Annotated in this window: 98 protein-coding genes and 2 pseudogenes (1 of these 100 running past the window's edge); 6 read left to right on the top strand and 94 right to left on the bottom strand. The window is 40.8% G+C overall.

Features of this window, described 5'->3' with window-relative positions; genetic code table 11:
• Positions 1-94: 94 nt before the first annotated feature.
• The 3 genes from HGO97_RS02700 to HGO97_RS02710 form a co-directional block, all read right to left on the bottom strand.
• A complete protein-coding gene (locus HGO97_RS02700; RefSeq protein ID WP_246597271.1) occupies positions 95-265 on the bottom strand; it encodes a GNAT family N-acetyltransferase in 171 nt (56 codons plus the stop codon).
• Between the two features lie 9 nt (positions 266-274).
• Positions 275-751, bottom strand: a complete 477-nt coding sequence (locus HGO97_RS02705; protein ID WP_168866514.1) for an SAM-dependent methyltransferase — start codon at positions 749-751, stop codon at positions 275-277.
• 78 nt (positions 752-829) lie between these two features.
• A complete protein-coding gene (locus HGO97_RS02710) occupies positions 830-1,666 on the bottom strand; it encodes a MerR family transcriptional regulator (RefSeq protein WP_168866513.1) in 837 nt (278 codons plus the stop codon).
• Between the two features lie 235 nt (positions 1,667-1,901).
• On the opposite strand from HGO97_RS02710, the pseudogene HGO97_RS24365 reads away from it, so the two are divergent.
• Positions 1,902-2,126 (top strand): annotated as a pseudogene (locus tag HGO97_RS24365) (manganese catalase family protein); the annotation flags it as partial.
• Positions 2,127-2,202: 76 nt separating this feature from the next.
• On the opposite strand, the gene HGO97_RS02720 reads toward HGO97_RS24365, so the two are convergent.
• The 20 genes from HGO97_RS02720 to HGO97_RS02815 all read right to left on the bottom strand — a co-directional run bounded on the left by HGO97_RS02720 (position 2,203) and on the right by HGO97_RS02815 (position 30,289).
• The gene (locus tag HGO97_RS02720; RefSeq protein WP_168866512.1) at positions 2,203-3,513 is read right to left on the bottom strand and encodes a S1C family serine protease; all 1,311 of its coding nucleotides are present in this window, start codon (positions 3,511-3,513) and stop codon (positions 2,203-2,205) included.
• 101 nt (positions 3,514-3,614) lie between these two features.
• On the bottom strand, positions 3,615-5,441 hold the full coding sequence (glmS, locus tag HGO97_RS02725; protein ID WP_216239213.1) for a glutamine--fructose-6-phosphate transaminase (isomerizing): 1,827 nt from the start codon (positions 5,439-5,441) through the stop codon (positions 3,615-3,617).
• A 48-nt stretch (positions 5,442-5,489) separates the two neighbouring features.
• Complete coding sequence (locus HGO97_RS02730) at positions 5,490-7,979, bottom strand: glycosyltransferase family 2 protein (RefSeq protein WP_216239215.1); 2,490 nt, start codon at positions 7,977-7,979, stop codon at positions 5,490-5,492.
• A 29-nt stretch (positions 7,980-8,008) separates the two neighbouring features.
• On the bottom strand, positions 8,009-8,596 hold the full coding sequence (locus HGO97_RS02735; protein WP_216239216.1) for a hypothetical protein: 588 nt from the start codon (positions 8,594-8,596) through the stop codon (positions 8,009-8,011).
• A 16-nt stretch (positions 8,597-8,612) separates the two neighbouring features.
• Positions 8,613-9,350 (bottom strand): ABC transporter ATP-binding protein, encoded by a 738-nt coding sequence (locus HGO97_RS02740; protein WP_216239217.1) that lies wholly within the window; start codon positions 9,348-9,350, stop codon positions 8,613-8,615.
• A gap of 10 nt (positions 9,351-9,360) precedes the next feature.
• Positions 9,361-10,137 carry an ABC transporter permease gene (locus HGO97_RS02745; protein WP_216239218.1) on the bottom strand — a complete coding sequence of 259 codons (777 nt, stop codon included), beginning with the start codon at positions 10,135-10,137 and terminating at the stop codon, positions 9,361-9,363.
• 135 nt (positions 10,138-10,272) lie between these two features.
• Positions 10,273-12,729: an ArnT family glycosyltransferase gene (locus tag HGO97_RS02750; protein WP_216239219.1), complete on the bottom strand. Its 2,457-nt coding sequence runs from the start codon at positions 12,727-12,729 to the stop codon at positions 10,273-10,275.
• 229 nt (positions 12,730-12,958) lie between these two features.
• Positions 12,959-14,410: a cohesin domain-containing protein gene (locus HGO97_RS02755; RefSeq protein WP_216239221.1), complete on the bottom strand. Its 1,452-nt coding sequence runs from the start codon at positions 14,408-14,410 to the stop codon at positions 12,959-12,961.
• Between the two features lie 28 nt (positions 14,411-14,438).
• On the bottom strand, positions 14,439-15,752 hold the full coding sequence (locus HGO97_RS02760) for an LCP family protein (protein ID WP_216239222.1): 1,314 nt from the start codon (positions 15,750-15,752) through the stop codon (positions 14,439-14,441).
• Positions 15,753-15,837: 85 nt separating this feature from the next.
• A complete protein-coding gene (locus HGO97_RS02765; RefSeq protein WP_216239223.1) occupies positions 15,838-16,770 on the bottom strand; it encodes a glycosyltransferase in 933 nt (310 codons plus the stop codon).
• Positions 16,771-16,781: 11 nt separating this feature from the next.
• Entirely contained in the window at positions 16,782-18,011 is a 1,230-nt protein-coding gene (locus tag HGO97_RS02770; RefSeq protein WP_216239225.1) for an LCP family protein, read from the bottom strand.
• Between the two features lie 15 nt (positions 18,012-18,026).
• Complete coding sequence (locus tag HGO97_RS02775; protein WP_216239226.1) at positions 18,027-19,430, bottom strand: undecaprenyl-phosphate glucose phosphotransferase; 1,404 nt, start codon at positions 19,428-19,430, stop codon at positions 18,027-18,029.
• 156 nt (positions 19,431-19,586) lie between these two features.
• The gene (locus HGO97_RS02780; protein WP_216239227.1) at positions 19,587-21,113 is read right to left on the bottom strand and encodes a glucosyltransferase domain-containing protein; all 1,527 of its coding nucleotides are present in this window, start codon (positions 21,111-21,113) and stop codon (positions 19,587-19,589) included.
• A gap of 68 nt (positions 21,114-21,181) precedes the next feature.
• Positions 21,182-22,366 (bottom strand): nucleotide sugar dehydrogenase, encoded by a 1,185-nt coding sequence (locus tag HGO97_RS02785; protein ID WP_216239228.1) that lies wholly within the window; start codon positions 22,364-22,366, stop codon positions 21,182-21,184.
• Between the two features lie 135 nt (positions 22,367-22,501).
• Complete coding sequence (locus HGO97_RS02790; protein WP_216239229.1) at positions 22,502-23,656, bottom strand: glycosyltransferase; 1,155 nt, start codon at positions 23,654-23,656, stop codon at positions 22,502-22,504.
• A gap of 49 nt (positions 23,657-23,705) precedes the next feature.
• Positions 23,706-24,683: a glycosyltransferase family 2 protein gene (locus HGO97_RS02795; RefSeq protein WP_216239230.1), complete on the bottom strand. Its 978-nt coding sequence runs from the start codon at positions 24,681-24,683 to the stop codon at positions 23,706-23,708.
• Between the two features lie 98 nt (positions 24,684-24,781).
• Positions 24,782-25,750: a glycosyltransferase family 2 protein gene (locus tag HGO97_RS02800; protein ID WP_216239233.1), complete on the bottom strand. Its 969-nt coding sequence runs from the start codon at positions 25,748-25,750 to the stop codon at positions 24,782-24,784.
• Positions 25,751-25,924: 174 nt separating this feature from the next.
• Positions 25,925-27,940, bottom strand: coding sequence for an S-layer homology domain-containing protein (locus HGO97_RS02805; protein ID WP_330654151.1), 2,016 nt, complete (start codon positions 27,938-27,940; stop codon positions 25,925-25,927).
• A gap of 14 nt (positions 27,941-27,954) precedes the next feature.
• Entirely contained in the window at positions 27,955-29,169 is a 1,215-nt protein-coding gene (locus tag HGO97_RS02810) for a glycosyltransferase (protein ID WP_216239235.1), read from the bottom strand.
• Positions 29,170-29,185: 16 nt separating this feature from the next.
• Entirely contained in the window at positions 29,186-30,289 is a 1,104-nt protein-coding gene (locus HGO97_RS02815; protein WP_216239237.1) for a polysaccharide pyruvyl transferase family protein, read from the bottom strand.
• 214 nt (positions 30,290-30,503) lie between these two features.
• Between HGO97_RS02815 and HGO97_RS02820 the strand changes: the two genes are divergently transcribed.
• Entirely contained in the window at positions 30,504-31,778 is a 1,275-nt protein-coding gene (locus tag HGO97_RS02820; protein WP_281419928.1) for a lipopolysaccharide biosynthesis protein, read from the top strand.
• Between the two features lie 51 nt (positions 31,779-31,829).
• Here the strand turns inward: HGO97_RS02820 and HGO97_RS02825 are convergent, their stop codons facing one another.
• The 20 genes and pseudogenes from HGO97_RS02825 to HGO97_RS02920 all read right to left on the bottom strand — a co-directional run bounded on the left by HGO97_RS02825 (position 31,830) and on the right by HGO97_RS02920 (position 60,564).
• On the bottom strand, positions 31,830-33,503 hold the full coding sequence (locus HGO97_RS02825; RefSeq protein WP_216239238.1) for an S-layer homology domain-containing protein: 1,674 nt from the start codon (positions 33,501-33,503) through the stop codon (positions 31,830-31,832).
• 118 nt (positions 33,504-33,621) lie between these two features.
• Entirely contained in the window at positions 33,622-34,542 is a 921-nt protein-coding gene (locus tag HGO97_RS02830; RefSeq protein ID WP_216239240.1) for a nucleotidyltransferase family protein, read from the bottom strand.
• 50 nt (positions 34,543-34,592) lie between these two features.
• Positions 34,593-34,868, bottom strand: coding sequence for an HPr family phosphocarrier protein (locus HGO97_RS02835; protein WP_216239242.1), 276 nt, complete (start codon positions 34,866-34,868; stop codon positions 34,593-34,595).
• 17 nt (positions 34,869-34,885) lie between these two features.
• Complete coding sequence (locus HGO97_RS02840; RefSeq protein ID WP_216239243.1) at positions 34,886-36,202, bottom strand: CdaR family protein; 1,317 nt, start codon at positions 36,200-36,202, stop codon at positions 34,886-34,888.
• Positions 36,189-37,016, bottom strand: a complete 828-nt coding sequence (gene cdaA, locus HGO97_RS02845) for a diadenylate cyclase CdaA (RefSeq protein WP_216239832.1) — start codon at positions 37,014-37,016, stop codon at positions 36,189-36,191. The genes HGO97_RS02840 and cdaA overlap by 14 nt, the downstream gene beginning before the upstream one ends.
• A 98-nt stretch (positions 37,017-37,114) precedes the next feature.
• Positions 37,115-38,263, bottom strand: coding sequence for a hypothetical protein (locus HGO97_RS02850; RefSeq protein WP_216239244.1), 1,149 nt, complete (start codon positions 38,261-38,263; stop codon positions 37,115-37,117).
• Between the two features lie 3 nt (positions 38,264-38,266).
• A complete protein-coding gene (locus tag HGO97_RS02855) occupies positions 38,267-38,662 on the bottom strand; it encodes a hypothetical protein (RefSeq protein WP_216239245.1) in 396 nt (131 codons plus the stop codon).
• A gap of 60 nt (positions 38,663-38,722) precedes the next feature.
• Entirely contained in the window at positions 38,723-39,397 is a 675-nt protein-coding gene (locus HGO97_RS02860) for a double zinc ribbon domain-containing protein (protein WP_216239246.1), read from the bottom strand.
• A gap of 5 nt (positions 39,398-39,402) precedes the next feature.
• Positions 39,403-41,613, bottom strand: a complete 2,211-nt coding sequence (gene recD2 / locus HGO97_RS02865) for an SF1B family DNA helicase RecD2 (RefSeq protein ID WP_216239247.1) — start codon at positions 41,611-41,613, stop codon at positions 39,403-39,405.
• Positions 41,614-41,821: 208 nt separating this feature from the next.
• On the bottom strand, positions 41,822-42,811 hold the full coding sequence (gene mreB / locus HGO97_RS02870) for a rod shape-determining protein (protein ID WP_216239248.1): 990 nt from the start codon (positions 42,809-42,811) through the stop codon (positions 41,822-41,824).
• A gap of 348 nt (positions 42,812-43,159) precedes the next feature.
• Positions 43,160-46,012, bottom strand: a complete 2,853-nt coding sequence (gene uvrA, locus HGO97_RS02875; protein ID WP_216239257.1) for an excinuclease ABC subunit UvrA — start codon at positions 46,010-46,012, stop codon at positions 43,160-43,162.
• Between the two features lie 62 nt (positions 46,013-46,074).
• Positions 46,075-48,063 carry an excinuclease ABC subunit UvrB gene (gene uvrB, locus HGO97_RS02880; RefSeq protein ID WP_216239259.1) on the bottom strand — a complete coding sequence of 663 codons (1,989 nt, stop codon included), beginning with the start codon at positions 48,061-48,063 and terminating at the stop codon, positions 46,075-46,077.
• A gap of 408 nt (positions 48,064-48,471) precedes the next feature.
• Positions 48,472-49,011 (bottom strand): hypothetical protein, encoded by a 540-nt coding sequence (locus HGO97_RS02885; RefSeq protein ID WP_216239262.1) that lies wholly within the window; start codon positions 49,009-49,011, stop codon positions 48,472-48,474.
• Positions 49,012-50,624: 1,613 nt separating this feature from the next.
• The gene (locus HGO97_RS02890; RefSeq protein ID WP_216239263.1) at positions 50,625-52,415 is read right to left on the bottom strand and encodes a type I restriction-modification system subunit M; all 1,791 of its coding nucleotides are present in this window, start codon (positions 52,413-52,415) and stop codon (positions 50,625-50,627) included.
• Between the two features lie 12 nt (positions 52,416-52,427).
• Positions 52,428-53,552, bottom strand: coding sequence for an AAA family ATPase (locus HGO97_RS02895; protein ID WP_216239266.1), 1,125 nt, complete (start codon positions 53,550-53,552; stop codon positions 52,428-52,430).
• On the bottom strand, positions 53,549-54,799 hold the full coding sequence (locus tag HGO97_RS02900) for a restriction endonuclease subunit S (protein ID WP_246597272.1): 1,251 nt from the start codon (positions 54,797-54,799) through the stop codon (positions 53,549-53,551). Before HGO97_RS02900 ends, HGO97_RS02895 begins: the two co-directional genes overlap by 4 nt.
• Positions 54,792-57,803, bottom strand: a complete 3,012-nt coding sequence (locus HGO97_RS02905; protein WP_216239273.1) for a type I restriction endonuclease subunit R — start codon at positions 57,801-57,803, stop codon at positions 54,792-54,794. Before HGO97_RS02905 ends, HGO97_RS02900 begins: the two co-directional genes overlap by 8 nt.
• A gap of 452 nt (positions 57,804-58,255) precedes the next feature.
• Positions 58,256-58,333: pseudogene (locus HGO97_RS02910) on the bottom strand (IS200/IS605 family transposase); the annotation flags it as partial.
• Between the two features lie 222 nt (positions 58,334-58,555).
• Positions 58,556-59,824 (bottom strand): hypothetical protein, encoded by a 1,269-nt coding sequence (locus HGO97_RS02915; RefSeq protein ID WP_216239275.1) that lies wholly within the window; start codon positions 59,822-59,824, stop codon positions 58,556-58,558.
• 215 nt (positions 59,825-60,039) lie between these two features.
• Entirely contained in the window at positions 60,040-60,564 is a 525-nt protein-coding gene (locus HGO97_RS02920) for a hypothetical protein (protein ID WP_216239277.1), read from the bottom strand.
• 149 nt (positions 60,565-60,713) lie between these two features.
• Between HGO97_RS02920 and HGO97_RS02925 the strand changes: the two genes are divergently transcribed.
• A complete protein-coding gene (locus HGO97_RS02925; RefSeq protein WP_009532310.1) occupies positions 60,714-60,893 on the top strand; it encodes a hypothetical protein in 180 nt (59 codons plus the stop codon).
• Positions 60,894-60,939: 46 nt separating this feature from the next.
• Here HGO97_RS02925 and HGO97_RS02930 read toward each other — a convergent pair whose 3' ends face one another.
• The 31 genes from HGO97_RS02930 to HGO97_RS03075 all read right to left on the bottom strand — a co-directional run bounded on the left by HGO97_RS02930 (position 60,940) and on the right by HGO97_RS03075 (position 87,520).
• A complete protein-coding gene (locus HGO97_RS02930) occupies positions 60,940-62,253 on the bottom strand; it encodes a tyrosine-type recombinase/integrase (protein WP_216239278.1) in 1,314 nt (437 codons plus the stop codon).
• Positions 62,254-62,255: 2 nt separating this feature from the next.
• Positions 62,256-62,897: a recombinase family protein gene (locus tag HGO97_RS02935; protein WP_154429969.1), complete on the bottom strand. Its 642-nt coding sequence runs from the start codon at positions 62,895-62,897 to the stop codon at positions 62,256-62,258.
• On the bottom strand, positions 62,894-63,094 hold the full coding sequence (locus HGO97_RS02940) for a hypothetical protein (protein WP_066866675.1): 201 nt from the start codon (positions 63,092-63,094) through the stop codon (positions 62,894-62,896). The genes HGO97_RS02935 and HGO97_RS02940 overlap by 4 nt, the downstream gene beginning before the upstream one ends.
• Positions 63,095-63,270: 176 nt before the next feature.
• Complete coding sequence (locus tag HGO97_RS02945) at positions 63,271-63,681, bottom strand: HNH endonuclease signature motif containing protein (protein WP_216239280.1); 411 nt, start codon at positions 63,679-63,681, stop codon at positions 63,271-63,273.
• Complete coding sequence (locus HGO97_RS02950) at positions 63,656-63,937, bottom strand: hypothetical protein (RefSeq protein ID WP_154429971.1); 282 nt, start codon at positions 63,935-63,937, stop codon at positions 63,656-63,658. Before HGO97_RS02950 ends, HGO97_RS02945 begins: the two co-directional genes overlap by 26 nt.
• Positions 63,938-64,196: 259 nt before the next feature.
• Positions 64,197-64,880 (bottom strand): hypothetical protein, encoded by a 684-nt coding sequence (locus HGO97_RS02955; RefSeq protein ID WP_154429972.1) that lies wholly within the window; start codon positions 64,878-64,880, stop codon positions 64,197-64,199.
• Positions 64,873-65,010 carry a hypothetical protein gene (locus HGO97_RS02960; protein WP_216239283.1) on the bottom strand — a complete coding sequence of 46 codons (138 nt, stop codon included), beginning with the start codon at positions 65,008-65,010 and terminating at the stop codon, positions 64,873-64,875. Before HGO97_RS02960 ends, HGO97_RS02955 begins: the two co-directional genes overlap by 8 nt.
• A 2-nt stretch (positions 65,011-65,012) precedes the next feature.
• On the bottom strand, positions 65,013-65,366 hold the full coding sequence (locus HGO97_RS02965) for a DUF5681 domain-containing protein (protein ID WP_216239284.1): 354 nt from the start codon (positions 65,364-65,366) through the stop codon (positions 65,013-65,015).
• A gap of 16 nt (positions 65,367-65,382) precedes the next feature.
• A complete protein-coding gene (locus HGO97_RS02970) occupies positions 65,383-65,592 on the bottom strand; it encodes a hypothetical protein (protein ID WP_066866683.1) in 210 nt (69 codons plus the stop codon).
• Between the two features lie 216 nt (positions 65,593-65,808).
• Positions 65,809-66,801, bottom strand: coding sequence for a hypothetical protein (locus tag HGO97_RS02975; protein WP_132083873.1), 993 nt, complete (start codon positions 66,799-66,801; stop codon positions 65,809-65,811).
• 2 nt (positions 66,802-66,803) lie between these two features.
• Positions 66,804-66,929 carry a hypothetical protein gene (locus tag HGO97_RS23965; RefSeq protein WP_256184603.1) on the bottom strand — a complete coding sequence of 42 codons (126 nt, stop codon included), beginning with the start codon at positions 66,927-66,929 and terminating at the stop codon, positions 66,804-66,806.
• A gap of 23 nt (positions 66,930-66,952) precedes the next feature.
• On the bottom strand, positions 66,953-67,249 hold the full coding sequence (locus HGO97_RS02980; protein WP_066866686.1) for a PC4/YdbC family ssDNA-binding protein: 297 nt from the start codon (positions 67,247-67,249) through the stop codon (positions 66,953-66,955).
• A 529-nt stretch (positions 67,250-67,778) separates the two neighbouring features.
• A complete protein-coding gene (locus tag HGO97_RS02985; protein WP_216239286.1) occupies positions 67,779-69,890 on the bottom strand; it encodes an nSTAND3 domain-containing NTPase in 2,112 nt (703 codons plus the stop codon).
• A gap of 130 nt (positions 69,891-70,020) precedes the next feature.
• The gene (rbsK, locus tag HGO97_RS02990; RefSeq protein ID WP_216239287.1) at positions 70,021-70,908 is read right to left on the bottom strand and encodes a ribokinase; all 888 of its coding nucleotides are present in this window, start codon (positions 70,906-70,908) and stop codon (positions 70,021-70,023) included.
• A gap of 13 nt (positions 70,909-70,921) precedes the next feature.
• Positions 70,922-71,716 carry an energy-coupling factor ABC transporter ATP-binding protein gene (locus tag HGO97_RS02995; protein WP_216239288.1) on the bottom strand — a complete coding sequence of 265 codons (795 nt, stop codon included), beginning with the start codon at positions 71,714-71,716 and terminating at the stop codon, positions 70,922-70,924.
• A gap of 3 nt (positions 71,717-71,719) precedes the next feature.
• Positions 71,720-72,565 (bottom strand): energy-coupling factor ABC transporter ATP-binding protein, encoded by an 846-nt coding sequence (locus tag HGO97_RS03000; protein WP_216239289.1) that lies wholly within the window; start codon positions 72,563-72,565, stop codon positions 71,720-71,722.
• Positions 72,566-72,577: 12 nt separating this feature from the next.
• Positions 72,578-73,375 (bottom strand): energy-coupling factor transporter transmembrane component T family protein, encoded by a 798-nt coding sequence (locus HGO97_RS03005; protein WP_216239290.1) that lies wholly within the window; start codon positions 73,373-73,375, stop codon positions 72,578-72,580.
• Between the two features lie 12 nt (positions 73,376-73,387).
• Positions 73,388-73,969, bottom strand: a complete 582-nt coding sequence (locus HGO97_RS03010) for a hypothetical protein (protein ID WP_216239291.1) — start codon at positions 73,967-73,969, stop codon at positions 73,388-73,390.
• A gap of 33 nt (positions 73,970-74,002) precedes the next feature.
• The gene (locus tag HGO97_RS03015) at positions 74,003-74,986 is read right to left on the bottom strand and encodes a nucleoside hydrolase (protein ID WP_287841819.1); all 984 of its coding nucleotides are present in this window, start codon (positions 74,984-74,986) and stop codon (positions 74,003-74,005) included.
• Positions 74,987-76,909 (bottom strand): PfkB family carbohydrate kinase, encoded by a 1,923-nt coding sequence (locus tag HGO97_RS03020; protein WP_216239292.1) that lies wholly within the window; start codon positions 76,907-76,909, stop codon positions 74,987-74,989.
• A 267-nt stretch (positions 76,910-77,176) separates the two neighbouring features.
• Positions 77,177-78,109: a DUF4097 family beta strand repeat-containing protein gene (locus tag HGO97_RS03025; protein WP_216239293.1), complete on the bottom strand. Its 933-nt coding sequence runs from the start codon at positions 78,107-78,109 to the stop codon at positions 77,177-77,179.
• Between the two features lie 9 nt (positions 78,110-78,118).
• Positions 78,119-78,784, bottom strand: a complete 666-nt coding sequence (locus HGO97_RS03030; RefSeq protein ID WP_216239294.1) for a permease prefix domain 1-containing protein — start codon at positions 78,782-78,784, stop codon at positions 78,119-78,121.
• Positions 78,774-79,130: a PadR family transcriptional regulator gene (locus HGO97_RS03035; RefSeq protein WP_216239297.1), complete on the bottom strand. Its 357-nt coding sequence runs from the start codon at positions 79,128-79,130 to the stop codon at positions 78,774-78,776. Before HGO97_RS03035 ends, HGO97_RS03030 begins: the two co-directional genes overlap by 11 nt.
• Before the next feature lie 444 nt (positions 79,131-79,574).
• On the bottom strand, positions 79,575-80,450 hold the full coding sequence (locus tag HGO97_RS03040; protein WP_216239298.1) for a MurR/RpiR family transcriptional regulator: 876 nt from the start codon (positions 80,448-80,450) through the stop codon (positions 79,575-79,577).
• An 82-nt stretch (positions 80,451-80,532) separates the two neighbouring features.
• A complete protein-coding gene (locus HGO97_RS03045) occupies positions 80,533-81,486 on the bottom strand; it encodes a phosphoglycerate dehydrogenase (protein WP_216239302.1) in 954 nt (317 codons plus the stop codon).
• A 17-nt stretch (positions 81,487-81,503) separates the two neighbouring features.
• Complete coding sequence (locus HGO97_RS03050; RefSeq protein ID WP_216239304.1) at positions 81,504-82,997, bottom strand: gluconokinase; 1,494 nt, start codon at positions 82,995-82,997, stop codon at positions 81,504-81,506.
• Positions 82,998-83,039: 42 nt separating this feature from the next.
• Entirely contained in the window at positions 83,040-83,684 is a 645-nt protein-coding gene (locus HGO97_RS03055) for a bifunctional 2-keto-4-hydroxyglutarate aldolase/2-keto-3-deoxy-6-phosphogluconate aldolase (protein WP_216239306.1), read from the bottom strand.
• Between the two features lie 78 nt (positions 83,685-83,762).
• Positions 83,763-85,061: a TRAP transporter large permease gene (locus tag HGO97_RS03060; protein WP_216239308.1), complete on the bottom strand. Its 1,299-nt coding sequence runs from the start codon at positions 85,059-85,061 to the stop codon at positions 83,763-83,765.
• Positions 85,058-85,540: a TRAP transporter small permease gene (locus tag HGO97_RS03065; RefSeq protein WP_216239314.1), complete on the bottom strand. Its 483-nt coding sequence runs from the start codon at positions 85,538-85,540 to the stop codon at positions 85,058-85,060. Before HGO97_RS03065 ends, HGO97_RS03060 begins: the two co-directional genes overlap by 4 nt.
• A 55-nt stretch (positions 85,541-85,595) precedes the next feature.
• Positions 85,596-86,603 (bottom strand): DctP family TRAP transporter solute-binding subunit, encoded by a 1,008-nt coding sequence (locus HGO97_RS03070; RefSeq protein WP_216239316.1) that lies wholly within the window; start codon positions 86,601-86,603, stop codon positions 85,596-85,598.
• Between the two features lie 2 nt (positions 86,604-86,605).
• Complete coding sequence (locus tag HGO97_RS03075; RefSeq protein WP_216239320.1) at positions 86,606-87,520, bottom strand: dihydrodipicolinate synthase family protein; 915 nt, start codon at positions 87,518-87,520, stop codon at positions 86,606-86,608.
• 250 nt (positions 87,521-87,770) lie between these two features.
• Here HGO97_RS03075 and HGO97_RS03080 point away from each other — a divergent pair, with 250 nt between their 5' ends.
• Positions 87,771-88,232, top strand: coding sequence for a hypothetical protein (locus tag HGO97_RS03080; protein ID WP_216239323.1), 462 nt, complete (start codon positions 87,771-87,773; stop codon positions 88,230-88,232).
• Positions 88,233-88,328: 96 nt separating this feature from the next.
• Here HGO97_RS03080 and ald read toward each other — a convergent pair whose 3' ends face one another.
• From ald to HGO97_RS03120, 8 genes are all read right to left on the bottom strand, one after another.
• Positions 88,329-89,444, bottom strand: coding sequence for an alanine dehydrogenase (gene ald, locus HGO97_RS03085; RefSeq protein ID WP_216239325.1), 1,116 nt, complete (start codon positions 89,442-89,444; stop codon positions 88,329-88,331).
• Between the two features lie 341 nt (positions 89,445-89,785).
• Entirely contained in the window at positions 89,786-90,910 is a 1,125-nt protein-coding gene (gene ytvI / locus HGO97_RS03090) for a sporulation integral membrane protein YtvI (protein ID WP_216239328.1), read from the bottom strand.
• A 2-nt stretch (positions 90,911-90,912) separates the two neighbouring features.
• Positions 90,913-91,515, bottom strand: a complete 603-nt coding sequence (gene yihA, locus HGO97_RS03095; protein WP_216239330.1) for a ribosome biogenesis GTP-binding protein YihA/YsxC — start codon at positions 91,513-91,515, stop codon at positions 90,913-90,915.
• A gap of 66 nt (positions 91,516-91,581) precedes the next feature.
• Positions 91,582-93,915, bottom strand: a complete 2,334-nt coding sequence (lon, locus tag HGO97_RS03100; protein ID WP_216239331.1) for an endopeptidase La — start codon at positions 93,913-93,915, stop codon at positions 91,582-91,584.
• Between the two features lie 91 nt (positions 93,916-94,006).
• Positions 94,007-95,278 (bottom strand): ATP-dependent Clp protease ATP-binding subunit ClpX, encoded by a 1,272-nt coding sequence (gene clpX, locus HGO97_RS03105; protein ID WP_216239332.1) that lies wholly within the window; start codon positions 95,276-95,278, stop codon positions 94,007-94,009.
• A 24-nt stretch (positions 95,279-95,302) separates the two neighbouring features.
• Positions 95,303-95,884: an ATP-dependent Clp endopeptidase proteolytic subunit ClpP gene (gene clpP / locus HGO97_RS03110; protein WP_216239334.1), complete on the bottom strand. Its 582-nt coding sequence runs from the start codon at positions 95,882-95,884 to the stop codon at positions 95,303-95,305.
• A 148-nt stretch (positions 95,885-96,032) separates the two neighbouring features.
• Entirely contained in the window at positions 96,033-97,319 is a 1,287-nt protein-coding gene (gene tig, locus HGO97_RS03115; protein ID WP_216239337.1) for a trigger factor, read from the bottom strand.
• A 382-nt stretch (positions 97,320-97,701) separates the two neighbouring features.
• A complete protein-coding gene (locus HGO97_RS03120; protein WP_216239338.1) occupies positions 97,702-98,253 on the bottom strand; it encodes a DJ-1 family glyoxalase III in 552 nt (183 codons plus the stop codon).
• Positions 98,254-98,476: 223 nt separating this feature from the next.
• On the opposite strand from HGO97_RS03120, the gene HGO97_RS03125 reads away from it, so the two are divergent.
• The gene (locus HGO97_RS03125) at positions 98,477-98,926 is read left to right on the top strand and encodes a CYTH domain-containing protein (RefSeq protein WP_216239339.1); all 450 of its coding nucleotides are present in this window, start codon (positions 98,477-98,479) and stop codon (positions 98,924-98,926) included.
• 186 nt (positions 98,927-99,112) lie between these two features.
• Positions 99,113-99,469, top strand: a complete 357-nt coding sequence (locus HGO97_RS03130) for a helix-turn-helix transcriptional regulator (protein ID WP_216239340.1) — start codon at positions 99,113-99,115, stop codon at positions 99,467-99,469.
• A 170-nt stretch (positions 99,470-99,639) separates the two neighbouring features.
• On the opposite strand, the gene HGO97_RS03135 is transcribed toward HGO97_RS03130, so the two are convergent.
• From HGO97_RS03135 to HGO97_RS03190, 12 genes are all read right to left on the bottom strand, one after another.
• Positions 99,640-100,848: an aspartate kinase gene (locus tag HGO97_RS03135; RefSeq protein WP_216239341.1), complete on the bottom strand. Its 1,209-nt coding sequence runs from the start codon at positions 100,846-100,848 to the stop codon at positions 99,640-99,642.
• Entirely contained in the window at positions 100,842-102,059 is a 1,218-nt protein-coding gene (locus HGO97_RS03140; protein WP_216239342.1) for a cofactor-independent phosphoglycerate mutase, read from the bottom strand. The genes HGO97_RS03135 and HGO97_RS03140 overlap by 7 nt, the downstream gene beginning before the upstream one ends.
• A gap of 103 nt (positions 102,060-102,162) precedes the next feature.
• Complete coding sequence (locus tag HGO97_RS03145) at positions 102,163-103,380, bottom strand: homoserine dehydrogenase (RefSeq protein ID WP_216239344.1); 1,218 nt, start codon at positions 103,378-103,380, stop codon at positions 102,163-102,165.
• 59 nt (positions 103,381-103,439) lie between these two features.
• A protein-coding gene (gene prfB, locus HGO97_RS03150) for a peptide chain release factor 2 (protein WP_408610836.1) occupies positions 103,440-104,541 on the bottom strand; the annotation gives its coding sequence in 2 pieces (ribosomal slippage) (positions 103,440-104,477 and positions 104,479-104,541; 1,101 coding nt in all).
• 133 nt (positions 104,542-104,674) lie between these two features.
• Positions 104,675-107,248: a preprotein translocase subunit SecA gene (secA, locus tag HGO97_RS03155; RefSeq protein WP_216239348.1), complete on the bottom strand. Its 2,574-nt coding sequence runs from the start codon at positions 107,246-107,248 to the stop codon at positions 104,675-104,677.
• 107 nt (positions 107,249-107,355) lie between these two features.
• The gene (hisA, locus tag HGO97_RS03160; protein WP_216239349.1) at positions 107,356-108,123 is read right to left on the bottom strand and encodes a phosphoribosylformimino-5-aminoimidazole carboxamide ribotide isomerase; all 768 of its coding nucleotides are present in this window, start codon (positions 108,121-108,123) and stop codon (positions 107,356-107,358) included.
• 72 nt (positions 108,124-108,195) lie between these two features.
• Positions 108,196-109,428, bottom strand: a complete 1,233-nt coding sequence (locus HGO97_RS03165; RefSeq protein ID WP_216239350.1) for a phenylacetate--CoA ligase family protein — start codon at positions 109,426-109,428, stop codon at positions 108,196-108,198.
• Positions 109,429-109,482: 54 nt separating this feature from the next.
• A complete protein-coding gene (locus HGO97_RS03170; protein WP_216239351.1) occupies positions 109,483-110,076 on the bottom strand; it encodes an indolepyruvate oxidoreductase subunit beta in 594 nt (197 codons plus the stop codon).
• The gene (iorA, locus tag HGO97_RS03175) at positions 110,069-111,880 is read right to left on the bottom strand and encodes an indolepyruvate ferredoxin oxidoreductase subunit alpha (protein WP_216239836.1); all 1,812 of its coding nucleotides are present in this window, start codon (positions 111,878-111,880) and stop codon (positions 110,069-110,071) included. Before iorA ends, HGO97_RS03170 begins: the two co-directional genes overlap by 8 nt.
• A gap of 251 nt (positions 111,881-112,131) precedes the next feature.
• The gene (locus HGO97_RS03180) at positions 112,132-112,536 is read right to left on the bottom strand and encodes a hypothetical protein (protein ID WP_216239352.1); all 405 of its coding nucleotides are present in this window, start codon (positions 112,534-112,536) and stop codon (positions 112,132-112,134) included.
• 158 nt (positions 112,537-112,694) lie between these two features.
• Positions 112,695-113,561 carry a sigma-70 family RNA polymerase sigma factor gene (locus tag HGO97_RS03185; RefSeq protein ID WP_216239354.1) on the bottom strand — a complete coding sequence of 289 codons (867 nt, stop codon included), beginning with the start codon at positions 113,559-113,561 and terminating at the stop codon, positions 112,695-112,697.
• A gap of 107 nt (positions 113,562-113,668) precedes the next feature.
• Positions 113,669-115,343, bottom strand: the 3' portion of a protein-coding gene (locus HGO97_RS03190) for a fructose-1,6-bisphosphatase (RefSeq protein WP_216239356.1). The gene runs 278 nt beyond the window's last position; 1,675 of the gene's 1,953 nt are visible here — the last part of the coding sequence; the start codon falls outside the window, past its right edge; its stop codon occupies positions 113,669-113,671.

The raw sequence follows: 115,343 nt of genomic DNA on the forward strand, positions 1-115,343 counted from the left end.
TTCATGGGCAGGCAGATCACCTGCCTGCCCAAACACTAAATGACACAAATATGAGCTGTTTCCTGACAAATAAAAAAGTCAGTTTGGTGACAGTTCATGTGAGCAGTAACACCTTAGAGGGCTGTTTTCCCCAATATTTATATATTGATAAATCACTAATCCACTCTTTTAAATCTTCAATATCATTTGGAGTTAAGACTCTTAACATAAGATGTTCTGTATCAATCGTTGGTTTTTCATATACAAAATCCTGTAAACTCATCATTCTTCACTCCTAAAAATTAAATTCATTTTCCCAGGCAAAGGAAGCGGATTGTTCTAAGCTTTTCGGCCAATGATTACACCACTCTGGCACAACAGGCACTTCAACTCTATCCAGACTAGGCGTGTAAGGTTTAATATCAAGTAATGGGGTGTTATCATTAGCATCAATATATCCAATTTGTATGATACCATTTTGATAATCAATTTTAATAACCTCTACTACCGTTAATGCAATAGGGTTTGGTCGTATTGGCGATCTTGTAGCAAAAATGCCCATTTGTTCGGGAGCATTTTTGTAAGGCTGATCTGTTACTAATGTAGACCTAAATTGCTCACTATCAAAATCACTGAACCACCAAAACACATTGATATGGCTAAAACCCTCAAGTGCTTTTAAAGCTGGTATAAATTGTGGCTCAAGTTTAATAAACACCCCCTCCTCGTTGTTACAGATAACTCCAATTGAATTTACTTTATATATCGTCATATTTTTTTCCTCCTTCTATTTATCTGTAATCAAACAGTAAACCCTCACACCATGTGAGAGTCAATAAAAAACGTCTTGCTAATTATCACAAGACATTTTTTCCATTCTTTTCAACGGTATTTGAATTTCAGTTAGATATTTTTGTGGATCTACTTCATTCCAAGGACCACGGTGTACAATTTGTCTGTTTTCACCATACATCGTGTACTGACTGTTTTTTTGAAGCCATTTGGCAAACACATTATATGCAATAGATATATTAGAGAAATCACCATAAACCATAGTGCAAGCCATGATAGGGACAGGGTTCGTATAATAGAATTTAAAGCTGCCTATATCTTGTCCAGACTTATTTACCTTTGCACATAATTCAACATCTACATTTTCTTCTCGATAATCCTCATCATGGTAAATGGAGAATGTATCTTCTGAAAGGTCAATGTTTCTTTCTTTAGCAAAATCGGATAATTCTTTCCACAGTTCACCCTCTGCATAATAATTAGGTATTACTTTTCTAAGTGACAAAACGTAATAACTGGGAATAGACTTAATGGAAACATTATAATGTATCTCATTTTTTCCGTTCAATAATTCTTGTTTTGCTGTTTCGATTTTCATTAACTTTTCTTGTTCTAGCTGCATATTCTTTTTTATTTCACACTGTTTTTTCTCAAGCAGTTCAATTGTTAAAGTGTTGTCATCACAACTCAGTGCGATGGCTATTTCAGATACATTAAATCCGCTATCACGTAGATATATGATTTTGTTTAAAGTAGGAATTTGTTCAACAGAGTACATACGGTATCCTGTCCAAGTGTCAATTTCAGCAGGTTTTAAAAGACCTGTTTCATCATAATATCGTAACATCCGAACAGATACTTGTATTAATTTTGAAAACTCACCAATTCTAAACATTCTATCCCTCCATTCCTACCACTGATTATAGATGTTGTTTTTTTATACTTCAATAAGAAAAGACTCATCATAGAAGTATACAACACGTCTCTATCGAAACTATGGAATTTTTGCAGGATAGTTTGTTTTATCTTCTATATAATATACTTTTTGTTCTTATGCAATCGCAGCCAGGGAAAGCCTGTACCACGAAAAACAACGTGTTTATAAGGCTTTTCGCCTATGTTGTTCTTATGAGGTTGCAGCAGAACAAAAAGCCAGAACCACCTACGATAATATCCTGCGGCTTGTCAAGGACCCTGAGGTATGTGAACCGATCCGCTTCCTGCGTGCACGTGAAGTCGTTCATTATCAGCGTTTTGGTGAAAGCCTTAGAATCGTTCAGGATCATTTGGACAGTAAAAACTTCTATGCCATCAATCCTGAATTCGATATACGTCAGGATGGAAATTGTAGATAACAGCAGAAAAACTCTTTCATCAAGCAAAAAAGACGGCTTAAACACAGCCGTCTCTTTTGCTTCAAGAGCTTTCCTTTTACTCAGATTTTGCTCCCAATACCACATCATAGGATTTTTCTACATATTCCCCGCTATTCCCCGGAACCTGTACGGTCAATTTCACCTTTTCACCTTTTGCATAATATTTCAGTTGTTCCTGCAGGGTATTCATACTATCAATTGTTGTACCATTCAATTCTGTAATGATGCAGCCTTTGGTCATGCCTGCGTCTTTGGCGCCGCCTCCATTACTGACATCTGTGACATATACGCCCAGAGGCATGCTGAATCTCTCTGCGTATTCGGATGTTACATCAAAACCGGTAATCCCGAGATATCCTCTGTCTGCCTCGGCGACCTTGGTCTTAGTCTTCTGGTTCATCAAATTCGTAATAATATCTGACACATCACTGATCGGGATGGCATATCCGACACCTTCCACAGAACTTCCGACCAGCTTTGCGGAGTTGATTCCAATGACCTCGCCACTTGCATTGACAAGGGCACCGCCGCTGTTGCCTGGATTAATTGCTGCATCTGTCTGAATCAGCTTGACATCACTGGTCTTTGTCTCCCCAGTCATCTGATCCGTTGTCGTGCTCTCACGGTCTGTGGCACTGATAACGCCCGTTGTAACGGACTGTCCATAACCAAGTGCATTTCCGATTGCAATGGCCGGCTCTCCTACCTGAATCTTTGAAGAATCACCTAGTGTAGCAACTGCAATTGCATCCATTGTACTATCGGATATTGAACTGAGCGGAACTGCGATCACTGCCAGGTCATGTGCCGGATCTGTTCCCTTAATGTCTGCTTCCAGACTCGTATTGTCATTGAATGTTACGGTCAACGTCTCGCTGCCCTCTACCACATGGTTATTGGTCACGATCAGCAGTTCCTTATCATTCTGTGAAATAATGATTCCTGTACCAGCACTCTTACTCTCCTGCTGGGAAACTCCACCGAAGAAATCCTGTACCTGCTGCACGCTCATGTTCGTGATAGATACAACAGAAGGCATCACACTCTTTACAATGCCTGATACATCGGAGGTCACTACATTGGAGGTCTTCGTCAGGGATGCATTACTGACCGGAGCTGCTGTCTTCGTGGAGCTGACTGTGCTGTCATTGAGTCCAAGCAGCTTGCTTCCAACGATGTTGGAGGTAATAAATGTGGCACTTGATACCACTCCAAAAAGCAGGGCGCATCCGGTTACTACTACAGCCTTTGGCATCTTCTTTTTCTGTTTCGGTTTTTTTTCCGGGCCGTCAAAATTCTGCTGGTTATTATACTGAGCATTCCCCTGCTGTCCTTCGGGATTGTAATAATTATATTGGTTTTCCATACAAATTCCTTCTTTCTCTTGTATTTTATATTGATATCATAACGGGTCTTTGTGATGGAATTGTGTTCATTTATTTAACAAACTTTGAAACAATCAATTATTTACTCAACTGTTACCGATTTAGCCAGGTTCCTTGGTTTATCCACGTCACAGCCTCTGCCCACTGAAATATAGTACCCGAACAATTGCAGTGGAATAATCGCAAGAGAATTTGTGAAATATTGATTCGTTTCCGGGATATAGATCACATAATCGGCAGCGCGTTCCACTTCATCATTTCCTTCATTCGTCACAGCCAGGACAAAAGCTCCCCTGGTGCGCACTTCTACCATATTGCTGATCATCTTTTTATACAGGTCTTCCTGCGTCAGCACGGCTGCAACTAGTGTTCCTTCTTCAATCAGAGAAATCGTGCCATGCTTAAGCTCGCCTGCGGCGTATGCTTCCGAATGGATATAAGAAATCTCCTTAAGCTTTAGAGACCCTTCCATCGAAATAGCGTAGTCAATCCCTCTTCCGATAAAAAATACGTCTCTGGCAGCAAGATAACGGTTCGCGAACTTCTGGATTCGATTCTGATTATTTAAAAGCAGTTCAATCTGATCTGGAAGCCGCTTCATGTCTTCTATGTATCTTTTCATTTCATTTTCGGTTACCTGACCACGGACTTTTGCAAATTTCATAGCCAGAAGATACATTGCAATCAATTGACAGGAATAAGCCTTTGTGGTCGCTACCGCAATCTCAGGGCCTGCCCAGGTATACATTACATTATCTGCCTCTCTGGCGATCGAACTTCCTACCACATTAACAATTCCCAGGACTCTAGCTCCTCTGGCCTTTGATTCTCTGAGTGCAGCAAGCGAATCCGCTGTTTCACCTGACTGGCTGATGATTACCACTAAGGTCCCCTCATCTATGATTGGATCACGATAACGGTACTCAGATGCCACGTCCACTTCCACCGGGATTCTTGCCATCCCCTCAAATACGTATTTGCTCGTTACCCCTGCATGATATGCAGAGCCGCAGGCTACGATCATGATCTTGCGGATCGCACGAATCTCCTCATCTGTCATACCCAATTCTTCTATCACAATATCGTTCCCTTTGATTCTTGGTGAAAAGGTATCTGTGACAGCCTTAGGCTGTTCATACATCTCTTTCAGCATAAAGTGCTCATAACCGCCTTTTTCTGCGGCATCCACGTCCCAATCGATGTGGGTAGATTCTTTCTCGATCTGTTCCTCGTCCACATTAAAGAACTCCATAGAATCCTTTGTCATACGAACAATTTCTTCATTTTCTATAAAATAGACATCTCTGGTGTACTTTAAGACTGCCGGAACATCTGAGGCGATGATGCATCCCCTCTCTGACTCTCCCACGATCAGCGGGCTGTCCTTACGTACTGCATACAACTCATCCGGGTGGTCCTTAAACATGATCCCCAGTGCATAAGAACCCTCCATACGATGCATGATCTTCGTGATTGTCTGAAGAGGATTTCCATGGTAATAGTAATCCAGCAAGTGTGCAATTACCTCTGTATCCGTATCTGAAATGAACTCATATCCTTTGGCTGTCAATTTCTTCTTAAGCTTTAGATAATTTTCTATGATTCCATTGTGTACTACAACAATGCTCTGGTCTTTATTAAAATGAGGATGCGCATTAATGTCTGACGGTTCCCCGTGGGTCGCCCATCTGGTATGACCAATTCCAATCATTCCCGGCATCATTTCACCGTCATGGGTCAATTCACTTAATACTTTCAGCCTCCCCTTGGACTTCTTCATTCCAATCTCTTCCCCATTATAAACAGCGATTCCCGCTGAATCATATCCCCGATACTCCAATTTAGATAAACCGTCTAACAAGATTGGGGCTGCCTGCTTTTCACCTACGTATCCAACTATTCCACACATAATGTACTCCCTTCTTCCAGTAAAATGATCAAGTATATGAGTTGTCTGTTATGCTAATGTAAATGGTGCTTGATTAATTGCAAAATTAGGATTGTAATATGGATCTCCGTCCTTCAATATTCCAGGCCATTTTTTTTGAAATTTTTCAACTTCGTCTTCAAATCTCTTTAATTTTTCAGGGGTGTCTTCATACCCTCTTGATTTGGACTCATAATGATACCATTCTGAAAACGCATTATAAACAACAAGTTTCTCTTCTGCGCGCAATTTCAAACAAAAATCGACATCATTACATGCCACTGCAAACTGTTCGTCAAATCCGCCCACCTGCTCAAAAGTTTTTTTCTTTGTCAATAAGCATGCAGCTGTCACAGCACTATAATTGCAGTTAATCCTAGCTCTTACCATATACCCATAATCATCTCGACCAATTCCTGTATTGACATGACCAGCATAATTTCCAAAACCTATTACAATTCCGGCGTGCTGCACAGTATCATCTTCATACAACAACTTAGCTCCAACAGCTCCAACTTCATCGCGCAGACATATTCCAACCATTTCGGAAAGAGCTGTTTCTGTAATCATTTCAGTATCGTTATTCAAAAAGAGAAGATAGTCTCCTGTTGCATATTGAACACCAAAATTATTGATAGCAGAATAATTAAATATTCCATCCCAAGTCACTACTTTAATATTTTCAAAATTTTCTTCTAGTGTTTTATAAAAGTTAAACGTCTCCTCTTCAACACTATTATTCTCTACAATAATAAATTCGTAGTTCTTATAAGTACTCTTTGTCTGAATAGATTTTATACATGTATCTAAATCTTTAACATGATCCTTATTAGGTATGATAATTGATAGTTTAGGTTCATCTACTACTTCATATTTCACATGATACATTCCCCATAATCCTACATGCTCTACTGTTGCTTTAATTCCCACTCTCTTCAAATGCTCCTCAATAGCATGCTTTCCTGCTTCATAAGCATACATTTTACTGGAGGGATCACCAGCAACAGAATTTTCATGAATCCTCCAATGATAAAGGACTTTAGGAATATGTTTAATACTTTCTGCATTTTCAATACACCGGAACATAAGATCATAATCCTGCGAACCATCAAATTCACTTCTAAAGCCACCGATTTTTTTAATAATATCTGTTTTTACAACGAAAAAATGGGTAATATAGTTATGGGAACGGAATAAATCCATACTAAAATCAGGTTTAAAATTAGGGTCATTAAATGCCGTGCCATCCCCTGACATTTTATCCTCATCCGTATAAAGAATATCATAATGTACTTTCTGTAATGCATGTACAACCTCATAAAGTGCATTTGGTGTTAATACATCATCATGATCAAAAAGTCCTACATATTCTCCCGTTGTCATTTCCAAAGCTGCATTAGTATTTCCCGATATTCCTAAATTATCTTCCAAAATTTTAAAACGAACTCTCTCATCACAATCAGCATATTCTTTTAAAATCTTCTCAACGCTCTTATCTCCGCCACTTCCGTCAGCAATGCATAATTCCCAATTCGTATAGCTTTGGTTAACTACAGATTCAATCATTTCTCTCAAGAAAACTTCTGGTGTTTTATAAGTCGGAACAATTATACTAATCTTAGGTGTCCAATACAGCCTTTCATTTCTTTGTCTTTTAAGTTCTTCTTCTGTCACTCTGTTTTCTTCAAACCATTTTTGATAGTCTTTACCTTTATTTAAAAAAGAAATAATTTGTTTCCTAAACCCTCTTATTCCATGTTTCTTAACAAAATGTATCCCCTTTTCTATATTCTCTTTGTTTAGAGATTTCACAAATTTCGCTAAATAACTTTTTACCTTTTCCGCATTCTCATATTTCCTAATTTGTTCAACATCTAAAGGTATTTTCTTTCTTTTTATTCCATCCTCTATTACCAAAATATAAGTACGATTAGGTTCATGGATAAACTCAAACGTAAAGCCACAATTAATATCTTCTTTTCCGATAAAGCCAGCATTTAAAATATCATTTCTCTTTTGTCTCTGAAGCCTGACCTCTACATCTTTGCCACTATCTTTTTCCTTGACCCGTATCGTAACTCCATCACTACCTTTTATTGAAGTGGCCCATCCTGAACCTAATATCTTTAATTGGTCTGCATGTACATAATCTAGTCTATAGGAAATAGTACTATCATCTATGCTTTTTTCTATCCTCTTCCTATCTAAATAAACTATACACTTCTGTTCCTTTTCACTAACTAGATAAAGTCTAAATTTTTCCGGATTTATCCCTTCTTGTACATATACCTTAATATGAACACCACAATCTGCAGGCACTTTAAACTTATTTTTGAACTTTTCCTGAACATCTGGACGTATAATCGTTTTAATACTACATTCAACTGGCTTACCATTGATTTCTGCTCTATATGAAAATTTCCTCCCCTGCTCTTCAAAACACCATCCATTAATTCGTATATATCTTTCGTTGGGTTTTATACGATATTTTTTTTGATCAATATAATATCTGTATGTCATTACATTACTTTCCTTTCTCCATTTTCGCTCTATTTAAATAATTTATAAAGGAACTTAATGAAAAGCAATATATATATGATATATACTAACAAAACTATAAAGGTTTCTATATCAAATTTTTCTGTTACCGCTTTTATAATCAATGTTCCTGATGTTTCTTTATCATTAATACTCAATTTTGTCCCTGGTTTAGTCCCCTTCTGATAAAAGAATCCTATTCCTGCATCCTCACTCTCATTTTCAAATACTATTTTATAAGAACGACCTCGAGCATTCTGTAAAGTATCAAATTTAAAATAGTAAAATTTACTATTTTTAACTTCTTTAGCTGATACTTTCCCATTTAACAATACTTTATTACTTTCCTCATCAATTAAAGAATACTTCACAAATTTATCTTCTATATTACCTATAATCTGGCATTTTGCTCTCACACCATCTAGTGTATCTTCTCTACAAATAAAAGATTGTTCAATATTAGCAACCGACCCCGTTGCCACATATTCACTATTATCAACCTCTCTATCATAAATTAGGTTATTCTTACCTATATGTGCATATAAAAAGGCAGCAACTACTACCAAAATTATAATTACTAAATTCTTAATTTTTTTCATATTATTCCCTCTATGATTAGTAGCATTTACTATATTCTTCACAAATCACTTCTGCATCACCAAATTTTCTTAATTGTCCTTTTTCCAACCAAACTATCTTATTGCAAATAGATTTTACCTGTTCTATGCTATGAGATACAAATAAGATAGTGGTTCCACTTTCCATCATAGTTCGAATTCTCTTTTCACACTTCTGCTGAAATCTAAAATCGCCAACTGACAACACTTCATCGACAATCAAAATATCCGGAATTCCAATTGTTGCAATTGCAAATGCTAATCTTGAAACCATTCCCGAGGAAAAATTTTTAACTGGCACATCCATAAAATCGGATAATTCAGAAAAGTCAACAATATCTTGATAATATTGATCCATTATCTTCCTAGAATATCCTAATAATGCACCATTCAAATAAACATTTTCTCTTGCTGTCAAATCAAAGTCAAATCCTGCCCCCAATTCAATTAAAGGAGCTACATTTCCATAAACTTCTACACTCCCCTTAGTAGGCTTTAGTACTCCAGCAATTGTCTTTAACATAGTGCTTTTCCCACTGCCGTTTAATCCGATCAATCCAAGGGAGTCCCCTTTAAAAACCTCAAATGATACATCTTTCAACGCCCAAAATTCATCAAAAGAAACCTGTTTTTTTAAACTCTTTATAAAATACTCTTTAAAACTATCAAACTTTTCTGACGACAAATTAAACTTCATAGAAACATGATCAACTTTAACTACCGTTTGTTTTTCCATTTTTATACTCCTATATATTTAATATAAATTTATCCTGGTTCTTATAAAAAACATATAATCCAATCACTAGCGCCGCTGCTGTTTCTATGATTGCAACTACTAAAGATGAAATGCTGAAAACAGTATTGTTTAACATTACACTACGAAACATAATCATAATATTGGTTATCGGATTTAACATTACAATTTTATATAACCAAGTTGGTAAAATCGACATAGGATAAATTACTGGTGTCAAATACAGCAATGCCGTTATAAATACTGAATATAAATGCATAACATCTCTAAATTTTACAGTAATAGCCGCTAGAATCAGACCAATCCCCAATGAGAATAAAACCAACAATAACAACGGAACTGGTACAAGAAATGATGTCCAATGCAGTTCTGTTCTGGTCGCAACCATAACAATTAATAATGCAGTGAAAGATGCCATTAGATTGATGAAACTTGAGAATACCCTTGATAGCACAAATAGGTATTTGGGAACATACACTTTCTTAATTAAAGCTGCACTACCAATAATAGAGGATAATGCTCCATTTGTTGCATCTGAAAAGAAATTAAATACTACCTGTCCACTCAATATATATAATGGAAAATTCTCAATATCAAATTTAAATAAATTTGAAAATACTACAGATAGAATAATCATCATACAAAGAGGATTTAATAACGTCCATAAGACCCCTAGCACAGAACGTCTATATTTTATTTTTATATCCCTTGCAACAAGTTCCATTAACAATGGATTAAATTTTAAAAAATTCTGTATATACTTTGACAAACCAGTTCCTCCTACTGTCATTCCAGGCCTGTAAAAACTATTTACAACGGCCTGGATTATTTACAACAACCTAATTATTCTTTAAAAACTTCTTTATCCATTATACACTATTTTAGCTTATGGGCAATCTCCTTTTTAATTTCTGCCAACCAATAACGTATATATAAATCCCCCATATCCCATTAATATGACAGATATAACAGCACTTACTCTACATATGCGTATTGCTACAGAATTAACCTCTTTCTTACACTCAATATAGCCAAATATGCCCGCAAAAGAGTAAGCTAATATCGGTACCCAGCACAAATAGTATCTACTTTGGAAACCACCCGGATATCCAGAAGCATAATAAAATCTTTGAAAGGCATTGAAGAATTGCATGATAATTGCAAAACAAATACCTATAAAAATACTTGTACAAAATTCGCCACCTTTGATTTTATTTTTTATTTTAAATAAAAATGCAGGTGAAATCAGCAAAATAATATATATAATTCGATCTAGCCCGAACCATTTCGAAGATTTACTTATAGAAATATGTGAACTAATTTCGGACCAACTCGAGAAAAACAGCGTCCAGTAATGTTGTATATAATCTTTTACGGAGTATACCGTTCTATTTCCGAATGGCACATAAAAATTTGAAGCAGCATACTCCGAAGGGTTCAGATGTTCCAAGCTTGGCTGGAAACCGCCATATTTGTAATATATAAATAAAAAGTAGGATGCTATAACAATAATAAATGGAATTACAACAATACATGAGCGGTTAAAAACTGAATTTATACTTTTCTCATGAATACATATATAAATAATATAAATAATATACGCAAGTCCCAAAACGATTCCTGCTGTCAACTTACTAAAGACTACAAAGAGCATTCCTATCGATAGTAATAAATAAGACACCATATTTCGTTTTTTCTCTTCAAACCGAAGTATGCCCCAAAACGCTATCGCGACCCCTAAAAATGATAAAGTATCATTGTTAACACCCGAAAATCCATAAGTAACAAAGGGAACACTTATTATTCCCATTGCATATAATAAATGTATATAAGGTATACGTCTTTTTATTCTTGTGTACCCTAAATAAAAACAAATACCAACCGCCAATACTCCCAGCGCAGCAGATGTCATTCTTAAAAGATTCACGTTGACCTGTGTTCTTCCAAAAATCATTTGAATTATTGTCAACATCCAATAATATAGTGGTGGATGCCCCAAATAATTCGTTGAATTCTGTTCTAAATACACACCATCCTGTAATTTATACATATGCATATTCGCAAAATTAGGTATCAGTTTTTTGTTTTCTAATAAATATTGTACATAGGATATGTGCGCAGATTCATCTGGTGTATGCCCAATACACTTTGCGTAATAGAATACCTGCAAAATCATATAGCATAAAAGCCCGATATATACCATACTAATTAAGGCTTTAGTTGGAATCTTAAAATCTTTGTAACCAAAAACTAATAAGAGCAAAAATGCTATTCCCAAAACTGAGGCAGCAAAAACCATTTTACTCAATAATGATGAATCATAATAACTTGTCACACCCATCAGCTCTTGTTCCCCTTCTGGTTGAAGCCAGACTTTCAAAGTATTATAATTCGTCGCCCCTAATGGTTCTATTTTTATTTGATATACTTTCTCATTAGAATTTCTAATTGGAGATTTAAAAACAACCTCAATAGATTTCATTCTTTCTAAATCAGCTGCATTAATAACATGAGAATATACAAGTTCCCTATTTTCTTTATCTATAACACTAACTCCTAAATCGCTATATACCGATTCATCGTCATAACTAAAATCAATATGAATCTTCTTTAGTCTCTTATCCCTGGAAAAGAAGTTCCCCGACACTGCTTTATTGAGTGTAACTTCGTCCAACGACTTTCCTTCTGAAATAGTGCTGTATCCTACATTAAAAGAATTAGGTAAATGGAACCTATCACCAAACAACACCATTAATATTACTACTGCCAGTACAGACCACAAAACTATTTCTGTATATTTTAATATTATCCCAGTCTTTAGTGTATGAACAATATACAAACTATAAATCAAGACTATCAAAAATAGCAGGTACTTTTTTAAAACCATACCAGTTTCTAGACACCTACTCATTTTATTAAGTACATTTTCATTTATTCTAATTGTCCCATCCTCTAATTGTGAATACTGTTCATTATCTAGGATAATTTCTTTTAATATTTTATCCTGATAAGTATCAAAGATTCCACTATAGATACTAATTGAATTTAATACTACTCCTGGCCCTTCTGGTTTTATTTGAAGGTAGTCCATTCCATAATACTTCGGATCTAGTGCTATTTCTGCAATCCCATTATAAAGTATAGCTTTTTTCGAAAATTCATCCTTATTTTGAGTTTTTAAGGTAAAATCCAACAATTCTCCATTCTTTGATCCATCTGTTTGAAATTGTAAAGTAACATTAGTAGCTTTAATAGGCATTAACAGCACAGCTGTAAATAGTATAATTAAAGCAATTGATCCCATTAGCACCTTTCTTCTAGTTTTATCCTGTTTTAATTGTTTATTTTCTACACTTTTCATGGGCAGCCTCCAAAATACTTTTTAGCTATACACTTTTATACTTCTGCAAATACTGGGGCAGTTTTTCTGCATAACATAAAACATACCGCAAATACACAATCTGGTGATTTTGCGGTATGATTTATCTTATATAATACATCAAAACCTGTGTAATATAACTGTCAGAAATCAGAAACAGTTTTTATAATACTTTAGAACTATGTGAAGTAAGCGTAATTTAGTTTAATCTTTAGATATCTATAAAATTTACAGAATAATCATCATCAGATTTCTTTTTTCGTACTTCGCTTTCATCGTCATACTCTTCAAAGAATTCATCATCATAATCTTCGAAATCATCGTCGTCATAATCATCGCTGTCATACTCTTCATCACTATATTCATCCAAATCATCACTATCGTACTCTTCATCATAATCTTCGAAATCGTCATCATAATCATCGTCTTCCACATAATCATACTCATCCTGATCTTCACTGAAGTCAATGAATTGTTTTCTAGATTTCTTTTTAGTATATGAGATATCTCCAACTTGAGAATTGTCTAAATCATACTCATCATATAAATCATCAATTTCTTGATTTCTATGTGACAGTTTTACTCCAAGAACAATAACAATAATTAAAAGTAATAAAAACGCTCCCCATATTACACACATAATAATAGTTAAATACTTTTCTACAAAATTCATTACTTTACTTGTTAATGTGTTTGTTGGTTTTTCTTTATTCTCATTAACTGGCAACGCATAACGTTGATAAGTCTTCTCCACTGAATCATATTGATAATATCCTTTTACACCATCACTACTCAAAGCGTACACCAAATAATAATCCTTATCTGATACATTATTCCACGCCGTAAATACCTTGCCTCCTATATCTGTCGTCGTTTCCTTAAATTCCGATGGTAAACCTTCTTTATCTTTGTGATCCATTAAATAGATGGACAGGTCGGAATTCACATCTATCACTTCGGTTTGTGAAAAGGAGCCGTCATCTGTACTATAAAGAAAGTAATCTGAATTCCCTTCACTATCTTCAAGATAGTATAGATACTGCCCACTTACCTCTTGGTACATCGCTTTTGTAGGTTTTCCATCTAATTCTAGTTCCGCTGCCGTAAACCCCTTTGGTATAGCTGCCTCTGAAAATTTTTCATTGATCGTATATGACTTACCATCAATTTCTACTTTAACGCCACCTGAACTGCTATTTTTATTTTCTTTCTCAGTAACAGGTGTCCCACCTTCAATAGTAACTGTAGAATCTCCTGTTGATAAATTCAAAGACTCATCAGAATAAAGATATGCTGTATAATCTGTAGCTTGAATCTTTGTCGTAGCTTCTTTTAAAGCCATAAACTCCATAGTAAACTCTGCAGTATCCGAACTACCATCTCCTTTAGAAGATAACTGAATTGTTCCATCATTCCCAGTTGCATTTGTTCCACTTATAAACTCTAAAATAGATGTATCATAGGTTACTGTAATATCAACATCTCCAACTGCTGCTCCTCCGGTAATAACCTTTGCTGTAACTGTAACTTTTTCCCCTGCTGCCACAGATGGATCTGAAAATTGTAATGTTCCCTCTGCTGCAAATGTGTTAAATGATATACACAAACATAGAACACATAACGAAAGTATTGTTATTCCGATTTTATTAAATATTTTTTCCATTTGTCTTACCTCGTTTTCACGTCGTTCTCTATTCTGTTATATTATTTTGGTTATCACCAAAACCCGCTTCATTATCTGTTCCCGTTTCAGGAATCTCTGTAGTCTCTCCACCACTACTATTTGTACTCCCATTTTCTGGTAATGTACTACCATTTTGAGCATTTTCTGCGTCGGATGTATACGTTGAATCATTATTCTCTGTTGTAGCACCCGAATTTTCTCCATAATAATAGCTTTCTTCTGGAATTTCATAAACAGAAGGATCTTCATCTGTAACATTTCCAGCAGTATAACTTTGTATCTCATATCCAATCGACTTAACAATAGATGAAGGTGTATATCCATCGTTTCCAAAGAAAAAATTATGCAGTTTTGTCACATTATCCTCAAACCCTTCCGGAATAACAGAACTTCCAACATCTGTTAACGTAGCTGTTGTCTTATCAAATGGAAACCCCTCCATCTCCGTCAAACTATAATCAAACGCATCTTTTGCATAAGCCAGTATTTCTGTCAAAGTAAAATTAGTAGCAATTTTAGGAAAAACCTTATCAATAATCCTGTTAATAGTAGACAAATCAGCTTTTTGTGCCTTATTTACAACCTCTTGCAATACAGTACGCTGCCTTTCCGCCCTCTTAAAATCATCCCCTTGAGTATATCTTATCCTACAATATGAAGTGGCCTGTACACCATCCAAAAGTTGTTTTCCTGGTTTTGTAAGCTCTGTCGTACTTTTACCTGTCACTCTAGATGTCTCTGTACAATACCCATTTGTCCAAAATACTTCTTCCCCGGTTAAATCAAGTTCTATGCCTCCGAGTTCATCAATTACATCTACTAAAGCATTGAAATTAACTGTAACGTAATGCTGTATATCCATATCCAAATTTTTGTTCAACATTGCTATTGCGCCCTCTGCATCATCTGTTGAATATGCAGCATTCGCTTTATTATAAGACCCATCCGGCTGTTGTAATAATGTATCTCTAAATACAGAACAAAGCTTTACTTCTTTTGTTTGTCTGTTTAAACTTGCTATAATAATTGTATCACTGCGTTCACCTGACGAAAGAGAGCCATCACGCGAATCTAAACCAAAAAGGGCAACATTCAAGTATCCCGTCTCATTGTGTTCAATTTCTGTTGAAATATTCAGCTTATCTGTATCTAACGTAGTAGTTTCCAACTTTCCTAACTTTGAAGCTGCAAAAGCAACCCCAGCTGTTGTCAACAAAACAAGCGTCCCCCCGGCAATTGCCAGCACCTTTTTCCAAAGAGCCCACGCCATAAACCCTCTCTGCGCTCGTCTTCTGCGTCTTCTATTTCTCTTCTTCACCATTGTAAACCCTTCCTAAATAAATTCATAAACTCATGATTACACTTTATCATACAATATTTCTATACAAACTTCAATCACTTTCATTTTATTCTTTATCCATATTTGTCCAATACTTCGGGTTTAAAGAACATAACAATATTAATTTTAACGGTAACTTTTTATAGTTTTTCCCAAGTAAAAAGCCTAAATATTTAAATCCACTTTTAACCACCAGTTGCACAAGTAACCACGGTTTTTTCTCTCTAACAAGATAAACCGCAGTACTCCTCACCAATCTTATTCCTTCATTTTCTGACTTTATCCCCTTGAATACTTCTGGATTTTCTAGTTGTGATACTGCTATATCAAAATTCCTTTTTAATTGCTGTGTACATGTATAGTTGTGAGAATGTATCACCTCCGCTTCCGATACATATGCACATTTATACCCTAGCTGCAACATATGGGCAGCCATTATCATATCTTCATTAAAAATTGCTTTTTTTATAAATCCACCTGCTTCATCATAATAAGTTCTCCGGTATGCTGCGCAAACATTAGAACAGAAATATGCTTTTATCCCCATTTCTTTCACTGATTGCATATCTTTTATGCAGCTTTTAGCCGGATAATTAAACTGTCTTGTATAACGCTCAATTGTATCGCATTCTTCAGCAGGAAGTTGTCTTGCATAAGTACAACCCACCTTTTCATCATCAAACGGAGCAACTAAGTATTCGATTAACTGATAATTTTGCGGAACAGCATCTTGTGTCATACAGACAACTATTTCGGCATCTGACATTTGTACTGCCATATTCCGCGTTGCACCATGATCAAATTCCTCTTTTGATATTTCTATCACAGATATCTTTTTACTGAGTCCTACTGTCTCATAAGGAAAACTTCCTGATTTTGTATTAACAACTATTATTTTTTGAATCGGATAATTCTGCCTCAACAGTTTTGAAATTAATATATCAAATTTTATATCTGGTCTATATATCGGAATAATTATATCAACAGTCCTATACCTCATTTACTCTCCTTTTACCATGCTGTTTCTGTTCCCCAATCATCACTTTCTTCTGTATTATAATTTTCTTCCACATCATAGCTTCCTTCTGTATTATAATTCTCATCTGGATTGCCCTGTCCATAACTCTCATCAGTATCTAACGATCCGTTTTCATCCTCTAAATTTTTCTCTTCATTTCCTGCTATTCCTGTCAAATATACTATATCACTATTAATTTCCTGGACTTTATCAGAGACTTTATAATCTTTTACGCCAAATAAAAATTCATGCAACTGCCTTACATTATCCGAAAAACCTATAGGTACAACATAGGAACCTTCCATTCCTAACACATCTTCTGAAGTGGTCACATCAAAAGGAAAACCTTTCATTTCGCCAATTTTATACTTCGCCGCACTGGCTGCAATTCCTATAAAATCACTGCTGGATAAATTAGTTGACACTTGTGGCAGGGCCTTATCAATAATTTTATTTAATGTAGTAATTCCTGCACTTTTAGCCTTTTCTACTACTTGTTGCAAAACAATGCGTTGTCGTTCAGAGCGTTTAAAATCATCTCCTTGTGTATATCGAATTCTTGCATAAGAAACAGCTTGAATCCCATCCACTGTCTGTTTTCCAGGCTTCGTAAGTTCCGTAGTAGTACGTCCTACAACTTGAGAAGTCTCTGTACAATAACCATTTGTCCAAAAAACTTCCTCTTCCGTTAAATCTAATTCAATACCACCAAGTAAATCAATCACATCCGCTAATGCATTAAAATTAACACTCATATATTTTTTTATGTCTAAATCAAAGTTCCTATTTAATAATGCAATTGCCTCCTCTGGTCCCCCAAAAGAATATGCAGCATTTGCCTTTTCATAAGTCCCATCTGATTGCTGAGTCAAAGTATCTCTAAATACTGAAACAATTTTCACTTCCTTTGTCTTATTATTTATGCTTGCCACCATAATGCAGTCACTACGGACTCCCCCATCTAGCTCCCCCTCCCGGGAATCTAACCCAAAAAGTGCTATATTCGTAAATTCACCTGTATCCTGATAAATTTCCAAATTCTTTTCATTTATCGTTTGAAAATCCAATTTATCAAATTTTGACATTGCATACGCTGCTGCCCCTAAGGCAACAAGAAGTATTAGTTCTACAATAAGAAGTATGATACGTCTTCTCATTTTCTTCTTATGTAAAAAAACTCTTTGTTCTTTTGTCATTCTACTTTTGGATTTCTTTTTTGCCATACTACTTCCCCTTATTTAATAAGCATTCTTATTAATAAACCCTTTAAAAAAAGTTAAAAACAATATTTTAAAGTCAAAACCGATTGTCCAATTTTCAATGTAATAGAGATCATATTCTATCCGCTTTTTTATAGATGTATCTCCTCGAAAACCATTAATCTGAGCCCATCCTGTTAATCCCGGCCGTACCTGATGTTTCACCATATATCTTGGAATTTCTTCCTTGAATTTTTCTACAAATAGAGGCCTTTCGGGCCTTGGTCCCACAAGGCTCATATCACCTTTTAGAACATTCCAAAGTTGTGGAAGCTCATCAATACTTGTTTTTCTTATGAATTTTCCAACTTTCGTCACCCTTGGATCGTCTTTGGTGGTCCATTTATTCTTTTCTTTATCAGAATCCTGCACTACCATCGAACGAAATTTATACATAGCAAATGGTTTGTTTTGCAAACCAACTCGCTCCTGCTCAAAAATCAAAGGACCAGTAGAAGAAATTTTAATAGCCATCGCCGTCACAGCCATAACCGGTGAAAACAAAATTAATGCAAAAACTGCCCCCAATATATCTACTGCTCTCTTAATAATCTTATTTACTGTATTGTTTAACGGAACATGTCTAATATTAATGACTGGAAGGCCTAATAAATCTTCTGTATAAGGCTTTGTTGGTATTATATTATTGTAATCAGGTATAAACTTTGTATGAACTCCCGATTTTTCACACATATTAACGATATATTCTAGTTTATGATACTCATCAATACCAAGAGTTATTGCAATCTCATCTACTCGATTCTGTGGAAGTATAATTAAAAGATTGTCAATACTGCCGATTACTTTAACCCCTTTATACTCCATACCTCTCGGCTGATGATCATCAAGGATTCCTCTTACCGAATATCCCCATTCTGGATTTGAAACAATTCGATCTATATACTGCTCTGCCGCACGGCTATAACCAACTAAAATCATATGTTTTTGATTATACCCGTTTTTACGTATATTTCTCAAAAAGATACGTATAGAATTTCTAGCCAACACCCCTAAAAATACGTTAACGACAAAAAACACAAAAATCATAGTTCTGGAGAAATTTGGTTCTTTTATTAAATAGAGGATTAGTATAAATCCCATAACACCTATTGCATTAGCCTGCATTATGTGCCATGCTTCTAACCTTCTCCCCTGCACTCTCTTGGGCGTATATAATTGAAATATTGTATATAAAACTAAATATCCGGGAACAATATAAATCAATGCGCGCATATAAACTTCTAATGGAAGATACCAATCATCCATCACAAAAATTCCACTTCTAAACCTCAACATCCAAGATATAATATATGATATAATTATAATAATACCATCGATAACTACCTGAATACGATTAAAATATTTCTGATTATCTTTAATCAATCGATTTCACCCTACTTTACTTCCATTTATAAAAGTACTCGCTATATAAACGTCATTATTTTCTGTTATATGATACAATACTTTTCTATAAAGGACAAGCAAATTTTCTTGTTCTTTTAACATTCTGTTAATATTTTTGTAATATGCTTTAATCAATTATATTAAATTTATACTATACCATTTATCACTAGGCTCTGAGAAAAAAACTATGATAATCCCATCTCTTTCTATAATACTCCCTTCTTGCGGCCAACTTTTCATTGTCCCTTTGAATTCTAATGCCCGCAAAATATCCTTTCGATCTGGAGCAACAACACGGTAGCCTTCAGTCTTCATAAAATTACACATACGCAAAATATTTCCATCATCCCATTCAAAAATGGAACTCCCCACAGTATCCGAAACCACCAGTCCTACATCATCCATCTTTTCCATTCCCAAAAAAACTATTGGTTCTTTATGATAGTCATACCCTGATTTTTTAATATCATACATCACTTGATTTGCAATAGTCCTATCATGCTCATATGCAACGTTAGCAGAATAATATAGCATATTCATGTTTTTAGCATTTAAAAACAATATATATGCACCTGCTATGATTCCAACATACTCTAAAGTCCTTTCCTTTATAGCATTAAACAAAATATATATTTCGACAGCACCCGCAAGAGCAAGTCCTAGCAGCACCCTCCCGTGTGTTTTATAAGTTCCTAAAGCTAAAAATAACGAGAATGGTGAAATGATTAATGCAAAAGAAAAAAACAAAATTCCTGCTTTTCTGTTCATTGTTTTTTCCTTTACCACATACCATAAAACAATCAAAATAAATGCGACTGTTATACTCCGAATCACTTCACCACCATAAATATATTCTCCTGCTATTGGTATTGCAAAAGACACTCTGACAACATTCGCAAATGCCAGAAACAGCGCCTTACCTATCCCTCCTGCATCAAACCATCCCACGTAGTTATCAGAAAGATAACTAGTCGTTCCAACGAATTTCATCAAAATAAAGTGCACTGTATAATATATCCCTATTCCAATAAGACACAGCACTGCACACGAACAAATTTTCTTCCAAACTTTTTCTTCCTTCTCAAAAAAAGATATAAATCCATATGCGCAAACTGCCGTAATATAGACACATATATATGATTGGTAAACAGAAAATGCATAAACTAAGCACATTAGTGCAAACAACCATTTTTGTTTTTTTCTTAATTCAAATGTTAAAATGCTATAGTGAAATGCGATTGCCGTACAAAACATACCGAGAGAAATTTGAAGACTAAACATTGAAAATGAAAACATTTCTCCCAACACAAAAGGAAGTGAACAAAAATACGCCTGGAAGAAAAAAAGAGGAATTTTTTTAACCTTGTCCCCAAACATTGCATAGCTAAAAATAATTCCTGCTCCATTCCAGATTACAATTGCAAGGATATCCCATAAAACAGGTGCATATCTCCAATGATTTCCTGAAAAAAAGTTAAATAAATCAATTCCCCAACGGCCTTGGACTAACCACATTGCAAATGGCTTTTCTATTTGAATCCATGTTTCTTCATCTATAGAAATTCCAGGATTTACTAACATGTAACAAAAGCAAAGAAATGAAAAGATTGCTGCTGTAATGAACACATTTTTCCATTTGACGATGTACTTTTTAAGTTTCATTTTTCCTTCTCCTCTAAAAATAGAGTCCCGGCAAATTCGATGCCGTAGACTCTATAGTATCACCTTTACTAATCTCGAAAATATAAATCCCTAGTATACACTTTATCAATAACATCTTCCAACTCTGAACTGTATCTATTAGCCACTATCACATCCGAAATTTTCTTAAACTCATCTAAGTTTCTTATTACTTTTGACTTAAAGAAAAATTCTTCTTTCATTGTTGGTTCATAAACTACCACTTCAATCCCCTTTGCCTTGATTCGTTTCATTACCCCTTGTATGGAGGACTGACGATAATTATCTGAATTTGCCTTCATTGTCAATCTATAAATCCCCACAATTTGTGGATTCCTATCTATTATACGTTCTGCAATAAAATCTTTTCTGGTCCTATTCGATTCTACTATAGCTGACATAATATTATTAGGAACATCATTATAATTTGCTAATAATTGTTTAGTATCTTTTGGAAGGCAGTACCCACCATACCCAAAGGAAGGATTATTATAATGTTTACCTATTCTGGGATCCAGTCCCACGCCTTCAATAATCTGTTTCGCATTGAGACCTTTTATTTCAGCATATGTATCCAATTCATTAAAATATGATACACGCATAGCCAAATAAGTATTTGCAAATAACTTAATCGCTTCTGCTTCTGTAAGATCTGTAAATAGAACTGGGATGTCCTCACTTATAGCGCCCTCTTTTAATAAACCCGCAAAAATTTTGGCCTTTTCTACCATCTGTGGATTTTCCATAGGTGCCCCTACAATAATACGAGACGGGTATAGGTTATCCTTCAAAGCTTGTCCCTCTCTTAAAAACTCTGGTGAAAAAATGATATTTTCACAATTAAATTTTTTTCTTATAGTCCGAGTGTATCCAACTGGAACAGTAGATTTTATAACCATAGTTGCATTTGGAGCTATTTTCATAACTGTCTCTATCACAGTCTCAACAGAAGATGTATCAAAATAGTTCATTTTAGGGTCATAATTAGTAGGTGTAGAAATGATAACAAATTGAGCGTCTTTATAAGCGGCCTCAACATTTGTTGTTGCTTTTAAATTCAATTTTTTATTTTTTAAAAATTCTTCTATTTCTGCATCAACAATAGGTGACTTCCCCTGATTAATCATTTCTACTTTCTCTGGAATAATATCTACTGCAAACACTTCATTATTCTGGGACAGTAACACTGCGTTTGACAATCCAACATATCCCGTTCCTGCAACTGCTATCTTCATTATTACCTTTAACCTTCTTTCCTCTATATCGCCTCATTCTAGCATATTCTAAAAATTATATCAAGGTAAATACGTCCATGTTAACACGTTCATGTTTCTATAACCAACACAGAACATTTTTAAATATTATACAATTTAACCATCTAAATAGTCCCTATATTTTTTTGCAACCTCATCATATGAAAATGCATTTAGCCTTCTCATTGCATTCTCTTTGATATTATTCACTAGAATTTTATCATCAATCAAATTCTGTATAGCCCTTCGAATCCCCTCTACATCCTTTTCTGGAACAAGTAAACCAGTCTCATGATCAAGAATTATTTCAGGTATTCCTCCAGAATCACTGCCAATAACAGGTAACCCTGATGCTATAGCTTCTAGCAAAACCAGTCCAAAACCTTCACGACTTCCATCTTTTGCAGTAATTGAAGGCATAACAAATATATCCGCAGAAGCATAGATTGTTTTTAACTCATCATGCGATTTTGCACCTAAAAAAATCACCTTTCTGGAGTCTGCTCTATTGACCAGTTCTTCTTTAAGAGGTCCATCGCCAACAATCACCAGTTTAGCATCTATGCCGTTCATTGCATCTATAAGATATTCAACCCCTTTTACTTCTGCAAGCCTTCCAACAAATAAAACTACATTCTTTTCACCCTGATCAAAAAAATTTTCTCTACGATTTATTTGTCCAAATCCTTTCAAGTCACATCCCATTGATTGTACCACAACATTAGTAGAGGGATTTAACTCAAGTACCTTTGTCTTTAATGCTTCCGATACCACTGTAACGCATTTTGCCCTTTTTAACGTTCTAACTTTAAGCTTTTTAACAAGGCCTTTGTTTAAAGACATAATATCACTTCCATGACCAGTAACTATATACTCTTTTTTAAAGAAGGACTGTACAATTCCCTGGGGGATCAACCAATGTGCATGTACAATATCATAATCTGGAAGAATCCTAAAAAGTTTCCACCACAAGCCGATAAACAGAAAAGGGACTAATAAACCTCTTACTTTCTTCTCTTTGATTCTAGGAACAATTGAACCTGGATAACACAGACTTTCCCATTTATGAATGGGAAAATAATGATATCTAATTACTTTTATCCCTTCTAATATCTCAACATCTTTTGAATTTGGACATGCTGGAACCAGAACTGTTACATCAAAATACTCCGTTAGGGCCTTAGATAAATCTAATACAAATCTAGGTTCTGTATCTCCTTTCCAGCGCGGAAATGTAGATGCAGTCACCAATATTTTTTTTCTTATCGACATATTTTCCTCTCACTTTCATTTACCTTGATGTTCTTTCTATTTATATAATCTATCTATGAAATTTCCTTTTTACCCAATCTACAACATAGGAAAAGGTATTTAAAATCAATTCACCTTCTATAAGCATATAAAAACGCAAGTGTTTCAAAGTAAATTTCACCTTTTTACATTTTTTTATTGTTTGTATTCCCTCTTTAAGCCCAGCTTTATAGTCCTCACCAAATCCGTTACTTTTAAAAAAATAGTACTTTAGTAAATATCCCATTGCTAATGGTATGCTATTTATTATCAATTGTAACATTGGCATGTTCTTATAGATAAGGTATATACTATTTCTTGCTGATAGCTTAACCTTAAAGGAATTATATTTTGAACCACTTGTCCCACTGCCCACATGAAAAACATGTGCAGTTGGACAAAACACATTATCAAAGCCAAATATTTTTGCACGATATCCTATATCTATATCTTCCATATATGCAAAATGATTTTCATCGAAAAAACCAATTTTATCAAATACCTCTCTGCGATAAATTGCTGCCCCTGCACACGCCGAAAAAATCCTATCACCCTTTGTATAGTTTCTAATTGATCTGCCTGCCCCTCGACAAATTCCCCACCCCAATACAGTGTACAAATCACCTGCGCTGTCTATTAATTTAGGATTGTATAATTGAATCATTTTACTACTGACAGAAAATATATTCCTATTCTTTTCTATCATACGAACCATTTCTTTTATATAATTTTGATCAACTACAGTATCATTATTCAATAAAATCACATATGGTGTTTTCGACCTTTTTATCCCCAAATTAACTGCATAGCTAAATCCATAATTCTGATCAAGACTAATCACCTCTATCTCTGGATAATCTTCTTTCAAGTATTCCAGACTACCATCTGTTGAACAATTATCTATAACTATTGTCTTAAAATCTTCAAATTTTTGCTTCATCAAAGATTCCAAACAATTTTTCATAAAATGTTTTCCATTGTAATTTGGAATAATCACCGTAACCTTCATATTTGTCCTCTATTCTCTATATTAATATACGCCTATTTTCTCAAACGCACAAAGTGGATATTAAGTTATTTAATATCCACTTTCCTAAGTTTCTACAACTATTCTCTATCCTCTTTTTCTTCCTCAGATTGCCCATAATACATCTTACTAACCTTGTATCTCACATCTTCCAAGAGCTTTCTATTTGCCGCTATAATATCTGCCTGAAGTCCAATAATAAACGTCATAAAACCAAGCATCATTAGAGTACTGGACAAAATTAAAGACTGAACATGCCCGCTACCTGCTCCTAAGCAAAAATATATCAAAAACCGAATGCCTAACGCAAGACCGATCAAAAAAGGAATCGCAGCTACAATAGTAAAGAAACGCATAGGTTTATACATCATAAATGCCCTAAGTATAGTAAGCATGGACTTCTTTACATAACCAAACATACTACTGAACAACCTTGATGGTCTTAACTCTTCATTTGTTCTAATTGGGACTGACTCCATTGCAATCTTATTCCTACCAGCTTGTACAATGGTTTCCAAAGTATAAGTATACTCATTACTAACATTCATCTGCATGGCAGCATCACGACTGTATGCACGAAATCCGCTTGGTGCATCTGGTATACTTGATTTCGATGCGACGCGCACTACCCAGCTCCCCAAATGTTGCAACTTCTTTTTCAATGGCGAAAAGTGTTCAGTCTGATCAATTGGTCTTTCTCCAATAACGATATCCGTCTTTCCCTCTACAATTGGGCGTACTAACTTTTCAATATCATCTGCACAATATTGGTTATCCGCATCTGTATTCACAATTATATCTGCTCCATTCCTCAAACATGCATCTAACCCTGCCATAAAACCTTTTGCCAAACCTTTATTTCTTTTGAAGTTGACAATATAATTAATTCCCCAATTTTTTGCCACCTCCACTGTATTATCTTTACTTCCATCATTAATAATTAAATACTCAATTTTGTCTATTCCTTCTATTTGCCTCGGCAGTGCATTCAACGCAATCTCCAATGTATCTGCTTCATTATAACAAGGAATTTGTATAATAAGTTTCATGCTTTTATCCTCTCTCACTAAATAGTAACTTCTATTCCTAATAATTATATTTTAGTTATGATTTACATAAACTAGGAACAATTCTTCCAAACAAGTATATTCCATCTGAACTTTCCCTGTCAATAGTAAGCATTCATTCATTAGAATATACTATTATTTATTCACAGAAATATACTAATACAATTCCATAAAACGTGTAATAATGGTAGCACATTGAGCTCTACTAAGACGCCCCTGTGGATTCAATTTTCCCTGATCGCCTTTTATTATTCCTGATCCAACTGCCCACACCATAGCCTCTTTAGCAAACCCGCTCACTTTATTTGTATCTGGAAATACATTTATATCACCTTTTGCACTTGTATCATAACCTAATGATTTTGCATATCGATACATTAATGTAGCAATCTGTTCTCTTGTTGCCAAATCTGGCGGACCAAAATACCCATTATTATATCCTGTTATAATCCCATTATTATAAGCCCATAATACAGGTAAGGTAAAGAAGGCTCCCTGAGGTACATCTGGAAATACATTACTGTAGGATACATTAGGCTGTCCTGCCATTCGATATAAAATCGTTGCAAATTGTCCTCGACTGAGTATTGCTGTAGGTCCAAATGTTGTTTGATTTAATCCTGTCATAATACCACGGTCGTATACATATTTTACATATTCATAAAACCATCCACCATTAATATCTTGAAATTGACCGATACCAGATATATTATCACTTCCACTATTTCCATTTTCTTTATTTCCCTCGTTAATAATGGAAATATAGTCCGTTGATACAAATAACCTCATTTTATTAAAATCATATTTACCACTGTTATTGTCAATCCCTGACTTTGAAGCATTCAATACGCCATCACTCTGCACTTGGTAAAAACCACTTTGTGAATTTTTGTCACATATCAAAAATGCTACATTTGACTGACTTCCCGTTGTATATAACACTTTGGAATTCAAATTACTAGCCGCTCTTACATTTATATCCTGGTGTACTCCTGCAACGGGATCCTTTATGCCTAATGAATATGCAAATTGATCTAAACTCCCTCCATGATCATCCAGATTCCATGCATGTGCTGCCGCCTTTTCCCCCCAATAAGGATCAGATGCGTACTTTACATTAATACCACTTCCCTTATTGCCTAAAAACGCACCATAATATACCCAGTTCTGAGGGTTTAAATATCTCTTTGACATATACGTTTCCATAAAATCTTTAATACATGTGCTTACATTCGGAAAAGCGATAGCATTATCCGGATTGGAATCTACTGCTGCTATCCCAAAAAGATTATTTTTATACTTCGCATAATAACTATTCCCCCATCCACTCTCGTTTGCCGCAACTCCTGCTGTTAATATGGCATTAACACCATAACTATCCTGATTTTTTTTCAGACTATCTCCTATACCTCTCATCTTTGATTCTGACGTTGTCTTTGCTATAATCAATGAATCTAAGACGGATGCCGAATAATTACTTGTACTTCTCAATGGAAGATATTGAAAATAATTAAAATATGGGGCTGCTGCATTAATAGCATTATTTCGGTTATTATGTTTATAATCCTCTAACATCACACCAAAACTATCTGCCCTATAAAAATAGTTACCATCATAACTAAAATATTGACCGCCTTCAGACAGATATGAGGGTGCCTTTCCACAACGGACACTGCTAGCAGCGCCGCCGTTATTAACATTTGTAACAATTTTATGTACAAGCCATCCATTTGATACGGTATAATAACTCAATGCTTTTGCCGACGACTTATTAATCACTTGAACTTGTCCTTTATCAACCAGTCCTATTACTCCTGATAACATAAACTTTATTTTTCCATTAGATTCCCCCAGATAAGCGGCATCTGCTCCAAATGCCCCATTCGTGTAGCCGCTTTCATTCGTCCCAAACTCTACATATTCAGTGACCGCATTTCCTTTTGTGTTAAAATTCACAATTTTTTCATTAGTATTGGCAAAAGTTGAAATCTCGTCTTGTACAAGACCAATCTCCGGTTCAACTTCACAGATATTTCCTTCCTCATCCATTGAAGTAATTGGACGATCTGCATATTCCTCTGCTCTAACCTCTAATGCTATGTACATACTAATAAATAGACCTAAAAACAGACTTAGAACTACAATACCTATACTCTTTTGTATCTTTCCCACAATATAAACTCCTCTCAAGACATCTTTTTATTTATTGCTGACATTTTCTTTACAGCTCTCCCAACTTCTCTGAAGGGTGCCATAATCTTCCATGTCGTAGATTCAGCATATTCCTGAATTAATCTCTTTTGATTCTTATTCTCCTCTTCCAATCTTTCTACTTTATCTTGCAGCCTTTGGCAATCTTCCAGTGCTTTCTCTAATCTTTTATTCCACATTTTATCACAATATAAGTGTTTTCCCGTCAACTGATATAAATCCTGCACTCTAAAATTATATATATCCTCTAGAACCGACACAGCTTCTGGTCGCCTAAACAATTCGTGCAAACGTCGTATTCCAGCAGGAGGTATACCTTTTTCTCCGCAAATAGGCCTGCACATTAAAAAAGCCTTCTCACATTCTAACTCTAATTCAGTCTTAGCATTTTTATTTATAAAATCAGTTCCAAACGTTTTTCTGAAAAGTGCATTGTCCATATCGTCAAAAAAATGCGCTCTGATATCAGTAAACTCATTAAAAAAGCGAGTATTACATTCTATCGAATCGTTACTATTATTTTTCCCTTTATTGACAGATTCCACGAACCGTCTCATCGCTAATAGCCTTTCTGGAATTATATAAATTGAAAATTGTTTTGCTATTCTGATCCAATAATCAAAATCATGTGCCTGCATATAACCAAGCTCAAATCCCCCTATTTCATTCATTACTTTTGTTTTCATTAATACAGATGGATGAGATAGACAATTTCCTATGAAATAAAAAGTATGAAGCCATTCTTCCTGCCCTTTATAATTTGTCTCAAAAAGTCTAACCAATTCCCCACATTCTTCATTTATATTATTTCCATTTTCATCAATCAAATCTATCCATGAAAAACATATATCCCTTGTTGAATCCTCCTTAAGAAAATTTATTTGTCTTTCTAATTTTCCTGGATACCAAATATCATCACTATCTATCCTTGCAAGATATTTTCCTCTAACTTTCGTCAACCCATAATTTGTTGCCTGACAAATATGACAATTCTTTTCTAGCCGATACAATTCAATGCGGGAATCATTATATTTTTTAATCACATTACAAGAATTATCCGTGGAACCATCATCAACAATAATAAACTGTATATTTGAATACGTTTGACTTAATACACTTTCTATCGTTTCTCCTATCGTTTCCTCATGATTATAGTTTACCATTAATACACTAATCAATTCACTACCCATAAAAGCCCCCCATACCTCACCGTTTAAAAAGTTTATCTAAATCACTGAACTGACCTTGTGCCTCATACCTTAACTTCTCCACATCTACGTTCTGCACTTCATCAATTCTTTCTATCAAATTAGCCATATTTCTTAAATGATATTCCAAACATTCTAATTCAACAAATAAATCATATCCCATATCTTCTAGAATATTTCTCGTCTTACTATCATATATAATAGGGAGCACTTTTTTACCTGTAATCAACCCTAAAATAACGCTATGGAATCTTGTTCCTATAACTATTTCTGACTCTATAAAGCTTTTTAAACAAATTTGGAAATCATAATCATAGTAACATGCCGAAATACGATTTTCATTTGCCTTTAACAATTCAATAATCTCATCAATTACTTTATCATCTCCCTGGTACTTACAAAACGAAATAAATTTCACGTTATATCCCAATAATAAATACTGCCTTGATAGCGCAACAATAAACTTTTGATACATATCACTATACTGGCTTATTCCAAATTCACCATTTCTGTTTTTCATATCTATAACCGAAATAAGCACCTGGTGCTTTTCAGGTACCTTCTCTTTAATCTTCATATTAAAAATGATATCCGGAGCATATTTTATATTCGGCAGTTCCTTAAATAATCCATATGAATATCTATCTCTGAACACAATCCCCTTGTATTGTTTAAATAACTCATAATAATCATTGTAATACTTTTTATCAATAAAGGGACCAAAATTCGCTCCTACTATATATGTTCTTTTACTCATAGTTACAATTTCATTGTCTAATTCATATGCATCCGAAAAATTCTTGGCATGCTGCACAAACACAGAACCTCCTATATGTACAGTTGCATATGAAGTTTTAAGCATCAATTTCCAGAAACCCCTTTTTTTATTCTTTTGTCGATATATTATCCAGTCTATTGCGCGAACTATGAAACTGTCTGGAGAATACACTTTCAAATTGTGGATATCCTTAAATCTTTTTTTATACGTATCATCCGCTATTATTCTAAAAGTCATATTATGATAACGTTCACAAAGTACTCTTACAAATAAATCATCCCCCAAATTGCCAGCCATATAAGCATGTATAAATATTTTCTTCATATTTAATTCTCTTTCTAGTCATTATTTAACAATTTCTTATTAACAGTATATCATTTCAAATTTTAATATACAATCACTCAATACGCAACATAGTAATTCGAATTTCTTTTTTCAATTTAATATATTATTAAAATACCTACAAACCGTAAACGTTTTTATTGACTTTCCTCCAAAATTTCTGTAACATACATACGTATAGATTATAAAAAAAGAGGTGCTTATCATCAAAAATTTTCTTATTCAAAGTAAACATAAAGAACGAGATGCGTATATTTGGAATTCAACTTCTGCAATGTTGAATTCTTTCCAATTAGTTATAATTCTCTTGGTTATCTCCCGAATCGATAACATAAAAGATGCTGGTAATTTTGTTATAGCATATGCTATTGCAAATCTTTTAATAATGATTGGGCGATATGGTGTACGTCAATATCAGGTATCTGATATTAATGAACAGTTTATTTTTCGTGAATATCTTTCCTCAAGAATCTTTACAACAATCCTAATGATGACTGTTGCAATTATATATGTTGGTATTCATTATTATAATGGTTCATATGATTCCGAAAAATCAATTGTAATTTTATTGGTTTGTGGATTAAAAGCTGTTGATGCTTTTGAAGATGTATTTCATGGTTTACTTCAACAACATGATCATCTAGAAATAGCTGGTAAAATTCTAACTATTCGACTATTCACTTATATTATAGAATGTATGCTCATATACTACTTCATCCACGATTTAATTATAACTATCGTCATTTGTCTTTTAACTACAATTGCTTTATCCATTATATTAAACGGTTCTGTTATACGTACTGTAAGTTATAAAAAAGGGCATTTTAATTTTACTCATTTTAAAAATCTAACAGTGGACTGCTTTCCCATTTTTATTTCTACATTTCTACAGATTTATATGGCGAATGCTCCTAAATATTCTATAGACATAGTATTAACCAGCAAAGAGCAGGCGGAATTTAATTACATTTTTATGCCGGTTTTTGTAATCAGCCTTCTCAGTACTTTTATTTATCAACCTCTTGTACATAAGTTAGCAATCATCTGGAATCAGAAAGATTTGAAAAAATTTTGGCTTTTAATACTACGTCAGACTGTTATCATCGCTATTCTCACTTTATTATGTATGATAATGGGATATCTCCTGGGCATTCCTGTTCTTTCACTATTGTATAGTGTGGATTTATCCGCATATAAATCAGAACTGGTAATACTGCTATTGGGCGGAGGATTGATGGCTGCAGTCAATTTTTTCACTATGGTTATCACCGTTACCAGATATCAGAAAAATTTAGTTTGGGGATATTTGCTTATCAGTCTGCTATTTTTATTAGGAGGAAAAAAGGCAGCTATCTCATACGGTATTATGGGGATTTCGAGCTTTTATACCCTAGCTTCTGCATGTTTGACTTTCGTTGTCATTATATATATATGCATAATCGTGAAGTTGTCAAAGATAAAGAGCTCTTAATATAAATGCGGAACAGCTAACTAAAAACGTTGGATGTTCCGCATTTATCTATTAATATTTCAAAACCGTCTCATATCGCATCATCATAACAGCAGTAGCTGCTCTGTCCGCCGGATTTCTAGGTGCTAAAGTTCCATTTGCATTTCCACTAATTATACCAACACCAACAGCCCAGCGCATAGCATCTTGAGCAAATGGTGCAACCTTACCACGATCACTATACTTACTTAAATCACCACGTTGTGAGGTGTCATATCCGCAATACTTAGCATAACGATATAGTATAGTGGCCATTTGTTCTCTTGTGATAAAATCACTTGGTCCAAAGTTACCTGTGTTTTTATATCCAGTAATTACTCCCACTTTATTTGCCCAAAGAACTGCACTTGTATAAAATTGCCCATTAGGCACATCTGGAAATGTTGCAGAATAACCAATCTGAGGTGATCCCGACATTCTATATAAAATTGTTGTAAACTGCGCACGACTTATTTGTGCAGACGGACCAAATTTATCAGAGGCAAGACCTGTCATATACCCACTTTCATACATATAAGAGACTGCATCATAATACCAGCTATCTACATTCACATCTTTATATGGTAAATCATGGCTCATTAAAAAGTTCACATCCACATTGCCATCTATTCCATCTACTTTACCAGCTGATGTACACTGCCAAATATCATATTTACCTGCATAGTCACATGTGGTATTATACTGTGCCACCCATTTAGACCATGAAGGATTACTAAAAACAGAACTTGTAAGTTGTGTACTCCACCAATCTAAATTGGCATATATGCCAACCTTATATCCTGACGCCATGATAGTATCACAGAAAACTTTTGCAATCTGTCCTTTTAGCTCACTGCTAAGATTAACAGTTGTATCATCCTCCATATCAAAGTAAACAGGATATGACGGATTATGCCCTCTTAACAGCCTGAGGGCATGTTTTGCTTCACTTTTTGCCATCGTTACGTTAGTCGCGTAGGAATATAGATACACTCCATATGGAATTCCGAGCCTCTCGCATTCTGAGACATTATATTCCCACATCTTATCATCCTGATTTTTATAGTCGTCTCCAAAGCCACATTGTATAATCGCAAAACTAATTCCATCTGCTTTTACTTTTTCCCAGTTAATTACTCCCTGTGCATAACTAACATCAATCCCTTTTTTCACTGCACCCTTTATTGGCTGTCCTGCACTGTTCATATAAACACCATTAACTTTTTCCCATGCATTGGGATAAGATGATGCCCTTGATCTGTATTCTGGTGTTGTGAGCAGTTCACCATCACGGTATCTCCAACTATTTGCTTTTTGTCCTTGCTGTTCAGGTGGCACAGCCTCATCTTGTTGTGCCTGATTTTCTTCCAAAATTGAACCATCATCTACATTGGCGTTGTCTATCAATTGATCAGTTTCTGTGTTGTTATCATCACCTTGAACTTCTGAACTTTCGTCCCCCAATTCGCTGTTATTTGATTGTTCTTGATTCTGGACTTCCTCTGTTCCGACTTTAGAATCTACCTGTTCCTCGTCCATCTGCATCTCTGTCTCCTGTTGATCAGTATCCTTGATTGTACTCGATGAATCCGTACTATCTTGCATCTGTCCCTCCTCTGCCCTAACAGATACAGGCATGGATATACTTGCCACCGACATACAAATTCCTAAAAATAAAGCAGTTAACCTTCTCTTCTTGTTCATCATCTATAACGCCCTTTCTATCTAATCAATTAAACTACTCTTTCTTCCATTATTTCCCATCCATCTAAAAACGCACAAAAGCACATGCACCCACTATGGATGCACATGCCTCTCACTTTTTTTAATACTCAAATAACTTCTCCGGATAAACTCCCGCATCGATCAATCCCCTTACTGCCGCAACTACTGCTTCTTTGTCTTCCTTATAAGTTACTCCAAACCACTTGTCATGTGATTTTAACACTTTCACAGCAAGCTTCCCTTCTTCCAACAGCTCCCCTATAATTGTAGGTAGAAGGTATTCCGCCTTTAAATTTTCAGGCTCAACTTTACTTAAAAACTCTTTGAATCCGCCATCCAGCGTCTGGAAGAAATCTGGCCTTAAGCCCCACATATTCATGGAAACCGCTGAATTTACATCCACCGCCTCCAATCCATCTTCCTTGCGTATGGCTGCGCCGCCCTCTACTTTCTCTATATTGTGTGTCTCAACAATCTTTGTCAGCATGCCATCGTCCCCGACCTGGCAGATTCCACGGGTAACTGCCCCGTTATCACTCAAGGTATTCTTTAAGACAAATCCAATCATGCAGATTTCTCTGCCCTCGTTATTCTGGGCACCAGTCAGATATTCGAACCCTTCCTGAAAGGCCTCTTTTCCATAATAATCATCCGCATTGATCACTAGGAATGGAGCATCCACCACATCTTTACAGCACAGAATCGCCTGTCCGGTTCCCCACGGCTTTGTCCTCTCCTTGAACGTCTCTTTGTAAGGCTGTGGGATATCATCGACCTCCTGGAATGCATAATCAACATCTATCACTTTTTCAATGCGATTGCCGATCACTTCCTTAAAGTCCTTCTCCAGATCCTTTCTGATGACAAACACCACTTTATCAAATCCCGCTTCCATTGCATCATAAATGGAATAATCCATGATAATCTCACCGTTCGGCCCTACCGGCTCTAACTGCTTGATTCCGCCTCCGAATCTGCTTCCAATTCCTGCTGCCATGATCACTAATGTAGCTTTACTCATTTTCCTTCTCCTTGCATTGTCTCTTTTTTTACTTTTCTCCTGCCAGGCTCTTACTCTCCCAGGCCGTCCTCTACGATACGTACCATCTCCTCGAGAGCTGACTCCTCATCTTCCCCTTCACAGACAATACGAATTTCATCCCCGCTTTTAATGCAAGCTCCGAGTACACTTAATACACTCTTTGCGTTTGCTGTCACATCTTCATGCTTGTTCTTTTTCTCCACTGTAATCTTACAGCCATACTGCATAGCAGTCTTACAGAACAATCCTGCTGGTCTTAAATGGAGACCTGTTGGATTCTTGATAATCACTTTTTCACTTACCATTCTGTGCTGCCCCTCCCTTACTCTTTATCCTTCGGTTCCGTTGACTCCGTTAAATCCGTTGAATCGGAAGAACCTGTATTGTCCTCTTTTTCCGTCACAGTCACCTTCACGCTTGGACGCTTGGACAATGAAACTTCTGCTTTCACATCATCCGGCAGATCCACATTGACAGGTACATCATACTTTCCTGGCTTCACGCGGCTCTTCATATCAATATAGACCGCATCCTTTAAGTCAAGTGCATCCAGATCCTGCTTTGGTCCTCTGAACTGCAGCTCGATCTTTGTATCCTTATCATAAGAAATCAGAAGATTATCATTCAGATTATCTACACGAATCGATTCCGCCGGCAGCTCAATCGTCCGGGTTCCCTCTTCTTCTATGCTCACCGTTACGATCACATTATTTGCCGTCTCATCTACTAATTCGATTCCATCCGGCAGATACGGAAGGATATCCACGGTCTTCTCCATCTTTTTATTCATACCTGTAATATCCAATTCCGTTGCCGGAATCTCAAGTACGGAAATACTGGACAACGCATCGGCTGTCCCACAGACCTGTATCTTTTCTGGTTCGCTCGTCAGACCGCTGAAGACATATCCTGTCTCCGGCATTCCTGAAACACTGAACTTCAACGTCAAGTTTTTAGTATTCAGAACTGTTACATTAACAGTAACCCCTTCTTTTCCTAAATTGTTCGTAAGCTGCGTCGTCTCAATTAAATTGCCACTGCTGCCATAAAATATTAATTCTGCTGGTAAGACCCCGGACTTTGATATACCGGAGACATCTACCTTAGCCACTGCCTTGTCAATACTGTTGACCAAGGACTCCGGCCCATTCACCTGAATCTTATTTGGATTTGGTGCGAACTCCCCGACTACATGTCCGTCACGCGGGGCGCCGGATGCACTGACCGTCAGAGGAAATACCTTCGTTGTATATTTTTCTATCTTTACCTTCAAATTACTTGGTGTTGCTTCTGCCGTATACTTGTCATATCCTGTCAGTGAAGCCTTAATTGGAACTAAAGATTCCATCTGCATCTCTGCAAAATCCGCTGTTGCCGCTATATTATCTGTTGAAATCTTAGATAAGATGGAACGTTTCGCTGTCACGACCACACTGACTGTCTGTGTATCATCAAGAATGGTATAGGTGTCTCCTCCATTCGTCACAACCTGTGTGTTCTGCAATGTAACTGGTATATTCCGAAAAGTGGCACTTTCTATGGGATCATCTATGTTGACTACCACCAGCCATAAAAGAGCTGCAAAAACAAGAGCCATAATCTTCAGCCCGAGATTATCTGTAAACTTATACTTCTTCATGTTTCTGCCGTCCTTTCCGTATAGTAAATTTCTTTCCCTCAGAGGTCCTATACTGGATTTGACTCAGCCTTGTCGCAAGATATTCCGGCGTAATTCCTCTCGCCAGCTGTCCGCCCATTGCCACGGATACCTGTCCGGTCTCCTCAGATACAACAATGATGAGGGCGTCACTCACCTCGCTCATCCCCAGGGCAGCTCTGTGCCTGGTTCCCAGATCCTTGCTGATCTGCATGTTGTCAGATAATGGCAGATAACAGGTCGCAGATGTAATTCTGTTTCCCCGGACAATCACCGCGCCATCGTGGAGCGGAGTATTATGCTCAAAGATGTTGAGCAGCACCTGAGAGGAAACTTTACAGTCTAACTCTATCCCCGTCATCTCATATTCCGTAAGACGTATTGCCTGTTCTACTACGATCAAAGCTCCTGTACAGACACTCCCCATGTCAAAACAGGCCTTCACCAGACTTTCCACTGTCTCGTCAGAAAAGCGCTGGTTTTCTTTGTTCCTGTCAAATAGATTAATATTGCTGAGCAGATTCTTCTCTCCCAACTTTTCCAAAGCCCGACGCAGCTCCGGCTGAAAGACGACCACGGCGGCGATTGCCAGCACATTGATCGATTCTCTGGCCAGGAACAGGATCGTGTGCATCTGAAAAATCGCAGCGACCAGGATAAACAATGCCAGGACAATCATTCCCTTAAGAAGCATCCACGCCTTTGTATTCTTGATCCACAGCATGATCTCATATACGATCACCGCAACGATCAGAATCTCAATAATATCCGTCAGGTGTACATTCGGAAAGTACATGTCATTCACATAACTATCAAAAAATCTTCTTATCCACTGTTCCACTATGCCACCTCCTGTCTTAATTATAATGATACTCCCTAATAGCATTTTCCAAATTATTTATTTAATTCATCTTCCAGATTCTCTAATCCAAGTTCTCTTGTCAGGCTTCTTGTCAAAAGAATCTCATCCGCTGCTCTTGCATGATCCACTTTTCTCACCTGATTCCTCGGCTTCGGTGCCGGACGTCTCTTCTGTGGAGGACGCTTCTTCACTTCTACGGCCTGCTTCACATCCTGTGAATCTATCACCACTGTCTCCTGTGAATCTGCCTGTTCTTTTCTTTCATTGATATGTTTCACACTGACCTCCGGTGCAGATACTCCAACCTTCGGAACAGCCTTTACATAATAATAGTATTCGTCATCCTCGAACTGCATACGCTCTGTCCGTGCATAGTTCACAGAAAAGAATAAAAACTCCAGAATTAGTCCAGCAAGCATTGCTGCCACACCACTGACAGTCAGAAGCACATAGGACAAATGCACATTCATGGCAATATTTCCTGCTGTTCCAACGACGATCGCCGCCACAGCTCCTACTGCTGAAGCAATCTTCCAGGAATGATCGATGGATCTGGTGCGGATGGCATACACAAGCAGGATACTGATAGAAACCGCCAGGACCATCACCCACATCTCTTTATTATTCAGGGACTGCTTTGTAAATGCCATCAGCCCTTCCACGAGACTCTTGGCATCTGCCCCCTTATAAGCAGAAGAAGATACTTTCACAAAATGAATCATATAGTATGCGATTGTTCCAAATGCTGCCGGAAGCACCCAGATTGGTGTTCCAAGGAGTCCAAAAGCAACCGGAATCACAAATGGGACTTTTAAAGCAAATGCAACGGGAGTCAATACTACCAACCATGCTTTTTTAGGAGTAAACCGAAAATAAAAGATATACATGATCAGGAAAATGACCAGCGATACAAGTGCAATCGGCATGGACAACGCATAAAAGTGCAAAAGCACGAGGACCGTTGCCGCAATCACCATCACCACAAGCGGGAGGAATGCACATACAACGGAAAGCCCGACTGTACATAAGATAGAAGAAGCGGCTTTCATAAAACCGATATTCGAATTTATAAGGCCGAAAACACATAATCCCAGAACGAATTGTAATGCCTTCATAATGTAAGTGGAATATTTTGCATATATCTTTTGAAGCTGCTCTTTCCAGACAAGTAAAGTACTCATTTTTTAATTCTTCTCCTTCATATACATCTTTCCCAGACGGGATAAATCGCGGTAATACATTTTTACACGCTGCTTTGCTTTATTGTGCTTGGACTTGTAAAAGCTGCTGGCACATACACAATACACAACAAGCAGAATAATATAAGCACCGACTGCCACAGCAATGATGATGAACATCTTCGTCATGGTCAGATCCTTGAGCAGTGCATCTACATTGCACAATACAACAAGCCCTGCAGCCAGTGCATATCCAATCGTGATCCAGATTACTGTAATCAGGGTATTCATACTTGCATAGTCTTTTTTATAATAACTGCTGATCTTTAAATCTTCCGGCGCCAGTGACTTTTCATACTGTGCCATCTTCGTCATCAGCCTGATACGGTTTTTATCTAACATAGCTTCACCTCGAAGTATTCTTATGCTTTCAGTAAACATCATTTTTAGTATAGCATATAGTCAGAGTCCTTGTCCAATGCTTATAGTCAAAAAATACACTTTTTCAGCCCCTGCCATTTTCAGCATTTTCGCTACTCTTTGTATCGTACTGCCTGTCGTATAAATGTCATCGATGACCAGTACCACGGGCTTTACCCGATCATGTCCGGCCGCTGCGAAGGCGCCTTTTAGATTCTTAGAGCGCTGTGCATCATTCAGCTCTTTCTGGGGTCTTGTATCGCGAATCCTAAGGACCACATCTGCATCTACCGGAAGGTGCAGAAGCTTTCCTAACTCCTCAGCCAGGATTGCTGCCTGATTATATCCTCGCTTTCTTTGCCTGCGCTTATGCAGGGGAACCGGAACGATTTCCTGGACGCCCCATCTTTTGATCTGCGCTCCATAACATCGTGCCATTTCCTGTGCAAACACCTTTCCGTAATTTCTTTTATTCTTATACTTCAATCGGTAAATGGCCTGCGACACAGGAGGACGATGCAGCCATATGCTGCGCCCCTGTTCATAATAAGAGGAATGCCGCCCACAGTCACGGCAGTATTCTTGTTCTTCTTTTTCCAAAGGCTTTCCGCATCGCATACAGCGCGGTTCGCTGATATACGGCAGCCTTTTTCTACATAAGCTGCAGATTCCCTCTCGTGAGATTCGGCCGCAGAAAGGACATACCGGAGGATACAAAAGGTCTAAAATTCCTGAATACGCTCTGCTAAGCTTGTGTAACGGTTTTGTTCGTTTTTGTTTTGTATCATTTCCTGAAATGTCGTATCACTCCCCACAATTGTTAAACATTTTTTTGCTCGAGTCACGGCCGTATACAGCAGATTCCTGTTGTATAAAAGCCTGGGGCCCGGAAGAAGCGGGATAATCACCGCCGGATACTCGCTGCCCTGGGACTTATGTACTGTAATGGCATAGGCAAGCTCCAACTCATCCAGCAGATCGTAGGGATACTTTACCTTCCTGCCTTCATCGTATTCAACTTCCAGTGTCTCGTCATAGGTGTTGATATCTGTGACGATTCCCATATCTCCGTTAAAAATCCCCGTACCTTTATCCACAGTCAGCCCAAATTTCGTGCAAATTTCCCACTCTAATTGATAGTTATTCTTAATCTGCATCACTTTATCCCCAATTCGGAAGATTTTATCCCCAAATTCCTTCTCCGCCTTACCAGGAGCAGGTGGATTCAGATATCGCTGCAAGATCGAATTCAGGCGTTCCACTCCCAACAGCCCTTTCCGCGTAGGTGTCATCACCTGGATGTCCGTGGGTGCTGCATTTACATATTTGGGAAGCTTCTTCTGAATCAGAGTAATGACAACACTGATAATCACATCTGCCTCCTGACGTTTCAGGAAGAAGAAATCCCGGCTCTTATTATTCAGAACGACCGGCTCCCCGGCATTGATCTTATGTGCATTCACAACGATATCGCTCTCTCCCGCCTGACGGAATATCTTCGTCAATGTAACGACCGGAAAACTACCGGATGCGATGATATCCTTCAATACGCTTCCCGGTCCCACAGAAGGAAGCTGATTGACATCTCCCACAAGAATCAGCCTGGTCCCCTCTACCACCGCAGACAAAAGAGCATGCATCAGTGGCAGGTCTACCATAGACATCTCATCAATAATCAGCACATCTGTCTCCAGGGGATTCTGACGGTTCCTCATGAATCCGCCTACATTTCCCTCCTCCTCGGGATTGCCGTTGACCTCAAGCAGACGGTGGATGGTCTGTGCCTGATATCCGGTCGCCTCTGTCATCCGTTTGGCCGCACGACCTGTAGGAGCAGCTAACAGAATGCTCATCCCTTCACTTTCAAAAAACTGAATCATCGTATTGATCGTAGTCGTCTTTCCAGTACCAGGCCCTCCCGTCAAGACCAAAAGGCCATGCTTGATAGATTCTATGACCGCCTTATGCTGCATCACATCCAATGAAATGGCTTCCTGCTCTTCCACCCTTCGAAGTCGTTTTTCCATCATATCTTCTGGCATATTACAGTCGATATTCAGGTCATGGAGCATTCGGGCCGTATTCAATTCCAGATAATAATAATGTGCCGGATAAATACGGATTTCGTCCCTCTCCTCTTTCCTTACTACCTTTCGTTCAATGCACAGATCCATGATATACTTTTCCACATCCTGAATTTGAACTCCAAGGAGCTGGCCGGCACGTGCCGCCAAAAGCTGCTGCGGAAGGTAGATATGCCCCTCTCCCACAGACTGCTGAAGAGTATAGAATATTCCACTTCGGATACGGAAATCCGAATCCGTATGGATACCGATCCTGGATGCGATCTCATCCGCCGTCTTAAATCCCACTCCTTCTATATTATCCGCAAGCTGATATGGATTTTCTTCCAATACCTGATATAGCTTAGAACCATAATATTTATATATTTTGACCGCAAGTGTGGTGGAAATCCCATAATTCTGCAAATAGATCATGGCCTTTCGCATGTCCTTTTTATCTTCCACCTGCTCCGCGATCTCTCTGGCCTTCCGTTCACTGATTCCTTTGACTTCTGCGAGTCTCTCCGGCTCTTCCTCGATGATACGGAAGGTATCCTCCTTAAAACGCCTTACGATCCTTGCCGCCAGTGCTGCTCCGACCCCTTTGACAGCGCCGGAGCCCAGATACCTCTCTATAGAGACCAGGTCCTCTGGTTCCTTGACTTTGTGGGAGCTCACCTTGAGCTGGCTGCCATAAACACTGTGATTCACATAATCCCCTTGGATTTCCAGCATCTCACCTTCGTTTATGTAATGAAAGTTCCCCACACATGTCACTTCCCCATCCTCACTGTCCAGATTAAATACAGTATACCCATTCTCCTCATTTCTAAATACGATGTGCTCCACATATCCGGTAACTACTTCCACAATTTCCTCCTAACCAGAGCAAGTACACAAAATAAGTTAAGACAGACTCCTCCCTTTCTTCTCGAAGTAGTCTGTCCCATTCCTTTTATCTGACACTTGAAATCTGTTCTGCCTCTCGAAATCTATCTGAAAACACCTGCTGCTTTTCCACATGCACAGGCCTGTCAAGAAATACGTATCCTTTTCATCGTTCAGGCTTAGACTGCTGTTAAAAATCTGTCCTGCCGCTCATAAATTCTACGAACTGACCGGTACCGATTGCTACGACCTTCATAGGGTCTTCTGCTGTCATTGTATGGATACCTGTCTTCTCCTCGATCAGTTCCTCTAAGCCGCGGAGCATTGCTCCTCCTCCTGTAAGGACAATCCCGCGGTCCAGAATATCCGCCGACAGCTCTGGCGGAGTCTGTTCCAACACGGCAATGACAGCCTCCACAATCTGGCCGGTCGCTTCATGCAGCGCTTCCTCCGTCTCTGAAGACGTCACCGTGACCGTCTTTGGAAGTCCTGTCACAAGATTGCGCCCTCTGACTTCCATCGTCTCCTCCTCTACAAGAGGATAGGTGGTTCCTATCTTTATCTTAATATCTTCTGCGGTACGTTCCCCAATCAGAAGATTATGTTTCTTACGCATATAACGTACAATCGCTTCATCAAAATCGTCTCCGGCAATCTTAATCGAAGTATTCACGACAGTACCTCCCAGTGAAATCACAGCGATATCTGCTGTTCCTCCGCCGATATCCACGATCATGTTCCCGCATGGTTTAGAGATATCGATTCCTGCGCCAATGGCTGCTGCTACCGGCTCTTCAATCAAATGCACTTCCCTTGCGCCTGCCGCAAATGTAGCTTCCTCGACTGCCTTTTTCTCAACTTCTGTCACCCCACTTGGCACACAGATACTGATACGAGGTTTCTTAAATGTTCTCTTTCCCAATGACTTCTGGACAAAATACTTAATCATCTTTTCCGTCACCGTATAATCTGAAATGACGCCCTGACGGAGCGGCCGTACTGCTATAATATTGCCCGGTGTTCTCCCCAGCATCAGGCGTGCCTCTTCTCCAATCGCTTTGATCACATTGGTATCTCTGTCAAATGCAACAACGGATGGTTCCTTAAGCACCACTCCTTTGCCTTTCACATACACAAGTACACTGGCTGTACCTAAATCTATCCCGATATCTACAGACATATTGATTCTCCCTTCTAAAACCCTTATTAATCCTTCTCATCATCTTTCGTTCCTTCTTATCCCTCTGCACAAGGGCCGGTATTTTTCCCGGACTCTATCTGTTCTTTTTATCAGCTTTTTTGTTCTTCTCATCCTTCGTTCTTAGACAGCCTTTTTATGCCTGTCTTCCTGAAGTTGCACAAATAGTATAATAAACTTTTCCAAAAATGGAAACCCTTTTTTTATATTTTTAGTTTTTCTTAAGGAATGTAAAATACTCCCGCAACATCCGACTTTTTTCGCAGGCACAGAGTTTACATGTAATTCAAGCCCGGTCTCCCACGGGATTCCGGGCTGTCATATTCAGAATCAGCGTCTGCTCTTTTTCAAAGCTTCAGCAACATACTTTCCTGTATAAGAATTTGGATTCTCTGCGATCTCCTCCGGCGTACCCGTGGCTACGATCGTACCACCCTTGTCACCGCCCTCGGGACCAATATCGATGATATAATCCGCCGTCTTGATGACATCCAGATTATGTTCGATAACGACCACTGTATTTCCATCTCCTGAAAGTCTTCTCAGAATCTCAGTCAGCTTATGGACATCCGCAAAGTGAAGTCCTGTGGTCGGTTCATCCAGAATATAGACGGTCTTCCCTGTGCTTCTGCGGCTTAGTTCTGCAGCAAGCTTGATTCTTTGTGCCTCTCCTCCTGACAGTTCCGTGGACGGTTGCCCCAGCCTGATATAGGACAATCCAACATCATACAGGGTCTCCATTTTCCTTCGGATACTCGGAACATGTTCAAAAAATTCCAGAGCCTCCTCTACTGTCATATTCAGCACATCATAAATGGTCTTCCCCTTATACTTCACTTCCAGCGTCTCTCTATTGTAACGTTTACCGCCGCATACCTCACAGGGCACATACACATCTGGAAGGAAGTGCATCTCGATCTTTAAAATACCATCTCCACTGCAGGCTTCACATCTTCCGCCCTTCACATTAAAACTGAATCTGCCCTTCTTATATCCTCTTGCCTTAGCATCCGGGGTAGCCGCGAACAGATCCCTGATCAAATCAAATACCCCCGTATACGTCGCCGGATTGGAACGCGGGGTACGTCCGATCGGAGACTGATCGATATCAATGACTTTATCCACCTGATCGAGTCCTTCGATCCGCTTATGCTTGCCAGGGATGGTCCTTGCCCGGTTCAACTCCTTTGCCAGTTTCTTATATAAAATCTCATTGACCAGGGAACTCTTTCCTGATCCAGACACACCAGTCACACAGGTCATGACTCCCAGAGGAATCTTGACATCGATATTCTTCAGGTTATTTTCCTGTGCTCCCACAATTTTTAAATACCCCGTCGGCTTTTCCCTTTTTTCCGGTACCGGAATCTGCAGTCTGCCGCTCAAATATGCACCTGTGATAGAATTCTTGTTCTTCATGATCTCCTGCGCTGTTCCAATGGCAACGACCTCACCGCCGTGCTCTCCTGCGCCAGGTCCAATATCGACCACACAATCCGCTGCCAGCATGGTATCCTCATCATGCTCGACTACAATCAGTGTATTCCCCAGATCACGCAAATGCTTTAAGGTATCCAGAAGCTTATCATTATCCCTCTGATGAAGACCAATACTTGGTTCATCCAATATATAAGCCACTCCGACCAGCCCGGACCCTATCTGGGTCGCAAGACGGATGCGCTGTGCCTCACCGCCTGAAAGAGATGCCGTTGCTCTCGCCAATGTCAAATAATCCAGTCCCACATTCATTAAAAATTGAATTCGGGCCTTGATTTCCTTCAAAATCTGGCTTCCAATCATCTTCTGTGTTTCTGTAAGCTCCAGCTCTGCAAGGAACTGCTGCAGTTTATCTATTGAGAAGCCTGTCACCTCAGCAATATTTTTATTCCCTACAGTGACTGCAAGAGATCCTTTTTTCAGACGCTGCCCTCCACACTCGGAACAAGGAGTAATATTCATAAAGGTCTCATACTCTGCCTTCATCGTCTCGGAACCAGTCTCACGATAACGTCTTTCTACATTCTTGATCAGGCCCTCAAAGGCTACATCGTAAACACCTTCTCCGCGCTGTCCTTTATAATATACTTTTACAGATTTCCCATTTGTACCATACATGATCACATCATGTATCTTCTTTGGATACTTTTCAAACGGGGTATCCAAATCGAACTTATATTCCTTACATAAAGCATCCAGAATCGCTCTTGTGAAGCTGGATTTATCTGTACAGGACTGCCATCCCATCACCGTGATTGCTCCCTCGTTGATACTTAGAGAAGAATCCGGTATCATCAATTCTTCTGAAAACTCCATCTTGTACCCAAGGCCGAAGCATACCGGACATGCACCGAATGGATTATTAAAGGAAAAGCTTCTCGGTTCAATTTCCTCAATACTGATTCCACAATCTGGGCAAGCAAAGCTCTGACTGAAATTCATCGGCTCTCCACCGATAATGTCCACGATCAGAAGCCCCTCTGCCAAAGCAAGTACACTTTCTACAGAATCTGTCAGCCTTTTCTCGATTCCTGGTTTTACGACAAGACGATCGACAATGATTTCTATATTATGCTTAATATTCTTATCCAGGGTAATCTCCTCGGATAACTCATAAAGATTCCCATCGATCCTGACTCTTACATATCCGCTTCGCTTCGAGCGTTCCAAAAGCTTCGCATGGGTTCCCTTCCTTCCTCTGACCACGGGTGCCAATAATTGAATCTTCGTTCCCTGGGGCAGCTCCATCACTTGATCTACCATCTGGTCAACAGTCTGTTTCCTGATCTCCTTCCCACATTTCGGACAGTGTGGAATTCCAATCCTGGCATAAAGCAGACGGAAATAGTCATAGATCTCGGTCACGGTCCCAACTGTGGAACGCGGGTTATGGTTCGTGGACTTCTGGTCAATGGAAATGGCCGGGGAAAGACCTTCTATGCTCTCCACATTCGGCTTCTCCATCTGCCCAAGGAACTGTCTCGCATAAGAAGAGAGAGACTCCATATACCGTCTCTGTCCTTCCGCATAAATAGTATCAAATGCCAGTGATGACTTACCGGAACCGCTCAGTCCCGTCAGCACGACTAACTCATTCCTTGGAATATCCAGATCAATGTTCTTCAGGTTATTTTCATTTGCCCCACGTATCTTGATATACTGGCGGGCATCCATTTTTTTTGCCATGTTTTTCCCTTCCTGTACTCCTATCTTATCTTATTCTTCTGTATTTTCTGTGAAATATTCATTTAATCGTCCATTTCATTCAAGGTCCTCTTTAATTCGACCAATTTATCACGCAGCTCTGCCGCTGCCTCGAAATTCAGTTCTGCCGCTGCCTTCTTCATCTGCTTGGACAGCTCTGCAATCAATTTCTCCAGCTCCTTTCGGCTCATGGACTCCGGGTCTTTCTCCATCTGCAGCTCTTCCGCTGCCACCTTCTTGGAAATACTGATCAAATCTCTGACTGACTTCTGAATTGTCTTCGGTGTAATGCCGTGTTCTTCGTTATACTTCATCTGAATCTCACGACGACGCTGTGTCTCATCCATCGCGATCTGCATGGAATCTGTAATCTTATCCGCATACATGATGACATGACCTTCGGCATTTCTCGCTGCACGTCCGATTGTCTGAATCAGAGATGTCTCCGAACGCAGAAAGCCTTCCTTATCTGCATCCAGAATTGCTACCAGGGTAATCTCCGGTATATCCAGACCTTCTCTCAGCAAGTTGATGCCCACGAGCACGTCAAAGACATCCAGACGCATATCACGGATAATCTCTGTCCTTTCAAGTGTATCAACGTCTGAATGGAGATACTTCACTCGAATCCCCACTTCACGCATATAATCTGTCAGATCCTCTGCCATACGCTTGGTCAAGGTAGTCACAAGTACTTTATTCTTCTTGGAAACTTCCTTATTCACTTCTCCGATCAGATCGTCAATCTGTCCCTCAACCGGACGTACCTCTACTTCTGGGTCCAGAAGTCCAGTCGGACGGATTACCTGCTCTGTCCTGAGAAGCTCATGCTCCTCCTCATACACGCCTGGTGTCGCAGAAACGAACATGACCTGATTTATTTTACTTTCAAATTCTTCAAAATTCAAGGGACGGTTGTCCTTTGCCGATGGAAGTCGGAATCCATACTCCACCAGTGTCGTCTTACGTGACTGGTCCCCGGAATACATACCGCCGATCTGAGGAATCGTCTTATGTGACTCATCGATCATCATAATAAAATCATCCGGGAAATAATCGATCAATGTATATGGAGGCTGTCCCGGCGCAAGACCCGCCAGGTGCCTGGAATAATTCTCAATCCCAGAGCAAAAGCCTGTCTCCTTTAGCATCTCAATATCAAAATTAGTCCGTTCAGCAATCCGCTGTGCCTCAATCAGCTTATCCTGGCGTTTGAACTCCTTCACCCGCTCTTCCAGTTCCGCCTCGATATCCACTACTGCACGCTCAATATTCTCCTTGTCCACAACATAATGTGAGGCCGGGAATATTGCGGCATGCTTTAGCTCATCCTTAATCTCGCCGGTAAGAATATCAATCTCCGTGATCCGGTCAATCTCATCTCCGAACCACTCGATCCGAATTGCTACATCTTCTGAGTTGGCCGGGATGACCTCCAGCACATCCCCCCTTACCCGGAAGGTTCCACGGTGGAAATCCATCTCATTGCGATCATACTGAATCTCGATCAGCTTGGCCATCACCTCATCCCGGTCACGTATCATACCAGGCCGCAGAGAAATGACCATGTTCTGGTAATCCACTGGACTGCCCAAACCGTAAATACAGGACACACTGGCTACAATGATGACATCACGGCGCTCTGACAACGCCATCGTGGCGGATAAGCGGAGCTTGTCTATCTCATCATTGATGGAAGAATCCTTGGCGATATATGTGTCTGATGACGGAACATAGGCTTCTGGCTGGTAATAGTCATAGTAGGAGACAAAATACTCCACGGCATTATTCGGGAAGAACTCTTTAAATTCACCATATAACTGCGCCGCAAGTGTCTTATTGTGGGCGATGATCAGCGTCGGCTTCTGTAACTGCTGAATCACGTTCGCCATCGTAAATGTCTTACCGGAACCAGTAACACCAAGCAAGGTCTGGCATTGGTTCCCCTCTTTAAAACCTTTGACCAGTTCGGCAATGGCCTGCGGCTGGTCACCAGTTGGTTTATATTCTGATACTAATTCAAAATGATCCATGAAAGCTCCTCCTTTATGAATCGTTCTAGTATATAGTTATTATTCCTGTAACTAGGATTGATTATATCAGAATATAAAATAAAAGTACAGAGCAAGTTCGAATGTTTGTTCTGTATCTTTGTTTTATAAATTACGAAATCCCATTTTCCATATTCATATGTTTTGTCGGGTGGCTTGCATATATTCATCTGCTATGCTCTCTATCTCTTCTATAATCAGAACAATCATAATATTTACTTTCACGCTGCTTTGTCTAATGTGAGAATTTTTCAATCGCACACTTAACAACACATTATTTTTATGCTTTCAATAATACTTCTTCCTTCTTATCTGACTTGAATATATAGAATAGCAGGAAACGGATAAAAAGCCATTTTTACTGGTCTTAACCCGCTTCTTTATTTTCTCCTACTCATCAAAATACTGCTGTATAGGTTCTCTATTTCCATCTTTCAACGGATCCCTAGATCCATTTCCATAATCCTCATAACCAATCATTTCACTGCCCCGAAAAAATATATTCTCATATTCATAATAATACACCGTTTCTTGAAGAAAACTATTGACACTGGCTACCATGCGAACGCCATTATGCACTACAATGTGTTCTGGCTGATACATAAATGCGCTGACAGCAAATCCAATATATATCACTCCGCTTGCTACAATTCCTAATACGACATACCAAATCTTTTTTATCACCGGAACTCCTTTTAACCCTTTTTCGCATCCCCATTTTAAAATTTTTCGGCTTATTCCAAGAATCAGCAGCATAGATGTGATAACAGCCATCCAAAACAAAAAGATCTTAGGAATACTCCTCAATGTCAAATTCGTTAATTTTCCTACTACTACAGCCAATAATTGTAATATTAGATAAACGCCAAATGGCAGAAACAACCGATATTTTTTAATGTACTCTATTATTTTCTCTTGTTTCTCATTCAATTTGTTCACTCCCTTTTGTTTCTATTTATTGTATTATCTTCTTGATATACCTCAATATGGTAATAGACAATATCTTCCGCTTTTTTGTGAACTCTTTATTTGGACATACAGTTTCTTCATAAATAGGTTGTATGTCTTCTGTCAAACTTTTTCAGATTCTATTTAAGAACACCCTGCAATTGAAAATGCTATAACAAATATGATATAAACCAATAATCTTTTTTTCTGTTTCATTATACTGCCTCACAATCCGGTATTGATATTCAGGAATACTATCAATACCATTATTTAAAATAATACTCCTATTCTTTTACCACTCTGACCAATACCGCTCCAATTCTGCTTTATCTTTTTTAACAACATATCCACTCCCTCCTATGTTCTTTACGTTTTCTACCATACTAATAGTGAGAATCGACTTCTATGTATTTTCCTTATATAACAGGAAAGGTTTTATCATATTTTTAAAGCTGCTTTTGCAAAATATATATTATTCGAATAAATCAAGGCATTTTACATAACAACTGGCTCGTATTCATGTAAAGTTGTCATTTAATAAGAGCCCAAGAAGAATCTCTTCATCATATATTACAGATGTAAGTTTTTGATAAATCTTACATCTGTAATATATAAAAGTCAAGTATCTATTTTACTCTTATTATTTAATACGCCGGAATTCCATTTTGCATATAAAGTTTGTAATTTTTTTTACACATAGCTGTTTCTGCTAAATAAATTGTGGATGATGATCCGCATTGGCTACTATAACTACTGAATCATGTTCCCCTAGTAAATATCTTACCGGAACCAATGTCCCCAAGAAGCATCTGGCATTGATTGCCTTCCTCAAAATTTACGGGCCAACTTTTCGATTGCCTGGGAATAGTATAATGTTTACATCCTTCTCCTTCCCCGGCGGTCGTACTTATTTTAGGAAAACTGCCTTTGACTTGAAATTCGCCCTTATATATGATTCCTCATTTATTCTTCTCCCTCGACTAATTTGTTGAGTTATTTATCCCGGACATCCCGGGGAATATACTCTCATAATCGGTTTCGTAAATTGTCGACAATCGACAAAAATAAGAACCCAATTTTGTTGATTATTTTGTGCTTAAATGGACAATCACATATGCATAAATAATTGACAAACATCTATTCCCACCGCCCCCCCTGCAGCAATGCTTAGATACTAACAACAACGCAAAGGATTAACTACACGGCAGTTAGCTGAGAGTGTTGGGATTGTACCTGCTACGATATTAGTGTATGAGTGTGAACAGTTTCCGATATCATATTTTACAGCATATCTGTTTTTATTGCAGATACGCTGTATTTCAAATCGGTACATTGGTATTGTTCCCTGTTATTCTGTAAAATGAAAATACAATAAAATACAGGATGAAAGCACTATAGAAAAATCACTATTTAAACAGATGAGTGGTACATATACCCAAGTTGGGGATTATCTGTTACTAAATCTTATCTTACCCGAACAACAATCTCAACCAATCGGAGTTCGAGAAAGAGCTACTGAAATAGTTAATGCTAAAATAATCTCTGTATAAAGAATAAAGAATCAGTTACAGAACATCGCAACTGATTCTTTATTCTTATGGCAATAAGTTTAATCCTAATTCCTTCAAAAACTCATTATGTCGAGCCTTTGCATTCTTAATATCATACTCAATTTTTTCAAGCTCCTGCCGTACTTCTTCAACATCAACAATTTCTTCTTCTGGTGCAGTGCTGACATAGCGAGAAATATTTAGATTATATCCATTTTTCTCGATTTCTTCCATAGAAACTCGGCGGGAATACCGTTTGTCATCTTCTTTTCGGTATTGATACGTTTCAATTATTTTATCAATATGCTCTGTTAAAAGTGTATTTTGGCGTTTTCCTTTTTCAAAATACTCACTTGCATTGATGATCAGCACATCATCATACTTTTTACATTTTTTTAGAACTAAAACACATACCGGAATACCTGTGGAGAAAAACAGGTTCGCAGGCAAGCCAATGATGGCGTCAATATTTCCATCTTTAAGAAGTTTTGTTCTGATTTTTTCCTCAGCGCCACCACGGAAAAGCACTCCATGCGGTAAAATAATTGCCATTGTTCCATCATCACTTAAAAAGTGAAATCCATGCAACAAAAAAGCAAAATCTGCTGCCGACTTTGGAGCAAGCCCATAGTTTTTGAATCGGAAATCTTCCGCCATTTCTTCTTTTGGCTGCCATCTATAGCTAAAGGGGGGATTGGCCACAACTGCTTCAAATTGCATTTTTTTTGCCGGATTCATCTCCTTTAATATATTCCAATCATTTACTAAGGAATCTCCATGATGAATCTGAAACTCAGAATCTTTCACGCCATGAAGCAACATATTCATACGAGCAAGGTTGTAAGTAGTAATATTTCTTTCTTGTCCATATATCTGCCCAATACCATTTGCGCCAAATTGTTTTCGCACATTGATTAACAGAGAACCTGAACCGCAGGCAAAATCAAGCACATTTCTTAGTTTGCTCTTTTTTCCGGTGCTGGGATCTTGACTGTCAAGAGAAACAATTCGAGAAAGGATGGTTGAAACCTGCTGCGGTGTATAGAATTCGCCCGCTTTTTTACCAGAACCAGAAGCAAACTGACCAATCAAATATTCGTAGGCATCACCCAAAAGATCTGTTTCATTTGGAAATTTAGAAAGACCTTCTGCAATTTCGGTTATAATCGAGCACAGTAATGTATTTCGTTCATTATAATTTTTCCCAAGCTTATCGGAATCGAGGTTTACTTCTGAAAATAAACCACGAAATCTACTTTCAAATGACTCATTCTCAATGTATTTAAACCCACTCTGTAAAGTTTTTAATAATTGTTTATTTTGTGTCCTTGCCAATTCATATATATTACTCCACAAATATACCGGTTTTATCACATAGTGAATTTTACGACGCATTTGTTTTTCAAGCATATCAACTTGATCCAAATTGCGAATATACCAGACTGCAAGAGGAATTACATTGTGGCTATAGAGCATTTTATTACTATCATCCACAAACTCTTGTCTTGCTTTTTTAATTTTTTCTTGATCCTTTTCATCTTCTTGTAATCCTAATTTCTTTGGAGAAAGAGAGCTACTGTATTGAGCCATAACGGTTTTAAGCTCATCAATATAGGCGTCAAGATTGTTTTCATTTTTTTGAATTTCAAGCTCACTTTTCTGATAATCACTGCCTAATTCCTTTTTTACTGACTCTTCATAATTATCAGACAGGTAACGCAAAAAGAGAAAAGATAGCATATAATCTCTAAAATCATCGGCGTTCATTACGCCACGCAGTTTATCAGCAATCGCCCATAATATTGAGCCTAACTGTTTTTGTTGTGTATCATTCATAATTCGCTACCTCTATCTTTCTGTAAACAGATCATCGTTAAATTTGTAATTTTCCAGAAATCTGTTCAATATATTTTTGAAAATTTCCTTATTATCCTCAACCATTTCGAGAGGGTTAAATATTGAGTGATTGCCATGACTTAAAAGATTCGTCATTCTTGCAAAAATCACATCATCTAAATCATCATCTTCCCGTCTTATACAGGCTGAAAAATCGTCAAACCCGTGAAATGCTGCCGTTTTCTCAAGGATATTTCTTAAAATATTAAAATGGTAAGTATATATTTTTCCGCTATCTGCCACTTTTTTTAATTCCTTTAACAATGCAACATGATGAAAGAACGGGGTATCTCCAGTGTTTTTTACTATGTATTTGTTTGTTTCTTTGTCAAAGCTCAAGAAACGACTCGCTGTGCTTTCTTTTCTTAACTCATTATACATCACATTAAAAAACAGTGTGTGATGAGTAGAAATAACAGTTTTAATTTTACAATCTTTAAGTAATTCTGAAAGCTGACATGCTAACGCTACAACATTATTGTCATCAAGGGACGAAATTGGATCGTCAATATAGATATATTTCACCCAATCATAAGATAAAGCCTCGTCTTTTACCAGTTGAACAATAGCAAGAAAGAAACACCAAACAAATAGATTCTCCTCTCCACGGGAAATTTTTATTCCGGTAACAGTTTCCTCTCCGGTTCTGGTTTGCACTTTTCGTGAAAAACTGACATATCCCTCATCATAACGAATTGTAAAGTCAAAATCTGCATGAATCTGCAAAAATCCCCTTATTCTTGTGTCCATTTCGAGATCTCTCAAACCGTCAAAAAAGCGAGAGTTTGTATTAAAAAACAAGCGCCTATCTGTATCTCCTTCTAAATCATTGTCCCAGTAGAAAAGATCCTCGGTAAAGGCATTATAATACAGTGTATCTCTTGTCTTTTCTTCACTGCCACGAATTTCTTTCTTTCCTAAATTTTTGAATTCAACCGAAAGCCTTGTTTTTCCAGTTCCATTATAGGCAAATAAAAGATAATAATTTTTTGTATCTGTTGTATCCCCAGTACCCAGCGTATCGCGAATATTGCGTGCTAATCTTTTTAAATTTGTAAATCGTTTTGTACCACTCATACATCTGCCTCCTCAATAGAAGGAAACAATCCCTGCATTAATCCCTTTTTATGTGTTTTTAACTGTTCCACTTTATTTGACTGTTCTGTAATTAGGATATCGATTTCTGACAAGCAATCTGTAATTTTTTTTTGTTCTTCTGGTTTTGGAAAATATAACTTCACAGATTTGATGATTTGCCCCGAAAGATTACCTTGACCCCCTTGAATATATTTTGAAATAATCCAGTTTTTCATATGGGTAAAATAGTGGTATACAAACGCATTGTTTGTTTCATGTCTTAAACACAAAATTGCTTGGTTTATCGCACCATCAATTTTAGACAAAGCAACCTCTCCACTATTTGCTCCATATAAGGCTATTAATATATCTCCCTTTTTTACCATTTTTGCAGAAGAATTTTTGAAACCGTCTTCCGTGATAAAAAGTTCTGTAAAAGATTTATTTATTTCCGCTGATCTAATAAAAGGAATTGTACCTCCATAGAACTCCTTTTTTGAGGTATCTGGCGTTCCTCCACTAAACATTTTGCAAACCTTTCCTATAAATTTAGCTTTCCACTCTCCACATCCTTGAAACTCAGGAAATCGCCATTCAGGAAGAGTTTTCCCTTCAGCAGGGAACAGCCTTTGCATCAAGCCTTTTTTGTATTTTTCTAATGCTTTCAGTTTTCTGCTTTCTGCGTCGATCAGCTCATCAATAGAGGATAAACAATCAACAATCTTTTGTTGTTCTTTGAAATCAGGTAACGCAAGTGGCATACTCCATAAATGTTTTATATCAACACTTAAAGCTCCGTGCGCTCTTGCACCCACCTCGATATATTTTCTCAGCCAATGTCCGTGATAGTTATTGTGCCAGAGATAATTAAAAAACGGGGGAAATGATTCATTACCAGTAATTCTAAAACAAGTAAAAATACTATTGGGAACAGCGGCTATATCGTATTCTTCCAACATAGAAATATAGCCTTCTGGAAATTGTTTTGTTGCGCTTTTATTATAGGCAAAATCATATTTTTTTATAACAATATAATTCTTATAGGAATCCCCAGCTATTTCTCTCCCAAACTTTTCTGCTTGTGATACTAAACCAACTCCAGATGTCACACTCATAAGAATGTATTTATTTTCTCCAGCTTTTTCTTTTACGATAGATGATATTTTTCCCAACTTCGTAATTTTCAATTTATTCCCGATATATTCTGGAAACCTTAGTTTCGGTACCATTTCTTTCTTATTATTCATACGCATTCAACCCCATAATTTCACGACCATCTGCCAGTTTTTTTAATAACGGAATCAGGTCAGCCATTAAATCCAACTCTTTTTGCGTTCTTTCTCTCCAGCTTAAGTCAAGCGGTGCCAAAAGATCACTAAGTTTTTCTCCGTCAAAAATCATTCGGTCGATAATTTCCTGAATAAATGCCTGCAAACTTTGGTTTTCAATACCGTGTTTTTCTGCAATGACATTGATTTCCTGACTATTTTTCTGTTCTCTGAATTTCTGATACCCTGCTTTGATTTCCTTCTCATCCAAAGCCACACCAACTTGAAGCGAGTCGATATATTCGATAATATCCTCTCTTTCATCAAGCAAATTGGAGGTAGCAGAAAGCATGCCGATTAGCTGTTCTTTGCTAACTTTTTCTTTTTTATCTTTAGACTGAGACTGCGTATATTTAGCAATCAACGCCATTATATAGTCATAGTCAATAATGGCAGACGAAAACAGAACAAACTCGAAATCGAGCTGCTCAACCTCAGAATCTTTATTCTCGGTCATTTTCCCTTGTTCGGCTTTCAGCCTTTGTGCCACATCAATATAGGCACCACGGAACGCACGCAAGGTGTCCTCCGGCAACAGTTCCTCGATTTTTTCTGCGTCTTTTTCTTCAATTTCCGTATACTGATCCAACTGTGTTTTTAAACGCTGCACTTCCTTGAATTTATTAATAAATTCACATCTTGCGGCATCGCCTTTCAGATTATTTACTTCTTCCGGCTTACACTCCAAGCCCTGAGATTCCATAATCTTTTCCAATTCACTTACTGCCTTATCCAATTTCTCAACAACCTTTGGAGCAGGATCAACAAGCCAGATTTCTTTTGCTCGTTCGCTGTTATTTTCACCGGAAAACAGAGCAATTGCTTTGTCCACTTCATCTGACTGGTTTCTGAAATCAAGAATATTACCGTAAGGTTTTGTATCGTTTAAAACTCGATTTGTTCTGGAAAATGCCTGAATCAACACATGATATTTCAAGTTCTTATCTACATACAAAGTGTTCAGATACTTGGAGTCGAAACCGGTCAGGAGCATATCCACAACAATAGTAATGTCAATCTTGTTTTTATGGTCATAGTCCCCATTGGTATACTTCTGGTCTTTAATTCTTTGCTGTACATCCTGATAATACACATCAAAATTGTTAATGTCATGACTAGTTCCATACTGTTCGTTATAGTCTTTGATAATACCCGTCAATGCTTTTTTCTTTTTATCAGGTTCTTTTTTGTTATCTTCTTTTTCCTGCGGAAGATCCTCTTGAATTTGCTGAACATCCTTATTATCTTCCGCCGGCGGCGAAAATACACAAGCTATATTTAATGGTGTAAACTCACTGCCAGCAGCATTAATACAACTTTGTTGCGCTTCTTTGAACAGGTTGTAATATTCAACAGCGTCATTGATAGATGCTGTGGCCAAGATAGCGTTATATCTTCTGTTGTTCGTCACAGCATCATGTTTTGACAAAATGGTTTGTACCACAGCCCTTTTTTGTTCTTCCTCATTGATTCTTGAAGCATCTCTGTCATTTTCTGGTTTGAAGTAGTCAATATGAAATCGCAATACATTTCTGTCATCAATAGCATGAGTAATCGTATATGCATGCAGTTCTTTTTCAAAAATATCTTTCGTGGTTGTATAAAAGCCGATAGTTCCATCAATTTGCTTGTAAGTTGCATTCTCTCCAAAAATAGGTGTACCGGTAAACCCAAACAGCTGAGCCTTTGGGAAGAAGTTTTTGATTGCTTTGTGGTTTTCTCCAAACTGCGAACGATGACATTCATCAAAGATAATTGCAATTCTTCTATCTCTCAAAGGTGCCAATCTCTCTTTGTATGTGAGTTCACCTTTTTTCTTTTTCTCTTTACTTCGCTTATTATCATCATCAAGCGCCAAACCCAATTTTTGAATGGTTGTAACAATGACTTTATCCCGATAGTCCTCCGAAACAAGTCTTTTTACCAAATTTTCAGTATTAGTGTTTTCTTCTACACACCCCTCTTGGAATTTATTGAATTCCTCTCTGGTTTGCCGGTCAAGATCCTTTCTGTCCACAACAAAAAGGCATTTTGCTATGTTGCGATTATCCTTTAACAAAGTGGACGCCTTAAAAGATGTGAGAGTTTTACCGCTTCCCGTAGTATGCCAAATATAGCCATTTCCTCTGTTTTGTTCAATGCAATCCATAATGGCTTTAACCGCATAAATTTGATACGGTCTCATAATCATCATTTTTTGTTCGCTTGCCACTAAGACCATATATTTGCTAATAAGTTCCCCCAAAGCACATTTACGCAGTACTGCCTCAGAAAAATCATGCAGATGTATGATCTTTTTATTATCCTTATCGGCGAATTGATATACCGGCAAAAATCGTTCATCAGCATCAAAAGCAAAATGCTCTTTGTTATTATTGGCAAAATAATAGGTATTGCTCTCGTTGCTAACGATAAAAAGCTGCATGAAGCAAAGTAGGGAATTGGTAAATCCATTTCCCGGATCATTTTTATAATTAACAATTTGCTCCATTGCTCTCTTGGGTGTAATTTGCAGCGACTTCAACTCAATTTGCACAACGGGAATACCATTGATAAGAATAATAACATCATACCTATGGTGACTATTTTCTGTGTTAATACGGAGCTGATTGATCACCTCATACTCGTTTTTGCACCAGTCATTCGTATTTACAAGAGTGTACTGTAAAGGTGTATCATCATCTCTTTTGAATGTATTTGTTTCTCTCAGAATTTTTGCTGCTGAAAACACATCCGGTGTAACGATACTTTCTTTTAATCTTGCAAATTCAGAATCACTCAATCTAACTCTATTGAGTTCTTGAAAATGCTTTCTGAAATTTTCCTCCAAAGAGACTTTGTCTTTAATATCTTCTCGATATATATATTTTAGCTCTTTGAGTTTTTCGATAAAATTCAGCTCAATTTGCTTCTCATTCTTCATATTGCAACACCTTTCACTTAGTTATTTACTTCTAATGAATCTATCAATTCTTGATCTAAATTATTTTTCCTGCAAAGTTCTGCCAAAGCGTGTCTTGCAATCTGATTTGGTTTCGATTTATTGTTCTCCCTATCCGTTTAAGCTTCTATATAATATAGCATAAGCTATAGCGAATTGTAAACACCTCATAATTGTTTGAAAATTCATTTGATTTATTACATTATTTAGGAACAAAATAGAACTTTTATGACGAAATTGCGAAATTACAGTATTTCGCAATTCTTCCGACAGCAAAGGAACGGTTAAAGAACGAAGGTGTAGATGAAAACTTCTGTTATGTGTCGGAAGAAGAAATTTCCGACTTGTTCGCTTGGCTTGTCTCGCAGGCGATGGTGCAGCACAATATGAACGCTGTCATAGATACTGCAATATTGATTATAAATCATTTTTCATCTATACTTTGGGGTAAAGATGATGTGATATTTACACATCCACTTTGTATTTGCAAGTGAATTCGTTTGCTTTGCCATAAAATCACCTTTCCCTTCTCTAATAATGACCTGAACACTTCTATTATAACGGAAAGGTGGTAGCTTATATTTCGCACGTTTCGTTTCTCTGATGAGAAACTCCAACGTACTCAGCAGAGTCTATCCGCCCCATAATAAAAGGAGATACAGAAAATCTCATTTGATTTCCCATATCTCCTACTCACTGCAAAATCGAATCTTCTCTGCAATCGTATATACGATCTATTCCTTATTTAATTGCACAAACGTCTCCAGCTTCCCAAAATAGTATTCTAATGCTTCATAAACTCCGATTTTCCGCAAATAATCCTCATCTGTTTCCTTGTACAAAGAAACCGCGATATAATCCTCTTTCTTGGTACAGATCCCCTGCCGTTCTATCAGGGATCTTCGGGAACTTTCTGCCAGATATTCCTCTGCATCTGTCAGATAGGCAATTCCTAGGTTATCAGCCAATATCATCGCATCCTTCTCAAAATATGAGCCTCCGCAGATTTCACCATCCAAATCAATATCCAGCTCCCATCGGATATCCTCCAGAAAAGCTGCTGCTCTTTCTGCTTTCGAAGGATACTGATTCAAAAATTCTTCCAGCTTTGGTACCACATACTTCTGACGGAATCCGGTTCTATCTATCTCATCCATGATACACTGTATCCTTTGAATCCAATCCATATTGGAAGGATTCACAAAATCAGGAAAATAAAATGCCTTATTCCCTTTCTGAGTCTTCAAAAGGCACTTCCCACAGCCTTTCTCAAAAACAATATCCCAATCGATGCCCTCATCCTCTTTCATCTCATGGCATAACAAATAAAGTAGGAACAGCTCCTGTTTTATCACGATCCATTTTCCCTGACGTTCTAACAGATACGTAAACAATAGTGTCTCTAATTCCGGGTGATGTTCCACATTCTCCTTATAGCAGGACAATTTTCTGAACTTTGTTTCTGAGAGGATTGGGCGCTCTTTATACAGTAACTCTATAGTATAGTCGATACAAAAATGAATCAAATTGGCATAGAGTCCTGTTCGTCTATCTGTCATTACATCGAAAATCCCCATGGCGAATAGGTCCAAATTCCTTCCAACAGTTTTTAACACCACTTTATCTTCCAATCGTTTCAAGAGTTCAATACTGCTTTCGTCAACCATAAACTCATACAGATACCAGGGTTCTCTTGTTTCCATTGTCTGGAGCAAAAAATCCTCATTTTCCTTCGTAAATCCGTTCCTCTTAATCATCTCTATGAGATCTTCGTTACTATATGGTTCCGGGAGTTCTATTAACTTTTCATACCATTCCTCTTTTGTCTGCTCATAATCCATTTCTTCTCTGGAAAGATGGCTTTCGTGCTGTGGTATTTGTATTCTGGTATGCTTGGGTTCCTCAAAGTATCGTCCGGTAATATCCTCAATTTCGTTCTTGAACTTTTTCGTGTAGTAAAGACCGAACGTTTTTAGAATCGAAGGGACTTCTTCCACCAGCATATCTTCTTCAAAGTCAAATCCGTAATCATCCGCATATGATTAACAGGCTCTCGCCCTATCTCTCCATAACTCTCCATAAGTGTTACCCGTATTACCTTTTTGGGATTTCTGCTTTCCCTAACTCGGCCTATCACTCCACAGCACGCCGTAAGTTTAGTATTACGATAGTATAAAGAAAAGCCTTAACCATTCATTCGTGGTCAAGGCTTTCGTTTTTACTGTATTTCTTCTATTTCGCCAGTATCTTTGTTTACATGGTATTCTTTAAGGAGCATACCGCTGAAAAGCAATTTTGCATCATGTTCTTCTTTGTCAACATATTCATACACAGACACATCGAGCAGATTTCCCATGACAGAGATTTTAGTTGTTGTCTTGTAATTGAAGTTGACTATTGCATGGATTTCATCATCGCTCTTGAAATACTCTTTGTAGTAGTCCAAAGCATAGTCCTGCATTTCAATGTTTTCTGCGATTGAAGCAATTCTCCAATTACCTGTCACATCATTAGGAACATTGGTAACCACAAAGGAAATATCATCTTTTGCTGTGCTTTCGTTTTGCTTTTCCTCTGTCTGCTGTTCTGCTGAACTGATAGTGTCCTTTGCTCCGTCCTCAACGCTGTCTTTTGTTCCAGTATTTCCGAAGATAGCGGCCAGAATAACGACAACGATTACCCAAAACCACCACTTCTTGAAAATCGGCTTTTTGACTCCGTTTTTGGTTGCTTTATCTTTCATAATGCCATACCTCCAAGTTTTGGTTGATATTAGCATTATAGCAGAGCGTAACACAAAAGTACAGTATAATTTTAACTCATTATTGTGTCATAGTTTTATGTGCCTTGTCAATACTATAATGTAATTAAAATCAATGGAGGAATTGCATTATGGAGAAATTTATCGTAACACCCAAAGAAGATAAATCTGTCACCATGACGATACGCATAGATAGAGCTTTGCAAGAGGAATATAACGATTTAGCAGCTAAAACGAATCGTTCTCGTAATGAACTAATCAGCATGGCTTTACAATATGCCCTTGACCACATGGAATTGAAAGATGAATGATGACTAAATGAGAGCCTTTGGATTTTTTCCTCTGGCTCTCAATTATTTATGCGTTCAATCGTAAGAACTCATTTACCTTTGTTGCTACTTCCTCTTGCTGTTCCTCAAAGCTATGAGCATAGATGTTCATTGTAGTGGAACAGGTTGAATGTCCTAATGTCTTTGATATTTCAATGATATTGACTTCCAGATAATTGAGCAGGGTAGCACATGAATGTCTCAACCCATGAAGCGGAATAATCGGTAATTCCTCTAATCCCTCAGCCTTTGCTTTTTCTGGATTATTCTGCACCCACTCATTATAGCGGTGTAAATGCTTTGTGAAATACTGATAAGGTGTTGTATGCCCCATAAGCTTTCCGTCTGCTTGAATGAACAGATTACCGCCATTGCTCAAATCGCCTTGCCATGCAGTACCATGACTAAATCGTGTCTGTATGTACTCAAAGTGATACTGCTTCAAAAGTGGGATTACATCATCTGGAATAGATACCTTTCTGACAGATTTCTTTGTCTTAGGCTCTTTATAATCAAATCCGTTTTCCGTCATACCCACAGACTTTGAAATAGAGATTTTCTTTTCCTTAAAGTCAATATCATTCCAGTGCAAAGCAAGTGTTTCGCCTTTTCTGAATCCGCAGAACAATGAGAGAGTAAAGAACACTTTGTATTGTGTAGGCACAGTATAGGATTCTGTGTACTCATTCACATAGTATGGTTTACCTGTATCATCAATACGCTGATGGCCTTTGTAGGTTACCTCGTATGACATATCCAGAGATTTCATAAACATCAATGCTTGCTTTGGAGTAAAGAACTTTAAGCCCTCGTCCTCGTCTTTTCTCTTTGGTTTTTGTGCGTCTTGGCAAGGATTGTTCTCAATCATGCTGTAACGCTTGGCTGTCTTAAAAATCAGATTCAACACATTAGCAAATCTCTTTATTGTACCTGCGGAATAATCGTCAACCAGAGTTCTATAAAAGGCTTCAATGTGTGGTGTTTTGATATGAGCAATCTTGTCTCCCTTAAAGTAGGGAATGATTCTACTTTCCAAAACCTGTTTATATCCTGCATAGGTACCATAAGCAATGTTATCTTTAACACTCTCAAGCCATTTGTATGCAAAATCTTCAAATGACATTTTTTCTGCGTTGTAGTCGTAGCCATATTTCAGTTTATCTTCCATATCCATGGCATACTTCTTCGCTTCTCGTTCTTGTTGTTTGGGTGTTGCTGACTGATTGACTGAATATGTAAGATTCTTAACCAGTTTGTTTCCCTTTTTATCGTATCCTTGACAGATAACTATGCGATAAACAACTCTACCGCTTTTGTACTCAACTCTTTTAACAGATGCCATTCTTAACACCCTTTCTCAATTTGATTTTTGTAACGATAGAAGGTCGGCTTCGTCATACCTAATTCTTTCATCAGTTCAAATGGTTTCTTTTCCCCTTGCTGTACTAAGCGATAGTGGGTAGCAAATTCTTCAAGGTCCATAACTCTTGGTCTGCCATAATCGTCCCATTCTCCACGAGCCTTTTTCTGTTCAATGCCTTCTCGCTGTCTTTTCTCTTTTTTCTCAATTTCAGCCTGTGCCATGCTTGCATACAACTCAATCATCATATTATTGATAGTCTCTAACATCATACGAGCCATTGAGTTTTCCATAGCTGACAGGTCAATCAATGTTGTGGGTAATTCTAACACCATAACACGAATACCGTTGTCTTTAAAGAATCGTAATTCCTTTAGTGTGGCTTCTTTGTTTCGTCCTAATCGGTCAAGCTCTGTGACGATCAGCACATCACCACTTTCAAGAATTTCATCTTTCAGCATTGTGTAGCGTGGTCGGTTGAAGTTCTTTCCTGTCTGTTGGTCTGTGTAGACCTTGCCCTTATACAGAGAAATTGCATTATCAGCACAATACTTGGTGAGTTCTGCAATTCCTCTGTCTAAGTGCTGGTCCTTTGTGCTTGTCCTGTGATAAGCTACATATTTCATTCAGACACCCCCTTATCGTATAAATCACAGTTTCCACCATCAATAACGGTAGAGGGCTTTTCTTCGTACATCTCACATTTAGAAACATTGCATGGCATATTCGTATCGTCATATTTGTATAGGCAATCCGTACACACCAAATCAGCGTTTCTGATAAGCTCAAACTTTAGCTTGTCATTCTTAAACTTATCGTTCATCTGAACACCTCATTTCTTTATCGAACACCTGTTCGTTTCTGATTTAATCATATCAGGCAAGTCTCAAAAAGTACACACTTTTTATGAGAATAATCAAAAGTTTTTACGCATACTTTCTGATACTTATTTGAGGTTTCATTTGCATGGTTTCAAAAAGTATAAATTCTGATACCACATCAACAAGCGGCCATTGCTCGCTGTTTTGCTCTGTATCTTTTCATGGATTTACTGATTCGCTGATTATGCGTTCCATAGTTATTGTTTTCTGCACGAGTAACTAATTCCAGATTATCAATGCAATTATTCGTTTTACATTCATCTTTATGATTGATTTCCAGACCTTTAGGGATTTCGCCTTTATGTGCCATATAAACTAATCTATGAACTCGCATACTCTTTGCTTCGCCATTATCGTTTCTAATCACGACTTGCAAATATCCACAACCATTATCATACTGTGATATAATCTTGTCGCGTTCTATACTGTAAACCTGTCCGTCAGTAGAAATAAGATACCTTGAAAATCCCTCTGCCTGTTCCCATTCAACAGGGGTATTGCTTTTATGCTGTGTTGCTCTCTTTGTCATTGCTCTCAACCTCCGTTTCGCCGGTATTGAGAAACTCAATGAATTTATCCACATTCACAAGAAACTTATTACCGGACTTAATATGCACGATTTTGTTCTGTTTGCACATCTGCCAAAGTGCTTTATATGAAATACCAGATTCATCTGCAAGAGTCTGTAAAGGCACCATACGAGGAATGCGTACATCTGATACAATAAAGTTAAACTCCTGCTCTGGTAAAGTGTTCGTATTGTTTGCATTATTCTTCTTTGCCATTTTGTATTCTCCCTTTCGATTAGGGACACGAATACAAATTCATCTGAACTATTGTATTGTTGTCCATGTTTTTGTGTTTACTCCGTCTGGACAACTGGACTATTCTTTAGTGACCGATTTATTTTATTCTCAATTTTATGTTTATCCCCAGAGGTTCTCTGTTGACTTCTGGTGAACTTTTATCCTATACCATAGGAATACATTACCTTATGACTTCTGATTCAATCTGGATTATCCTGTGTTATTCTGGGATTATCCTTTATGCTGTCTGTTCGTCTGGATTCCATGCGGAAGGCTTCTTAAACGCATTGACCTGTTTTTCAATGTTTCTAAGGTGGAATCCCTGCATATACACAGAAGCAAGCCCCTGTTCAGCTTCTTTCAGTTCAGATTCTTTCAATCTGTCAAAAGCCTGTTCAGCAGAAGATTTACTACCCTCAAAAGCACGCTCCCTAATCTTTGCAGATACCATATCAGCATAAGCAGGATATTTAAGCAGTTCCAGAACAGCCTTGCTACCGATAACACCAGAATTGATAGAATCTGTCAAAACCTTAGTAATACGGTTTGCATGATTGCTGTTCATCACTTTAGGCATCTGAGACATAAGCTGAAGTGCTTTGCTCTGTACTGCCTGTGTATCGTCCTTTTCATTTGCATAGTCATAACCACGATTGCGGATTTCCTCAACTCTGTTATTCATACGGTCATACACAAAAGCATTTTCAGCAACCATATCCTGCAATTTGCCCTGGAGTTTTTCATAGATTTCATTTACCATGTTCTTATCTACACGCTTATACACAGAAATAAAATCTCTGACGCTTGCAACCAGAATACGCACATCATCAATGGTCTTTGTTTTTCTGAACTGTTCAAGCAGTTTATTGTAGTTCTCAACGATAGTCAGCCCGTTGTTTGCAATAGTATTGACTTTAGCCATTTTCTTCTTCCTCCCATTTGATATTTTCGTTTTTGTCTGACACAATCACAAAGCCTTGTTCCTTGTAGAATGTATCATACGCACCTTGCGTTACCTCTGTTGTAACTGTTCCGTTTGTAATCTTTACCATAATTATTCGTCCTCATTTTCATCTGGGGCATTGTTCCATTCTTCTTCCCAGTCATCTTCGTTCCAGTCCTCGTTTTCTTTACCGTATGGAACAATCCTAATCACAGTAGGAGCAGTATCTTCTGTACCGTCTAAAAGAAAAGCAGTATTTGCACCATAAGCCTTGTCAATGATGTACTTACAAGCATTGAATCGGTCCTTGTTATATCTGTCATTGGCAATCTGGATTATGCTTTGCAGAGCTTCAACGGTAGAAGATTTAAGCAACCTCTGAAATTGCTCCTTTTGTGATTTCTGCTCTGCGGTTTGCTTAGGTCTGCCTTTTGGATTACCACTTTGTCCTTTAGCATAAGGCATAGAAAATCACTCCTTCCTACATATCATAGATGTTCACGCTCCTTGTTGTAGGATTCCAGTTCTCTATGAATTTCTGTTTTACTTTGTCTTGTGAGAGATGAGATAAAATCTCTTGCTTTTCCTGTATCTCTGCTTTGAGAGATTCAATCAGCATATTGTAAGCCTGTGTTCCCGTTCTGGGTTTGTGCTTCAATGTAATGTCTGCTGATATGCGTTCTACCTGCATTAGTGAACACCCCCTTACTGTTAATGTACTGTTATCTGTTTGTGTATCTGTCTCATATAATTATGGACAAGATTTGATTTTTGCAATTTGCTCAAATGCCTTGTGAAACACCTTTTACACCCCAATGAATGGTGGTTTATGCTCAATTTATGAGATTTTCAGTTTTTCAAGTTTGGGGTCGCAGGGTAACATCGAATGTAACTTTTCAGACCTGTTTTATCCTAAAGAGTTGTGCATGAGTTTGAGCGTTCTAAGCACATCCTCTGGAAAACCCATATTTTTCTCTCGATAAAATGAAACAATGCGTTTTGAGCTATCAGGCTGTTTCTTGAATACATACCACTTCTTTAATGCCTTGCGTAACACCTCAGTATCTACAATGAGTTCCTTACACTTAATCAAAGTTTCGCTTACTTCCTTTCGTGGAGTAGAGCAAGTTAAACATTCAAATATCTCTTGCACACAAGCATTCAGCATAGGCGTAATATTCTTTTTGCATATCTCGTCAAAGGTTTCTTGGTACTGGTCAATCAGCGCTTTGATTGCTTTCCTTGTGAGAATGTCCTCTAATGATTTCTTGCTCGAATACATACGGTCAAGCATTCTGTCTAAGAACACCAATTCCACACGAATCAGATTTGACTCAACTTTAAGATTGCCTGCTTGCCTTTGCTGAAAGGTTTTGTCATACACCTTTAACACCCATTCATGGGGCTTGGTTGTTGTGATTCCTCGTTCTGGTTTCCTGTGTGTTTTTCCGTTTGGGTCGGTTTCCTTATAAACAGTAACCTTTGCAAATGACCTTTCAAACAATCTAATCACATCCTTTGGCTTACAATTCCCAACGCATTTTATCGTTAGATTGCACTCCATTTTTGTGACACTCATCATTGAGAGAAATTCATCAGAATACTTATCCTTTAAGTGCTTTTGCAAATATGACCTCATGTGCTCAATGACTTGGTTTCTTACCAATTCGATTTTGATACAATCAGATAGTTGAAATGGCTGCACATTATTTGGCCTGATTGCGTTAGGCAAATTCACATAAGCAGACAGTTTGCCACCCCAACAAGATATTTTCATAATGTCATTTCCAGATTCATTCGTGAGATTTTCCTCTGGAAGATTTATGCTCTCTAAGCCTTTTATTGTAAGTTGCAGTTGAAAATTCATTCCGTCTGCACCTTGTAGTTTTTTCTTTCCCATTTTCACACCTCGCCCATTGCTTTCTTTATGTCTTTGATTATTGAAGCTGTTTCCTTGATAATTGCTTCGATTAAAGCAATGTAGCTTTCAGCATAATAATTTCTTTCGTCAGTCTTTGCTCCGTTCATATTCAATACCTCACATTCTTTGCTCACATATATTCATCAATGCAATTCACATCAATGCTGTTCAAGATTTCCCTTAACTTGATAAATTCTTCCTTAGAGAAAGTGATACCACGCAAAGGATATTGCAATCCGTCTCTGTCAGATACTCGCCATGCTCTAATATCAAACACAGGCTTCTTGTCGTTCCACTTTACAATCGACACTTCCTTTGAGAATCCACGAAAGCCCACCATGATAGTGTCAATATGTTCCTTAACTTCGTACTCGGTAACCTTACCAGCATTACACGCAAATTCATGCTTATTTGTTTTGTTATCCATTTTCCTTGTTCCTTTCCTTTTGATTTTAGGCAACAAAAAAGAGAAGCCAGTTAAACCTCGTCTAAAGGTAACTTTGCTTCTCTAAGCATTCAAAATATTAAATTAACTGGTCTTTTCCGACCTGTATATATTATACCACATTATTTTCTGAAAGTACATAGGCAAAATAAACTTTTTTCCTTATTTTTCCGACTATTTTCTTGAGGCCCTTTTTATATATAATCCTCAGATTAACCAGATTGACCCCAGATTGATTTTAATGGATTAACCTATATTTTATATATCCTATTCCTAAAAGTCAATTCTGGATTATCTGGGAACTTCTGATGATACCCCTTAAATAAACAGTAATACAATAGTATAAAGTTGTTATGCCTATCCACAAAATACAAAGAAAATTAAGGGGCAAATAAACCGAAACTCATTTGTTCAGTTTTGTATTGTGCAGTATGAGAGATAATTGTCATAAAAGCCTTTAACCGCAATACTTTGTTGACCTTTTCTGCCTTGTCAAAAGTGAAACTCAATGCTATGCTTTTTCTATATTGCTTGTGATGTCAGTATTACGCTTGCTGAACAAACAAGCACAATCATAATATAATAAAGTTTTCAGGATCAGTCCTTTCACATGGTTTTTCATAAAAGTCGTATACTTCTCTCGCCATTCTACCGAGCATTTCGGATATACTTTTATCAGGCTGTCAACACTTTCATAATCATAATATAAAAAACAGTGATTCCAATATTGTTCTATCACTTTTCTTCCATCAAAATGCATTCCGCTCTCTTCGCATACCCTGATCAGACCAACAAAATTTGACATCTCATGAATCCCATCGAACAGTGTATTTTTCTCGATCTGCCTCCAAAATTCATTTACAAATTCCCGGATAAAATCCCACACCACGCCTTCTGGGCCTCCCTGTGACAATCGCATCAAATGAAATGCCCGTCCTGCCCAGTCACTTCCAAAGTAATAAATACTTTCCCCTAAATCGCTATCCCCATAATCCTCCAACTTCATAGGCAGTTTATAGAACTCCTCCACACAGCACTTTTCAATCATCTGGTTGATATTCTCATCATGGCAATGAAAATGTTCCAATAACATCAGCAGTTGATTATAAAAAGTACTGCACTTTGCCAGATGTGGAATATAATACTCCTGGTTTTCCAAGAGATATCCCTGTAGGAAATCTACGATAGACGGATTCTCAAATTCCACTATAATTTCCTCTTCCTCTACGTCATAGCTGGTAAGAAGAACGGTTTCTTCCAATTCAGAAATACAACTGTCAAAAGATTTTGGTGCAGAAGTTCCTTTATAAAGCTGGACATATCTGCTGTATGTATTGCGGATATCCTCAATATTGATGGGGGTATAGGAAATTGCAACGATAGCCGAAAGCATTTTTGCCTCTTCTGATAATTCTGCAAATACCCCCTTCCACATCAACTCCGGGTATTTGATCCATTCTAATAATTCCTGTGCATATTCCCACGGGGAATAGGCTTCGTATCCCGGCTGCTTTAGGAATTTATCTATGACTCTTGGACTATATCCGCGGCTATATACAAGATGATCACAGTTATAATAAATACTCCTGACATATTCGATATCCAAATCTGACGCCTTAAGATGGGCAAACAGAATCTCTGCCTTTTCTGCATCTGTATATTCTTTCAGGACACACTCCATTTTTAAGTTCTTGATGATATCCTCTAATTCAGGATTCAAAAAGAGTTCCTGCTGGACAATATATTCACGTGCAGTGATAATCAACCATTTATTATCCGATGCTCTAAATTTACCAATTAGTTCCTCTAATAGATAATTTTCTTTCCGGCCCCGTTCTCTATGAAATACAGCGCCCCAATAATCATCCAGAATAAATACCTGCTTCTGCCCAAAATCGTCCCACTCATTCTCGATTTCTTCCAGGCTGCTCACCCAATAAAATCCTTCCCAACAGTCTATGGACAGAAAGTCTAAAGCCAGCATACGGGCTATCGTTGTCTTGCCCATTCCAGGCTGCCCGGATATCACTACGACATGATTGTCTTCCAGCCTTTGTCTGGCTTCATTATATATCCCCGTCTGCACAAAGGTCCTGCACCCTTCGATCGCCTTCCTCTGTTCCCTGGAATTCCTGTTCCTGGCACCCTTGTTCATGATCTTTAGCAGGACTTCTTCCAAAATACTGGCATCTGGTATCCATAGCCCCGTAAAATTCTTTTCTATCCAATGATATGACGGATCTGACAGATAACGGTTCAAGGCATTTCTGTCTAACAGGTCATCGCTCCTTGTAATATATCCTGAAAACAGACCATAGATCTTTTCCGCCTCTTCTTCACTTAAGCTCAGAGAAACTACCAGGATATACCGTTTCGGTCTTAACTTCTGAACATGAGGAAGCTCCTCGTCTCGAAGGACCCGGTATAAATCTGTAAATTTTCTGTAGCGTTTTGCTTGGAGGATTATATTCTCCTCCTTTTGAAACCAAAGCCCATCAATTCCTTTATCCTTCCCATCCCGAAAAGTCTGAAAATGAATCTGTTCTCTGTACTGCACGATTTCACATGCCAAATTCTGGAACGGCTTCCAATCTAACCTCTCATTAAAATCATAGTTTCTCATCTGTAACACTCCGTCTGATTCTTATTCTCCATTTCATCCGCTGATGTCGCCTCTACATTATATTCCCCTCCTTCATTCCGCGTCAATCTATAACTCTCCTGCACATGGAAAAAGCGACAGTACAAATGTACTATCGCTGCAGTATTTGCTCTACTTCTTCCATTCCAGGCATTCCAGCCTGTGCCCCGCATTTCTGTACCGAAAGACCTGCTGCCACATTGGCAAAGCGTAAGGCCTCTGTCTCCTCCATATTTCGGGAAATTCCCACACAGAAAGCGCCATTCAGAGTATCCCCTGCGCCTGTCGTATCCACGACCTCAACCTTCATGGCTGGAATCGTAATCATTCCCTTTCCTTCTATATGAACGCTGACCCCCTTTTCGCCCTGTGTCACGATCAATTTTCTTGGATAACGTTCTAGAAGACTCTCTACACTTTCTCCATCTCCCCAGATTACGCGGGCTTCATGCTCGTTCGGTGTCATATACGTAATCATATCCAGAAGTTCCCCATCCAGCTCCCTGGCTGGTGCCGGGTTCCAGACGATCGTCTTTTGGTGCTCATGACATAACCTGATTGCATATTCCACTGTCTCCTCTGGAATTTCATTCTGTAGAACTATGATATCCGCCTCCAGAATTTTTTCCCGATTCTCTTCTACATACCCGACGCTGACGCAATTATTGGCTCCGGCAATGATAACAATCGTATTATCACCTTCCCCTACTGTAATGATGGCCTGTCCCGTCGGCACTCCTTCTAATCTTTTGATAGATGCAGTGTTGACTCCACATCTCTCCATATTTTCTATCAGTTCGTTTCCAACAGAATCCGCTCCCACACAGCCGAACATAGTAACCTGCGCTCCCAGCTTTGCCATGGCGGCAGCCTGGTTCGCCCCTTTTCCACCAGGCTGATATTCGATCTGGCTTCCCTTGATTGTTTCTCCCCTCAGAGGAATCCTATCCGCATGTACAATCATATCCATGTTCATGCTTCCTACAACAGCAATTTTCATTTTTTCACTTCTCCTATCTCAATGCATCTGTCAATTCTTCCCTAAACAGGATGTTTCCAGGCAGCTTTAACCGTTCGGCCACCTGAGCGATCTGCGGCTTTTTAATTCTGGACTCTTCTACGATCTGCGCATTCCAGAAGATTTCCTTGGCTGTCCCATCCGCTATGATATTTTTATGTGCCATTGCCACGATCCGAGGGAAATTCTTTGCAACAAAGTCCATATCATGAGTAATGGCGATCACGCTTGTCCCGTCCCTTTTCAGCTCCCGTATGATACTTTCCAACGTCTCATTTCCCCGTTTATCCTGCCCTGCTGTCGGTTCATCCAGGATCAGATACTTCGGTTCTGTTGCAATGATTGCTGCGATTGCTACAAATTTGCGGATCGCATAAGGAATGTCTAATGGATTCATCTTCAAATAGCTGCTGATTCCAGTCATTTCGATGGCCCGGCTGCTCCTCCTTTTTACCTCTTCCTCGGAAAGCTTCATATAACGCGGCATATACTCGATTTCTGCCAGTGCAGTACTGTTAAAGATCTGATCATCTGGATTTTGGAATACATATCCCACTGTTTTAGAAATATATGCACAGCTCTTTTCTCTCGTATTCACACCATCTACCAGAACATCCCCTTTGGTAGGTTTATTTAGACCATTCATCAGCTTCACAGCCGTTGTCTTGCCCGCACCGTTCTGTCCTACGATTGCAAGAAGTTCTCCATCCGGGATGGTAAGATTCAGGTTTTCATTTGCTACATATCCATTCGGATATGCAAAGGTAACATCTCTCAACTCAATCGCCATCTCTTATCCCTCCCTTTCCTGAACAAGCCTGACGGCCTGATCTACTGTAATCGGTATCTTAGAAAGTGGTTTCCCTGCTGCTGCCATCTCATGTCCCCAGATAGCCACCTGTGGAATCTGTGCATCATAATCCAACAGCTCCATCCTGGAGAGTATCTCCTTAGTCTCACCGGAACAAATGATATGTCCCTGTTCCATCACGATGATTTCATCGCAGTATTCCGCGATCAGGTCAATTTTATGCTCCACCAATACAATTGTTTTCCCTGCTTCCTTTAGTGTCCTGATGATTTCAAATACATTCTCCGTTCCCTGTGGATCGAGCTGACTTGTCGGCTCATCTATGACCAGCATGTCATTATCCATAACAATGATAGATGCAAATGCAACTCTCTGCCGCTGTCCACCGGATAGCTCATTTGGATTTTTTGTCATCAGATCTTCAATTCCAAGCAGCCTTAAGACGTCCTCTACCTTCTGAATAATCTCTGATTTCTCTACCCCTAAGTTCTCAAGTCCCATTGCCACTTCTTCAAAAACGGTGTTCTTGATTCCGCTCATCTGGTTGAACGGATTCTGGAATACATATCCGATCTTGACGGCCAGCTCTTCCACATTATGCTCCTTGATATCCGTTCCAAAAACCCGCACACTGCCTTCCAGCTCTCCGTTATAAAAGTGAGGAATCAAACCTCTGATCAGATTGCACAGAGTCGTCTTACCTCCTCCGTTCTCACCGATCAGACCATAAAATTTTCCTTCCTCGAATCGAAAACTGATATCATTGAGCGCATAGTTATCAGTTAACGGATATTTATAATTTACATTCTTTAATTCTGCCACTACCATCTTCGTCTCTCCTTATCCGAATACCTGATATATCTTATAGACCACCAGCAGTACAAAGCTGATATCTGTGATGATCACAATTGCCTTTTCATACACGGGTGCCGGCCTTAATTCCCTCAGGAAGGTATGTTTACATTTTACAGAGAAGGCCCTGGCATCCATTGCGATTGATTTTTCTTCGGTGCTCGAGATTGCTCCAAGGACAAGTGGTCCCAAAATCGGGAAAAAGGCTTTGATTCGATTGACAATATTTCCCTCTGTTTCGATTCCACGTGCTTTCTGCGATTCCATAATCAGGTTCGTGTTCTTTTTCAGATCAATAATTGTCTGAAAAGAAGCCAATACGATATAGGAAACCTCATGGGAAACACCCTTTTTCTCCAGAGAATACATTAGATCACGCATTTCCGTGGTCACAAAAAATAGTACGATGGCACCTGAAAATCCCAATAAGTAAGAGGCTGTATTCAATCCATTGATGAGTGCTTCCTTTGTAATCGGAAGCACCCCAAATAGATTGATCAAAACCGTCGTACCAGTCACAGAAAACTGCCGGATGACCAATGTGAAGAATCCAAAGATCAATACGATCACACTGAATGGCTTCATGAACTGTTTCCCACGGTTCACTGCAAATGCGAAAATGCAGTAGAGCACACATAAGCTAAAGCCATATTTCCAATTGTTCACAAGCATGCTTGAGAAACCAAGTGCAAATAAAATATTCAGTTTAGACAGCGGGTTGAAATCTATGAACCAGTTATCAAACTTCTGATAGTCTCGAAATGAGTCAATAAAACTTTTGTCCACGTTTTTCTCTCCTTATTTTTTAATATATACATTTCCTAAGTGCAGCTTCACTAAGAATCGGTTCGGCATGCTCTTTAAGATAAAGAAGGTAGCCAAAATCGACAGGAACTTGTCTGCAACATCCATACAGATTGCAGCGACCATTTCAGCCAGGAACTTCGGCAGTCCAATAACAGAGTGCAGCGGAATCGCAAACAATGCAGTCGTATCTGTTGCAAAATTGAAGCCGAACAGAATCCATGTGATACAGGAATTCAGAATACCGCCAATCAATGCAAACAAGAAGGAGGCCAGTATCGCTTTCCACAGTGAGCAGAATACCTTCCTCTTTGACAGATACGCTGCCAGGACACCATAGATTGCACTGATGACTCCATACCAGATATACGTCGGATATGTAATCGAGTTAATAGTATTCGATATCACACCTACGATCGCACCCGGAAATCCTCCACAGAGTGCACCCACTACGATTGTTCCGATTGCATCCAGATAGACCGGAAGCTTTAAAAGCATTGCGATCTGTGCTCCAATAAAGTTCAGCGCCACACCAATTGGAATCAAAAATACGGATAACTTGTCCATTTTCTTCATAATTTTTTCTCTCCTTTTCCTTTGCTCTCATCCTTATTTTGTCAACTTCTTCACCAGGTCCTCTAGCAGGTTATCCCGGTTGATATAGTATACATAACGGTAAAAGTGTCCCTCTTTTCGAATCGAATATCTGTCATCGTATTCTGGAACAGGGGCATATTCAATCCGATCATTCATCAGCTCCTGATCCATCAGCCAGCCCACTGCTGTCACATCCCATATAGGTCGGCTCCACGTTTTTCCGGCTCCGCATGCAACAGCTTCCTCCTCGGTAAAATCTACCAGATAATCACACAGAGGATTCTTTCCTCTCAAGTGTTCCTCCAGCTCTGGACCGCTGACTGTAAATGCAGAGACCACGCCCATACAAGGAAGCTGTACCAATGGAACTTTGCAGCCGAACACAATCCTCGCTCCAGCAATATCCTGATATAGGTTATATTCCTTATTATTGGGCCAATCCAGAGCATTACCTCCCAGCCAGACCAGGACAATACGGTCGATGATCTCTGGATTCAGCAAGATCGCGGATGCTACATTGGTAATCGCGGCAATTGCCACCACATAGAGCGGATGCTCTGTAGTATACTGCATGGCACGTTCTGCCAGGTCACGCGCCGCATCGGATATGACTGGTGTCTGTTCATCCGGCAGGTATTCCCCTGATCCCCGGTACACATGATCATACATATCCTCTCTGCCCATCAGCTTTAAGACATGTCTGATTTCTTCATAGCTCTTCTCCATTCCATCCTTTGGCCCCTCTGATTTACAGTTTGTAAATGGAGCCGCATAGATTGCCTTTACACGAATCTTTTCATCGGATTTCAGCATATAGGCCAATGCATACTGGTCATCGATCTCATTGTAGGTATCCGTATCAAGTACGGCATCTACGATTCCCACCGGCTTTTCCAGCCTTTTCAGGATTTTCATGTTCTGCTGAATATTCACTGTTCCTTCCTGATCCAGCCCCGCAAATTCAATCCACTCATTTTTCAGATCTTCATTTACCACTCAATTTTCCTCACTTTCATCCTTCTTTAAATATTTTGAATAAATCTCATCCTCATAGATCTCTACGGCCTTTCGGTCCGGCAGTGCCGGCTGTACACCATATCTGGTCACGCTCAATCCTGACGCATAGATGGCAAAGCCGATAGATTGGATGATATTTTTTCCTTCACCGAGACAGACTGCCAATGCACTGATAAAAGAATCCGCGCCGCCTGTGGTATCTACCGCCTCAAATCCTGAGCCTTCAAAATACATAGATAATTCGGCATTTCTGAAATAACAGCCTCTTGACCCCAATGTAACGATCACATTCTTGACCCCTTTGCAAAGCAGGATCTCTGATTTTTCCTCCACCCCCATCTCCCCAGGAACAAAGATATTCAACTCATGCTCATTGGGTACAAAATAGGTAATATAGGAAAGAAGCTCTTCCTTGATTTTCTCTACGGCCGATGGTTTCAGGATGACCTTGGTCTTATTTCTTCTGCAGAATTTAAGTGTATACTCTGCGATATCTCCCGGTATTTCTAACGATAGCAGGCAGTACTTTGCACTCTCGAATAAATACTTATACCGGTTGATGTGGGAAATACTCAGATTCCGGTTGGCTCCGGGATACACAACAATCGTACTCTCGCCAGTCTGCTCTACATTGATATAGGCCTTTCCGCTTGGGAGTGACGGATCAAAGAGTACCCCATCCATGTGAACATGATTCTCTGTCAGGCTTGTGTAGAGCTCCTTGCCGTCCATGTCATTTCCCAGACATCCGATCATATAGACCTGACCTCCGAGCTTTCCTACCCCGACCGCCTGATTGCCGCCCTTCCCTCCCGGATATACATATACCCTCTTTGCGATCTGCGTTTCCCCGTTTACAGGGATTCTTGATACCTCGATCGTCACATCCATATTCATGCTCCCGACCACAATAATCTTCTCTCCCTGCTTTATCTGTGCCGGCTCTGCGATGCTCCCCCGCTCTATAACTGCAGGAGGGAATCTTCTCGTCACTTCGATCTGCTTATCTCCTTGAATCATATCGACTAGATATTCCACCGCATCACGCGCCATCTGTTCACTTGGCAGCCTGACTGCCGTAATTCCGCATCCCAGCAGGGTGAGCAGTTCTCCATCTCCCACCGCGATCACGGACAATTCTTCTGGAATCGCCGTCCTGCTCCTCTCCAACACCTTACATACACAGCAGGCAATTTCCTGTGCTCCGCAAATGATCGCGGTCACATTCTCGCTCAGACATTGCTTGATTCCATATGTCTCAATCTCCTCGATGGTCTCACCCTCATAGCTCCACACCGGATGCACGGGAAAATTATGTTCATGCATCGCAAGTTTATATCCGTTGAGAATACTTCTATCCTTTTTGTAAATAATGCAGGCAATTTTCTGATGCCCTGCCTGAATCAGCCTTTCTGCTGCCAGCTTCCCTGCTTCCGAGAGCCGGTAATAAAAAGTTGCCTTCTGCCGTTCATCAAACTCCTTCGTCTCTCCAAGATACACCGATGCATTTTCAAACCTTGTACCTGTCATCCATTGTCCTGAATCGACCAGAATCCCTGCGATTTTTCTCCTGGCCATCTCATCAATGCTTTTTTCCATCTTTTTCTGACTGTCGGCATAGCTGACTACCAGATTGTATCCCATTTGCCCTGCCATCTTTTCCGCACTCATGACCAGGGCATCCCGCTCTCTGTTATCCCTGCGGACCAGAAGTCCGATCAAATGATTTTTCAGCCCTTCCTTTTCCCTGTACTTTAAATATGGAATGTAATTCTCTTCCTCGATAATCTTTCTTACTTTTTTCTTTGTCTCTTCACTGATATCCTTATCCTTGCCGTTCATGACTTTCGAAACCGTTGATGCTGATACTCCGGCCAGTTTCGCAATATCATTTATATTCATTTTACCTTCCTTTCTATTTCGTTTACTTTTATACTAATTTCTTTTAGTAAACTATTTTTGTTGTTTGAATCTTATCATTTTATGCATTTTAAATCAATCCTTTACAATAACGAAACTATTTTCCGACACATTCCACAAATCTTCCTGTTTACGAAATATTTTTCGCGCCCTGCTTTCTGTTGAAAATGACCATGAAAAAAAGAGAAAATCAGGGGCATCTAAACCCTCTGATTTTCTCTTTTATGATACGATATCAAGAACCTGTCTCTACTTCTTTTTGATTGACACCCCACCGCTGACAGAATCGAATCGGAAGGATGCATTGCCATTCTTATATTCTCCTTTATTTTCCTCCTGGGAAACCTCAAAATCGCACTGGAAGGATCCACTGACAGAATCCTTTTTATACGTAAACCCATCGTTCTCCGGGATGATAAGAATCACATCTCCACTGGTGGAGTCTGTCTCGACCTTCCTTGGGCAGACTGATGACTCGATCTCCATTGTGCCTGATACAGTGTCTGATTCGATGGCCGCAAAGCTGCCCTCTACTTTTACACTGCCGCTGGTCGTATCTGATTCCAGTTGATCCGTCACCTCCAGATCACGTCCTGAAAAGCTTCCACTCGTGCTGTCCATCTCCAGCTTTTCCGTACTCAAGCCCTCCATCTGCGTATCTCCTGATACACTGTCCAGATTAATTCGTTCTGCATGGATTCCCTCCAACCACATATCGCCTGAGACAGTATCTACTCCTACAAATCCCATATTTCTCGCTGTCTCCTCTGGAATCTTTATAAAGAGCTCTTTCTTTCCTCTTCCACCTAATGATAATAGGCTTCGCTGGGACTTCTGATACTGTATGATAAGTCTTCCGTTCTTATTGTAGTAATGGAGCCGTTCCTTTTCCTTTAGCTTTTTAGACGACTTTTCATAAAATTGTACGGTATTTCCTTCATAGACCTGCACCTTTACGCTGCCATCGATCCAATTGATATCCAGCTCCTTTACCTGATCCCCATCTATCTTTCCAGGTCCTGCTTTATATTTTCCGGCATCTCGATACGTATAGCCGCTGTGAAAACCAATATTCAATCCGTTGAAACCTCCGGTCATCCCCAGGATCAAAATGGCAAATAACGCTGCTGCCGCGATTGACCAGGCGATGATTCTGATCCATGCTGATTCTCTTCTATTCATTCCCTCACCTTACCTTTTCAATTCAAATACGGCTTTAATGATCCCTTCAATTGCAACTCCGATCAGGAAGATCACCCATGTAATATGCCACGCAAAAGTCCAGAAGCTGACCAAGATGTAGATGACAACGATCAGTGCCCAAAGCGCACTGCTGATTGCCCGAAAGGCTCTCCTATTCGCGTCTGTCTGCTGCTGCCATTCCTTGAATTCCTCTACGATCGAATCATCCATCCTCTGATAATACGGCTTTGTCATATAATTATAGATGAGCAGCCCTGTTGCGATTCCGATCAGTGTGAACATCAATGCCGGGGCCAGATTATTCTCAAACCTGGTATCGCTCAGAAGGATGGGAGGAAGCAGGCACATGATATACAGGGCTACTGCCACAGAAATCCGCAGTGCTGACTTCCTCCTCCACACCTGCATCCTCTCGTCATCATATACACGGCTGGCCGGAAGCTCCTGCTTCAATCCGGCTAGAAGTTCATCCATATCTCCGATACTTGCAACTGCAATATTATAAGCAGCCTCCTGTGTCTTGCCCTCCGCTAAAAGGTCATGGTATTTGTCTACCAGATTCTGTAAGATCTCCTCTTTCAGTTCAATCGATCTCCGGTCTGGCTTCACATCCCTGAACAGATGATCCATATATGCCCTCAATTTATCTTCCATTCTGCTCCTCCTTCTCCTCTCCACTTTGAATCAGAATATCAATCAATTCCTTTGCTTCGTCCCATTCCTCTTTCATCTTAAAGTATGCCTGGCGCCCCTCCAGTGAGATCGTATAGTAACGTCTCCTGGCCCCGGTATTCTCGTTCCCCCAGTAGGAGCAGATATATCCTGCCCCCTCCAGCCTCCGAAACGCTGTATACAGGGTCGCCTCTTTTAGTTCATACTTATTGTCCGTCTTTAACTGAATATCCTTGTTGATCTTATATCCATAACTATCTTCCCGCATCAAATGCGCCAGAATAATCGTATCTGTATGCCCACGGATCAAATCTGATGCTATTGACATCTATCAACACCTCCCTGCTGATCGCTTATGTAATTTAAACATGCTTTTTCCAATCTTTGTGTGATGTATATTTTATTTCCATATATACATATAATCATATAATACCTCATCTGTCAAGGTATATTGTAATCTTATATAAATTTCATAGATATTTATTCCTTTCTCTAAGTCTATTCCCCTGCTCCTGATTTCTCTCCTATCTGTTCCTGTGATTTTTACTGAATCAAACCAAGAGTTTCGCTTGCGAGACTCGCACCTGCGTCGGTCGCATCGCGACATCTACCTTTTACACCGCAGTGCGTATCCCGCCCATCGTTTTTTGTTATATGGGAAAGTTCAAAGAATGTACCTATATAACAAAAAAGTGCCGCAGAGCTCAACACATATGTCTTAAACTCTGCAGCACTCTTGGCTTCATATACCAGGGGCCTGCCGTTTCTTCCACTATTTTTTAATTTCTTTCCCAGCCGCTAGTGCCTGCCTTGTCTCATAAATGTTCTGAATATACTGATTCTGATTCTGTAAAGCGATTGCAGTCACAATGACATCTATGATTGCCAACATAGCAACACGGGAGCTGGACGGTTCCTGCTTATAAGAAGTCTCCCTCGCTCTCACCTCGAACACAAGATCAGCCATCCTGCCAAGCAGCGACTCTTTGAAAGATGTGATCAACACAGTCTTCGTCCCGTTTTTCTTTGCAATATCCATGACATTTACAAAATGCTTTGTTGTCCCTGAATTGGAAAAAATCACAATCAAATCATTTTCCTTAAGGAGTGCAGTCCGCATCAGTTGAATATGGGAATCGATGCAGACCCTGGTATCAATTCCTGTTCGAAGGAATTTGTTCTCCCCATCAATCGCTACGGTCCCTGAGCCGCCAAGTCCATAGAATTCTACCTTTCCGCCCCTGCCTAAAAGCCTTAAAAACTCTTCCAAATTATCATAATTCATATAGGAAAAAGTCTGCTGCAGAGCTAAGATATGGGAATTCACGACCTTCTGTGAAATCACCTTTAAAGAATCACTTTCCAATATCTCCTCATGGATAATCTTTAATGTCTCATTCGTGTAATTACTGCCCTGCGCCAAGGCAATCTTAAAGTCCTGATATCCGTCAAAATCCAGCTTCCTGCAGAAACGTACCACGGTCGGCTCAGAAACATTGACCTGCTTTGCCAAGCTTGCAATAGAAAGACGCATCGTCTCATCTGAATTATCCAGCACATAAGCGGCAACCTTTTGCTCCGACTTGCTCAGCAGATCATAAAGTTCCTGTATCCGAAGCAGCACTTCGTTTTTTGAATGTAAAATCATAGGTGAATCCTCCCTTATCTCATCCTGTTTCCGGGATCACACTTATCATCTTACCACAGGAGCCCTTTGAACACAATGGATTTCAGGCGTTCAACATATGCTCTGGGTTCCCATTTACAAGAACCTCTACCAAATGTTCCCCAACGATCCGAGTTACATTTTTCATCGTTTCTATGGAAGAAGCACCAATATGCGGTGTCATTGTGACATCCAATTCACGCAGTGGAGAATCCATCTCCAAAGGCTCACGCGCAAATGCATCCAGTGCGGCCCCTCTGATCCGCTTCTCTTTCAGTGCACGGATCAATGCATCTGCCTCAATCAAGCCGCCCCTTGCCGTATTCACAATAATGACATCTTTCTTCATCAATCCCAGGCTCCTCTCATTGATCATTCCCCGTGTACTCTCAAGCAGGGGCAGGTTCAAGCTGATAAAATCACTTTCTATGTAAACCTGGCTGATATCTTCTACAAGTTCCACTTGATTCTCCTTACACCACTTAAGATCTGGATAAACATCATATGCAAGGACACGCATATGGAATCCTCGAAGCAATTCTACGAAGTGCCTTCCTATTGCTCCTAGTCCCAGGACGCCTATCGTCTTCCCTGATAATTCCACCCCGACCTCTCTTTCCCAGCGTCCCTGGTCAATCATCTTAGAATGCTTCACGATTTTTCTTGCCTCACACAGTAAGATTCCCAGATTCAACTCGGCGACAGCCTGTGCATTGGCGCCTGGACAGTTTCCCACATAGATGCCGCGTCTCGTCGCCTCTTTTACATCAATGTGGTCCACACCCGTCCCATTCATATGAATCACTTTCAGATTTCTGCCAGCCTCCATTACGGTCTTATCGATGCGATCGATTCCACAGACCAGCCCGTCATAATCCGTAACTTCATCTGCAATCTGTTCACTTGTCATATTACTGGCAGATGCTCTGACGATTTCTATTCCTTTTTCCTTCAATTCTTCCATTATTTCAGGATTATATTTTGCGAAAGATTTCGATGTTACTAATACTCGATACATGTTTCCCTCCCGACTATTTACAGTTCCATGTTGTACATCGCGTTTCTAAGCTTAATATATTTCACATACTTTTTCTGATAGGAAATATGCTTCTCAATGTCAGGAGTATACACGGCATCCACTGCCAGTTCTTTCTCAAATGCAAGCTCTTTTAATTCCCCGATTCCGTAGAGTGCGAAAATTGCTGCTCCCATAATGGAGCCTTCTGCCATATTCAGGGTTATGATCTTCTTGCCCAGAATATCTGCAAGCATCTGACACATAGTTTTAGTTCTCGACAGACCGCCTGTCAAAATTAAATCCGGGCAGATCTTCACCTGTTCATGGATGATATTGACCAATGAGAACAGATCGAATCCGATACTTTCCAGATAAGACTTCACAATGTCCACAAGCGTATGCTCATGTGTCAGTCCATAAATCGTCGCCTTCACCTTATCATCCCAGTAAGGACTTCTACATTTGATCAGATAAGGAAGGAATAAAAGGTCATCACATGCAGGAGGCAGTTTGAATAATTTCTTATCTACCACCTCAAAAATCTCATCAAAGCTCTTTGCATATGCAAATTCTGCAATATTCCGTATCATCCACTGATATCCATTCCCTACATTGCTTAATATGCCTCCATAGACCCACATTTGGTCTGTCACCGCATAGGTCCACATCCTCTGTTCACTGTCCACGACCGGCCTTGAAGTCAGAACTCTTGCCGCTCCTGATGTACCCAGATCAATATTGATGACACCCTCCCTGGACGCCCCGCTCCCCAGATTAGCCAATGGACCATCACCGCCGCCCGGCACCACTTTAATTTTTTCCGGCAGCCCCAACTCTTCCCGCAGTTTCTGATTTCTGAATTCGAATACCGCAGAACCAGAGACCGGACAAGACAACTGTTCTTCTGTAATCCCGATGATTCCAAGAGCACGGCTGTCCCAGTCGAGCTGGTGGATATTGAATAATCCACTGCCGGACGCCATGGAGTAATCCACGACATATTCCCCAATCATTTTTTCCATAATGTATTCTTTAATTGAAATATATTTATAAGCCTGCGCCGCGATCTTTTGTTCATTCTCACGAAGCCACATGATTTTTGATAATGGATACATCGAATTTAATGGGCATCCTGTAGCTTCATAAAGATAACTTTTTCCATAAATCATGGAAAGGCGCTCTGCCTGTTCATCACTCCTGGAATCCGACCAGAGGATCATACGATACAATGGCTGTCCATCTATATCTACAGGGAAAATATTATACATCTGGCTGCTGAATGACATCGCCTTAATACTTTCTCTGTCCACATTAGAATTTTCAATACAGGCCCTGACCGTATTCTTAAAATGTTGTTCGATCTCCTTCGGAGACTGCTCCTGCATATATTTACTCACAAGGATCACGTCGTATTTGGTCTGTTCCTTATGCAGGATATTTCCCTTCTCGTCAATGATCATTGCTCTGATACTTGATGTTCCGATATCTAACGCAAGGACATTTGCACTCATCTTTTTTTCCTCTCTTCCACCTGGATTCCATGTTTACCGCTGTTAGTTCTGACGTGCTGCTTTGATATTCTCCGAGAATCTCTTCGCCAGATCTGTGATTGCCTGATAGTCCCCTGTCTTTGCTCCGGCAATCAGGCTTCCGCCTGCTCCAACAGCAACGCAGCCCGCCTTGATCCATGTCTGAACATTATCTACATCCACACCGCCTGAGGGCATCATTTCTACCTGAGGCATCGGTCCCTTCACTGCTTTGACAAAATCTACTTTCAGTACATTTCCCGGGAAAATCTTCACAATATCCACACCGTACTGAAGGGCCTCTGAAATTTCTTTCAATGTCATGCAGCCCGGCATATAAGGGATTTTATACAGATTGCACAGTTTTGCCGTCTCTTTGTCAAAGCTGGAGCTTACAATATACTGTGCCCCGCTTAAGATAGCAACCCTGGCAGTCTGTGCATCCAGAACTGTACCCGCACCAATCAGGATTTCCTCCGGTCTGTAGTCATGGGCCAGCTCCTCAATGATGTGATGTGCTCCCGGTACTGTAAATGTAATTTCAACAGAGGCACAGCCGCCTGCGATACATGCTTCTGTAATTTTTTTTGCCTCCTTAGCGTTCTCGGCACGGACAACAGCAACAAGTCCGTTTTCCTTTATTTTACTCAATATTTGTTCTTTTGTCATTTCGTTTTCCTACCTTTCATAAATCATTTTTTATGTTTACCTTCTTTTTTCTTACATCTTTTATGCCACATTTTGGTTCTACTGATAGAGCAGGTTCGGCAGGAAAGTAATGATCTGCGGAATGAACACTGCCAAAAGGATGATTATAAATGTGACGATCGTATATGGAATCAGTTCTTTACTCACCTCACTGAATGTCCGCTTTGTCATACTGCACGCCGTAAAGATGAGCGTTCCAACGGGCGGCGTGATCAGGCCTGTTGTTAAAATTGCAAGGAAAATAACACCGAAGTAGACCGGATCGATTCCATACTGTGCCACCGGGGCGATGAAGATCGGTGCCAGAATCAGGATTGCCGGAGTCAGGTCCATAATCATACCTACTACAATCAGCAGTACAAAAACAATCAGCATAAATACTTTCTGTGAGTTTGCGAATCCAAGCAGATAATCGGCCACCTGCTGAGGTACACGATTATAGGTCAGCACCCATGCCACTGCAGACGCACTTCCTACAATTGCCATAACGGTTCCTGTGGACTTCATAGATTTCTCGAAAATCTCTACGATATTCTTCATCTTCAGTTCTTTATATACAAATTTGGAAATGATAAATGCATATACAACAGAAAATGCTGCTGCCTCTGTAGCGGTAAAAATACCTGCCACAATGGTGACCATGATAAAGACAGGAAGCAGTAGTGCCCAGATGACACCTTTTGCCTCATTCTCTTCTACATCGATTACACTTGTAATGTTTTTTGCGGCACTCTTTGGGATATAATACCCTCGTTTCTTTCCAATAATATAGCTTAATATAACATGCCCTGCCGTAATCAGAATTCCCAGGATCATTCCTCCCATAAACAAGCTCGGAATTGCTGCACCTGTAATGGAGCCATACAAAATGACCGGAATACTCGGTGGAATAATCGGCCCCACGACTCCTCCTGCTGCTACAACTGCACCGCTGAATGCAGAATCATACTTCTGTTTCTGCATGGCCGGAATCATGATCGCACCGATTGCTGCCGCCGTTGCAATCGCAGAGCCATTGATTGCTGCAAAAATCATAGCACTGACACCGGCGACCATTGCAAGTCCGCCCGGTACATTCCCCAATTTCTTAGAGACCGCAGCAATAATGCGTTTTGTCATTCCTCCTGAGTTCATGATCTCTCCTGCCAGGATAAAGAAGAAAATGGCAGTCAGAGAATAATTATCCATTGATTTGATAAACTGATGTGCAAATACCAGAACCTGCACATCACTGAAATACAATAGTATGATTGCAGATAAGGACAGTGACAGTACGATTGGCACTCCTACCACGAAAAATACTGCAAAGATACCTAAATAAAGTAACAAGGTGCTCATACCTGTCCGCCCTCCTGTCTGTCATTTTCCTTTTTATGAAATGTTTTCACGATTCCCCAGATACCGATCGCAATCCAGGCTGCTCCTGCCAGTACACCCGGGATATAAAACATTGCACCCGGAAGTTTCGTAGCCGGCAGCGGAATTTTTCCAATTACGGAGATGATTCCCCATCCATATACCATTAAGTTCCACCCAATGATCATCAAAACAATATAAGCGACAATGGCACAAATCTTTTTCGTCACTGCATTCTTATTGGCAATCACATCAAATCCAATATGCCCGCCGCTGATGAACAGATCTGTGATTCCAATAAACATCGCCCATGCAAAGAGAAGACGGATGACTTCTTCTGCCCAAAGGAATGTATCCCCGAGTATGTAACGCCCCAACGCATTTATGAACATAATCAGCGTCATGGCAAGTCCTAAAATCATTAATATCACATTTTCAATCTTTCTTACCCGATTATTCACCTTTTAAACCCTGCTCCCTTTCCCGCCGGACACCACTTCTCTATCCGGCATATTTTTATTTTTGTGCTTCTGCTAATACTTCATCCATAAAATCTTTGCCGATGACCGATTCGAATTTCTCGTAAGTACTTTGAGCCGCATCCTGAAATGCTTTTTTCTCTTCATCCGACAGTACATAAATCTCTGACTTTTCTGCGATTTCGTCAATGTACTCCTGTTCTTGAGAACGCCCTGCTTCTCTCTCATAAATGCGCAGATCATATGCAGCATTCTTCACGATTTCCTGCAGGTCCTTAGGAAGATCTTCCAAAAGCGCCTTGCTGTAGAGGACCGGAACCGGGGAGTATACATGGTCTGAGATGGTAGTATACGGCTGCACTTCATAGAACTTATTGGTCGCTATGATAGATAATGGGTTTTCCTGCCCGTCGATTACGTTAGACTGCAGGGAAGTATAAATCTCACCAAAGCCCAGCGGTGTAGGCGCTGCGCCCATTTTCTGGAAGAAATCTATATGTACGTCATTCTGCATCGTCCTTAACTTGATTCCCTTTAAATCCTCCGGCTTCGTGATCGGCCTCTTATTATTCGTTAATTCGCGGAAGCCGTTCTCCCACCAGGCAAGCCCCACGATACCGATGTCCTCCATACTGGAGAGCATTTTTGTTCCCACATCTCCATCCAGGACACGATCAGCCTGTTCTGAATTCAGGAACAGAAACGGCAGGTCAAAGGCCAGATAGGATGGTTCAAATAATCCCAAAGGGCCTGTAGTAGTCGGGCACATATCCAATGCTCCAATCTGCAGCAGCTCTATCATCTCTTTCTCAGAGCCGAGCTGTGAGGATGGGAATAACTGTACATCCACATCATAGCCTAACTCTTTTGCTTCCTTCTCTACCTGCTTTTCAAATTCGTTTGATGCCAGGTCAATCGGATGTCCAGGATTGGTTCCATATCCGACTTTGATTGAATAAGACTTTGCCTTTTCTGACCCCTGGCATCCTGACAGCAGACCCACTGTAAGGGTCGCTGCCAGAGCACATGCAATCCATCTTTTCATCCTTATTTCTCCCACTTTTTAATAAATTCTGCTGAACTATAAGCATTTTCGAACTTTTCTTTTTCTTTCTCTGTCAAGTCTCTGACCGGAAGACGGAAGCCGCCGAATTTCAATCCACGCTTTTCGATCGCATATTTATAAGCGGATGCATATGGTCCGATTTTGAAGATGCTCCTCATCTGATTGATATCTTTTTGAATCTCACATGCACGTTGTGTATCTCCTGCTTTATAAGCATCCCACAATGCAACAAAAATTTCTGGATGTGAATTCGCGATTGCCGTTACAATTCCATTTGCTCCTGCACATAAGGACAGGTAGAATAATCCGTCTGAACCACTGATTGCAATCGTATCCTTCGGCAGTTCATTTATGTAATCCTGGAACAGCACCATGTCTTTACTGCTGTCCTTTACTCCTACGATATTCTCACAGTCCTGTACCAATCTCTTGTATAACTTCACAGTCAACTTATTATTTGCCCTGTCTGGATTATTATAAATGAAGATCGGCATATTCGGTACTGCATCTGCAATAGCAGTGAAATTCTGATACAGATTTTCTTCATCATAAGGGTAAAACCACGGTGTGATCAATGCCATCGCATGTACACCTTTTTCATAACAGTACTTCGCAAACTCAATGCTCTCTGCTGCATTCACACAGGTTCCCTGCACAATGATATCCACACGGTCCTTCACCTGGTCCACCAAGACATCGATGATATGTTTCTTCTCATGCAGAGGAATATTGATTCCTTCTCCCATTGTTCCGATTGGGAAGAGTCCGTGGATGCCCCGCTCGATCATAAACTCAAGGTGTGCCCTGTAAGCATCCTCATCCAATCTCCCGTCCTCTGTAAATGGTGTTAAGTTTGCAACAATGATACCCTCAAATTTTCTGTTTAGTGTAATCATATTTCTTTACCTCTCTTCTAAAATTGTAATTTAACTACAATTGCATATTATCATTATAGTAGTAATTTTACAATATAATTTTTGATATTTTTTGTTGTTTTCCTACCTTTCAGCGTAACATACAATTTTGAGAGTTCAAATTTGTTAAATTTTATTATTGACAAATTGTGTTTTGTAATTTTACTACGTTTTTTGTGACAAAACTTTGCTTTCGATAATATAATAAAACAAAAAGAAAAGAGGGTCTATTATGAGCTTTTGGTGTCCTAACCATCCGAAACCGCCTTGCACTACGAATTCTGCCTGCAGATTTTTTGCCCAATTTACCGTTACGGCTAATGTAGCATCCGGCAGTGATCTTCCGATGAGTGTCCTTTTTCAGGAAGGGGACCAGATCCGTTTGAACAATACAGACCAGATACTGCTGGACCCAGGATATCTTTACCTTATCAACTACCTCTTCCTTGCCACCCCGGAACCGGACGGATTTTTTGAAATCATCCCCAGGATCAACGGATCACTGCGCCTTTACTATGCCTTCTTTGCACCAGCCGGCAGAGTAGAACGAAATGCCTCGGCTGCAGGAAGCTTTACTACAAATGAGGCCGCCACCCAGGAAGCCTCCCTCGCCTTTCATCTGACTTATCCGTCCACGGTCAACAATATAGATCTCACCGGTACCATTTCAGTCACACCTCTGATACGGCTTTAAAAAAAGACGGAGCCCCCATTCGAAATTGGATGGCTCCGTCTTCTCTGTATTATAAAAGACAAAGGGTCATGCTCTATTCTCTTTTCCGATGTCTTTCTATCTCATCAATGCTTTTACATCCACATAATCCATTCCCAGGCTGAGTGCTACATTTTGATAGGTCACCATTCCGGCATAAGTATTCACAGCAGAATACAAGACTTCTGTCTTTTTACAGGCCTCTTCCAGTCCGTCTGATGCAATCTTAAGCCCATATCCCAATGTTGCATTCGTCAAGGCAATCGTTGAGGTCCTCGGCACAGCTCCCGGCATATTTCCAACACAATAGTGTACGATATCGTCTACTTTAAAGACAGGATCATCATGATAAGTCACTCGGGTCGTCTCGCAGCAGCCGCCCTGATCCACTGCAACATCCACGATCACGGCTCCCGGTTTCATTTTCTTGAGATATCGCCTTAAAATGACCTTCGGAGCCTTTTTCCCAGGAATCAGGACACACCCGACAACCAGGTCCGCGTCCTTTAACGCATGCTCTATATTGACATCTGTAGACATTAAAGTCTGTATCCTAGCACCAAATATATCATCCAGGTAGGCAAGCCTCTGAACGTTCACATCCATGATCGTCACATTGGCTCCCATGCCGACCGCGATTTTACAGGCATTGGTTCCCACAGAGCCGCCCCCGATTATCACGACATTGGCCTTGGGTGTTCCCGGCACACCGCTAAGAAGCACCCCCTCTCCTCCGTACATTTTCTCAAGATACTTCGCGCCTTCCTGAATACTCAACCGTCCAGCGATCTGGCTCATCGGAGCCAGGAGGGGCAGGCTGTTATTTTTCTCCATGAGGGTCTCATAAGCGATTCCCTTCACCTGTGACTTAAGCAGAGCCTCTGTCAAGGGTCTGTCTGCCGCAAGGTGAAGATAGGTATAAAGAATCAGTCCTTCGTGAAACAGCGGATATTCCTCTGGCAGAGGTTCTTTTACCTTTACCAGCATCTCCGAATGATCCCATACCGCTCTTGCCGTCTCTAACAGTCTGGCTCCAGCCCTTTCGTACTCCTCATCCGTAAATCCAGAGCCAAGCCCCAGTCCTGCTTCCACATACACATCATGTCCTGCTTCTACATAACTTCTGGCATTGTCCGGGGTCATCCCGACACGGTACTCTTGTTTCTTGATTTCTTTCACGCATCCGATTCTCATTACATTTTCCTCCAATCTGATTACCTGGCAAAAAGCGTCAGCTAACAATTACACCTACATTGTTACATCACTTTTGTTTTCAGGACAGTCGAAACCTCCTCCTTTCTAAGATCTCTGTTCTGAATTTCTTTTCCAATTTAAAACACACTCTATTTCGACTTCATTATACAAAATCTGGACGAAGAAAGATATGAAAAACTGAAAAATATTCGAATCTGACGGTAATCATTTAGCACCATCCAATAAAAATTTAAGCCGTCAGCATTCCTGTTAGCCAGGCCATAAAAATGCTCTGAAAAACAAGATTGCTGACGGCTTAAAATTCTAGCAGCGTCGCTTACTTAATTTTCTTCTCTAAGTCCAAGTATCCCTTCTACCAATATCCGCACATCATCCAAAATATAATCGAAGGCTCCCGCCTGACACATATTAATGAGCACCATTCCGATTGGAACCGCCAAGATCATGCCCAGAACACTGCTCACTTTATACCCGATATAAAGCAGCAGTAAAGTGACCAGTGGATTCAATCCCATGCTGTCTCCCACCAGTTTTGGCTGTAGAAGCTGACGGACTAACTGGGTCACCGCATAAATAATCAATAGCAGGAGGGCAACCTTATAGTTGCCCATCAGAAATTTATACACGGCCCAGGGAATCATCGCTGTCCCAGTTCCAAAAAAAGGCAGAAAATCCAAAAAGGCAATCAGAAAGGCTACCAGCACTGAATAATGCACGTTCAACACAGCAAAACCAATGAACAAGATCAAAAAGACGACCCCCATTATCTTGAACTGTGCCTTGAAATAGCCGCCTACTGCATATTTTAAGTTGTCCATGACAAGGCTCATCCGCTTTTCTACGGATGGAGGGGCCACTCTTTTGAGCCATTGGATCACTTCTTCCCTTTGAACCGTGAAGAAATATGCTGACATAATGACTACAATAAAAGAAATCAGATAGGACGGCAGACTCTTTGCAAAGTTTCCTGCGGCTGTCACTGTCGGCTGACTGATTTTAGAAACCAGCTCACCCATATATTGATCCAGGTTCAGCACGACGGTATTCCATCCATTCTGGATTCCTTCAGGCAGTTTGGAAAATGTACCCGAAAGTGTACTTCCGATCTGCCTGAGCCCTTGCTCCAACTGTGCATACATATCCGGGAAGTTCTTGACCAGGTCACCGATTTCCGTACTGATCCGGCTGATAGCAAAATAAAGCACCAGAATGATCAGGGCCAGAACAACGATAACAATCAATGCTGAACCCAGCTTCTTCACGATCTTCAATCGTTTCTCCAGCCAGTTTACCAGCGGCGTTGCAATGGCCGATATGATCCAGCCGATCACGAACGGCATCAGAAACCCAATTGCCTTGAGTCCGACGATCACAAATGCTGCTGTTGCAAGCAGACTGAAAATAAGGCTTACAGCAACCTGCCAGTAAGGCCTCTTTTTCTCCATAATTATTCCACCTCTTGTCTGTCCAAATACTCCGTTTCAACCAGCTCCCAGATTTCTTCTCTCCCCTGCTTTGTGACAGAAGAGAAAGGGATGATCTTTGTGCCAGGTACAAGGTCCAGCCCTTCTCTGACCATTTTCACATGCTTCTGAATCTGGCTTCTCTTTAGTTTGTCCAGCTTTGTGGCGATTATGATTGGGGGAAATCCCTGATCCACGATCCAGCGGTACATCATCCTGTCATTCGCAGATGGCTCATGCCGGATATCAATCAAAAGGAAGACCGCACGAAGCTGACTGGAACCATGGAGGTATCTCTCTATCAGCTTTCCCCACTGTGCCTTCTCCTTCTCAGAGACCTTTGCATATCCGTACCCTGGAAGGTCCACGAGATATAGCTCTTCGTTGATATTATAAAAGTTGATTGTCTGAGTCTTCCCGGGAGTCGCGGAAATCCTGGCATAGGATTTCCGATTCATCAGAGCATTGATCAGGGAAGATTTTCCTACATTGGATTTCCCCGCAAATGCGATCTCCGGTTTATCATTCTCCGGCAGCACACTTGTAATTCCACAGACCGTCTCTAAGTTTATATTCTTAATTACCATAAAATTCTCCTGTCTTTTCACACAATACAGCACCCTGAAAAACCACGTTTCCTCTTGTGCCTTTTTCTACTTCTCTGATTCTCCTGCCGCCAGTGCTGCCTTTAGTACTTCATTCATGTGTTCTACCGGCAGGATTTCCAGGCCTTTCGTGATTTCTGTGGAAAGCTCCTCCACATCTGCCATATTTTCCTTCGGCACGAGTACCGTCTTAATCCCTGCATTCTTTGCTGCAAGTAGCTTTTCCTTGAGCCCTCCGATCGGCAGAACCCTTCCGCGCAGTGTGACCTCTCCGGTCATCGCCAGATCCGCCCGGACCTTTCGTCCAGTGATAGCAGAAATCATAGCCGTCGCCATGGTAATTCCTGCGGACGGTCCATCTTTCGGAACTGCCCCTTCCGGGATGTGCACATGGATATCATGTTTCTCAAAGAAATCCTCTGCAATTTTATACTGGCTGCTCACAGAACGGATATAACTGATTCCGGTCTGTGCGGACTCCTTCATCACATCTCCCAACTGCCCGGTCAGCATGATATCTCCGCTTCCAGGCATCACGTTGACTTCGATCTGCAAGGTATCACCACCCACACTGGTCCATGCGAGTCCGCGCACAATTCCTACCTCATCTGCCGCATTTACCATCTGGTAGGTATATTTTTCTTTCCCCAGATACTTGTGTATATTCTTCTCGGTAATGGAAATAGATTTTTTCTGAGTCGTCAATATTTCCTTTGCCGCTTTTCTGCAGATATTGCCGATCTCACGCTCTAACTGTCTGACTCCGGCTTCCTTCGTATAGTTCCGTGCCATTTTCCAGATGGCATGCTTGCTAAATGAAATCTGCTCCGGCTTAAGCCCATGCTTCTCAAGCTGCTTCGGAATGAGATGCTCCATCGCAATATGCAGTTTTTCATTCTCCGTATAGCTGCTGACCTCGATTACCTCCATACGATCGAGCAGAGGTCTTGGAATCGTCTGAAGAGTATTGGCAGTCGTGATGAACAATACCTCTGACAGATCCAGCGGAACTTCCAGGTAGTGATCACGGAACTTGCTGTTCTGTTCGCTGTCCAATACCTCAAGCAGCGCAGAAAATGTATCCCCCTTATAATCTGTACTCACTTTATCAATTTCATCCAAAAGCATGACCGGATTCTTAGCGCCCGCGGTCTTGATCGCATTGGCGATTCTTCCAGGCATCGCTCCCACATAGGTCTTTCTATGTCCACGTATCTCCGCCTCGTCGCGCACACCTCCGAGTGAGATCCTCACATATGGCTTTTTCAATGCCTTTGCCAGTGACTTCGCGATGGAAGTCTTACCGGTTCCGGGCGGTCCTACCAGGCAGAGGATGGGACTTTCACCCTTCTTAGTCAAGGAACGTACTGCCAAAAATTCCAACACTCTCTCCTTCACCTGTTCCAACCCGTAGTGATCCTCATCCAGAACCTTCTGTGCAAACTCCAGGTTATTACTATCTTTTACCCCTTTATTCCACGGCATCTCCAGAAGCGTCTCAATATAGGTCCTGATGACTCCGCTTTCCGCCGGGCTGTTCAAGGAGCTCTTAAAACGATTGATTTCTTTCTCCAGCTTCTCCTTGACTTCCTTCGGCGCCTTTAATGCCTTTGCCGCCTTTGCGAACTCCTCAGCATCGGAAATGGTCGTATCCTCCCCCAGCTCTTCACGAATTAGTTTTAACTGTTCCCGGAGAATGTATTCCCTCTGATGCTTGTCAACTCGTTCTTTCACCTTTAACTGGATTTCTTCCTTGATGTCCATGATCTGCACTTCATTGACCAGCTTGAATGCCAGTGCTTCATATCGTTTCCAGAAATCTGTCTCATTTAAGATTTCCTGCAGATCCGTATAATAGAGCGGCGTATTGGCCGCAATCTCGTCCACCAGCTTCTTTAAGCCCTGAATCTCCAATACCTGGGCGACTGCTTCTTTGGACATCTTCCCATTTTTAGCAGCAAAGTCAACAAACATATCTTTGAGTCCGCGCTCCATTGCCTGCCCGTTCAGATCTTCTGGAATTGTAATATCAGAATCATCGATGACCTCGACTTCGGCACGCAGATAAGGGTCCTCATATTCAATCTTTGAGAGCACTCCTCTTGTCTCACCCGCCACAAGCACACGCACGATGTGCTTCGGCAGCTTAATGATCTGTTTGATCGTCCCGACAGTACCCACTTCAAATAAATCTTCCTGTTTTGGGTTCTCTGTCTCGATCTCCTTTTGTGTTACCATAAATATCTTCTGGTCTTCCACCATAGCCTCCTGGATGGCTGCTATGGAACGCAGACGGCTCACGTCAAAATGTACCACCATCTCCGGCATGATCGTCATGCCCCGCAGCGCGACCATCGGAAGGCTTCTCTTTTCACTCTTCATCTCGTCTCCTCCTGGTTCTCTGTCTATTTCAGGAAACCACATATGCTAAAAGGGCGGATACATGGTTATTCCATTGCACCCGCCCGAATCTTTACGCGCTTTCTGAGTTCAGGAACGATCTGCGTTCTTCTCCATCGCATTCATACAATGGCCTTCCCGTTCCCTTTACCACTTCTTTTGTTATCCGGCATCCTTTGATTGTATCATCTGACGGCACCTTGAACATTGTATCCATCATGATATTCTCCATGATTGCCCGAAGTCCTCTGGCTCCTGTCTTTCTTGCTAGGGATGTCTCTGCAATCGCATACAGGGCATCCTTATCAAATTCCAGTCTTACCCCGTCTAATTCCAACAGCTTCTGATACTGCTTTACGATTGCACTCTTCGGCTCCGTCAGAATCCTGATCAGAGCTTCCTCATCCAGCATATCCAGTGAAACTGTCACCGGCAGACGCCCAACAAGCTCTGGAATCAATCCGAACTTGACCAGATCCTGAGGCAGCACCTGATGGAGCAGTACGTCCACATCATATTCATGCTTCGAAGCAATCTCCGCATTAAATCCGATGGACTTCTTATCAAGACGGGTCTCGATCAGCTTCTCGATTCCTTCAAAAGCTCCGCCGCAGATAAACAGGATATTCGTCGTGTCTATCTGAATCAATTCCTGATGAGGATGCTTCCTGCCGCCCTGAGGCGGAACAGAAGCCACGGTTCCCTCGATGATCTTCAAAAGAGCCTGCTGCACACCTTCCCCGGATACGTCACGGGTGATGGATGGGTTCTCTGATTTTCTTGTGATCTTATCAATCTCGTCTATATAAATGATTCCATGCTCCGCACGTTCAATATCCCCGTCCGCAGCTTGAATCACCTTCAACAGGATGTTCTCAACATCTTCACCTACATAACCTGCCTCTGTCAGGGCTGTTGCATCAGCGATGGCAAACGGCACGTTGAGGATCTTGGCCAATGTCTGGGCAAGCAGCGTCTTACCACAGCCGGTCGGTCCTAACATCAATATATTGCTCTTCTGCAGTTCGACCCCTAAGTCCTGTTCTGCCATAATCCGCTTGTAATGATTATATACAGCAACGGAAAGCACCTTCTTGGCTTCATCCTGTCCGATGACATATTCATCAAGGAACGCCTTCAACTCTTCCGGTGTCAGAAGATTGATGTCATCAAATGCTCTTCTTTCGTCATATTCAAATTCTTCCTCAATAATCTCAGCACACACATCAATGCACTCATCACAAATATAAGCACCATTCGGTCCTGCAATCAGCTTGCGCACCTGTGCCTGGGTCTTATTACAGAAAGAACACCTTACTGTATCATCACTTACTTTTCCTGCCATATTACTTTTCACCTCATATTGCCATTAGTGTCTGGCAAGTATTTCATCAATTAATCCATATTCCTTAGCTTCCTGGGCTGACATAAAGTTATCACGCTCTGTATCTGCCTGGATCACTTCCAGCGGCTGTCCAGTATTGGCTGCCAGGATCTCGTTCAACTTCTGGCGTGTCTTTAAGATGTGTTCTGCCACGATCTTAATTTCTGTCGCCTGACCCTGTGCACCGCCTGACGGCTGGTGAATCATGATTTCTGCATTCGGAAGTGCAAAACGCTTGCCCTTTGCTCCGCCTGAAAGAAGGAATGCGCCCATGCTTGCAGCCATACCGACACATACGGTAGACACGTCACATTTGATATACTGCATGGTATCATAGATTCCCATCCCTGCAGTTACGGAACCGCCCGGGCTGTTGATATATAACTGAATGTCCTTATCAGGATCATCCGCTTCCAGGAAAAGAAGCTGTGCGATGATCACGCTTGCTGATACATCATTCACTTCTTCTCCCAGGAAAATAATTCTTTCTTTTAATAATCTTGAATAAATGTCGTAGGAGCGTTCTCCACGGCTCGTCTGTTCAATGACGTAAGGTACTAAACTCATCGATGTCCCTCCTGATTATGTTATTTCAATTCACACTCGGTAATTTTGACTTTGTTGAATCCAGCCTGTCATACAAAATGACAGTCTCACCGGGCAGCCTCCCTCAATTCACTTCCTGCAAAACCCTCATCTAAAGCAATAGTTGATCTTATTCCTCTACTGCTGCATCAGCGATCAGAGTAACTGCTTCCTGAACTGCGATGTCTTCCTTCATCTGCTTCTTCTCATTCTCGCCCATGAATTCTTTCAGTTTATCTACTTCCATCTGGTAAGCTTCTGCCATCTTCTGCAGCTCTTCATCCAGACGCTCATCTGATACTTCAATATTCTCAGCCTTTACAACTGCTTCCAGTACCAGTCTTGTCTTGATGCGCTTCTCAGCCTGTGGCTTTAATTCTTCCATCATCTTCTCTTCTGTCATTCCTGTGAACTGGAAATACTGCTCTACAGAAAGTCCCTGCTGCTGGATACGGCGTGCAAAATCATCTGCCATCTGTCTTACCTGCATATCGATCATTGCTTCTGGGATATCCATTGTGGAATTCTCGATTGCTTTATCTACAGCCTGGTTCTCTTTCTTTTCTTTTCCTTCACGCTCTTTGCGCTCTTTGATGTTCTTCTTCACTTCTGCTTTGTAGTCATCCAGTGTCTCACACTCAGATACTTCAGAAGCAAATTCATCATCTAATTCAGGCAGCTCTTTTGCCTTGATAGAATGTACTGTGCATTTGAAAACTGCCTCTTTTCCAGCCAGTTCTTTTGCCTGATATTCCTCTGGGAATGTCACCTTTACTTCTAATTCCTTGTCGATCTCAGCTCCGATCAACTGCTCCTCGAATCCCGGGATGAATGCTCCTGAACCGATGGTCAGCGGATAGTCTTCTCCTTTTCCGCCTTCGAATGCTTCTCCGTCTACGAATCCTTCAAAGTCCAGTGTTACCTGATCCTTATCCTGAACTGCACGGTCTGTCACATCAACTGTTCTTGCATTGCGCTCGCGCTCTTTCTCGATCTCTTCATCCACTTCTTTTGCTGTCACTCTTGTAGAAACCTTATCTACAGACAGTCCTTTATATTCGCCAAGAGTCACTTCCGGTTTCACTGCTACTTCTGCTGTGAAAATGAAAGATTTGTCCTTCTCTAACTGAACGACATCAATCTGCGGCTGGGAAACCAGTTCCAGCTCACACTCATCATATGCCTTTGAGTAAGCTTCCGGAATCATCTTGTTGGCTGCTTCATCATAGAACACTTCAGGTCCGTACATTTTTTCAATCATCTGTCTCGGAACTTTTCCTTTACGGAAACCAGGCATGTTAATCTGCTTGCGCTGTTTTAAGTATGCTGCCTGGAGTGCTTTCTCCACATCTTCTGCCGGAACTTCAATTGTAAGTTTGGCCATGTTATGTTCTAATTTTTCTACCTGTAAACTCATTTTTATTTTCCTCCTTGATTCGTACCATTCAAACGCTGATCTGTATCTTCCAGAAATCACTTCCTGAAAATATACCTTCGCAGTCATTGAAATAGTATAGCACATAGGTTTGCAAATTTCCAGTACTTTTTCCCGGTTCTTAGGCTTTTTCAGGGCTATTTTTCATTTTTTATGCCGTTTTCATCTCATTTACATCGTTTTTTATCTATGAAACTGATTTTTTCGCCGTTTTCACTTAAAAAACGGTGCAGACTACTATGTCATCATAGTTTTCGTCTGCACCGCTGTATTTCGAACCTGCCTTTGATTTTGGTCCGTTTCATACACATCTTTTCCGTCTAAACTCTTATTTCCTCATATACGCAGCCTTTCTTTCCCTGCTCTAGCCTTGATATACGATTGCGTTCTTTACATCCTCTGCTGTCTTATCATCGATCAGTAAAGAAATCAGCTTCAGCCCTAATGGGATGGCTGCCCCTAATCCACGTCCTGTAATGATGTGCCCGTCCATCACGACCGGCTCCTTCACGACCTCTGCCCCAGTCAGTGCATCCTCTCTGCACGGGTGGGAACAAGCCCTGCGCCCTTCCAGAAAACCAAATTTGCCGAAGACACTTGGGGCCGCACAGATTGCTGCAAGATATCTGCCCTGTGCATAGAATTCCCTAAGGAGTTTCTCCAATCCCTGGTGTGCCATCAGATTATCCGTTCCCGGCAGTCCTCCCGGAAGCATGAGCAGATCAATATCAGCATAATCCATCTCCTCAAACAGACAGTCCGCATCCACCGCGATCTTATGGCTTCCCACCACTTTTCTGTCTCCACTCACAGATACCATATATGTCTCTACGCCTGCCCGTCTCAGCAGGTCGACGATCATCAGACCTTCCACCTCTTCAAATCCCGCTGCTAAAAAAACACATGCTTTTTTCATGATTCAATTCCTCCTTCTTTCCATCAAAAAAACGACACGGCTTTATCTGTTCACAGTGTAACAAATCTAATGCTAAAAATCAATGGCGCCGAGAAATTCGTGGGAGTAGGCCGTCCGTTTTTACCCGTTTACTTTTCGTTTAGGGAGGAGTATGATAATGATGAAACAAGGATTCTTTGACAGTTTTAAGACTTGAAATTATGGATTCAGGAAAGGATTTTTTATGGAAATCGAACGTAAATATCTTATAGACAAACAAAATCTACCTAAAGATCTGGACAGGTATCCCTGCCGTCATATTGAGCAGGGCTATCTTTGTACGGAACCTGTAGTTCGAATACGCCGAGATAACGATGACTATTTTCTGACTTATAAATCAAAGGGGCACATGGTCCGTGAGGAGTATAATCTTCCACTTACTAAAGAAGCTTACGAACATTTGAAGGCTAAGACGGATGGGCGGCTGATTGTGAAGGATAGGTATATGATTCCCCTCCAGGACGGACTCACCATTGAACTGGATATCTTTGGTGGCGATTTGGCACCTCTGCTTCTGGCGGAAGTTGAATTTCCAGATGAAGCGGCTGCAAATGCTTTCGAACCTCCGGCCTGGTTCAAAGAGGATGTCACCTTTTCCAGCCAATACCATAACAGTACTTTAAGTAAAAAGTAGACATTCGATGTGGTCACTCCAATAGTCGACTTTCACTTTTGCTTCATTTCGTGTCATTATTTATATATTCTTCGTTGTGAGGCATAGAATATCCATTTACCGGGAAACGTTATATAATCTACACACGGTTTTTAATTTCCCTGTAATGGAGGTATGACTTTGGCGAATATACAGCTTATCAAGAATATGAAGACAATCAGAAACAAGTTTGGCTATACACAAGAAGTCCTTGCCAAAAAGCTGAATATTTCCAGACAGGCATATTCCAATTATGAGAACTATAAACGCGAACCTGATTTGAACTTCATTATCCAGTTTGCACAGAAGTTCGATCTCACATTAGATCAACTGGTTCTCCAGAATATATCTCCATATGAGGATGTCATCAGAGAACAGAGTGGACCTTATATCGCTGCGATCCAGGACGATTCTTCAAAGACGCTTCATCTGTCAGAATCAGAGATTGAAATGATTCTCAAGTATCGTTCACTGCCGGATGATGACAGGCGCCTTGTAGATAAGGTTCTGAACTCGGTCCAATAATAAAGATTCCGGTTTTTCTATCTCATAAAAAGCAAAAGGTTACTGAAAAGTAGTTTAGAATCTATTTTCAGCAACCTTTTTTATATTATTAAAAAGACTTTCAGTATCAATTCTATGTCTTGATTCAGAACGGATATTCTAAATCTGTTCTGCTGTTTCCCTGCTTGAGGCTAATCTGCCAGCCCAAACCCATCATGTACCGCGATCATCGCTCTCTCCACATCCTTCTCATCGATCAGCACAGTGATACGAACCTCTGATGTTGCGATCATATTGATGTTCACGCCTGCATTGAACAATGCCTCGAACATCTTAGCAGCGACACCTGGATTGCTCATCATTCCTGCTCCTACGATAGAAATCTTAGCTACCGTATCTTTATGATTGATTTCCTTGATCGTCAGTGCCTCTTTATTCTCTTCCAGAACTTCCAAAGTATACTTTAAGTCATCCTGTGCAACTGTAAAGGAGATATCCTTTGTTCCTTCACGTCCTACGGACTGAAGAATGATATCCACATTGATTCCTTTCTTTGCCAATGTATTGAAAATCTTGAACGCTACACCCGGTTTATCATCCACACCGATCACAGAAATACGTGATGTATTTTTATCGGAAGCGACTCCGCTGATTAACATTTTTTCCAATTTTACTACCTCCTTGACTACCGTCCCTTCTTCTCGATTCAGACTGGAACGTACCACTAGCTGTACTCCATATTTTTTTGCCATCTCTACAGAGCGGTTGTGCAGGACTCTGGCCCCCAGTGATGCCAGCTCCAGCATCTCATCGTAGCTGATCGCATCCAGTTTTCTTGCGTTCGGCACGATTCTCGGATCTGCGGTATAGACTCCGTCCACATCGGTGTAGATCTCGCAGGCATCTGCATGGAGTGCCGCAGCAATAGCTACTGCTGTGGTATCGGAACCACCCCTTCCCAGCGTTGCATAGTCATCATACTTATTGATTCCCTGGAATCCCGTTACGATAACAATCTTCTTATAATCTAATTCATGGCGGATACGTTCAGCATCCACTCTCTTGAACCGAGCATTGCCATATGTCGATGTACAATGCATAGCGACTTGAAATGCATTGAGAGATACCGCCGGCACTCCCAGTGAATTGATCGCCATTGCCATAAGCGCTACAGAGACCTGTTCCCCGGTCGTCAGGAGCATATCCATCTCTCGCTTGGATGGATTGGGCGTGATCGTCTTCGCTTTGTCGATCAGTTCATCTGTTGTATCTCCCATTGCAGACAAAACAACAATGACGTCATTTCCTTTTCTATAATCCTCGATGCAGCGCTCTGCCACGCGGAAAATACATTCCTTGTCAGCCACAGAGCTGCCTCCAAATTTTTTTACTATCAGCATGTTGTCCTCCTATTCTCAAAGAGATGGTCGATCAAGGTATAGCCCTCTTCCACACGGATTCCCGTCTTAGAGGCAGCCTTCTCATCATATGTCTCCATCCCGTTCTCTGCTTTCCTGCTGTCATAAAGCATATAGGGCACCGGTTCCCCGGTGTGTGTCCGAACGCTGATCGGCGTCGGATGATCCGGCAGTACCAGCATGCGGAAATCCTCTCCCGCATTTTTTAAGGATTCAGCCACAGGCCCTATAATATAGGAATCAATATTTTCGATTGATTTGATTTTATTCTGAACATTTCCCTGATGCCCCATCTCATCTGGAGCTTCTATATGTATATACGCAAAATCGCATCCGTCTTTTGTGAGTGCATCCACAGCGGCCTGTGCTTTTCCTGCATAATTCGTATGAAGACCGCCATTGGCCCCCTCCACATATATATTCTGCATTCCGGCACCGACTGCAATTCCTTTTAACAAATCCACCGCAGAGATCATCGCACCCTTCTTTTTGTTTTTCTCTTCAAAAGAAGCCAGCATCGGTCTTGTTCCTGCTCCCCAGAACCATGCAGAATTCGCAGGATTGAGTCCCTTCTTTTTCCGCTCCAGATTCAATGGATGATTCGAGAGAATCTGATAGCTCTTCTCCATCATCTCACGGAGAACATTATCCTTCGGCAGATACTCCCCGATCCTCCTTGTCAGAATATCATGGGGCGGCGTCAGTTCAAGTATCTCGCCATTCTTCCAGATCAGCAGATGCCGGTAACTTGTTCCCACATAGAACTCATACCCGTCTTTTTTCAGTCCATCCTTCAAAGCCTCAACAAGAACAGCCGCATCCTCTGTACTGATCTCATCGGAGCTATGGTCGATAATGACCCGGTCCTCATAAGCCTGCTCATCCTCTGTCAAAGTCACGATATTACATCGAAATGAAACATCTGTCGGCTCCATATCCACTCCAATGCTCAAAGCCTCCAGCGGAGATCTTCCCGTATAATACTTCTGTGGATCATATCCGATCACAGACAGGTTTGCTGTATCGCTCCCCGGAGCCATCCCTTCCGGCACAGTCCTCACCATACCGATTTCAGAATCCTGTGCGAAACGATCCATATTCGGTGTTGCCGCAGCCTCAAGCGGAGTCCTTCCGCCTAATTCCTGGATTGGTTCATCTGCCATCCCATCACATAATACAATTACATATTTCATATTGTCTTTTTTACCCTCTTTTTTGCCTCGCAGTGCAGTCTATCACGTATACTCTCATCCGCTCTGTCATGGGCGGATCTTCTGCTCCATTTTATATCTTTCCTTATCCCTCAACACGAATCATATGCAGGATACTTGGGAACTCTTTCGCATTCTTCTCGTAAGTCCCCTCGGTCATCGCTTCTGTGACGAATCCAAATTCATCTTCCAGCCCTCCCGCCTTCACGATCATGACTGGGCCGAATTTGCTTTCCAAATGTGCTTTCATGGCATCCGCGTCACCCTGAATTCTGACAAAATACCGCTTACTTGTATCTGCGATCGGCTGCAGCTCCAGTTTGTCGCTCTTCCACATAGTCATAATATTCCGGTTCAGATGCTTTGCCTCATCTACGACATCTGCAACAACTGCACTGGCAGTTGGCAGCTTTCCTGCACCGCTTCCGTAGAACATCGCATCCCCCAGAACATTACCATGAACAAAAATAGCATTGAAAACATCGTTGACATTATAAAGAGGATGATCCTTGTTCAGCATATACGGTGCCACGATCGCATGAAGATGATCTCCGTCACGTTTACTGGAGGCCAGTAGCTTAATTGTCATGCCAAGTTCTTTTGCATACATCATATCCTGCTTTGTGATTTTTGTGATACCCTCTGTATATATATCTTCAAAATCCACCTGCTGTCCGGAAATCAGGGAAGACAGAATCGCGATCTTACGGCAGGCATCATACCCTTCCACATCAGCCTCTGGATTACGCTCAGCATACCCTTTTGCCTGCGCCTCTTTCAGGACCTCATCATAATCCGCTCCCTCATAGAACATTTTACTCAGCATATAGTTTGTAGTACCGTTTAAGATACCTGTGATTTCCTCGATTTCATCAGCCGTCATAGAAGAATTCAACGGACGGATGATCGGAATGCCTCCGCCTACACTTGCCTCGAACAGAAAATTGATATTATTCTCTCTTGCAATTGACAGAAGTTCAGCCCCATGCTTAGCCACGAGTGCTTTGTTGGATGTGGCTACGCTTTTTCCTGCCTGGAGACAACGCTTCACAAATGTATATGCCGGCTCAATTCCTCCCATGACTTCTACTACGATCTTGACCTCCGGGTCATTCACGATCGTATCAAAATCATGTACCAGCTTTTCCTGGATGGGGTCTCCCGGGAACTCTCTCAAATCCAATACATATTTGATATTCAGCTCATCCCCGATTCTCTGGTTGATTCTGGCACCGTTCGTATTAATGACCTCTACGACCCCTGAACCAACTGTACCGTATCCCATTACTGCTATATTAACCATGTTTTCCTCCTTCTCCCTTTCCTTCTTTATCATCTTTTTCAAATCTTTATCCGCACTTTTTACCGCTTCGCACTGAGGTATGCATTGATAAATGGGTCAATATTTCCATCCATCACCGCATTCACATTGCTGATTTCTGTATTCGTACGGTGGTCTTTCACCAATGTATACGGCTGCATGACATAAGAGCGAATCTGACTTCCAAAGCCAATTTCTTTCATCTCTCCGCGGATGTCAGACACCTTCTCGGCCTGCTCCTGCTCTTTCAAAAGATACAGCTTTGCCTTTAACATCTGCATCGCCTTGTCCTTGTTCATATGCTGGGACCGCTCATTCTGACACTGCACCACGATTCCAGTCGGCAGATGCGTGATTCTGACCGCAGAAGAAGTCTTATTGACATGCTGACCGCCCGCACCGCCTGAACGGTAAGTATCGATCCTGAGATCTTCTTCATTGATCTCGATATCAATCTCATCTTCAATGTCTGGAATCACATCGCAGGATGCAAATGAGGTCTGTCGTTTTCCTGCGGCATTGAATGGAGAAATACGTACCAGTCGGTGCACACCCTTTTCAGAGCGGAGATACCCGTAGGCATTCTCCCCCTCCACCTCAAAGGTCACACCCTTGATTCCTGCCACGTCTCCATCCAGATAGTCCAGGACCTCCAGCGAAAATCCTTTCTTCTCGGCCCATCTGCTGTACATCCGGTACAGCATACCTGCCCAGTCACAGGACTCGGTTCCGCCGGCTCCGGCATGAAGGGTCACGATTGCATTACTGCTGTCATATTCTCCGGTCAGAAGGGTCTGAATACGCAGTTCTTCGAATTCCTCTTCAAACTGATTCAGCTCTTCCTCAATTCCCTTGACAGTCTCATTATCTACATCTTCCTCACTCATCTCGATCAGAAGCCCTAAGTCCTCATAATCTGTATACAGCTTCTCGATCTGCTTGACTGATTCCTGTAACCCCTTTAAATGCTTCATTGTATGGCTGGATTTTTCAGGATTATCCCAGAATCCCGGCTCTTCGATCTTCCGCTCCAGCTCCTCGATCCGTTCCTTCTTTGACGCTAAGTCAAAGTGAATCCCTCAGATCTTTCAGCGGTTCTTCATATGCACTCAGTCTTGTTCTCAGTTCGTCTAACAAAACCACCTTATTCACCTCTTTCTGATAGAAAGCGAATATTTAAAAATCCGCTTCCCTGCTTTCTTATATAAATGAGAATCTGTAAATACAGATTCTCATATTCAACTTCGTATATAATTTCCTGCTTATCCAGGTATTCTTATTTGTTACGTCCACAGCACTGTTTGTACTTCTTGCCGCTTCCGCATGGACATGGATCATTCGGATAGATCTTCTTCTCTTCTCTCTTCTTCGGCGCACGGGCAGCGCTCTCATCCTTATTTGTGCCTGTTGCCTTGGCAACCTGCTCTCTCTCTACCTTCTGCTCTACACGGATGTGGAACAGAGTACGGATGGTAGTCTCTGCGATTGCATTTGTCATCTCACCGAACATGTCATAGCCCATCATCTTGTATTCAACCAGTGGGTCTCTCTGTCCATAAGCCTGCAGACCAATTCCCTGACGGAGCTGGTCCATATCGTCGATGTGGTCCATCCATCTTCCATCAATAACCTTCAATAGTACGACACGCTCGATTTCACGGAGATGCTCTGCCTCCGGGAACTCTGCCTCTTTTGCTTCATATGCCTTGACAGCTCTCTCTTTCAGAAGGTGCTTTAACTCCTTCTGCTGCATATCCTGCGCCTCTTTAATAGAAGGAAGAGGAAGCTGCGGGATCACATCATGCAATGCGACTTCAAGCTCTTTTAAGTCCCACTCTTCCTGGTCAACATCAGGAGAAACATAGCGATCCACAGTATTCTCCACATATTCTGTGATCATATTGTAAATGGTATCGCGCATACTCTCTCCGTCCAGCACGCGGCGTCTCTCACTGTAAATGATCTCACGCTGCTCGTTCATGACCTGGTCGTATTCCAGCAGGTTCTTACGGATACCAAAGTTGTTGTTCTCGATCTTCTTCTGTGCCTTTTCAATCGCACTGGAAAGCATCTTATGCTCGATCTGCTCTCCCTCTTCCACTCCAAGTGTGCTGAACACGCTCATCAGCTTCTCGGAACCGAACAGACGCATCAGATCGTCCTCCAGGGAAATGTAGAAACGGGATTCACCCGGGTCTCCCTGACGTCCAGAACGTCCACGCAGCTGGTTATCGATACGTCTGGACTCATGACGCTCTGTACCGATGATCTTCAATCCTCCAGCAGCTCTCGCCTCGTCGTCCAGTTTAATATCGGTACCACGTCCGGCCATATTGGTCGCAATGGTAACTGCACCATGCACACCGGCATCTGCAACGATCTCGGCCTCTAATTCATGGTACTTCGCATTCAGGACCTTATGCTGGATGCCTTCTTTCTTCAGCATCTTGCTTAAGAGCTCTGAAATCTCGATAGTAATCGTACCGACCAGTACCGGCTGTCCGGTTGCGTGTGCCCGTTTTACTTCCTCAACAACTGCTTTGAACTTTTCCTTCTGTGTACTGTAAACGGCATCCTCCAGGTCTTTTCTCTGAACAGGCTCGTTAGTCGGAATCTCGATGACATCCATTCCATAGATATCACGGAACTCCTTCTCCTCTGTCAGGGCCGTACCTGTCATACCGCTCTTCTTATCATACTTATTGAACAGGTTCTGGAAAGTAATAGTCGCAAGCGTCTTGCTCTCTCTTCTGACCTTCACATGCTCCTTCGCCTCGATTGCCTGATGCAGACCGTCTGAATAACGGCGTCCCGGCATGATACGTCCGGTAAACTCATCAACGATCACGACCTCGCCTTCCGGTGTCACCACATAATCCTGGTCGCGGAACATCAGGTTATGTGCACGCAGAGCCAGAATGATATTGTGCTGGATCTCCAGGTTGTCCGGGTCAGCCAGGTTCTCAATATGAAAGAACTGCTCTACCTTCTTCACACCGTCCTCTGTCAGGTTGACTGCCTTTTCCTTCTCATTGACAATAAAGTCGCCTGTCTCTTCGATGTCCTCTCCCATGATGGCGTTCATCTTGGAAAACTCTCCGCTCGCCTCACCGCGTTCCAACTGGCGTGCCAGAATATCACATGCCTCATACAGCTTAGTGGACTTGTTGCTCTGGCCAGAAATGATCAATGGGGTTCTTGCCTCGTCGATCAGGACAGAGTCGACCTCATCGATGATTGCAAAGTGCAATCCGCGCTGAACAAGCTGCTCTTTGTAGATGACCATGTTATCACGCAGGTAGTCGAAACCAAGTTCGTTGTTCGTTACATATGTGATGTCACAGTTATATGCTGCACGACGCTCGTCGTTGTCCATGGAATTTAAGACCACGCCGACGGTCAGTCCCAGAAATTCATGGACCTTGCCCATCCATTCAGCATCACGCTTTGCCAGATAATCATTGACTGTTACGATATGCACGCCCTTGCCTTCCAGGGCATTCAGATATGCAGGAAGTGTAGAAACCAAAGTCTTACCTTCACCGGTCTTCATCTCAGAGATACGTCCCTGGTGCAGGATGATGCCACCGATCAACTGTACGCGGTAGTGGCACATCCCCAGGCTTCTCTTTGCCGCCTCTCTTACAACAGCATATGCCTCAGGCAGGATATCGTCTGTTGTCTCGCCATCCTCAAGGCGCTTCTTGAACTCTCTGGTCTTATCTCTTAATTCAGCATCGGACAATGCCTCAAGTTCCGGCTCTAACGACTCTATCCGGTCCACGATCGGGTAAATGCGCTTTAATTCATTTTCGCTGTGTGTTCCGAAAATCTTCTCTATCAAACTCATATTCCGTAATTTACTCCTTGTCTAAATTTACTCTAAGCTTCATTCTAACACTATCTTGCAGTGAATTCAACAAATTAATGGGGATAGTTGCATTGTTTACAGTCTGGTTACAGTCTAGCAATATTTTCGTAGGGGATTTTCCCGCCGAACAGATCCAGTGCGCTCCCGATTGTAAAGTCCAGCTTTCCCTGACACAGCTCACTAAATTCCTCCAGGTCCTCCATGCTCCCGATCCCTCCTGCGTAGGTAATGGGAATCCGGTTCCACTCTCCGAGCATCCGCACGAGCTCCAATTCCACTCCTGATGCTTTTCCTTCCACATCCACTCCGTGGACCAGAAACTCATCACAATACCCAGAAAGCTGATCTAAGACCTCAGGTGTCAAACGCACATCTGTAAAGGTCTGCCAGCGGTCTGTCACTATATAATAGGAAGCATTCTTTTTCCGGCAACTCAAATCCAGCACAATATGTTCTCTTCCCACCGCTGAGACAAGCTTAGCCAGATTCTCCTTGTGGAATTTTCCATTCTGGAACACATAGGACGTTACGATTACATGGCTCGCCCCGGCATCCAGATACTCGGCCGCATTCTCAGCAGTGATTCCACCGCCGATCTGCATGCCCTTCGGATACGCCTTCAAGGCTCCAATGGCCTGTCTCTTTGTGGCCTCATAAAATTCGGATGTGACTGGATTCAGCAGGATGATGTGCCCGCCCTTCAGCCCGTCTTTCCGATACTGGCTGGCATACCAGGCAGCATCCAGCTCTGTTGAAAAATTCGTCACTGCCTGATCGCCCTGGTCTTTTAAACTTCCTCCGACAATCTGTTTTACCTTCCCATTATGAATATCAATACATGGTCTGAATTTCATATTATTCCTTTCGTCCGCTTTCGAATAACAAAGGGGTCAGACCCTTTTCCATAGGGGTCTGACCCCTTTGTATCAATATCTGTTATCAAAAATTCTGGTCGACTTCTTCTCGCTCCTCGGCAGGTCTCCTATGGATACCGGTTTCACATTGACGGTAATACCGATCTTCGTCTTGAATGCTTTCTTGACTGATTCCTCCGCCTGCTTTTTATCTACATTTTTATTAATTTCTACAAAGAGGGTACAAACATCTTTTCCATTCATGTGATCTAACATAAACTGATATTCACTGGATGCCTCCGGCACGTCATGCAGCATCTCTTCAATCTGACTTGGGAAAATATTCACGCCCTTCACCTTTACCATATCGTCCGTCCTTCCGATCAGTGTGTCGATTCTTGGGAATTTGGAACCACATTTACATTCTCCCGGAATGAAACGAGTCAGGTCATGGGTACGATAACGTACAAGTGGTGCTCCCTGCTTGCGGAGTGTTGTGATTGCCAGCTCTCCGATTTCCCCGTCCGGCACATTCTTTCCGGTCTTCGGATCTACGATCTCAAAGTACAGGTAATCATCCCAGTAATGCATTCCGCATTCATAATCACAGCTCATAGCGATTCCAGGTCCATAGACTTCTGTCAGGCCGTAAATATCATACAACTGTACGCCCAGCTCTGCTGCGATACGTTTTCTCATCTTATCGCCCCATCGCTCGGAGCCAATGACACCTTTCTTTAAATGAATCTTTTCCGTCAGCCCTCTTTTCGCGATCTCCTCAGCAAGGAGCAGTGCATAGGAGGATGTCGCACAAAGAACCGTGGATTTCATATCCTGCATCATTCGGAGTTGTTTGTCTGTGTTGCCCGGGCCCATAGGAACCGTCATGGCTCCTAAATACTCTGCACCTGCCTGGAATCCGATTCCCGCTGTCCACAAACCATATCCCGGTGTGATCTGGATTCTGTCCAGTGCGGTAATCCCTGCCATCTCATAGCAGCGTGCGAACATCTTCGCCCAATCCTCTATATCCTTCTTTGTATAAGGAATAATGACCGGTGTTCCCGTAGTCCCGGAGGAGGAATGGATTCTGACAATTTCCTCGTCAGGGACCGCCTGTAATCCGAGGGGATATGCCTCACGCAGATCTCCTTTCCATGTAAATGGAAGAGTCTCAAAATCCTCCTGCGTCTGAATCTTCGTTATATCGATATCTTTGAACTTTTCTTTATAAAAACAATCCTTCGCTGTCAGCTGCTTCAAGTTTTCCTTAATCAATTCCAGCTGCAATTCTGTCATTCTCATTTTATGCTTCTCCTTATGCCCGATTCCTTTATTCTTTTTGCGTCCCTATTGGCTTTACTTTGCCTGTTCAAACGCTTCTTTTCCAAGCTCCAGGGCTTTTTTGTTCAATTCCAGGAACTTCTCCTTCACATTGCTGCTGACTGCCTGCTCCATCTCTTCTATAGAAATGCCCAGCACACCGCTTGCCGCTGCCGCCCCTAAAAGAGCCACATTCAAGACCTTTGCTGACCCCGCCTGACGGCAGATCTCTTCTCCATCAAAAATAGCCAGGTTCTTCACATGTTCCTTCAAATACTTTAGCATCTCCACGCCCTCGTAGCTGCTGCCGCTCAAGGTATCGGTGACTGGCTTCACTGCCTTGCTGCTGACAATTACAGTGCCGTTCTCTTTCAGATAAGGCAGACATCTCACCGCCTCAGCGGGCTCAAAGGCCAGCAGAAGATCCGCACTCTTCATCGGGATCAGCGGGGAATGGACTTCCTCCCCCATCCGCACATGACTCACAACCGAACCACCCCTCTGGGCCATTCCAATAGTCTCTGTAGTGCGCACGAATTTTCTCTGCTCCATGGCAGCAAATGCAATCAACTTACTTGCAAGGACGACCCCCTGGCCTCCAACACCGCATAGTAAACAACTCTTATTCATTGCTCTCTACCTCCCCAATCGCACTGGACGGACACACCTGACTGCACAGGCCGCAGCCATAGCACAAAGAAGGTTCAATCACAACACGGCCCGCATTGACCGTGATTGCCGGACAGCCGAGCTGATTGATGCAGACCCTACACTTTGTGCATGCATCCTGTTTCACTTCGTATAATTTTCCAGGTCTCGACACCGCAATACAAGGAGATTTAAAAATAATAGCACGCACGCCCTTCTCCTTTGAAGCCCTCTTCACTGCATCCACTGCCTGATCCAGTTCTAACGGATTCACCGTCTCGATCCATTCAAGGCCGATTCCACGCAAAATATTCTCAATACTGATCTTCGCTGCGACTTCGCCCATCATCGTCACACCTGTCCCTGGATGGGGCTGGTGTCCTGTCATAGCTGTGGTAGAATTATCCAGCACGACCAGAATAATATCCGTCTGGTTATAGACCGCATTCACAACTCCTGTAATCCCGGAAGCAAAGAAAGTAGAATCTCCGATAAATGCGAAATTCACTGCATCCGGCTCAATGATATGTAACCCTTGGGCAATTGTCACATCTGCCCCCATGCACAGACAAGTGTCCACCATATCAAGCGGCTTCGCATTTCCTAGTGTATAACATCCAATATCTCCACTAAAGACCGCTTTCTTCCCGCGCATCGCCTTTTTCACTACATAGAAAGAAGCCCTGTGCGGACATCCTGCACATAAGACCGGAGGCCTGATTGGAAGCTTTGGAACTGCATTTTCCTCTGTATCTGTCGTCTGGCATTCTCCGACCTCGTCCTGTCCCAAGAAATGATTCAGGTCCGCACGGATGCTTTCCACACTGTTCTCCCCCGCGTTCCTTGTATCATGGGTCAGTTTTCCACATATTTTCACATTCAAATGGTACTTTCCAGCAATCTGTAAAAGCTCCTTTTCTATCACCGGGTCCAGTTCTTCGAGCACGAGCACCTCATCTAAGTCCTCGATAAATTCCTTGGCAAGGCGTTCCGGGAACGGATGCGGAGTACTGATCTTTAAAAATGGAATCTCCTCCGGAATCACTTCACTTGTGTATGCATAACTCACGCCGCCGGATACGACCCCTTTTCTGCCGCTTCCTTTCCTTATGATATTCTTTGGGTATGAGGAAAAGACCTCGGAAAGTTCCACATTCCTAGCCTCTATCTTGATATGGTTCTGATAAGAAAGTCTTGGGAAAATGACCCAGCGCATCGTATCTTTAATGAACCCTTCTGGCTCTGGCACATCCAGCTTTGGAAGCAGCTCAATGCTTACGCAGGCATGACAGACTCTCGTCGTCGGCCGGAATAGGACCGGAGTCTGGTATTTTTCTGAATACTCAAAGGCATCCGCAATCATCAGATAGGCCTCATCCGGTGAGGATGGGTCAAAAACGGGCAGCTTGGAAAACTGTGCAAAATGTCTGGTATCCTGCTCCGTCTGTGAGGAAATCGGTCCCGGATCATCTGCCGACACGATGACCATACCGCCCTTTACTCCCACATAAGCAAGACTCATCAGTGGATCGGAAGCCACATTCAATCCCACCTGCTTCATCGTGACCAGAGTCCTGGCTCCGGCGTAAGCGGCTCCAGCGCCCACCTCCATCGCCGCTTTCTCATTCGTGGACCACTCCACATGGATGCTTCCGTCATTATGCTTTGCGACTGTCTCCAGGATCTCCGTGGAAGGTGTTCCCGGATATCCAGCGACCATCCTGACTCCCGCACGGATGGCTCCCAGAGCAATCGCCTCATTGCCCATTACAAGCTTTCTTTCCATACTCATACTATGTAATACTCCTTTGCTTTATCATTTCTTCTGCATACAAAGACCAGCTTCATGCTGATCCCCGGGCAGGTATAATCATAACATATATCATTTTGATATTTTACCACACTAAAGTCAAAAAATCCACATTAGAATTCATCAATCTAAAGTCTCTCCCAAATTCCAGCAGCTCTTCACAAGTATATGAAAAAAGGCAGGCTCGAAAGGTTCTTTTGATTCCTCTCATACGCCTGCCTTTTGAACTAACGGTTTGTATCGTTTGCTTTGTTTTCCTCTGTGATATTCTTATCGTTCGTGTTTCTGTCATTCAGGTTGTCTTTTTCCGGGCGGTTATTATCTGTCATATCATCTGTGATATTATCGATTCCGTCTGTGACATCATCCACTGCATTGTCGATCACACCGTCACCATCTCTGTCCCTGACATCTGTTCCGTCTGTTGCATCGTTTGTGTTTGTATCGTTCTTGTCTGCATTATTCTTGTTTGCATCATTTTTATTGGCATCATTCTTGTTGGTGTCATTTGCTGTATCGTTTGTTGTATTGTTTACTCCGTCATTTGTGTTCTTGTCTGTACCACATGCAGTTACTCCGCAGAGAACTCCTGCACACATCACTAATAATAAAAACTTTTTAAATCTTTTCATGTTTTTTCTCCCTTTCCATAATTAATCTTGTGTTAGTAATATTTACAATTTCAAGTTTTCTATGTATGGAAAAAATTTCATTTAAAAAATGATGTGCCGCTTCCGAAAAAAATACCCATAAGACATCCTATCACACATGTCTTCTGGGTATTCATCTTTTATTCGCTGCGTCCGTTCCCTGCAGATCTTAGCTTCTGCATGGCCTGAATCTCTATCTGACCAATTTCTCCTGCAGTAATTCCGAGCTGTTCTGCAACTTCCTCTACCGGATGAGGTTTTCCGTCCTCTAAACCGAAACGCATTCGAATGACTTTTTTCTCTTTTTCATTCAAATGACTCAGAAGTTCTTCCACTTCCTCTTTTCGAATCAGTGATGCAACCGCGTCCTGTGATGCCCTGTCTTCCTCTTCTTCTGCAAATTCATCCCCATCAGAGTCCTGGGCAGAGCCATCAGTTTCTTGTACAGCCGGATTCTTCAACATGGCCAGTATACTCTCGATTTCTTCCTCTGTCTTGTCCCCCAGCTTTTGTGCAATCTCGGATGCTTTTGCTTCCCTTCCCAGTTCCTTTTTTAATTCCCTGGATGTATTCTGCACCCTTTTCATGTTCTCTGCCACATAGGCCGGAACACGAATTTCTTCGGACAGCTCGTCAAGCGCCCTGTCCATCTCCTCTTTGATCCAGGGAACTGCAAACGCAGAGAAGCTCTTCGTAGTGTTACCATTATACTGCGCTGCAGCCTGCATTAGACCGATATTCCCTTCCTGGACCAGATCCATGAACTGCATTCCTCTTCCCACATATTCTCCGGCAATCGATACCACCAGACGCAGGTTCGCTTCCTCCATCTGCTGTCTGGCATCCATATCACCCTGTGCGATTCGTTTTCCCAGCTCCCTCTCCTCATTCTCACTCAGTTGGGGAATCTGGGCGATCTCTTTCAAATAAATCTTCAGAGGCTCCGTCACCTCTACACCGTCGGGAATCGAAATATCATTCTCCAAAATCTCTTCTATCTGCTTCATGCTGTCTCTAATCCCTTTCTTCCTGCCATATATTTTCGGCACAACGGGGACAAAATCACTTCTGTCCCCGCCGTTATCCTATTACACCTGGTTTTTGCTGAAACCTTTTATATTTTTTCAATAATCTCACCGCTTCTGTACGCCGCCAGAAGCTGTTCTAAATCTGCTACCTGTTCCTTTAGATCTTTTCCTGTATCAGTATCTCCCACCAAACGGCGCTCCATCACACGTTTGACGACCATATAGTCAGAATGGATATCACTCTCTTTCTGAATCGCTGCCTCTGTTGATTCAAAGGGTTCATGTGCGACCAAGAGCAGTCCATAGGAATTATAGATTAGTGTATAGCCCGCGATTCCAGTCTCCTGCTGGTATGCCTTAGAAAAACCGCCGTCAATGACCAGTACCTTTCCATTGCATTTGATGGGACTTTCGCCATTTTTACGCTTTACCGGTACATGTCCGTTCACAATATGGGCACCTTCTAAATCAAGCCCGAACTCCGTCATGATGTTATCAATAACCTCTTCCTTCTCCAACAGGTAATAATAAGGATTCTTCTTCTCCACATGTGTCTCTTTTTCTGCCAGAAAATATCGTTCAAAAGTCGCCATCTTATCCTTACCGAACAGAGGTGAATTCGGATGCAGCCAGATATACCACATGATATCCCGCCCATTTTCCCGGTCTTCATCATCCAATGCGAAAAAGCCTTTCCTTAAATATCGGTCCAACGCATCATAGAGGGAGCGTCCCTTGAACTTCCTGCCGAACAGATCCACCTCTTTTAAGCTGCCGTCTTCATTAAGCGGCACACACCCATGATAGAGCAAATTATTATTGTACACCTTGTACAGTCCACCCTTGGCAAGCAGGAAACGCATGTGTTCCTGAAGCATCTCGCATCCTAAAAATGCCCGTTCCAGACGCTCCATTACTTCTTCCTCTTCCTCTGTAAGCCTGTATGGATCTTTCGGGTCGATTGTCGGGAAATTTGTATCCTGAAGCTGGTACGTCTTCCCTTTTAGTGTAATGGTTCCTTTTTCGTAATCTATCAGGTGCAGAAGTGCTCTGTCTTCCAGTTGGAATCCCTTCTGTCTCTTGATGATCTGTCCTTCTACCTTAAACTGAATGATGGAAATTGCTTTGTGCATCCGAAGATCCATCTCCATCTCCGCCTTATTCGGCTTCTCTGCCCCCTTCAGCGTGAAACAGGTACACGGGTCATCCCCATAGGTCCGCAGGGCAAACGTCGCCAATGGAAGCAGGTTGATTCCATATCCATCCTCCAAAATATCCAGGTTCCCATATCTGGCGCAGATTCGAATGACATTGGCAATACATCCTCTCTGCCCTGTTGCAGCCCCCATCCAGAGTACATCATGGTTCCCCCACTGGATGTCTACAGAATGGTAGCTCATCAGCTTATTCATGATGATATGCGGCCCCGGCCCTCTGTCGTAGATATCCCCTACGATATGTAAATGATCCACGACCAGCCGCTGAATCAATTCAGAAATAGCTATAATGAAGGACTCTGCACGTCCGATCCTGATCATCGTCATGATGATCTCGCTGTAGTAGGACTCTTTGTCATTCAATTCCGCCTTCTCTGTAATTAATTCTTCTATCACATATGCAAAATCTTTCGGAAGCGCCTTGCGCACTTTGGAGCGGGTGTACTTGCTCGCCGCCCGTTTACTCACCTCGATCAGGCGGTACAAATTGATCTTGTACCAGTCCTCCATATTGGTCTCTACCTTTTTTACCTGCGCCATCTTA

This window comes from Faecalicatena faecalis, assembly GCF_012524165.2.
GTDB classification, from domain to species: domain Bacteria; phylum Bacillota; class Clostridia; order Lachnospirales; family Lachnospiraceae; genus Faecalicatena_A; species Faecalicatena_A faecalis.

Bases quoted from the DNA above. Each gene is read 5' to 3' on its own strand.
- HGO97_RS02700 (WP_246597271.1), bottom strand. From the start codon at position 265: ATGATGAGTTTACAGGATTTTGTATATGAAAAACCAACGATTGATACA.
- HGO97_RS02705 (WP_168866514.1), bottom strand. From the start codon at position 751: ATGACGATATATAAAGTAAATTCAATTGGAGTTATCTGTAACAACGAG.
- HGO97_RS02710 (WP_168866513.1), bottom strand. From the start codon at position 1,666: ATGTTTAGAATTGGTGAGTTTTCAAAATTAATACAAGTATCTGTTCGG.
- HGO97_RS02720 (WP_168866512.1), bottom strand. From the start codon at position 3,513: ATGGAAAACCAATATAATTATTACAATCCCGAAGGACAGCAGGGGAAT.
- glmS (WP_216239213.1), bottom strand. From the start codon at position 5,441: ATGTGTGGAATAGTTGGATACGTAGGTGAAAAGCAGGCAGCCCCAATC.
- HGO97_RS02730 (WP_216239215.1), bottom strand. From the start codon at position 7,979: ATGACATACAGATATTATATTGATCAAAAAAAATATCGTATAAAACCC.
- HGO97_RS02735 (WP_216239216.1), bottom strand. From the start codon at position 8,596: ATGAAAAAAATTAAGAATTTAGTAATTATAATTTTGGTAGTAGTTGCT.
- HGO97_RS02740 (WP_216239217.1), bottom strand. From the start codon at position 9,350: ATGGAAAAACAAACGGTAGTTAAAGTTGATCATGTTTCTATGAAGTTT.
- HGO97_RS02750 (WP_216239219.1), bottom strand. From the start codon at position 12,729: ATGAAAAGTGTAGAAAATAAACAATTAAAACAGGATAAAACTAGAAGA.
- HGO97_RS02755 (WP_216239221.1), bottom strand. From the start codon at position 14,410: ATGGAAAAAATATTTAATAAAATCGGAATAACAATACTTTCGTTATGT.
- HGO97_RS02760 (WP_216239222.1), bottom strand. From the start codon at position 15,752: ATGGTGAAGAAGAGAAATAGAAGACGCAGAAGACGAGCGCAGAGAGGG.
- HGO97_RS02765 (WP_216239223.1), bottom strand. From the start codon at position 16,770: ATGAGGTATAGGACTGTTGATATAATTATTCCGATATATAGACCAGAT.
- HGO97_RS02770 (WP_216239225.1), bottom strand. From the start codon at position 18,011: ATGGCAAAAAAGAAATCCAAAAGTAGAATGACAAAAGAACAAAGAGTT.
- HGO97_RS02780 (WP_216239227.1), bottom strand. From the start codon at position 21,113: ATGAAACTTAAAAAGTACATCGTCAAATGGAAAAATGTGTTCATTACA.
- HGO97_RS02785 (WP_216239228.1), bottom strand. From the start codon at position 22,366: ATGAAGATAGCAGTTGCAGGAACGGGATATGTTGGATTGTCAAACGCA.
- HGO97_RS02790 (WP_216239229.1), bottom strand. From the start codon at position 23,656: ATGTCGATAAGAAAAAAAATATTGGTGACTGCATCTACATTTCCGCGC.
- HGO97_RS02795 (WP_216239230.1), bottom strand. From the start codon at position 24,683: ATGAAGGTTACGGTGATTATTCCAAATTACAATGGAAAACATTTTATG.
- HGO97_RS02800 (WP_216239233.1), bottom strand. From the start codon at position 25,750: ATGAAACTTATTATACAAATTCCTTGTTATAATGAAGCAGATACATTG.
- HGO97_RS02810 (WP_216239235.1), bottom strand. From the start codon at position 29,169: ATGGGTAGTGAATTGATTAGTGTATTAATGGTAAACTATAATCATGAG.
- HGO97_RS02815 (WP_216239237.1), bottom strand. From the start codon at position 30,289: ATGAAGAAAATATTTATACATGCTTATATGGCTGGCAATTTGGGGGAT.
- HGO97_RS02825 (WP_216239238.1), bottom strand. From the start codon at position 33,503: ATGATGAACAAGAAGAGAAGGTTAACTGCTTTATTTTTAGGAATTTGT.
- HGO97_RS02830 (WP_216239240.1), bottom strand. From the start codon at position 34,542: ATGAGTAAAGCTACATTAGTGATCATGGCAGCAGGAATTGGAAGCAGA.
- HGO97_RS02835 (WP_216239242.1), bottom strand. From the start codon at position 34,868: ATGGTAAGTGAAAAAGTGATTATCAAGAATCCAACAGGTCTCCATTTA.
- HGO97_RS02840 (WP_216239243.1), bottom strand. From the start codon at position 36,202: ATGAAGAAGTATAAGTTTACAGATAATCTCGGGCTGAAGATTATGGCT.
- cdaA (WP_216239832.1), bottom strand. From the start codon at position 37,016: ATGTACTTTCCGAATGTACACCTGACGGATATTATTGAGATTCTGATC.
- HGO97_RS02850 (WP_216239244.1), bottom strand. From the start codon at position 38,263: ATGAGTACTTTACTTGTCTGGAAAGAGCAGCTTCAAAAGATATATGCA.
- HGO97_RS02855 (WP_216239245.1), bottom strand. From the start codon at position 38,662: ATGTTAGATAAAAACCGTATCAGGCTGATGACGAAGATGGCACAGTAT.
- mreB (WP_216239248.1), bottom strand. From the start codon at position 42,811: ATGTCTGTAGATATCGGGATAGATTTAGGTACAGCCAGTGTACTTGTG.
- uvrA (WP_216239257.1), bottom strand. From the start codon at position 46,012: ATGGCAAAAAAAATGGATGCCCGCCAGTATATCAAGATACGTGGGGCA.
- uvrB (WP_216239259.1), bottom strand. From the start codon at position 48,063: ATGGATCATTTTGAATTAGTATCAGAATATAAACCAACTGGTGACCAG.
- HGO97_RS02890 (WP_216239263.1), bottom strand. From the start codon at position 52,415: ATGAATGATACACAACAAAAACAGTTAGGCTCAATATTATGGGCGATT.
- HGO97_RS02895 (WP_216239266.1), bottom strand. From the start codon at position 53,552: ATGAGTGGTACAAAACGATTTACAAATTTAAAAAGATTAGCACGCAAT.
- HGO97_RS02900 (WP_246597272.1), bottom strand. From the start codon at position 54,799: ATGAATAATAAGAAAGAAATGGTACCGAAACTAAGGTTTCCAGAATAT.
- HGO97_RS02905 (WP_216239273.1), bottom strand. From the start codon at position 57,803: ATGAAGAATGAGAAGCAAATTGAGCTGAATTTTATCGAAAAACTCAAA.
- HGO97_RS02915 (WP_216239275.1), bottom strand. From the start codon at position 59,824: ATGCTGGTGGAAGAAGTCCCTTCGATTCTAAAAACGTTCGGTCTTTAC.
- HGO97_RS02920 (WP_216239277.1), bottom strand. From the start codon at position 60,564: ATGAAAGATAAAGCAACCAAAAACGGAGTCAAAAAGCCGATTTTCAAG.
- HGO97_RS02925 (WP_009532310.1), top strand. From the start codon at position 60,714: ATGGAGAAATTTATCGTAACACCCAAAGAAGATAAATCTGTCACCATG.
- HGO97_RS02930 (WP_216239278.1), bottom strand. From the start codon at position 62,253: ATGGCATCTGTTAAAAGAGTTGAGTACAAAAGCGGTAGAGTTGTTTAT.
- HGO97_RS02935 (WP_154429969.1), bottom strand. From the start codon at position 62,897: ATGAAATATGTAGCTTATCACAGGACAAGCACAAAGGACCAGCACTTA.
- HGO97_RS02940 (WP_066866675.1), bottom strand. From the start codon at position 63,094: ATGAACGATAAGTTTAAGAATGACAAGCTAAAGTTTGAGCTTATCAGA.
- HGO97_RS02945 (WP_216239280.1), bottom strand. From the start codon at position 63,681: ATGACAAAGAGAGCAACACAGCATAAAAGCAATACCCCTGTTGAATGG.
- HGO97_RS02950 (WP_154429971.1), bottom strand. From the start codon at position 63,937: ATGGCAAAGAAGAATAATGCAAACAATACGAACACTTTACCAGAGCAG.
- HGO97_RS02955 (WP_154429972.1), bottom strand. From the start codon at position 64,880: ATGGCTAAAGTCAATACTATTGCAAACAACGGGCTGACTATCGTTGAG.
- HGO97_RS02960 (WP_216239283.1), bottom strand. From the start codon at position 65,010: ATGGTAAAGATTACAAACGGAACAGTTACAACAGAGGTAACGCAAGGT.
- HGO97_RS02965 (WP_216239284.1), bottom strand. From the start codon at position 65,366: ATGCCTTATGCTAAAGGACAAAGTGGTAATCCAAAAGGCAGACCTAAG.
- HGO97_RS02970 (WP_066866683.1), bottom strand. From the start codon at position 65,592: ATGCAGGTAGAACGCATATCAGCAGACATTACATTGAAGCACAAACCC.
- HGO97_RS02975 (WP_132083873.1), bottom strand. From the start codon at position 66,801: ATGGGAAAGAAAAAACTACAAGGTGCAGACGGAATGAATTTTCAACTG.
- HGO97_RS23965 (WP_256184603.1), bottom strand. From the start codon at position 66,929: ATGAACGGAGCAAAGACTGACGAAAGAAATTATTATGCTGAAAGCTAC.
- HGO97_RS02980 (WP_066866686.1), bottom strand. From the start codon at position 67,249: ATGGATAACAAAACAAATAAGCATGAATTTGCGTGTAATGCTGGTAAG.
- HGO97_RS02985 (WP_216239286.1), bottom strand. From the start codon at position 69,890: ATGAGAAACTATGATTTTAATGAGAGGTTAGATTGGAAGCCGTTCCAG.
- rbsK (WP_216239287.1), bottom strand. From the start codon at position 70,908: ATGAAAATTGCTGTTGTAGGAAGCATGAACATGGATATGATTGTACAT.
- HGO97_RS02995 (WP_216239288.1), bottom strand. From the start codon at position 71,716: ATGGCGATTGAGTTGAGAGATGTTACCTTTGCATATCCGAATGGATAT.
- HGO97_RS03000 (WP_216239289.1), bottom strand. From the start codon at position 72,565: ATGGTAGTGGCAGAATTAAAGAATGTAAATTATAAATATCCGTTAACT.
- HGO97_RS03010 (WP_216239291.1), bottom strand. From the start codon at position 73,969: ATGAAGAAAATGGACAAGTTATCCGTATTTTTGATTCCAATTGGTGTG.
- HGO97_RS03020 (WP_216239292.1), bottom strand. From the start codon at position 76,909: ATGAATATAAATGATATTGCGAAACTGGCCGGAGTATCAGCATCAACG.
- HGO97_RS03025 (WP_216239293.1), bottom strand. From the start codon at position 78,109: ATGAATAGAAGAGAATCAGCATGGATCAGAATCATCGCCTGGTCAATC.
- HGO97_RS03030 (WP_216239294.1), bottom strand. From the start codon at position 78,784: ATGGAAGATAAATTGAGGGCATATATGGATCATCTGTTCAGGGATGTG.
- HGO97_RS03035 (WP_216239297.1), bottom strand. From the start codon at position 79,130: ATGTCAATAGCATCAGATTTGATCCGTGGGCATACAGATACGATTATT.
- HGO97_RS03040 (WP_216239298.1), bottom strand. From the start codon at position 80,450: ATGATTTTACATTCAAAAAACGAAGTGCTGCTTCGGATACAGGAACTT.
- HGO97_RS03045 (WP_216239302.1), bottom strand. From the start codon at position 81,486: ATGTATCGAGTATTAGTAACATCGAAATCTTTCGCAAAATATAATCCT.
- HGO97_RS03050 (WP_216239304.1), bottom strand. From the start codon at position 82,997: ATGAGTGCAAATGTCCTTGCGTTAGATATCGGAACATCAAGTATCAGA.
- HGO97_RS03055 (WP_216239306.1), bottom strand. From the start codon at position 83,684: ATGACAAAAGAACAAATATTGAGTAAAATAAAGGAAAACGGACTTGTT.
- HGO97_RS03060 (WP_216239308.1), bottom strand. From the start codon at position 85,061: ATGAGCACCTTGTTACTTTATTTAGGTATCTTTGCAGTATTTTTCGTG.
- HGO97_RS03070 (WP_216239316.1), bottom strand. From the start codon at position 86,603: ATGAAAAGATGGATTGCATGTGCTCTGGCAGCGACCCTTACAGTGGGT.
- HGO97_RS03075 (WP_216239320.1), bottom strand. From the start codon at position 87,520: ATGATTACACTAAACAGAAAATTTGAGGGTATCATTGTTGCAAACTTA.
- HGO97_RS03080 (WP_216239323.1), top strand. From the start codon at position 87,771: ATGAGCTTTTGGTGTCCTAACCATCCGAAACCGCCTTGCACTACGAAT.
- ald (WP_216239325.1), bottom strand. From the start codon at position 89,444: ATGAGAATCGGATGCGTGAAAGAAATCAAGAAACAAGAGTACCGTGTC.
- ytvI (WP_216239328.1), bottom strand. From the start codon at position 90,910: ATGGAGAAAAAGAGGCCTTACTGGCAGGTTGCTGTAAGCCTTATTTTC.
- yihA (WP_216239330.1), bottom strand. From the start codon at position 91,515: ATGGTAATTAAGAATATAAACTTAGAGACGGTCTGTGGAATTACAAGT.
- lon (WP_216239331.1), bottom strand. From the start codon at position 93,915: ATGAAGAGTGAAAAGAGAAGCCTTCCGATGGTCGCGCTGCGGGGCATG.
- clpX (WP_216239332.1), bottom strand. From the start codon at position 95,278: ATGGCAGGAAAAGTAAGTGATGATACAGTAAGGTGTTCTTTCTGTAAT.
- clpP (WP_216239334.1), bottom strand. From the start codon at position 95,884: ATGAGTTTAGTACCTTACGTCATTGAACAGACGAGCCGTGGAGAACGC.
- tig (WP_216239337.1), bottom strand. From the start codon at position 97,319: ATGAGTTTACAGGTAGAAAAATTAGAACATAACATGGCCAAACTTACA.
- HGO97_RS03120 (WP_216239338.1), bottom strand. From the start codon at position 98,253: ATGAAAAAAGCATGTGTTTTTTTAGCAGCGGGATTTGAAGAGGTGGAA.
- HGO97_RS03125 (WP_216239339.1), top strand. From the start codon at position 98,477: ATGGAAATCGAACGTAAATATCTTATAGACAAACAAAATCTACCTAAA.
- HGO97_RS03130 (WP_216239340.1), top strand. From the start codon at position 99,113: ATGAAGACAATCAGAAACAAGTTTGGCTATACACAAGAAGTCCTTGCC.
- HGO97_RS03135 (WP_216239341.1), bottom strand. From the start codon at position 100,848: ATGCTGATAGTAAAAAAATTTGGAGGCAGCTCTGTGGCTGACAAGGAA.
- HGO97_RS03140 (WP_216239342.1), bottom strand. From the start codon at position 102,059: ATGAAATATGTAATTGTATTATGTGATGGGATGGCAGATGAACCAATC.
- HGO97_RS03145 (WP_216239344.1), bottom strand. From the start codon at position 103,380: ATGGTTAATATAGCAGTAATGGGATACGGTACAGTTGGTTCAGGGGTC.
- secA (WP_216239348.1), bottom strand. From the start codon at position 107,248: ATGAGTTTGATAGAGAAGATTTTCGGAACACACAGCGAAAATGAATTA.
- hisA (WP_216239349.1), bottom strand. From the start codon at position 108,123: ATGAAATTCAGACCATGTATTGATATTCATAATGGGAAGGTAAAACAG.
- HGO97_RS03165 (WP_216239350.1), bottom strand. From the start codon at position 109,428: ATGAGAATGACAGAATTGCAGCTGGAATTGATTAAGGAAAACTTGAAG.
- HGO97_RS03170 (WP_216239351.1), bottom strand. From the start codon at position 110,076: ATGAATAAGAGTTGTTTACTATGCGGTGTTGGAGGCCAGGGGGTCGTC.
- iorA (WP_216239836.1), bottom strand. From the start codon at position 111,880: ATGGAAAGAAAGCTTGTAATGGGCAATGAGGCGATTGCTCTGGGAGCC.
- HGO97_RS03180 (WP_216239352.1), bottom strand. From the start codon at position 112,536: ATGAAAAGATTTAAAAAGTTTTTATTATTAGTGATGTGTGCAGGAGTT.
- HGO97_RS03185 (WP_216239354.1), bottom strand. From the start codon at position 113,561: ATGAAGCAGATAGAAGAGATTTTGGAGAATGATATTTCGATTCCCGAC.